This is a genomic window from Salmonella sp. 2020_1395, from assembly GCF_043848115.1.
Taxonomy (GTDB): Bacteria; Pseudomonadota; Gammaproteobacteria; order Enterobacterales; family Enterobacteriaceae; genus Salmonella; species Salmonella enterica.
Genome location: NZ_JBCMFH010000010.1, coordinates 57,672 through 139,175, shown reverse-complemented (window position 1 = coordinate 139,175; position 81,504 = coordinate 57,672). Strand labels below are relative to the sequence as shown.

Annotated in this window: 76 protein-coding genes, 1 tRNA gene and 1 pseudogene (1 of these 78 cut by a window edge); 37 read left to right on the top strand and 41 right to left on the bottom strand. The window is 51.3% G+C overall.

The window, feature by feature from the left end; translation table 11 throughout:
* Window positions 1-171 precede the first annotated feature (171 nt).
* The 3 genes from ACH0WD_RS17085 to putP all read right to left on the bottom strand — a co-directional run bounded on the left by ACH0WD_RS17085 (window position 172) and on the right by putP (window position 4,369).
* Entirely contained in the window at window positions 172-831 is a 660-nt protein-coding gene (locus tag ACH0WD_RS17085) for a DUF2726 domain-containing protein (protein WP_000009241.1), read from the bottom strand.
* A gap of 348 nt (window positions 832-1,179) precedes the next feature.
* Window positions 1,180-1,968 carry a phosphate starvation-inducible protein PhoH gene (gene phoH / locus ACH0WD_RS17080; RefSeq protein WP_000533526.1) on the bottom strand — a complete coding sequence of 263 codons (789 nt, stop codon included), beginning with the start codon at window positions 1,966-1,968 and terminating at the stop codon, window positions 1,180-1,182.
* A gap of 892 nt (window positions 1,969-2,860) precedes the next feature.
* Complete coding sequence (putP, locus tag ACH0WD_RS17075; RefSeq protein ID WP_001018462.1) at window positions 2,861-4,369, bottom strand: sodium/proline symporter PutP; 1,509 nt, start codon at window positions 4,367-4,369, stop codon at window positions 2,861-2,863.
* A 421-nt stretch (window positions 4,370-4,790) separates the two neighbouring features.
* On the opposite strand from putP, the gene putA reads away from it, so the two are divergent.
* The gene (putA, locus tag ACH0WD_RS17070) at window positions 4,791-8,753 is read left to right on the top strand and encodes a trifunctional transcriptional regulator/proline dehydrogenase/L-glutamate gamma-semialdehyde dehydrogenase (protein WP_000537494.1); all 3,963 of its coding nucleotides are present in this window, start codon (window positions 4,791-4,793) and stop codon (window positions 8,751-8,753) included.
* Window positions 8,754-8,811: 58 nt separating this feature from the next.
* On the top strand, window positions 8,812-9,207 hold the full coding sequence (locus ACH0WD_RS17065) for a lysozyme inhibitor LprI family protein (RefSeq protein ID WP_000821064.1): 396 nt from the start codon (window positions 8,812-8,814) through the stop codon (window positions 9,205-9,207).
* On the opposite strand, the gene rutR is transcribed toward ACH0WD_RS17065, so the two are convergent.
* The gene (rutR, locus tag ACH0WD_RS17060; RefSeq protein ID WP_000083128.1) at window positions 9,204-9,842 is read right to left on the bottom strand and encodes an HTH-type transcriptional regulator RutR; all 639 of its coding nucleotides are present in this window, start codon (window positions 9,840-9,842) and stop codon (window positions 9,204-9,206) included. The genes ACH0WD_RS17065 and rutR overlap by 4 nt on opposite strands.
* A 136-nt stretch (window positions 9,843-9,978) precedes the next feature.
* Window positions 9,979-10,146, bottom strand: a complete 168-nt coding sequence (locus ACH0WD_RS17055; RefSeq protein ID WP_001273663.1) for a general stress protein — start codon at window positions 10,144-10,146, stop codon at window positions 9,979-9,981.
* 384 nt (window positions 10,147-10,530) lie between these two features.
* Between ACH0WD_RS17055 and wrbA the strand changes: the two genes are divergently transcribed.
* Together wrbA and ACH0WD_RS17045 are read left to right on the top strand one after the other, a co-directional pair.
* Complete coding sequence (gene wrbA, locus ACH0WD_RS17050) at window positions 10,531-11,127, top strand: NAD(P)H:quinone oxidoreductase (protein WP_001062898.1); 597 nt, start codon at window positions 10,531-10,533, stop codon at window positions 11,125-11,127.
* A 20-nt stretch (window positions 11,128-11,147) separates the two neighbouring features.
* Entirely contained in the window at window positions 11,148-11,375 is a 228-nt protein-coding gene (locus ACH0WD_RS17045) for a YccJ family protein (RefSeq protein WP_001143125.1), read from the top strand.
* 33 nt (window positions 11,376-11,408) lie between these two features.
* Here ACH0WD_RS17045 and agp read toward each other — a convergent pair whose 3' ends face one another.
* The 5 genes from agp to ACH0WD_RS17020 form a co-directional block, all read right to left on the bottom strand.
* Complete coding sequence (agp, locus tag ACH0WD_RS17040; protein WP_000749201.1) at window positions 11,409-12,650, bottom strand: bifunctional glucose-1-phosphatase/inositol phosphatase; 1,242 nt, start codon at window positions 12,648-12,650, stop codon at window positions 11,409-11,411.
* 132 nt (window positions 12,651-12,782) lie between these two features.
* Complete coding sequence (locus tag ACH0WD_RS17035) at window positions 12,783-13,289, bottom strand: protein disulfide oxidoreductase (protein WP_000907529.1); 507 nt, start codon at window positions 13,287-13,289, stop codon at window positions 12,783-12,785.
* Entirely contained in the window at window positions 13,279-13,902 is a 624-nt protein-coding gene (locus ACH0WD_RS17030; protein ID WP_000876685.1) for a DsbA family protein, read from the bottom strand. Before ACH0WD_RS17030 ends, ACH0WD_RS17035 begins: the two co-directional genes overlap by 11 nt.
* On the bottom strand, window positions 13,899-15,785 hold the full coding sequence (locus tag ACH0WD_RS17025) for a protein-disulfide reductase DsbD (protein ID WP_000972961.1): 1,887 nt from the start codon (window positions 15,783-15,785) through the stop codon (window positions 13,899-13,901). Before ACH0WD_RS17025 ends, ACH0WD_RS17030 begins: the two co-directional genes overlap by 4 nt.
* A 48-nt stretch (window positions 15,786-15,833) precedes the next feature.
* A complete protein-coding gene (locus ACH0WD_RS17020) occupies window positions 15,834-16,196 on the bottom strand; it encodes a copper resistance protein (protein WP_001118901.1) in 363 nt (120 codons plus the stop codon).
* A gap of 235 nt (window positions 16,197-16,431) precedes the next feature.
* On the opposite strand from ACH0WD_RS17020, the gene cbpA reads away from it, so the two are divergent.
* From cbpA to ACH0WD_RS17005, 3 genes are all read left to right on the top strand, one after another.
* Window positions 16,432-17,352 (top strand): curved DNA-binding protein, encoded by a 921-nt coding sequence (gene cbpA, locus ACH0WD_RS17015; RefSeq protein WP_000420603.1) that lies wholly within the window; start codon window positions 16,432-16,434, stop codon window positions 17,350-17,352.
* On the top strand, window positions 17,352-17,657 hold the full coding sequence (gene cbpM, locus ACH0WD_RS17010) for a chaperone modulator CbpM (RefSeq protein WP_001284251.1): 306 nt from the start codon (window positions 17,352-17,354) through the stop codon (window positions 17,655-17,657). The genes cbpA and cbpM overlap by 1 nt, the downstream gene beginning before the upstream one ends.
* 653 nt (window positions 17,658-18,310) lie before the next feature.
* On the top strand, window positions 18,311-18,673 hold the full coding sequence (locus ACH0WD_RS17005) for an anti-adapter protein IraM (RefSeq protein ID WP_001537781.1): 363 nt from the start codon (window positions 18,311-18,313) through the stop codon (window positions 18,671-18,673).
* A gap of 407 nt (window positions 18,674-19,080) precedes the next feature.
* Here ACH0WD_RS17005 and ACH0WD_RS17000 read toward each other — a convergent pair whose 3' ends face one another.
* The 9 genes from ACH0WD_RS17000 to hpaG form a co-directional block, all read right to left on the bottom strand.
* Complete coding sequence (locus ACH0WD_RS17000) at window positions 19,081-20,019, bottom strand: MBL fold metallo-hydrolase (RefSeq protein ID WP_000976561.1); 939 nt, start codon at window positions 20,017-20,019, stop codon at window positions 19,081-19,083.
* A gap of 13 nt (window positions 20,020-20,032) precedes the next feature.
* The gene (gene hpaA / locus ACH0WD_RS16995) at window positions 20,033-20,929 is read right to left on the bottom strand and encodes a 4-hydroxyphenylacetate catabolism regulatory protein HpaA (RefSeq protein WP_000336602.1); all 897 of its coding nucleotides are present in this window, start codon (window positions 20,927-20,929) and stop codon (window positions 20,033-20,035) included.
* A 9-nt stretch (window positions 20,930-20,938) separates the two neighbouring features.
* Entirely contained in the window at window positions 20,939-22,315 is a 1,377-nt protein-coding gene (hpaX, locus tag ACH0WD_RS16990; RefSeq protein ID WP_001285803.1) for a 4-hydroxyphenylacetate permease, read from the bottom strand.
* A 72-nt stretch (window positions 22,316-22,387) separates the two neighbouring features.
* Window positions 22,388-23,179 carry a 4-hydroxy-2-oxoheptanedioate aldolase gene (hpaI, locus tag ACH0WD_RS16985; protein ID WP_000785068.1) on the bottom strand — a complete coding sequence of 264 codons (792 nt, stop codon included), beginning with the start codon at window positions 23,177-23,179 and terminating at the stop codon, window positions 22,388-22,390.
* 10 nt (window positions 23,180-23,189) lie between these two features.
* Window positions 23,190-23,993: a 2-oxo-hept-4-ene-1,7-dioate hydratase gene (hpaH, locus tag ACH0WD_RS16980; protein ID WP_000884794.1), complete on the bottom strand. Its 804-nt coding sequence runs from the start codon at window positions 23,991-23,993 to the stop codon at window positions 23,190-23,192.
* Between the two features lie 142 nt (window positions 23,994-24,135).
* A complete protein-coding gene (locus ACH0WD_RS16975) occupies window positions 24,136-24,516 on the bottom strand; it encodes a 5-carboxymethyl-2-hydroxymuconate Delta-isomerase (RefSeq protein ID WP_001119849.1) in 381 nt (126 codons plus the stop codon).
* 9 nt (window positions 24,517-24,525) lie between these two features.
* A complete protein-coding gene (gene hpaD, locus ACH0WD_RS16970) occupies window positions 24,526-25,377 on the bottom strand; it encodes a 3,4-dihydroxyphenylacetate 2,3-dioxygenase (RefSeq protein ID WP_000516978.1) in 852 nt (283 codons plus the stop codon).
* Window position 25,378: 1 nt separating this feature from the next.
* Window positions 25,379-26,845, bottom strand: a complete 1,467-nt coding sequence (hpaE, locus tag ACH0WD_RS16965) for a 5-carboxymethyl-2-hydroxymuconate semialdehyde dehydrogenase (protein WP_000723524.1) — start codon at window positions 26,843-26,845, stop codon at window positions 25,379-25,381.
* Window positions 26,842-28,131 carry a 4-hydroxyphenylacetate degradation bifunctional isomerase/decarboxylase gene (gene hpaG, locus ACH0WD_RS16960; RefSeq protein ID WP_000679210.1) on the bottom strand — a complete coding sequence of 430 codons (1,290 nt, stop codon included), beginning with the start codon at window positions 28,129-28,131 and terminating at the stop codon, window positions 26,842-26,844. The genes hpaE and hpaG overlap by 4 nt, the downstream gene beginning before the upstream one ends.
* A 274-nt stretch (window positions 28,132-28,405) precedes the next feature.
* Between hpaG and hpaR the strand changes: the two genes are divergently transcribed.
* From hpaR to ACH0WD_RS16945, 3 genes are all read left to right on the top strand, one after another.
* Window positions 28,406-28,846 carry a homoprotocatechuate degradation operon regulator HpaR gene (gene hpaR / locus ACH0WD_RS16955; RefSeq protein ID WP_000543922.1) on the top strand — a complete coding sequence of 147 codons (441 nt, stop codon included), beginning with the start codon at window positions 28,406-28,408 and terminating at the stop codon, window positions 28,844-28,846.
* 217 nt (window positions 28,847-29,063) lie between these two features.
* Window positions 29,064-30,626 (top strand): 4-hydroxyphenylacetate 3-monooxygenase, oxygenase component, encoded by a 1,563-nt coding sequence (gene hpaB / locus ACH0WD_RS16950; protein WP_000801496.1) that lies wholly within the window; start codon window positions 29,064-29,066, stop codon window positions 30,624-30,626.
* A gap of 17 nt (window positions 30,627-30,643) precedes the next feature.
* Window positions 30,644-31,156: a 4-hydroxyphenylacetate 3-monooxygenase reductase subunit gene (locus ACH0WD_RS16945; RefSeq protein ID WP_001195556.1), complete on the top strand. Its 513-nt coding sequence runs from the start codon at window positions 30,644-30,646 to the stop codon at window positions 31,154-31,156.
* Between the two features lie 332 nt (window positions 31,157-31,488).
* Here the strand turns inward: ACH0WD_RS16945 and hiuH are convergent, their stop codons facing one another.
* Window positions 31,489-31,899 (bottom strand): hydroxyisourate hydrolase, encoded by a 411-nt coding sequence (gene hiuH, locus ACH0WD_RS16940; protein WP_000833182.1) that lies wholly within the window; start codon window positions 31,897-31,899, stop codon window positions 31,489-31,491.
* A 135-nt stretch (window positions 31,900-32,034) separates the two neighbouring features.
* On the opposite strand from hiuH, the gene hprR reads away from it, so the two are divergent.
* The 4 genes from hprR to ACH0WD_RS16920 all read left to right on the top strand — a co-directional run bounded on the left by hprR (window position 32,035) and on the right by ACH0WD_RS16920 (window position 35,932).
* Entirely contained in the window at window positions 32,035-32,715 is a 681-nt protein-coding gene (gene hprR / locus ACH0WD_RS16935) for a response regulator transcription factor HprR (RefSeq protein ID WP_000698207.1), read from the top strand.
* A complete protein-coding gene (locus ACH0WD_RS16930; protein WP_000240026.1) occupies window positions 32,708-34,072 on the top strand; it encodes a heavy metal sensor histidine kinase in 1,365 nt (454 codons plus the stop codon). The genes hprR and ACH0WD_RS16930 overlap by 8 nt, the downstream gene beginning before the upstream one ends.
* A gap of 171 nt (window positions 34,073-34,243) precedes the next feature.
* Entirely contained in the window at window positions 34,244-35,713 is a 1,470-nt protein-coding gene (locus ACH0WD_RS16925) for a C69 family dipeptidase (protein ID WP_000760239.1), read from the top strand.
* A gap of 108 nt (window positions 35,714-35,821) precedes the next feature.
* The gene (locus tag ACH0WD_RS16920; protein WP_000174815.1) at window positions 35,822-35,932 is read left to right on the top strand and encodes a hypothetical protein; all 111 of its coding nucleotides are present in this window, start codon (window positions 35,822-35,824) and stop codon (window positions 35,930-35,932) included.
* Here the strand turns inward: ACH0WD_RS16920 and ACH0WD_RS16915 are convergent, their stop codons facing one another.
* On the bottom strand, window positions 35,933-36,103 hold the full coding sequence (locus tag ACH0WD_RS16915) for a YlcI/YnfO family protein (protein ID WP_001111006.1): 171 nt from the start codon (window positions 36,101-36,103) through the stop codon (window positions 35,933-35,935).
* Window positions 36,104-36,435: 332 nt separating this feature from the next.
* On the opposite strand from ACH0WD_RS16915, the gene sopB reads away from it, so the two are divergent.
* Window positions 36,436-38,121, top strand: coding sequence for an SPI-1 type III secretion system effector inositol phosphate phosphatase SopB (gene sopB / locus ACH0WD_RS16910; protein ID WP_001166961.1), 1,686 nt, complete (start codon window positions 36,436-36,438; stop codon window positions 38,119-38,121).
* A 16-nt stretch (window positions 38,122-38,137) separates the two neighbouring features.
* Window positions 38,138-38,479: a type III secretion system chaperone SigE gene (gene sigE / locus ACH0WD_RS16905; RefSeq protein ID WP_000444723.1), complete on the top strand. Its 342-nt coding sequence runs from the start codon at window positions 38,138-38,140 to the stop codon at window positions 38,477-38,479.
* 9 nt (window positions 38,480-38,488) lie between these two features.
* Here the strand turns inward: sigE and ACH0WD_RS16900 are convergent.
* Window positions 38,489-38,811, bottom strand: a pseudogene (locus tag ACH0WD_RS16900) (hypothetical protein).
* 35 nt (window positions 38,812-38,846) lie between these two features.
* On the opposite strand from ACH0WD_RS16900, the gene ACH0WD_RS16895 reads away from it, so the two are divergent.
* The 3 genes from ACH0WD_RS16895 (at window position 38,847) to pipA (ending at window position 41,240) form a co-directional block, all read left to right on the top strand.
* Window positions 38,847-39,071, top strand: a complete 225-nt coding sequence (locus tag ACH0WD_RS16895; protein WP_071591098.1) for a PagK family vesicle-borne virulence factor — start codon at window positions 38,847-38,849, stop codon at window positions 39,069-39,071.
* A gap of 390 nt (window positions 39,072-39,461) precedes the next feature.
* On the top strand, window positions 39,462-40,337 hold the full coding sequence (pipB, locus tag ACH0WD_RS16890) for an SPI-2 type III secretion system effector PipB (RefSeq protein ID WP_000156599.1): 876 nt from the start codon (window positions 39,462-39,464) through the stop codon (window positions 40,335-40,337).
* 222 nt (window positions 40,338-40,559) lie between these two features.
* Window positions 40,560-41,240 carry a type III secretion system effector protease PipA gene (pipA, locus tag ACH0WD_RS16885; protein ID WP_000938181.1) on the top strand — a complete coding sequence of 227 codons (681 nt, stop codon included), beginning with the start codon at window positions 40,560-40,562 and terminating at the stop codon, window positions 41,238-41,240.
* Window positions 41,241-41,376: 136 nt separating this feature from the next.
* On the opposite strand, the gene ACH0WD_RS16880 is transcribed toward pipA, so the two are convergent.
* A tRNA-Ser gene (locus ACH0WD_RS16880) sits at window positions 41,377-41,464 on the bottom strand.
* 394 nt (window positions 41,465-41,858) lie between these two features.
* On the opposite strand from ACH0WD_RS16880, the gene yccA reads away from it, so the two are divergent.
* Both yccA and tusE read left to right on the top strand, forming a co-directional pair.
* Window positions 41,859-42,518, top strand: coding sequence for an FtsH protease modulator YccA (gene yccA, locus ACH0WD_RS16875; RefSeq protein ID WP_000374046.1), 660 nt, complete (start codon window positions 41,859-41,861; stop codon window positions 42,516-42,518).
* An 86-nt stretch (window positions 42,519-42,604) separates the two neighbouring features.
* Entirely contained in the window at window positions 42,605-42,934 is a 330-nt protein-coding gene (tusE, locus tag ACH0WD_RS16870) for a sulfurtransferase TusE (protein ID WP_000904449.1), read from the top strand.
* Here the strand turns inward: tusE and yccX are convergent.
* From yccX to ACH0WD_RS16855, 3 genes are read right to left on the bottom strand one after another with little or no spacing between them, the layout of a single operon-like run.
* On the bottom strand, window positions 42,931-43,212 hold the full coding sequence (gene yccX / locus ACH0WD_RS16865; protein ID WP_000072879.1) for an acylphosphatase: 282 nt from the start codon (window positions 43,210-43,212) through the stop codon (window positions 42,931-42,933). The two genes, tusE and yccX, sit on opposite strands and share 4 nt — an antisense overlap.
* Window positions 43,213-43,260: 48 nt before the next feature.
* Window positions 43,261-44,040: a helix-turn-helix transcriptional regulator gene (locus ACH0WD_RS16860; protein WP_000548082.1), complete on the bottom strand. Its 780-nt coding sequence runs from the start codon at window positions 44,038-44,040 to the stop codon at window positions 43,261-43,263.
* Window positions 44,041-44,065: 25 nt separating this feature from the next.
* Window positions 44,066-44,614: a YbhB/YbcL family Raf kinase inhibitor-like protein gene (locus tag ACH0WD_RS16855; RefSeq protein WP_000859417.1), complete on the bottom strand. Its 549-nt coding sequence runs from the start codon at window positions 44,612-44,614 to the stop codon at window positions 44,066-44,068.
* Between the two features lie 214 nt (window positions 44,615-44,828).
* Here ACH0WD_RS16855 and rlmI point away from each other — a divergent pair, with 214 nt between their 5' ends.
* Together rlmI and hspQ are read left to right on the top strand one after the other, a co-directional pair.
* The gene (rlmI, locus tag ACH0WD_RS16850; RefSeq protein ID WP_000140480.1) at window positions 44,829-46,040 is read left to right on the top strand and encodes a 23S rRNA (cytosine(1962)-C(5))-methyltransferase RlmI; all 1,212 of its coding nucleotides are present in this window, start codon (window positions 44,829-44,831) and stop codon (window positions 46,038-46,040) included.
* 57 nt (window positions 46,041-46,097) lie between these two features.
* Window positions 46,098-46,415: a heat shock protein HspQ gene (hspQ, locus tag ACH0WD_RS16845; protein ID WP_000561983.1), complete on the top strand. Its 318-nt coding sequence runs from the start codon at window positions 46,098-46,100 to the stop codon at window positions 46,413-46,415.
* Window positions 46,416-46,459: 44 nt separating this feature from the next.
* On the opposite strand, the gene ACH0WD_RS16840 is transcribed toward hspQ, so the two are convergent.
* The gene (locus ACH0WD_RS16840) at window positions 46,460-46,873 is read right to left on the bottom strand and encodes a CoA-binding protein (protein WP_001537782.1); all 414 of its coding nucleotides are present in this window, start codon (window positions 46,871-46,873) and stop codon (window positions 46,460-46,462) included.
* Window positions 46,874-47,046: 173 nt separating this feature from the next.
* On the opposite strand from ACH0WD_RS16840, the gene ACH0WD_RS16835 reads away from it, so the two are divergent.
* Window positions 47,047-47,709 carry a DUF2057 family protein gene (locus tag ACH0WD_RS16835; protein ID WP_000847722.1) on the top strand — a complete coding sequence of 221 codons (663 nt, stop codon included), beginning with the start codon at window positions 47,047-47,049 and terminating at the stop codon, window positions 47,707-47,709.
* 94 nt (window positions 47,710-47,803) lie between these two features.
* Window positions 47,804-48,262, top strand: a complete 459-nt coding sequence (gene mgsA, locus ACH0WD_RS16830) for a methylglyoxal synthase (protein ID WP_000424187.1) — start codon at window positions 47,804-47,806, stop codon at window positions 48,260-48,262.
* A 35-nt stretch (window positions 48,263-48,297) separates the two neighbouring features.
* Here the strand turns inward: mgsA and helD are convergent, their stop codons facing one another.
* On the bottom strand, window positions 48,298-50,352 hold the full coding sequence (gene helD, locus ACH0WD_RS16825) for a DNA helicase IV (RefSeq protein ID WP_000420499.1): 2,055 nt from the start codon (window positions 50,350-50,352) through the stop codon (window positions 48,298-48,300).
* 123 nt (window positions 50,353-50,475) lie between these two features.
* Between helD and ACH0WD_RS16820 the strand changes: the two genes are divergently transcribed.
* Entirely contained in the window at window positions 50,476-50,922 is a 447-nt protein-coding gene (locus tag ACH0WD_RS16820) for a YccF domain-containing protein (protein WP_001261222.1), read from the top strand.
* Between the two features lie 18 nt (window positions 50,923-50,940).
* On the top strand, window positions 50,941-53,094 hold the full coding sequence (gene yccS, locus ACH0WD_RS16815; RefSeq protein ID WP_000950862.1) for a YccS family putative transporter: 2,154 nt from the start codon (window positions 50,941-50,943) through the stop codon (window positions 53,092-53,094).
* Here yccS and ACH0WD_RS16810 read toward each other — a convergent pair.
* Window positions 53,081-53,686 carry a TfoX/Sxy family DNA transformation protein gene (locus ACH0WD_RS16810; protein ID WP_001202375.1) on the bottom strand — a complete coding sequence of 202 codons (606 nt, stop codon included), beginning with the start codon at window positions 53,684-53,686 and terminating at the stop codon, window positions 53,081-53,083. The two genes, yccS and ACH0WD_RS16810, sit on opposite strands and share 14 nt — an antisense overlap.
* A 216-nt stretch (window positions 53,687-53,902) precedes the next feature.
* Between ACH0WD_RS16810 and sulA the strand changes: the two genes are divergently transcribed.
* Window positions 53,903-54,412: an SOS-induced cell division inhibitor SulA gene (gene sulA, locus ACH0WD_RS16805; RefSeq protein ID WP_000288732.1), complete on the top strand. Its 510-nt coding sequence runs from the start codon at window positions 53,903-53,905 to the stop codon at window positions 54,410-54,412.
* Window positions 54,413-54,768: 356 nt separating this feature from the next.
* Window positions 54,769-55,827, top strand: a complete 1,059-nt coding sequence (gene ompA / locus ACH0WD_RS16800; RefSeq protein WP_001747676.1) for a porin OmpA — start codon at window positions 54,769-54,771, stop codon at window positions 55,825-55,827.
* A gap of 71 nt (window positions 55,828-55,898) precedes the next feature.
* Here ompA and matP read toward each other — a convergent pair whose 3' ends face one another.
* A complete protein-coding gene (matP, locus tag ACH0WD_RS16795; RefSeq protein ID WP_000877172.1) occupies window positions 55,899-56,351 on the bottom strand; it encodes a macrodomain Ter protein MatP in 453 nt (150 codons plus the stop codon).
* 185 nt (window positions 56,352-56,536) lie between these two features.
* Here matP and ACH0WD_RS16790 point away from each other — a divergent pair, with 185 nt between their 5' ends.
* Together ACH0WD_RS16790 and fabA are read left to right on the top strand one after the other, a co-directional pair.
* Window positions 56,537-58,297: a Lon protease family protein gene (locus tag ACH0WD_RS16790; protein ID WP_000156447.1), complete on the top strand. Its 1,761-nt coding sequence runs from the start codon at window positions 56,537-56,539 to the stop codon at window positions 58,295-58,297.
* A gap of 68 nt (window positions 58,298-58,365) precedes the next feature.
* Window positions 58,366-58,884 (top strand): bifunctional 3-hydroxydecanoyl-ACP dehydratase/trans-2-decenoyl-ACP isomerase, encoded by a 519-nt coding sequence (gene fabA, locus ACH0WD_RS16785; protein WP_000227928.1) that lies wholly within the window; start codon window positions 58,366-58,368, stop codon window positions 58,882-58,884.
* Window positions 58,885-58,983: 99 nt separating this feature from the next.
* Here the strand turns inward: fabA and rmf are convergent, their stop codons facing one another.
* The 6 genes from rmf to rlmKL form a co-directional block, all read right to left on the bottom strand.
* Window positions 58,984-59,151: a ribosome modulation factor gene (gene rmf / locus ACH0WD_RS16780; RefSeq protein WP_001537784.1), complete on the bottom strand. Its 168-nt coding sequence runs from the start codon at window positions 59,149-59,151 to the stop codon at window positions 58,984-58,986.
* Window positions 59,152-59,406: 255 nt separating this feature from the next.
* Entirely contained in the window at window positions 59,407-59,970 is a 564-nt protein-coding gene (pqiC, locus tag ACH0WD_RS16775; RefSeq protein ID WP_000759136.1) for a membrane integrity-associated transporter subunit PqiC, read from the bottom strand.
* Entirely contained in the window at window positions 59,967-61,607 is a 1,641-nt protein-coding gene (pqiB, locus tag ACH0WD_RS16770; protein WP_000433414.1) for an intermembrane transport protein PqiB, read from the bottom strand. Before pqiB ends, pqiC begins: the two co-directional genes overlap by 4 nt.
* 4 nt (window positions 61,608-61,611) lie before the next feature.
* Window positions 61,612-62,865, bottom strand: coding sequence for a membrane integrity-associated transporter subunit PqiA (gene pqiA, locus ACH0WD_RS16765; RefSeq protein ID WP_000333152.1), 1,254 nt, complete (start codon window positions 62,863-62,865; stop codon window positions 61,612-61,614).
* 14 nt (window positions 62,866-62,879) lie between these two features.
* Window positions 62,880-64,787 carry an ABC transporter ATP-binding protein gene (locus ACH0WD_RS16760; RefSeq protein WP_000053051.1) on the bottom strand — a complete coding sequence of 636 codons (1,908 nt, stop codon included), beginning with the start codon at window positions 64,785-64,787 and terminating at the stop codon, window positions 62,880-62,882.
* Window positions 64,788-64,799: 12 nt separating this feature from the next.
* Window positions 64,800-66,908, bottom strand: coding sequence for a bifunctional 23S rRNA (guanine(2069)-N(7))-methyltransferase RlmK/23S rRNA (guanine(2445)-N(2))-methyltransferase RlmL (gene rlmKL / locus ACH0WD_RS16755; protein WP_001086485.1), 2,109 nt, complete (start codon window positions 66,906-66,908; stop codon window positions 64,800-64,802).
* Between the two features lie 98 nt (window positions 66,909-67,006).
* Here rlmKL and ACH0WD_RS16750 point away from each other — a divergent pair, with 98 nt between their 5' ends.
* Window positions 67,007-68,116: a YcbX family protein gene (locus ACH0WD_RS16750; RefSeq protein ID WP_000224081.1), complete on the top strand. Its 1,110-nt coding sequence runs from the start codon at window positions 67,007-67,009 to the stop codon at window positions 68,114-68,116.
* Here ACH0WD_RS16750 and zapC read toward each other — a convergent pair.
* The 3 genes from zapC to pepN form a co-directional block, all read right to left on the bottom strand.
* A complete protein-coding gene (zapC, locus tag ACH0WD_RS16745; protein WP_001220671.1) occupies window positions 68,113-68,655 on the bottom strand; it encodes a cell division protein ZapC in 543 nt (180 codons plus the stop codon). The two genes, ACH0WD_RS16750 and zapC, sit on opposite strands and share 4 nt — an antisense overlap.
* 165 nt (window positions 68,656-68,820) lie before the next feature.
* The gene (gene pyrD / locus ACH0WD_RS16740; protein ID WP_000291723.1) at window positions 68,821-69,831 is read right to left on the bottom strand and encodes a quinone-dependent dihydroorotate dehydrogenase; all 1,011 of its coding nucleotides are present in this window, start codon (window positions 69,829-69,831) and stop codon (window positions 68,821-68,823) included.
* Between the two features lie 207 nt (window positions 69,832-70,038).
* Window positions 70,039-72,651 carry an aminopeptidase N gene (gene pepN / locus ACH0WD_RS16735; RefSeq protein WP_000193776.1) on the bottom strand — a complete coding sequence of 871 codons (2,613 nt, stop codon included), beginning with the start codon at window positions 72,649-72,651 and terminating at the stop codon, window positions 70,039-70,041.
* A gap of 266 nt (window positions 72,652-72,917) precedes the next feature.
* Between pepN and pncB the strand changes: the two genes are divergently transcribed.
* Window positions 72,918-74,120: a nicotinate phosphoribosyltransferase gene (gene pncB / locus ACH0WD_RS16730; RefSeq protein WP_000191407.1), complete on the top strand. Its 1,203-nt coding sequence runs from the start codon at window positions 72,918-72,920 to the stop codon at window positions 74,118-74,120.
* 80 nt (window positions 74,121-74,200) lie between these two features.
* Here the strand turns inward: pncB and ACH0WD_RS16725 are convergent, their stop codons facing one another.
* Together ACH0WD_RS16725 and dpaL are read right to left on the bottom strand one after the other, a co-directional pair.
* Window positions 74,201-75,634, bottom strand: coding sequence for a sodium:alanine symporter family protein (locus ACH0WD_RS16725; RefSeq protein WP_000893191.1), 1,434 nt, complete (start codon window positions 75,632-75,634; stop codon window positions 74,201-74,203).
* A 245-nt stretch (window positions 75,635-75,879) separates the two neighbouring features.
* Window positions 75,880-77,094 (bottom strand): diaminopropionate ammonia-lyase, encoded by a 1,215-nt coding sequence (gene dpaL, locus ACH0WD_RS16720; protein ID WP_000544857.1) that lies wholly within the window; start codon window positions 77,092-77,094, stop codon window positions 75,880-75,882.
* A gap of 317 nt (window positions 77,095-77,411) precedes the next feature.
* On the opposite strand from dpaL, the gene ACH0WD_RS16715 reads away from it, so the two are divergent.
* The 4 genes from ACH0WD_RS16715 to aspC form a co-directional block, all read left to right on the top strand.
* Entirely contained in the window at window positions 77,412-77,873 is a 462-nt protein-coding gene (locus ACH0WD_RS16715; protein ID WP_000762342.1) for an Lrp/AsnC family transcriptional regulator, read from the top strand.
* A gap of 200 nt (window positions 77,874-78,073) precedes the next feature.
* A complete protein-coding gene (gene asnS / locus ACH0WD_RS16710; RefSeq protein ID WP_000117870.1) occupies window positions 78,074-79,474 on the top strand; it encodes an asparagine--tRNA ligase in 1,401 nt (466 codons plus the stop codon).
* Window positions 79,475-80,079: 605 nt separating this feature from the next.
* Window positions 80,080-81,171, top strand: a complete 1,092-nt coding sequence (gene ompF, locus ACH0WD_RS16705) for a porin OmpF (RefSeq protein WP_000977709.1) — start codon at window positions 80,080-80,082, stop codon at window positions 81,169-81,171.
* 184 nt (window positions 81,172-81,355) lie between these two features.
* Window positions 81,356-81,504: the beginning of an aspartate transaminase gene (gene aspC, locus ACH0WD_RS16700; RefSeq protein ID WP_000462653.1), read on the top strand. The gene runs 1,042 nt beyond the window's last position; the window shows 149 of its 1,191 coding nt (coding positions 1-149); the start codon lies at window positions 81,356-81,358; its stop codon lies beyond the right edge, outside the window.

The following is an 81,504-nucleotide window of genomic DNA, read 5'->3' as shown; positions in this document are numbered from 1 at the left end:
TAAAAGAGTCCGTGGCAATTTATAACCATGAACGGCCACACCTGGCCCTGAAATACAAAACGCCCGATGATGTTCATCAGGCGTTTTACAGACAAAAAACTGTCAACCTATATCAGGACTAGTCAATTGCATACCTGCAGGGAACCCCCAGCAGGGATTATCAACATAATCTCAGTGTACTTTTTCGCTTTTTGTCGCCGATACAAATGGACGAACAGCATCACGGGTCTGCCAGACCGGCGGTTCTTCATCTATCTTCGTTACAGAGGCCCGGACAAAAGGTATTTGCGCAATCGACATAATAATGTTTAACCAACGATCGCGCGTTATACGGTCTGCTCGCTCATGACTCGGATCATCCAACTCAATGACGCAGACAATTTTATTGTTCTTTTTTGATACCAGAACATAATCCATCGCCATATTATTATAAATCATAAAAAAACGTTTTCGTTCTTCTTCACTAAACCCAGGTTGTTCAGGAAAGTTAACCAAACGACCTAAAGAAACCTGGCAATGAATATGACAATATTGCCCAAACCATTTTTCAAGATTATCAAAATAGATTTTTTCACTACGGGTGATGAGCCACTCCTTTCCTTCTAACCAGACGCCTTCATCAACCATTCCCTGAAATAATTCGTCACGCTCTTGCCAACGGGAATCGCGATATTTTTTTACTGGAACATAAGGTTTCGGCGTATACGTCGCTGGTTGCGCTGGCGCAGTCGGTGGCAACTTATAGCCAGTACGAGGCATTAATTTCCGTGCAACAACGATTCCCAGGGCAAAAGCGATGGCAAGGCAACTGACAAAAAACATAAAGCTCATAATTAATTACTATCCATTCAATCAATTTCAATTATATTTCACAAGCAACATTGATAGTGCGTTATCATAAAATATCTTTACCAATGCAGTTAATTTACAGACAGTATAATATTTTTATGAATGTAGCCACTCATCTTTTCTGGCAACAGTAATATTTTGAAGATAAATAGTATGTGTGTAATTCAGATGATTACATTATTAAAATTATTTTAAGACAGGACTGATATAATTAAGCTTTATCTTAAATTCATTGAGCAATAAATAAACAGACATGGCCGGTGTTATCCTGTTTGCGGGTACAAACAATGACTTCCCTTGGCCATGTCTGCTGGCATTATAAGAGCTCATTCAACCATAGGCTTGCAACGCGCGCTGACAAAGCGCCGAGCGCACGCAGTCGTCTTTGTTGAAATGCACAATCCCTACCATTTCATCTTCTTCAAAGCGTTCCAACGCATCGCTCAACCCGGAACGCACGCCGCGCGGCAGGTCGCATTGCGTAATATCGCCATTGACAATGACCGTGACATTTTCGCCTAATCGCGTCAAAAACATTTTCATTTGCGCCGCAGTCACATTTTGCGCCTCGTCGAGGATCACGACCGCATTTTCAAAAGTACGCCCACGCATATAGGCGAACGGGGCAATTTCTACCTTACCGATTTCCGGGCGCAAACAATATTGCATAAAGGACGCGCCCAACCGTTTAAGCAGGACATCGTAGACGGGACGAAAATAAGGCGCGAATTTTTCAGCGATATCACCGGGCAAAAAACCAAGATCTTCATCAGCCTGCAATACCGGACGCGTCACAATGATCCTCTCGACGTCCTTATGAATCAATGCTTCTGCCGCCTTTGCCGCACTGATCCATGTTTTTCCGCAGCCGGCTTCGCCGGTCGCAAAAATAAGCTGTTTACTGTCGATAGCGTTCAGATAATGCGCCTGTGCTTCATTTCGCGCCTTAACAGGAGAGGTATCGCGACTATCGCGCGCCATGCCAATGGCTTCTACTCCGCCCATCTGTACCAGTGACGTGACCGATTCTTCTTCACGTTGCTTATGACTACGCGAATCTCGTCTCAACACACGCTTTGCTTCACGACGAGCTTTGATCACTGCTTTTTGTCTTCCCATGGATAGCACCTTGAGTTGTAGGTATACATCACCCGCGTTCTCTTGAACGCGATTATGCGCACACACATCTGAGGGTTGGCTTCCTTGTAAGCCTTAGCTTGCTTTTTGAAACGACGCCACACACGGCTACGCGCACCACATATGACGTCATGGGTATGGACAGTAAGAGAAATGATGAGAGCTTTTAAGGTGACAAGACCACCACCGGAGAGAGAATGTCCGTACAGGGTGTTGTAACTACTGTAAACAATGTGTCCTGGTGCGGACATTACCATTCGCGATCTCCATAGTGAGTGACCATCACTGCCGGGGAACTACCGCTATTACTACTAAGTACAACACAAAACATCAATAATGCAACAATATATTCACCAAACATTAACCAAACATTATTGCGTCATTGTCAGTCTCTTACAGAAAGATTACACGATTATTTCATCGGCAGGAGACTAAAAAAGATAATCATTAGCTACTGCGGGTATTAATGGTGAAACTACCCATAAGCCATTGAATATTCAACATATAAAAGGTTAAAATGGAGTAATTAACGTGTCCTCTCTCCCATCACTAAAACGGCATTATTTATGCAAAATTTTGTGCGGCATACTTACGCGAGTAACGCTGACTCGTTTTAATTTTTGTCATTACCCTATTGCGTCAAGGCTATTGGTACCATTAACAGGCGATTTCATATATGGCCAGTTAGTGATTACTCGAGACGTATTACGGCCGCGTTAACGGCGCTCAAGGGCTAAAAATAGTTTGAGAGAGCGTCCTCATTTACCTGAACATCTTCAGTCAATCGGTCCGGGACTTATCAGAGGACCAGGCAGGCGTATAACGCCGCCTGGTAAAATATGTCCGATGGCAATAATGCTATCGGACATGTCGGTTATTCCGCCTGTAGCTTCGACGGCGGCGCGGAATGATAATGCGCGTCCGCTTTTGCAAAGCGTTCCTGCATCGCTGCTGTCGGCGCTTTGCCAAGCAGGCTAAAGATTACGATCCCCAGGCTGCCGAAAATAAAGCCAGGGATGATCTCATACAGATCCAGCCAACCATATTGTTTCCAGACGATAACCGTCACCGCGCCAATAATCATTCCCGCCAGCGCGCCGTTACGTGTCATACGCGACCACATCACAGAAAACAGGACAACAGGTCCAAATGCCGCGCCGAATCCAGCCCAGGCGTAGCTCACCAGCCCCAGCACACGGTTATCGGGGTTCGCCGCCAGCGCAATGGCGATCAGCGCTACCACCAGCACCATCACTCGCCCTACCCATACCAGCTCTTGCTGGCTGGCGCTTTTACGCAGAAAAGCCTTATATAAATCTTCTGTAATCGCGCTGGAGCATACCAGCAACTGACAGCTCAACGTCGACATCACCGCCGCCAGGATAGCAGACAGCAGAACACCGGCAATCCACGGGTTAAACAGGATCTGCGCCAGTTCAATAAATACGCGTTCTGAGTTTTGGTTCACCGCCCCGGCCAGCGCGGGGTTATTGTTAAAGTACGCAATGCCAAAGAAGCCCACCGCCACCGCGCCCGCCAGACACAGAATCATCCAGGTCATACTGATACGACGCGCATGAACAATGCTGTGATGGGAATCCGCCGCCATAAAGCGCGCCAGGATATGCGGCTGACCGAAGTAACCCAGTCCCCAGCCCATCAGAGAAATAATAGCGACAAAATTCAGCCCCTTGAGCATGTCGACATTCTCGATGCTCTTTTGCTTGATCACCTCCAGCGACTCGCTAAAATCGCCTACGCCGACAATAACCATCACCGGCGTCAGGATTAACGCAAAAATCATCAGGCTGGCCTGAACGGTATCCGTCCAGCTAACGGCAAGAAACCCGCCGATAAAGGTATAAATAATGGTTGCCGCGGCCCCCGCCCACAGTGCGGTTTCATAGCTCATACCGAAGGTGCTTTCGAACAGTCGTGCCCCAGCGACAATACCTGATGCGCAATAGATAGTGAAAAACAGCAGAATGACCAGCGCGGAAATAATACGCAGGACTCGGCTCTTATCTTCAAACCGACCGGTAAAATAGTCCGGCAGCGTGAGCGCGTTATTGTTAAATTCGGTATGCACGCGCAGGCGCCCGGCCACCAGCTTCCAGTTAATCCATGCGCCTAACGTCAGGCCAATGGCGATCCAGCTTTCAGAGATCCCCGACAGAAAGATAGCGCCAGGCAGCCCCATTAACAGCCAGCCGCTCATATCCGACGCGCCGGCTGATAAAGCCGTAACAAACGGCCCCAGACTGCGACCGCCAAGAATATAGTCATCAAAGTTTTTGGTTGAGCGCCAGGCGATAAACCCAATCAATATCATGCCAAAGATATAGACACAGAATGTCACCAACATCGGTGTGCTAATAGCCATCAAGGTTCTCCAAATTTATTTATTGGCACTACCGTAGCGTGCCGTTTTGTACCCTGCCGGAACGTGGCAAGGGTGTTATGTTTACCAGGGCGACCGTATCCTGCCGGAAGCGGTGGTTATTCACAATCGATTTAACACACCATTTACATCAAATTTGATTGCAGAGGGATACTATTTTTCTCCAGGTTGCACTCTCTCACATTTTTTGCGGTTGCACCTTTTAAAAGTGTTAACTACCGCAGAGAAAATAAATCCAGATGGTTTTCCCCGTCAGACTCCCCCTTTCTTTTTTTAACAATTTATTCATTTTTAAGCTTGCAACGCAGGTCACATTTAACGCGGTTGCACAAAGTTGCAACATAGTGGATATTTTCCGCTAACTATTGGTTAGCAGATAGAGCGAATAACAGGAGTAGAGGGTATGGGAACCACCACGATGGGGGTTAAGCTGGACGACGCCACGCGCGAACGGATCAAAATGGCCGCGTCGCGTATCGATCGCACGCCGCACTGGTTAATAAAACAGGCAATCTTTAGCTATCTGGACAAGCTGGAAAATAGCGATACGCTACCGGAGCTACCTGCGCTGTTTGCCGGCGCGGCAAATGAAAGCGAGGAGCCGGTCGCGCCGCAGGATGAGCCGCATCAGCCCTTTCTGGAGTTTGCCGAACAGATTCTTCCCCAATCCGTCTCTCGCGCCGCCATCACCGCCGCCTGGCGCCGCCCGGAAACCGATGCGGTGTCAATGCTAATGGAACAGGCGCGCCTGTCGCCGCCTGTCGCTGAGCAGGCGCATAAACTGGCGTATCAACTGGCGGAGAAATTGCGCAATCAAAAATCCGCCAGCGGTCGCGCGGGTATGGTGCAAGGCCTGTTGCAGGAGTTTTCCCTCTCTTCGCAAGAAGGCGTAGCGCTGATGTGTCTGGCGGAAGCGCTGCTGCGTATTCCCGACAAAGCTACGCGCGATGCGTTAATTCGCGACAAAATCAGTAATGGCAACTGGCAGTCGCATATTGGCCGTAGCCCGTCGCTGTTTGTAAACGCCGCCACCTGGGGGCTGCTCTTTACCGGCCGACTGGTCTCAACGCATAACGAAGCCAATCTTTCGCGCTCGCTGAACCGCATTATCGGCAAGAGCGGCGAACCGTTAATCCGCAAAGGCGTCGACATGGCGATGCGTTTAATGGGAGAGCAGTTCGTGACTGGCGAAACCATTGCTCAGGCGCTGGCGAATGCCCGAAAACTGGAAGAGAAAGGGTTCCGCTATTCTTACGATATGCTGGGCGAAGCCGCGTTAACCGCCGCCGATGCGCAGGCCTATATGGTTTCTTACCAGCAAGCGATTCATGCCATCGGCAAAGCGTCTAACGGTCGCGGTATTTACGAAGGGCCAGGCATCTCGATTAAGCTGTCCGCCCTGCATCCACGCTATAGTCGCGCGCAATACGATCGGGTAATGGAGGAGCTTTATCCGCGCCTGAAATCCCTGACGCTGCTGGCGCGCCAGTATGATATCGGTCTCAATATCGACGCCGAAGAGGCGGATCGTCTGGAGATCTCGCTCGATCTGCTGGAAAAACTCTGCTTCGAACCCGAACTGGCGGGCTGGAACGGCATTGGCTTTGTGATTCAGGCTTACCAGAAACGCTGCCCGCTGGTCATTGATTATTTAGTCGATCTGGCCTCCCGTAGCCGCCGTCGGCTGATGATTCGCCTGGTGAAAGGCGCCTACTGGGATAGCGAAATCAAACGCGCGCAAATGGAAGGGCTGGAGGGCTATCCGGTTTATACCCGCAAAGTGTATACCGATGTCTCTTATCTGGCCTGCGCGAAAAAATTGCTTGCCGTACCTAATCTGATCTACCCGCAGTTCGCGACCCATAACGCACACACACTGGCAGCGATTTATCATCTGGCCGGGCAAAATTACTATCCGGGTCAGTACGAATTCCAGTGCCTGCACGGCATGGGCGAACCGCTGTATGAACAGGTCACCGGTAAAGTGGCGGACGGAAAACTTAACCGTCCCTGCCGTATTTACGCGCCGGTGGGAACACACGAAACCCTGCTGGCCTATCTGGTACGACGCCTGCTGGAAAACGGCGCCAACACCTCTTTTGTCAACCGCATCGCCGATGCCACCCTACCGCTCGATGAACTGGTGGCGGACCCGGTCGAGGCCGTGGAAAAACTGGCGCAGCAGGAAGGTCAGGCTGGCATACCGCATCCGAAAATTCCGCTGCCGCGCGATCTGTACGGCGAAGGTCGGATAAACTCCGCCGGACTTGATTTAGCGAATGAACATCGCCTCGCCTCGCTTTCTTCTGCCCTGTTAAGCAACGCCATGCAGAAATGGCAGGCCAAACCTGTGCTGGAACAACCGGTGGCCGACGGTGAGATGACGCCGGTTATCAACCCGGCGGAACCGAAAGATATTGTCGGCTGGGGACGCGAAGCGACAGAAAGCGAGGTTGAACAGGCATTGCAAAACGCGGTCAATCAGGCGCCGGTTTGGTTTGCGACGCCGCCGCAAGAACGCGCCGCTATTTTGCAGCGGGCGGCGGTATTGATGGAAGACCAAATGCAGCAGTTGATTGGCCTGTTGGTGCGTGAAGCGGGGAAAACGTTCAGCAACGCCATTGCCGAAGTGCGCGAAGCGGTAGACTTCCTCCATTATTATGCCGGTCAAGTACGTGACGATTTCGATAACGAAACGCATCGCCCGTTAGGGCCGGTGGTCTGTATCAGTCCGTGGAACTTCCCGCTGGCCATTTTCACCGGCCAAATCGCCGCCGCGCTGGCGGCAGGTAACAGCGTTCTGGCGAAACCGGCAGAGCAGACATCGCTGATTGCCGCCCAGGGCATTGCCATTTTGCTGGAAGCGGGCGTACCGCCGGGCGTCGTGCAACTGTTGCCGGGACGGGGAGAAACCGTCGGCGCCCAGCTTACCGCCGATGCGCGTGTACGCGGCGTGATGTTTACCGGTTCCACGGAGGTCGCGACGTTGTTGCAGCGCAACATCGCCACGCGTCTTGACGCCCAGGGCCGCCCTATTCCGTTGATTGCGGAAACCGGCGGTATGAACGCTATGATTGTCGACTCTTCCGCGCTCACCGAGCAGGTGGTCGTGGATGTGCTGGCTTCCGCTTTCGACAGCGCCGGACAACGCTGTTCCGCGCTCCGCGTGCTGTGTTTGCAGGACGATATCGCCGAACATACGCTGAAAATGTTACGCGGCGCGATGGCGGAGTGTCGGATGGGGAATCCAGGCCGTCTGACGACCGATATCGGGCCGGTGATCGATAGCGAGGCCAAAGCCAACATTGAACGTCATATCCAGACGATGCGCGCCAAAGGCCGCCCGGTTTTCCAGGCCGCGCGTGAAAACAGCGATGACGCGCAGGAATGGCAGACCGGTACGTTTGTTATGCCCACGCTTATTGAGCTGGAAAACTTCGCAGAACTGGAAAAAGAGGTCTTCGGGCCCGTGCTGCACGTCGTGCGTTATAACCGTAACCAACTGGCGGAGCTTATCGAACAGATTAACGCTTCCGGCTACGGGCTAACGCTGGGCGTACATACCCGTATTGATGAAACCATTGCGCAAGCCACCGGTTCCGCCCATGTCGGCAACCTGTACGTTAACCGTAATATGGTGGGCGCGGTCGTCGGCGTCCAGCCGTTTGGCGGCGAAGGACTGTCCGGCACCGGGCCAAAAGCGGGAGGACCGCTCTATCTCTACCGCCTGCTGGCACACCGCCCGCCCAATGCGCTCAATACGACGCTGACTCGTCAGGATGCGCGTTACCCGGTGGATGCGCAGCTTAAAACCACGCTACTCGCGCCGTTGACCGCCCTGACGCAATGGGCGGCGGATCGCCCGGCGCTACAGACGCTCTGCCGACAATTCGCCGATCTGGCCCAGGCCGGCACGCAGCGCCTGCTACCGGGGCCGACCGGCGAGCGCAATACCTGGACGCTGTTGCCGCGTGAACGGGTATTATGCCTGGCTGATGACGAACATGACGCGTTGACGCAGCTTGCCGCCGTTCTCGCCGTCGGCAGTCAGGCGCTATGGTCAGACGACGCCTTCCACCGCGATCTGGCGAAGCGTCTCCCCGCCGCCGTTGCGGCGCGTGTCCAGTTTGCGAAAGCGGAAACGCTGATGGCGCAGCCGTTTGACGCGGTGATTTTCCACGGCGACTCCGACAAGCTGCGAACCGTGTGCGAAGCCGTCGCCGCCCGCGAAGGCGCGATAGTGTCGGTACAGGGGTTCGCCCGCGGCGAAAGCAATATACTGCTGGAACGGCTCTATATTGAACGTTCGCTGAGCGTAAACACTGCCGCCGCTGGCGGTAATGCCAGCCTGATGACAATTGGCTAATACTGTGGTTAATTAAGGCTCCGTCAATGGAGCCTTTTTACTCGCGTCAGAGGACCGTATGAAACGAATTTTCCTTACCTGCGCGGCGTTGTTGTTCAGCAGTCAGGCGTTGGCCGATGAGTGTGCCAGCGCCAGTACGCAGCTGGAAATGAATCGCTGCGCCGCCGCGCAATACCAGGCGGCAGATAAAAAGCTGAACGAAACCTATCAAAGCGCGCTTAAGCGTGCGCAACCGCCGCAGCGTGAGCTGTTGCAAAAAGCGCAGGTGGCATGGATTGCACTGCGGGACGCCGATTGCGCTCTGATTCGCTCAGGTACGGAGGGCGGCAGCGTGCAACCCATGATCGCCAGCCAGTGCCTGACCGATAAAACGAACGAACGCGAAGCGTTTTTAGCCTCGCTGCTGCAATGTGAAGAGGGTGATTTGAGCTGCCCACTGCCGCCAGCCGGTTAACGCACGCGAATCCCTTCAATAATAATGCGCTGAACGCTTTCGACCGTTTGGTTAAAAAAGGCTTCATCGCGAAGCGTCGCGCCGGTTACCGCTTCAACCTGAGGGGCAAAATCGGCGTAATGTTGCGTGGCGGCCCAAATCATGAAGATCAAATGGTGCGGGGAGACGGGCGCCAGTTTCCCGCTGTGCACCCATCCGGCAATCAGCGCGGATTTTTCATCTATCAACGCTTTTAGATCGCCGGTCAGTTCCTCCATTAAGAGCGGCGCGCCCGCCAGCATCTCCATGCAGAAGAGCCGCGACGCCTGCGGATAATCACGCGAAACCTCCAGCTTGAGACGGATATACTCTTTGATGGCCTCCAGAGGGGAAAATTCTGCGCGAAACGCCTTGAGCGGCGCCAGCCAGACATCCAGGATCTGTCGCATTACCGCGACATACAGCGCCTCTTTCGAGGGATAATAATAAAGCAGATTGGTTTTGGAGACGCCTGCCCGCTCGGCGACCTGCTCAAGACGCGCGCCATGAATGCCATACTGGGAAAAAACGGCAAGCGCGGCGGTTAAGATAAGCTGCCGTTTTGCACCGGTGGCCTGCGAGCGTTTCCCGATTTTTTTCTCTGTGCGTTGCGACATGCGCCCTCTCCTTTTTGTCAGGACGCAAGCATACCAAATCCGGCTTATAAACAAAAAAACCGCCGGAAATCCGGCGGCGGTGGCGCATGACGCTTTTTAGCGCGAAACGCTCAGCGTCTTGCTGTTGTGACGCAGGCTAGCTATTACGGTTACTGCTTTTGCCCCCTTTTTTGCCTGCTTCGGATGCGCGCTGCGGGTCATTCTTAAAATTGCCCCCGCTGTGCTGACCACCTTTACGACCTGCTTCTGATGCTCTTTCGCGGTCTTCCGCAAAATTACCGGAACCGCCACGATGGTTTGCCATTACTGACCTCCGTCATAGATTAGACATCATATTGCATAGGTAATGAGGAGTATCTCCTCGCGCAGCGTATGAACGATATCATCAGTAACGCCGCGTAACATTAAGCATAGTGAAAAACGCCGTGGTAGGCCGCTTACCGAAATATTCTGCAACATCAGAAGCCGAATACACAGAATAATAACCATAAGAAATAAATAAGTTATTCTTATATTTGGAAAAATCAAAGCGCTTAAAAATGTATCATTTTGCAACAAAGGTCGCCAAATTAATTATTGTTATAAATCAAAGAAATGGCGCTGAAATTTGCACTCTTCACAGGAGAGCATATCTTTAAATAGACGTAGCGAATCGCTACACACCTGATTAATCTGAGGAGTAGTACAAATGGCAAAGATTCTGGTGCTCTATTATTCCATGTACGGACACATTGAAACCATGGCGCATGCGGTGGCGGAAGGGGCAAAGAAAGTCGACGGCGCAGAGGTCATTATAAAGCGTGTGCCAGAAACAATGCCGCCTGAAATCTTCGCAAAAGCTGGCGGTAAAACACAAAACGCACCGGTTGCCACCCCACAGGAGCTGGCGGATTACGATGCCATTATTTTTGGTACGCCAACCCGGTTTGGCAATATGTCAGGCCAGATGCGTACCTTCCTGGACCAAACCGGCGGACTGTGGGCATCCGGCGCGCTATACGGCAAGCTCGGCAGCGTGTTCAGTTCTACCGGAACGGGCGGCGGCCAGGAGCAGACCATCACCTCGACCTGGACTACGCTTGCCCATCATGGGATGGTGATTGTCCCGATAGGCTATGCCGCACAGGAACTCTTTGACGTCTCCCAGGTTCGCGGCGGCACGCCTTACGGCGCAACGACTATCGCCGGAGGCGACGGTTCACGTCAACCAAGCCAGGAGGAACTATCTATCGCTCGCTATCAGGGGGAATACGTCGCCGGTCTGGCAGTCAAACTCAACGGCTAATCTTCAACAGGAGGATTCGAATGCCAACTCAAGAAGCAAAAGCGCACCGCGTCGGCGAATGGGCAAGCCTGCGTAATACGTCGCCGGAAATTGCCGAAGCCATTTTTGAAGTCGCTCACTATGACGAGAAACTGGCAGAAAAAATATGGGAAGAAGGTAGCGATGAGGTGCTGATCAAAGCCTTTGAGAAAACGGACAAAGACTCGCTCTTCTGGGGCGAACAAATCATCGAACGTAAAAACGTATAACACAAACGCCCCCGCCTGCGCGGGGGCATATGGCTATTTTGCAGCAGTGTTCATGACGTTATCGAACTTATCCAGCGGACAGAAGCCGTTCGCATCCACCGGACATCCTTTCAGTTCCAGGGTTACCCTTTGCGCGGGCGATTTGAGCGTTAACGCTTCCGCGTTACGTAACTGCCGGGCGCTCTGGTAGACATACTCGATTTTCATCAAATCCCGGTTAGCGTTGCCGTCATGCCAGCGTTGGAAGACAAGCTGACCGCCAATCGGCGTTCTCTCATACTGGTCATGGAGCTGATAGGGTTTAAAATCCAGGGCCGTCAGCAGCGACGCGATATTGGAATCATGCCCCACCAGCACGGTAACCTTCGGCGCGCTAACGCGATCGGCAACCAGCACCTTATCGATATATTTCACCAGCGGCGCAGCGACATTGCGCGCCACCGTGGGTGAGGTAAACAGGCTGTCCTGATAGCCGTTTTTCAGTTTTGACAGCACCTTCCACTGCCGATCGGTGTGGATGCCGCCCCAGGCGACCTGATCCATCGGAAACCCTTCGTAATATTGCAGGGTAAACGCATCCACCAGCGAGTTCCCTACTTTCAGCGGCCCCTGCACGCCAGGCTCTTGCTGATAGTTCGCGCTGAAGGTATCTTTCGCGTCGATTAGCGAACACTGATGCTTCTCTTTGCAGGACGGCGAGTCCTGATAATGCGTTATCTGCTCAAGCAGTTTATAACTCTCATCAAGATGTAGCTGACTACGCGCCTTTTCCATCGCCTGTACGGCCTGTTGCCGGAACGCGGCGGAATCATCGGTAATTACCGGATTGAAGGTAGGGTCCATAGTGCCCATTTTTTCCTGATGATGAACAGGAATATCACAGCCGGGGAAAGCGCCGGTAATGAAAAATTGCGCGGTGGCGACGGTGCGCTGCAAACTATTCGCATAGGCATATACCGTGTCGGGCGCCGGACATTCTCCCGACGGTATCAGCCCCTGCGCGACCAGCCATTCACGTGTGTAGTGTCCCATATAGACTTCCAGCACGCCGCCTTTCGTCGTCAGTTGCCCGCCGGGAACGTCCCACGCCGGCCAGGCGTTCGGCGTCGACTGCGCCAGTACGCTGCCATTATTCGCCAGCGGCGCCCGCAGATTATGGCGGCTCATCATCAGCACCTGTTGTAATTGATAACCCTCCGGCGTTGTCTGCGCCTGTACGGCAGATGACAACAAAACAGCCCCTGCCACAGCAACAGCGAGTAATGATTTTTTCATCCCTATGACCTCTTGTTGTTATCAAATCGTTCTGAGTGTGACAGAAATGGATCATTTTTCCGGGAACGATTTCGCAAAACGGGGGTTTTTCTTACAGTAAACGCGTTAGCGCCGGGAAACCCCGGCGCATATTCAGAACGTTTTTGCCCACCACAGCCGAAGCTTCATGCCCCAATAGCTGGTCCAGCCGCTGGTGGTGAACACAACCCGACCTTGTGAAACCACCACCAGCGTTGGCGTCACGCTGATTTCCCATCCAGCGGATAAGGCGCCGTTAGCATCATTGATGACCGGGAAATCAACGCCCTTGCGCGCCAGCCAGCGGGCAACCTCAGCGTCATCGCCGGAGCGGAGCGCAACGGTCATGACGTTTTCCCCTTCCGCCGCCAGGCGAGCGACCGCAGGCGTAGTAAAGCGGCATACCCCGCACCAGCTGGCCCAAAAATAGAGCAGTACGGGGCGTTCTTCGCTCAATGTCGCCAGAGTTGTCGACTCTCCCGTCAGCGTACGTAATGGTGTCGTGGCAAACGCCGGAGGCGCCTGCGGCGCGCGCCAGACATCCATGACCACCATTATCGCGATGAGGAGCGCCAGAAAAACCGCGGCTTCACGCAGCCAACGCCGCAGTTTACCCGCCATTGGCAGCCGCCAGTTTTTCTTTCACCACCGCTTCCAGCGTATCCCAGGGCACTGCGCCCGGAATCAGCTCGTCGCCAATGATCGTCGCTGGCGTTCCTTGCACGCCGACCAGCCTTGCCAACTGCAAATTAGTGCGTATCGTTTCCATGCTTTTTTCATCCAGAGTCACTGGCGTAGCCCCTGCTTTCTGCTGGGCCTGTTTAATACTGTCATCCGTATGGTAACCGCGCTTTTGCATGAGTTTTTCATGTAGCGCGAGGAACTGTTGCGGATGCTCGCGCCAGGTGGTCAGCGCAATACGCGCCGCCAGTATGGAACTCTCTCCTTTGAATGGCAGCGGTTTAATAATGACCGCAACGTCAGGATATTTCTGCACAATCTTTTCCAGCATCGGATCGAGCTGTTTGCAGTACGGACAGTTGTAATCCGTAAAGTTCACCAGCGTCAGCTTAGGGTGTTTAGCGCCTATCCGCGGGCTGGCAGGATCGTTAAACAACGCCGCATGGATCAGATTTTCAATCTGCTTTTCCTGATCCGGCGTAAAAGGGGCGGTTTCTTGCGCGATGCTCAGCGTCGAAAACAGCGCCAGCAGTAAAACAATCATGTATTTCATTGGGTTATTCCTTTCGCTTTTTTCAACGTTTGTAATACCGCATCGCGGGTCAGCAAAGTGGGCAGTGCCTCCCCTTCCGGCAAGCCGGGGCCATATACCTGATTAAACGGCACGGCGACCTGGCCGCGCGTTTTCAGAAAATCTGTAATGGCATCGGACGGCAGCGTCCAGTCTCCCCGCAGCGCCACAACATCCGGCTGTTGCAAGGCGGCCTGCACATCCTCTTTTTGCAGGACGTTGTATTTATTCACTTTACAGGTAATACACCAGTCCGCAGTGACATCGACAAATACCCGCTTATGCTGCGCCAGCGCCGACTGGATTGCCTGTTCACTCAAGGGTTGCCACTGAACCGTGTCTTGCGCGCTCTTTGACGCAGTGAAGCCGAAATGCGGCAGGAGTAACGTCGCCAGCCAGATAGCCGATCCCAGCATCATCAGACCGAGGATCCTGCGCAGGACATTCATCCAACGCCCGGGGCGCGGTAAACGTAGCGCAAGCCCTGGTCGTATCGCGACCAGTAGCCACGGCGCGCTCATTCCCAGGCCAAGCGCAAGGAACAGCCCCCACAGCGTCGGCAGCGACGCCGTGAGCGCCACGGCGACCGCCGTGCCCAGAAACGGCGCGCTACAAGGCGTCGCCAGCAGCGTGGCGAATGCCCCCTGCCAGAAATGTCCCGACATACCGTTACCGCCGTAAGTGGCCAGTTTCGTGGTCATAGATGAGGGAAGCCTGAACTCAAAAAGCCCGAACAGGCTGGCGCTAAACAACAACATCACCAGCGCCATAAAACCAATAAACCATGCATTCTGGAACTGGACTCCCCAGGCCAGCGCATGGTTTGACAGGCGAAGGAGGGTCATAAACGCCGCCAGCGCCATAAATGACGCAATGATACCGGCGACCGAAGCCAAAAATTGTCGCCTGATGTGAGAGCGGCTTTTTTCCTCTACCAATAAAATAGAGCCAAGTTTCATGCCCAGAACCGGCAGTACGCAGGGCATTAAATTAAGAATCAGTCCGCCGATCAGCGCCATCATTACAACTTGCCAGAAAGGTAGCGCCGCATTGTCCGGCGTTTGCGCTGGCGCAGCGCCAATGGTTTGCGTGCTCTCCTGGGCGATAGCGCCATCGGCTAACACGAGGGTCAGCGATTTGTTGCGCAAATCGGGCGCCTTTTCGCCCCAACTGTCCGTCACCGGCACCGTCGCCTGTAACCTGTCGCCCTCTACGCGCAGGCGAGGCTTCGCAAAATCGACGTCATCTATGGTGTCAAGATAGAGCCCGGGCGATGACCAGCCCGCCGCTCGCGTAGCAGTGACCACCAGTTCTCCCGGGCGATAGCCGACGTCAAGCGAGTCCGTTAGCCCACTGCGGAGCGGAACTTTACCCATCGCCCGCGCATAGTCATGGGCAAAATCGGCATTCTGCACAGTGGGCGTCACGGAAAAGGGGTAATCGGTCAACAGACAAACATTGCTGCAGGTTGATAACGTCAACACGCCGCGCAAGGTTGCCGGCGGCGTACCGCGCACGATCATCGGAAAGGTCACCTCGTCGTGATATCCCTGGGTGGTGATATTCGCCACATCAAAGCGCGAGGGGGTTGGCCAGAACCAGCTTACCTCAGGCATGTCGCCTTTCCAGGCGATAGAGGGCGCCACGCCCCCTTCCCCCGGCGCGCGCCAGTAGGTTTTCCAGCCGTTTTCCAGTTTGACGTCAAGCAACAGCCGGGTCTCACCGTTAGCGGACGTATCGGCACGTAGCCGTATGCTGGCATGGTCGTTATCGGGCGAACGCAGCCAGCCGCTTTCCGCCGCCCAGGAGACGGGCAGCCAAAGCCATAACAGGCAGAACAGTATCCGCCTGAACAAAATCATCATATTTTTTCTCCGTGAATGAGTAATTAACCGTTAGCAATAACCGGTCTGTCATTCACGGAAGACACAAAATCGTAGATGTACCCGTAATGTGGGCGGCGAAATAGCCCGTGGAGGCGAAAACGGCAGGCGCATGATCCGGACAGGCGCCAGTAAGGAAAGCAGTAGACAAAGCGCAAGGATAGCGCCTTCAAAGAGTACCGGAGGCGCCGCCAGCAGCGACTTGGCGCTTAATTCGCAGGGAGTGACCGGCGAGCCGTCATCTGTCGAGGAGGGAGCGCTGACCACCGCAGCAGAGGCCGTCGCCTGCATCTGCAAGGCGTGCAGGCCCGCCATGCGTTGCGCGGTACAAACCATTACCACGACACATGCAAGGCAAAGAAACCACCACCCCATCCGTTGTTGTTTCGCCATTGCGCCCTCACTGTTTAACGCGAGTTATCTTAGCCACTGGCGCGGTTTTGGCAACCTTTCCCCTGTAAAGTTATGTCGGCGCGCTGCGCAACCTTCTGATAGTCGAACAACGTAATTTATTCTTACTAATGATATAACTGGTGTTTTCATACGCACTTTTCAGGTTTACCCTACACTTAGTGGAGAAACCTTTTTGGGGTCCCTTCTGTATGTATTGATTTAGCGAGATGATGCTATGGAACTTAAGGATTATTACGCCATTATGGGCGTGAAACCGACGGACGATCTCAAGACGATTAAGACCGCCTATCGCCGACTGGCCCGCAAGTACCATCCAGATGTCAGCAAAGAACCCGATGCCGAAGCCCGTTTCAAAGAGGTTGCTGAAGCATGGGAAGTGCTGAGTGATGAGCAACGGCGCGCCGAGTATGACCAGTTATGGCAACACCGTAACGATCCACAATTTAATCGCCAGTTCCAGCAACACGAAGGCCAGCCGTATAACGCCGAAGATTTTGATGATATTTTCTCGTCTATTTTTGGTCAGCACGGTCGCCATTCGCACCACCGCCACGCCGCACGCGGTCATGATATCGAAATTGAAGTGGCGGTATTCCTGGAAGAAACGCTGGAAGAGCACCAGCGTACGATTAGCTATTCCGTCCCCGTTTATAACGCGTTCGGCCTGGTGGAGCGGGAAATTCCCAAAACATTGAATGTGAAAATCCCGGCTGGCGTCAGCAACGGGCAACGAATCAGACTGAAAGGCCAGGGCACGCCGGGGGAAAACGGCGGACCTAATGGTGATTTATGGCTCGTTATCCATATTGCCCCGCATCCGCTCTTTGATATTGTCAATCAGGATCTGGAAGTCGTCCTTCCGCTTGCCCCATGGGAGGCGGCGCTCGGCGCTAAGGTGTCTGTGCCAACGCTTAAAGAGCGTATTTTGCTGACCATTCCCCCCGGCAGCCAGGCTGGTCAGCGGCTGCGTATCAAAGGAAAAGGATTAGCCAGTAAAAAGCACACTGGCGATCTCTATGCCATCATCAAAATCGTTATGCCGCCGAAACCTGACGAGAAAACAGCTGCCCTGTGGCAACAACTGGCGGACGCGCAGTCGTCCTTTGACCCACGCCAGCAATGGGGGAAAGCATAATGGCTAACATCACTGTCACCTTTACCATCACCGAATTTTGTTTGCACACCGGCGTGACGGAAGAGGAGCTAAACGAAATCGTCGGACTTGGCGTAATTGAGCCTTACGAAGACGATAACGCCGACTGGCAATTCGACGATCGCGCAGCGAGCGTGGTACAACGCGCGCTACGCTTACGCGAGGAGCTGGCGCTCGACTGGCCTGGGATCGCGGTCGCGTTAACGCTGCTGGAAGAGAATTCACGGCTGCGCGAAGAAAACCGGTTACTGCTGCAACGCCTTTCTCGCTTTATCTCGCATCCCTAATCCACGATAAAGGCAATAAACCGAGGGTGGGCTTTCTGCCCACCCCGGATTTACATGCACCCGGTATAATACCAGAATGCCTCTGACATACTTCCCCCAACGGAAGAAATATAGCCTTTCACCGCGCACAACCCGATCAACGAACCGCCAATGTCAGCCATTAATGCGCCATTGCGAAGATCATCGTTTAAATAAAGACCAGCCACACGTTCACATTTTTTAGATACGTCGGTTATTTTTACACGTTAGCGATCATTTATTGCCTGAAGAATATATTCTTTCACTGTTTTGTACTCTCTGGTTGATACGTACCTTCTCCCTGTCAATGCCGGGTAAAATGTACCGCTGCGCTTACAGGTTGCGGTATTTATAAATAAGAAATACAACAGTCACTTACAGTTTAATAATTGAGCGTTATAACATCCACTACCGCCCAATATTTACACCACGCCTAAAATACAAAAATGTAATAGAATGTAAACAAAATAAGAGCATAAAATAAATAACTTATTAAAAAATCAATATAAATAGAGTGGTCAATAAAAAACGATCGTTTTCAACGAGTTATGTTTCTCAGATTTTCATCTATCCTGAATAGGCTTGCGGAAAATGTAATTTACACCATTGACTATTTCACTTAAAAGGTTTCTGTAATGGAATGGAAGGTCGTTGATACAGTTATAAGTCCCTCTACCGGAGTATCGTTCTCATGCATACATAGCCTAAAAAATCTTAGATTGACCTTATGGTATCAGGCAGATGTTTACATGCCTCCAGGTAGCATTATCATCCCCTTTAATAAGGGGGTCTTAATAAACGATAAACTTTATCCCGTTACTGTTTACAACGTTACCAGGTTTAATCCTGTTCTATGGAAATCGCTTAAAGAAAATAGCCACTGTCCTGGTAACTGCAATCCTAAACCAGAAGCCTGCAGTTATCCTTTCGAGTGTCTGGTATCCGTTTGTCCATTTGGTTTAACCAGAAATATTCAAATAGATAATAAGAAAGTTTAGGAAATAAAGTATGCATTAGCCATACTACTGATTAAGTGTATTCGCGCACGTTTGCAGTATTTTGCAGTTAAATATGTTTGATATAAAAATTGTACAGTTCGGATATTTTTTGATTCGTTTAATCTAACCTTCACTTTGGCAACGAGGAGCCGGTACAGAGGATATTACTGATGGCCGGCAGACAAAGAAACGCATTGCTTTTAACACTGTATAAATTCCATCCGTGACATTCTTATTTAGTAATATTTCACCAGAGCAATCATCTTACCTTTATTGTGCATAAAAATCAGCAAGTAGTGTTTAGAAAAAATAATGTTTTAGACAAAAGCTCTGCGCGTCATGCTGATCGCCAAAAGCATAACGGGCTGACATCATGTCAGCCCGTGGGTTTACCCCTGCCCTGATACTTACGGTACGCTTATCGTCATATTGTCATGACCGACAATGACAGGGCCCGGGTAATTTTTCATGGCTTCCTGTTGCCAGACGTCATCCGCAACCGTCGCAGGCACCAGATGACTTAACACCAGTTTTTTCACGTGGGCCTCGCGAGCAATCTTACCGACATCTTCAATCGTGGTGTGATGCGACGCAATCGCTTCAGCCAGCGTTTTTCCGTTGCCAATACTATTAGCCAGTTTTGCTACCGAAGGGACATGTACCGCCTCATGTACCAGGATATCCGCCCCCTGGGCAAACGTTGCAAGCGGCGGAAACCAGGACGTATCGCCAGAGAAGACGATTCGCTTACCCTGGGTATCAAAACGGTAAGCAAACGCTTCACCGTCCGGAAAAGGGGAATGAGGCACTTTCAGCGCGCTTATTGTGACCAGTTCATCTTTATAGATGACGCCCTGGCCAATATCGGTCGCCTTAACCAGGTTGCGCGGATCGGGTTTCCCCTCTTCTTCCATGCGTAACGTGATATCCCTGTCAAAGACCTTCCAGCTAGCCTTCGTCATCGCCTGGGTTCCCGGCGGGCCATAAACCTGTATGGTATGGTCTTTCAGACCACTTGCCCAGGCATTCATCAGCAAGGAAGGATAATCCAGTATGTGGTCGCTGTGCAGATGGGTGAGCAAAATAGTATTGATGTTGCGCAGTGGAATGCCGTTTTTCACCAGTTGCAGACTGGCGCCGTAGCCGGCATCTATCAGCCATATTTTATCGCCGATAGTGAGCGCCGTCGCTTGCGGTAGTCTGGCTGTATTGAGCAAAGAAGGCCCGCCTTTGGTGCCCAGTAAAACAATGTTGATCTCTTGAGGCGCAGGAGTACCGGCAGCAATGGCAAGGTGGCTTTGCGCCAGCATACAAACCGCCAGCATAGCGACGCTTTTTTTCATCATGTTTTTACTCTTCTTAGTTGAGAAAAGAGGGAACTTCACGTTGGCGAAACTGCGAAGGAGAACAGCCAGCAAGGCGATTAAAGAAACGGGCGAAATAAGCCGGATCTTTAAAACCTAATTGCCAGGCGATCTCGTTGACAGCATTGTCGGAAAAAAGCAGCAGTCGTTTCGCCTCGCGTAATTGCCGATCAAAAATCAGGCGTTTAGGCGGGCGATTAGCAAAACGTCGGCAAATATCGGTCAAACGAGATTCGGTAATATGCAGCTCGCAGGCATAATCGGGCACCGTCCAGTGCTGATGGAAGTGGTTGTCAATTAACAGGGTAAAGCGCTGAAAAAGTTTCAGTTCACCGCGCATCCCGGTTGCGGCGTGATCGTCCAGCTTCGCATTACGCAACAGCAAGGTAAATACCGCCTGCGCCAGTAGCACCAGGGTATGTTCGCAGCCAGCCAGTTGTTCCGTGGACTCCCGCTCAATTAGCTGCCAGTAATGTTTGAGCGCCGCCAGCTCGTTGGGTTTATCCGCCAGCGACAGACAGATTCCCGGCAGGCCGAAGGCCTCTCTGGTGCCGGGATAAAGCACTTCCAGCAGCGGCCAAACCAGCTCTTCGCGTACCGTCAGAACATGGCCATCGCTATCCGATTCGGTAATAAAAGCATGCGGCACCGAGGGCGGCGTAAGCACAAATAGCGGCGCCTGCACCGAATAGCGATGATCGTCGAGCTGTAGCTCAATCTGCCCGGTATCAAGAAAGTGCATTTGAAAAAACTGGTCGTGGCGATGCGCCTGCATATCACGACCAAAGAAATCCGCCATACGAGCAAACGACTGATAATGCACATCGTTACTGCCCATGCTTTCGTCATACTCTTTGCTGATATCAATATTGGCGATCGCACGTTGGCACATAGTATCTCCTCAAGGGGTGGCGCGCGGACGCGATGCTTTCATGGGAATGAGCCAGATAATGGCGGCGCCGACGACTAACAGAGAAGCGACAAACCAGAGTCCGCTATTGAAGCTACCGGTGATATCTTTTAGCCAGCCAATCATAAACGGGCTAAGTGCGGAGCCAATATTGCCGGTGGCATTGATGACCGCAATGCCTATCGCCCTGGCGCGTAAACTGATCGACTGATCCGGCGTGGTCCAGAAGATCGCCATCGCGCTAAAGGAACCCGTGGATGCCATCACGATCCCCAGGAGCTGGATCAAGTTATGGTCGGTCGCCGACGCCAGCAGCCAGCCCGCGGCGGCAAACAGGAACGGCAACGCCGTGTGATGTTTACGCTCCTGATGTTTGTCCGAATGGCGGCTCCAGTAAATCATGCCCAGAATAGTACAAATCTGCGGGATCGCCGCCAGCAGGCCGATGGTGATATTGCTGCTGCCTTCATTAAAACTTTTCAGGATTTGCGGCGTCCAGATACTAATGGCGCTAAGCGTATTGGTAAGGCAAAAATAGGCCAGCGTATACATCAGTACAATTGGCGTGAATACTTCGCGCCACAGACTACGCTGCTGCATGGCGTTATGGCTGATGGCCCCCTCCGGCTGAACCAGCGTCAGGCGGTCATTATCCATCATCTCCTGCAAACATTTTTTATCCTCTGCCGTCAGCCATTTGGCTTTTGCCGGGGTATCATCCAGGTAAAACCAGACCATAATGCCTAACAAAACTGACGGAAATCCTTCCAGCAGGAATAACCACTGCCATCCATGCAGATTGAATATGCCGTCCAGCGATAAAATATAGCCGGAGACAATCGACCCCAACGCGGTAGTGGCCGGCATGGCAATCATAAATAATGCGTTGGCGCGGGCGCGGAAAAATGCCGGAAACCAGTAAGTTAAATAGAGCAATATTCCTGGCAAAAAGCCCGCTTCGGTAATGCCCACCAGCATTCGCAGCACATACAGGCTTTTCGGTCCCACCGCGAACATCGTGGCGGTAGATGCAATGCCCCATAGCACCATAATGGTCGCAATCCAGCGGCGGGCGCCGACGATGCTCAACATCACGTTGCTGGGAATGCCGAAAATGACGTAGGTGGCGTAAAACAGCGTCGTGGCAAGGCCAAACATGGTGGCGCTTAATCCCAGATCCTGCCCCATCGTCAACCCGGCAAAACCGATGTTGATACGGTCTAAAAACGAGAAGATAAACAACACGAATAAAAATACGATCAGTCGGCGGAACAGTTTATTTATGACGGTTTGTTGACCCGTGCTGAGCGCGTTGTGCGAACTGACAGACTCGGGGCTTTCCGGAAGTGCAGATGATGTGTCGCTCATTTTTTTTCCTCTGATGGGAATTTTTGTAGGGTACTACGGTTGCCCGGTAGCGCTGCGCTTACCGGGCCAGTCTTAATAGACGCCGGACGCACCGGACAGTTTTTTTTCTGCGCCAAAGCGCGCCGCCAGCACCTCCGCGCCGCGCGCCAGCAGCGTGGTGTCAACGCCGACGGCGACAAATAGCGCCCCCAGTTCCAGATAACGTTTCGCCAGTGCTTCATTGGCCATCAGAATCCCCGGCGCTTTCCCCGCCGCGCGTATCTGCACGATGGCGTTCTCAATCGCCGCCTGCACTTCCGGGTGCTGCGGATTGCCGGCAAAGCCCATATCGGCGCTGAGGTCCGCCGGACCAATAAACACGCCGTCAATGCCATCCACGTCGAGAATTGACGCCAGATTGCTCATCGCCTCACGCGTTTCAATCTGCACCAGTACGCACATGGCGTCGTTGGCCTGGTGGAGATAGTCCGGAATGCGATTCCAGCGCGATGCCCGCGCCAGCGCGCTGCCCACGCCGCGAATACCGGCAGGCGGATAACGCGTAGCCGCTACGGCGTTTCGCGCTTCATCGGCATTCTGCACCATCGGTATCAGCAGCGTTTGCGCGCCGACGTCGAGCAGTTGCTTAATCTGTACCGGATCGTTCCATGACGGACGCACCACCGGCTGGCTGGGATAAGGCGCAATCGCCTGCAACTGGGTCAACACCGTCTGCACGTTGTTTGGCGCGTGTTCACCGTCGATCAGTAGCCAGTCGAAGCCGGCGCCCGCTAACAGTTCAGCGCTGTAACTGTTGGCAAGCCCCAGCCACAAACCGATTTGCGGGCGCCCCGCTTTTAACGCGTCTTTGAAAGCATTTTTCATCGTTTCTTCCTTACACAAACCGGCAACTGATCGCGCCCATGTTGCCGTAGTCGACATGGAAAATGTCGCCCTTGCGCGCCGGCACCGGGCGGGTGAACGAGCCGCCGAGGATGATCTGCCCGGCTTCAAGCTGGACATCGTAGGGGGCAAGCTTGTTCGCCAGCCACGCCACGCCGTTGGCCGGATGATTCAGCACGCCTGCGGCGACGCCGGTTTCTTCGATCACGCCGTTGCGATAGAGCAGCGCGGAAATCCAGCGCAGATCCAGCTCGTCTGGTTTGATGGGACGACCACCGAGGATCACCCCGGCGTTGGCGGCGTTGTCGGAAATGGTGTCGAACACTTTGCGCGGGCGCTGGGTTTCCGGGTCGATGTTGTGGCTGCGGGCGTCAATCAGTTCCAGCGCCGGAATCACATAATCCGTGGCGTTGTAGACGTCGAACAGCGTGCAGTGAGGGCCGCGCAGCGGTTTCGCCAGCACAAACGCCAGCTCCACTTCAATACGCGGGACGATAAAACGGTCGGTGGGGATATCGCCGCCGTCATGGAAGAACATATCGTCAAGCAGCGCGCCGTAATCCGGTTCGCTGATTTGCGAGCTGGCCTGCATCGCTTTTGAGGTCAGGCCGATTTTGTGGCCTTTGAGCGTGCGCCCTTCGGCAATTTTGATATTGACCCATTCACGCTGTACGGCATAGGCATCTTCAATAGTGATGTTGGGATAATCCAGCGACACTGCGCGAATCTGTTCACGCTGTTTTTCAGCCTGATTAAGTCGCTGGGCGATCAGGGTATGGGTCTGTTTATCGAGCATAGTGTTTCCTGTTACGTCATTCGGTGCTGCTGTGCCGGGTGGCGACGCGGGTGCGTCTTACCCGGCCTACGGTTCGGTATTGCTTCGTGCATCGTTTTTTTGTAGGCCCGGTCAGCGCAGCGCCACCGGGCGAAAGAGTGTGCTATTTAAATAACGCGTGTACGTTGTTTTGTTTGTAATTGAGCGTTGGATGTAACTCGGCAATCTCAAACGACAGCGCCAGATAGCGGTTCTCCATCAGGTCGGCGAAGTGGGCTTTAATCAGCCCAAACAGCATTTCGCCGACTTCCTGACGGCTCTCCAGGCTGCGCCCGGCGCCGATTTTCAGCGTCATATGCACAAACGCGTAATCATGCTTACCGTCAGCCATCTGCCAGGTATCCAGCCAGTGGGCGCGACTGCGGATACCGCCAATGGGGAAAATCCCGCTGGCGGCCAGCGCCTCGTTTACCTTGCTGAACAAGCCGGGTAAATCAGCCTGCTCGCGAATATTTTCAGTACATTCAGCAATAAAGTGCGGCATAAACACCCCTTACGCAGGCAGCGGGAAAACAGCGTTTACCTGGCCGGTACCGGAGCTGGCGAACAGGTCGGTGATGAACTCCACCTTGCCGTCGTATTTGTCCCAACCCAGCATTCCCAGCAGCATGACCGTGTCGTGCATGTTGCCTTCGCCGTAGCAGTAGTCGGCGTACTCCGGCAACATGGTGCAAAACTCCTTGAATTTGCCTTCGCGCCACAGCTTGACCACGCGCTCGTCCATTTGATGATCGAACTCGCGGGTGTAGCTGTTCATCCCCTCTTCCGCCCGTTGGTCGTCAATAAAACGGTGCGACAGAGAACCACTGGCGAATACCGCTACGGTACCGTCATATTTCTCAATCGCCTTGAGAATGGCTTCGCCCAGTCTGCGACTGTCGGCAAAATCATGCACAGTGCAGAACGCCGAAATGGAGACCACTTTGAAGTGCTTGTCGCTGTTCATGTAGCGCATCGGTACCAGCGTGCCATACTCCAGCTTCAGGCTCGGGATGTTATGCGCTTTAGCGCGCACGCCCAGTTTGACTGCCTCGTCGGCGATCAGGTGGCCGAGCTCCGGATTACCGTCATAGTCATAGGTCATGTCGCGAATAAAGTGCGGCAATTCGTTGCTGGTATAGACGCCCTGGAAATGGTCGGCACAATTAATGTGGTAAGCGCTATTCACCAGCCAGTGGGTGTCGAATACGATAATGGTGTCAACGCCCATTTCGCGGCAACGCTTGCCAATTTCAATATGCCCATCAATGGCTGCCTGACGACAACCGTGATTTTTTCCTGGTAGTTCAGAAAGATACATCGACGGCACGTGGGTAATTTTTGCTGCTAACGCTAACTTGCCCATATCAAACTCCCCATTTTGGGATAGGATGGTCGCCCATTGAGATGCAGACGTTTTTCATTTCCGCAAACACTTCGAAGCTATATTCGCCGCCTTCGCGCCCGGTACCGGAGGCTTTCACGCCGCCGAACGGCTGGCGCAGGTCGCGGACGTTCTGGGTGTTGACGAAGACCATGCCGGCTTCAATCCCACGCGCCAGGCGCAACACTTTGCTCACGTCCTGGGTCCAGATATAAGAGGCCAGACCGTATTCCACGTCGTTCGCCAAACGTAACCCTTCCGCTTCGTCTTTGAATGGCAGCAGACAGGCGACTGGCCCAAAGATCTCTTCCTGCGCGACGCGCATACGGTTGTCGACATCGGCCAGCACGGTTGGGCGCAGGAAGTTACCGCCTTTCAGATGCGCAGGCAGGTCAGTGGGTTTTTCTGCACCGCCCGCCAGCAGCGTTGCGCCCTCTTCAATGCCGAGGCGGATATAACCGGAGACTTTTTCCCAGTGCTGTTGGCTAATCAGCGCGCCGACCTGGGTGTTCGGGTCGGTCGGATCGCCGACACGCAGGCGATTCGCGCGTTCGGCAAAGCGCTTCACGAACTCAGGGTAAATGCTCTGCTGGATAAAGATGCGCGACCCGGCGGTGCAGCGTTCGCCGTTGATCGAGAAGATGGTGAACAGCGCGGCGTCCAGCGCGCGCTCAATGTCGGCGTCTTCAAAAATCAGCACCGGCGATTTGCCGCCCAGCTCCATCGAGTATTTTTTCAGCCCGGCATTTTTCATGATATTGCGACCGGTGGCGGTACCGCCGGTAAACGACACCGCACGCACGTCATGGTGGCGTACCAGCGCATCGCCCGCCGTCGCGCCGTAGCCCTGCACCACGTTCAGCACGCCTGCCGGAATTCCTGCCTCCAGCGCCAGCTCGCCCAGCCTGTCGGCAGTCAGCGGCGACAGCTCGGACATTTTGAGCACCGCGGTGTTACCCAGCGCCAGGCACGGCGCAACTTTCCAGGTCGCGGTCATAAACGGCACGTTCCACGGCGACACCAGCGCGCAGACGCCGACGGGCTGCACCAGCGTATAATTGAGCATTTTATCGTCAACCGGGTAGGTCTTGCCGTTCATCTGCTGGCACACTTCGGCGAAGAATTCGAAGTTATGCGAGGCGCGCGGGATCAGCACGTTTTTAGTCTGGTGAATAGGCAGGCCGGTGTCGGCGGTTTCCATCGCCGCGATTTCCGGCACATGCTGGTCAATCAGGTCCCCAAGGCGGCGCATCAGGCGCGCGCGCTCTTTCATCGGCAGGTTGGCCCATTTCGGGAACGCCTCTTTTGCCGCCGCGACAGCCTGGTTCACTTCTGCTTCACCGCCGGAGGCTACTTCCGCCAGCACGTCACCGGTCGCCGGGTTAGTGGTCTGGAAGTAGTCGTTACCTGCAACGTTTTTGCCGTTAATCCAATGATTTATTTTCTTCATTTTGCGCTCTCCTCACTGACGATTCGGTTAACCAGGCGACCCACGCCTTCTACTTCAACGACAACTTCATCCCCCGGCACCACATCGGACAGCCCTTTCGGCGTACCGGTGGCAATCATGTCGCCCGGTTGCAACGTCATAAATTCGCTCAGATAAGAAATCAGGAACGGGATGCTGAAGATCAGATCGGCGGTCGTCCCTTCCTGCCGCAGCTCACCGTTGACAAAGGTGCGTAACGTCAGGTTATGCGGATCAGAAACCGCCTCTTTATCCACAATCCACGGGCCTATCGGCGTCAGGCCGTCGCGGCTTTTTACCCGCAGATTCGGACGGTAGTAGTTTTCCAGATAGTCGCGGATCGCGTAGTCGTTACAGACGGTGTAACCGGCCACATACTCCATGGCTTCGGCTTCGCTCACCTTACGCGCCGTTTTGCCAATCACCACGACCAGTTCGGCTTCATAGTGCATATATTCGACGTTGTTCGGGCGCACCGACGTTTGGTGATGTTCGGTAAAGGTGTTTGGCGCTTTGATAAATACCAGCGGCTCTTTCGGCGGCGTAAATGCCAGCTCGCTGGCGTGATCGGCGTAGTTCAACCCCAACGCAAATAACGTACCCGTCGCTGACAGCGGCCACGTAAACGTCTGGTGGCGGGCGAATTCATCTTCTGCGACAACCGGATTTTCCAGAGCGGGTAAACCTTTCGCCAGAATACGCACCCGATCGCCGGGACGCAGCGCAACGCGATTCTGCGGCGTACCGAGTAAGATCGCATCGCCAGGGTTAAGCGTAGCGAACTCACTTAACGCGCTAAGCAGTTGTGCGGCGCTACGCTGTAAATCGGCAGTATTCCAGTGGTCCGCTTCTCGTCCGTTGATTTCCGTGATAATGGTGAGGTTATCCACATCACTCAGCGGCGCCATTTCACCCAGCGGGCAAAAGCCATCACGACATTTCGCTTTAATCGCCGGGCGATAAAAGCTCTCTTCCGGCAGGCTGACCTCGTTAGCCAGCGCATACCCGGCGATATAGTCCGCCGCCGCTTCAGGGCGTATCCGGCTGGCGGTTTTCCCCACGATGAGCGCCACTGTCGCGCCGCTCAGTACCTTTTCTCCCTGCGGATAAGGAATGGGTTCGCCGTGACGAATCACCGTATTACGCGGCTTGATGAACCACACTGCGGTTTTAGGCGGCGCATTATAGGGAGGCTGAGAGAAAGCCTCTTGCCAGGCATCAAGCTGACTGCGATGGTTTAACGCAACGGCGAAAACAGTACCCTTCATACATAAACTCCTCAGGCCGATTTAACGGGCTGTGATTTCATTAATATATTAATGATTAGATTTATGCTTTCGCTGTACATTTAGCAAGCTGAAGTAAAGTATTTGTGATGTGATTAACAATATTTTCACAAAATAACAATTAAATGCATATATATCAAATAGTTAAATAAAATCCTTTATTTCTGTTAAACTTTGGACATAAAACAGATGTCATAGCTCACATCGGTAAACACGATTATTCAGGTATTAATAATTCTGCAAAAGAGAAACGCTTATGCATGATTCATTAACCATCGCCTTGCTTCAGGCGCGCGAAGCGGCAATGACCTATTTCCGCCCCATCGTTAAAAGCCACAATCTGACCGACCAGCAATGGCGCATTGTGCGAATCCTGGCCGATAGCCCCTCTATGGATTTTCACGAGCTGGCCTTTCGTACCTGTATTTTGCGTCCAAGTCTGACCGGAATATTGACGCGCATGGAGCGAGACGGACTGGTGTTGCGACTCAAGCCGGTTAACGATCAGCGTAAGTTATATGTCATGTTGACGGAGCAGGGACAAACGTTGTACGCCCGTGCCCGAAGCCAGGTAGAAGAGGCTTATCGAAAAATTGAGGCCGATTTCACGCCCGAAAAAACACAGCAATTGATGCTGCTGCTGGACGATCTTATTGCTCTGGGACGCCAGCATCCTGATAGCGAAGCGGAAGCATAGTATTCTTACCTTCCCACGCCGCCGACACGGAAATCCCCTCCCGCTTACAACGTTGACGGCGATCGCATTTTACTCTTCTTCTTCGACGTTCATCTGAAAAGTACCCGCCGTTGTCCTGAAAGTCTCTTCACAGTTTACGCTTCTGCCTATTCAATTAAACAACAAATAAGAAACATATTATTAACAAAACATTCCGATTAACGAGGAAGAGGCCGCAATGAAACCTGAAGATTTTCGTACTGATAACAAGCGTCCGTTAACGGGCGAAGAGTATTTAAAAAGCCTGCAGGACGGGCGGGAAATTTATATTTACGGCGAACGCGTTAAAGATGTTACGACACATCCGGCATTCCGCAATGCCGCAGCCTCTGTCGCACAACTGTATGACGCATTACATAAACCGTCGATGCAAGATACCCTGTGCTGGAATACTGATACCGGCAGCGGCGGTTATACGCATAAATTTTTCCGCGTGGCGAAAAGCGCAGACGATCTGCGCCAACAGCGTGATGCTATCGCCGAGTGGTCACGCCTGAGTTACGGCTGGATGGGACGCACACCGGATTACAAAGCCGCCTTTGGTTGCGCTCTGGGCGCTAACCCAGCCTTCTACGGCCAGTTTGAGCAGAACGCCCGCAACTGGTACACCCGTATTCAGGAGACCGGCCTGTACTTTAACCATGCAATCGTCAACCCGCCCATTGACCGCCACAAACCTGCCGACGAAGTGAAAGACGTCTATATCAAGCTGGAGAAAGAGACGGACGCCGGGATTATTGTCAGCGGGGCGAAAGTCGTCGCCACTAACTCCGCCCTGACTCACTACAACATGATTGGTTTCGGCTCAGCCCAGGTGATGGGCGAAAACCCGGATTTTGCTCTGATGTTTGTCGCGCCAATGGATGCCGAAGGCGTAAAACTTATTTCGCGCGCCTCGTATGAAATGGTCGCGGGCGCGACGGGCTCGCCGTTTGATTATCCACTCTCCAGCCGCTTTGATGAAAACGATGCCATTCTGGTGATGGACAAGGTGTTGATCCCGTGGGAAAACGTGTTGATTTACCGTGATTTCGATCGTTGCCGTCGCTGGACGATGGAAGGCGGCTTTGCCCGTATGTATCCACTGCAAGCCTGTGTTCGTCTGGCGGTTAAACTTGATTTCATTACCGCGCTGCTGAAAAAATCGCTCGAATGTACGGGTACCGTAGAGTTCCGGGGCGTGCAGGCCGATCTCGGCGAAGTCGTGGCGTGGCGCAATATGTTCTGGGCATTGAGCGATTCTATGTGTTCTGAAGCAACCCCATGGGTAAACGGCGCCTGGCTGCCGGACCACGCCGCGCTGCAAACCTATCGTGTGATGGCCCCAATGGCCTACGCGAAAATTAAAAATATTATTGAACGTAACGTTACCAGCGGCCTGATTTACCTGCCTTCCAGCGCCCGCGATCTGAATAATCCGCAAATCGACCAGTACCTGGCGAAATACGTACGCGGCTCTAACGGAATGGACCATGTTGAACGTATCAAAATTCTTAAATTGATGTGGGATGCCATCGGCAGCGAGTTTGGCGGTCGCCATGAGCTGTACGAGATTAACTACTCGGGCAGCCAGGATGAAATTCGTCTGCAGTGCCTGCGTCAGGCCCAGAGCTCCGGCAATATGGATAAGATGATGGCAATGGTTGATCGCTGCCTCTCCGAATACGATCAGAATGGCTGGACGGTTTCGCATTTGCACAATAACGACGACATCAATCAACTGGATAAGCTGCTGAAATAACGCGGCAGGAGGTTCTCATGCAAGTAGATGAACAACGTCTGCGTTTTCGCGATGCGATGGCAAGTCTGGCGGCAGCGGTCAACATCGTAACCACGGCGGGTCACGCCGGACGCTGCGGTATCACCGCAACAGCGGTCTGTTCCGTCACCGATACGCCGCCCTCCGTGATGGTATGTATTAATGCCAATAGCGCCATGAACCCCGTTTTTCAGGGCAACGGCAGGCTGTGCATTAATGTACTTAACCATGAGCAGGAGCTGATGGCGCGCCACTTTGCCGGTATGACGGGGATGGCGATGGAAGAGCGTTTTCACCAGCCATGTTGGCAAAACGGGCCGCTGGGCCAGCCGGTACTTAACGGCGCGCTGGCCGGTCTTGAAGGTGAGATCAGCGAGGTACAAACCATTGGCACGCATCTGGTGTATCTGGTGGCGATCAAAAATATTATTCTTAGCCAGGATGGGCATGGCCTGATTTATTTCAAACGCCGTTTTCATCCGGTCAGACTTGAGATGGAAGCGCCTGTTTAGCCGTCACTCATGCCCACAAGCGGGATAACCACCGCTTGTGGGAGAAGAGTCGATACGCTGAAGATTTTTATTCCCGCCGCGATGTTTGCTCGCCATAAATCGCGGCGATTAATACAATCTAAGAGCCTATCCCACCAGGCGTTATTAGCACAGCCAGTTTGGACACGGACAGCGCGCAAAAACCGGAGCGTACACGTAGTACGTGAGGTTTGACTCGCTACGTTCGCCCTTCGGGCCGCCGCAAGCGGCGTTCAAAACGCTAACGCGTTTTGGCGAGCACTGCCCAGGTCCAAAATGGCAAGTAAAATAGCCCTAATGGGATAGGCTCTAAATTAGCTCCCGCGATAGGTTGAATAACCATACTGACTTAATAACAGCGGCACATGATAGTGCTCATTCGTTTTGCTGATATGAAACTCGACGGGAATCTCCGGGAAAAACGTATCCAGTTTTTTACTTTCAAAATACTGGCCGGTTTTAAAAATAACGCGATAATCCCCCGGCGCGGCAGCTTTTTCGGGCCACAGTGCTTTAATACGTCCGTCCTGGTCGGTATGCCCGGTGTTTAATTGCGTCCATCCGTTATCCTTTTTCTGCTCCAGTACCACCTCCACGCCGGGCGCCGGTTTGCCTGTTTGCTGATCGAGAATATGTACGCTGAGAATATTGTTGCCAGCGGCCAGCGCCATTGCCGGGGCTGCAACAAGAGACGCTATCGCGGTAGCCAGTATATATCGTTTCATGCTTCACTCCTTTACGGTATTGATGCAGGAAAATATATCTGGCGCGTCCAGGATTAACCTTACACGGACATGACAATTATGTCATCTTGTTGGAGATTTACGGATTCGCTAACAAGCCTATGGCATACTGCGTTGATGAAGATTTTATTGATTGAAGATAACCAGAAAACCATTGAGTGGGTACGTCAGGGACTCACGGAAGCAGGCTATGTGGTTGATTATGCCTGTGATGGACGAGACGGATTACACCTGGCCCTTCAGGAACATTATTCATTGATTATTCTTGATATTATGCTGCCGGGGCTTGATGGATGGCAGGTTTTACGCGCGTTACGCACTGCGCATCAGTCCCCTGTTATTTGCCTGACGGCGCGCGACTCGGTTGAGGATCGCGTCAAAGGTCTTGAGGCGGGCGCTAATGATTACCTTGTTAAGCCTTTTTCCTTCGCCGAACTGCTGGCCCGGGTGAGAGCTCAACTCAGACAGCACGTCCCGGTCTTTACCCGACTGACGATCAATGGTCTGGACATGGATGCCACAAAGCAATCGGTGTCACGAAATGGCAAACCGATTTCCCTGACCCGCAAAGAATTCCTGCTCCTCTGGTTACTGGCGTCCCGGGCAGGAGAAATCGTGCCCCGAACCGCGATCGCCAGCGAGGTTTGGGGAATTAACTTTGATAGTGAAACCAACACCGTTGATGTCGCGATTCGTCGGCTGCGCGCCAAAGTAGACGATCCATTTGAAAAGAAGCTCATTATGACCGTCCGGGGGATGGGTTATCGATTACAGGCGGAAACGTCGCAGAATGGTTAAGTTATCAATGACGCTGCGCCTGACAATTTCTTTTATCGCCATACTTATCCTCGCCTGTACCGGCATTAGCTGGACGCTCTATAACGCGCTGAGCAAAGAATTAACGTATCGGGATGATATGACGCTAATAAATCGGGCGGCGCAAATGCAGCAACTGTTACTGGATGGCGCCAGGCCGGAAAATCTGCCGCTCTATTTCAATCGGATGGTGGATACGAAGCAGGACATCTTATTGATCCATTCAGCAACAGGCCACAATGTTGCGATTAATCATAGCGGCATCCCCGACCAACGCTTTAACGAGATTCCGCTGGCTAAAAACATCACCCGCGAAACCTTATTTCGCCAGGCGGTACAAGGCACAGAACTTACCGCGGTACGAGTAAACGCCAGAAGCGGCGATGACCCGCTGACCCTTACTATTGCCAGGCTGGCGACGGAAAGGCGGCAAATGCTGGCGCAATATCGCCGTAACAGTTTGCTGATTAGCCTTATCGCGATCCTCGTCTGTTCGGCGCTCAGTCCATTAGTCATCAGAAACGGGCTGCGGGCCATTACGTCGCTCAGCCGACTCACCGCGGCGACAGATAGCGGCACACTTCGCCAGCCGTTGGCGGAACAGGCGTTACCCGTCGAGCTCAGACCGCTTGGACAAGCGCTAAATACCATGCGCCAGAAGCTTTCCGACGATTTTGAACGCCTGAACCAATTTGCCGACGATCTGGCGCATGAGCTGCGCACGCCGGTTAATATTTTACTGGGGAAAAACCAGGTGATGCTGAGTCAGGAACGCAGCGCCGAAGAGTATCAACAAGCCCTTGTCGATAATATTGAAGAGCTGGAGGGACTGTCGCGACTGACAGAAAATATTCTCTTTCTGGCACGCGCGGAGCACCAGAATATAGCGGTAAAAAAACAGCCTGTTTCGCTCAATGCGCTGGTCGAAAATATGCTGGATTATCTTAGCCCCCTTGCCGAGGAGAAGCGCATCTGTTTTATAAATCAATGTCAGGGAACGGTATGGGCTGACGAAATATTATTACAAAGAGTGCTCTCAAACCTGCTGACGAATGCCATCCGTTATTCTGATGAAAACGCCGTGATACGTATTGAAAGCGCTTATGATGATAACGTTGCAGAAATTCGGGTCGCTAATCCGGGCAGCCACCCCGCCGATGCGGATAAGCTTTTCCGGCGTTTTTGGCGAGGAGATAATGCCCGCCACACTGCTGGTTTCGGCCTGGGGCTATCGTTGGTTAACGCGATTGCTCTATTACACGGTGGTTCGGCATCTTACCGCTATGCCGATGAACATAATATCTTTTCGGTTCGTCTGCCTGATAGCGGTGATAGCTAAGGTCAGTACAGGTTCTGTTCCCCTTCCCTGCCACAGGGCTGTGGTTATCAATACAACCTCAATAAAGAGAAAATAAAGGTGCCGGCAAAGAATATTGCTGGCTCGATCACTTTCTCGGTTTCCAATCCAGGGTCAATTCATCCCATAACGCGTTATTCAGTGGGAACCTTTATGAAAAAGTATCTTGCATTCGCCGTTACGCTGCTGGGTATGGGTAAAGTCATCGCCTGTACTACCCTTTTGGTAGGCAATCAGGCTTCGGCTGACGGCTCCTTCATTATCGCGCGCAACGAGGATGGCTCGGCAAATAACGCCAAGCATAAGGTTATTCATCCCGTCGCGTTTCATCAACAAGGCGAGTATAAAGCACATCGGAACAATTTTAGCTGGCCGCTTCCGGAGACAGCGATGCGCTATACGGCAATTCATGACTTTGATACTAACGATAACGCCATGGGTGAAGCCGGTTTCAATTCGGCGGGCGTCGGAATGAGCGCAACGGAAACCATTTACAACGGCAGAGCGGCGCTGGCTGCCGATCCTTACGTGACAAAAACGGGAATCACGGAAGACGCCATTGAGTCCGTGATCCTGCCAGTGGCGCAATCGGCGCGTCAGGGCGCCAAATTACTGGGCGACATTATTGAACAAAAAGGCGCGGGCGAAGGTTTCGGCGTCGCGTTTATTGATAGCAAAGAGATATGGTATCTGGAGACGGGAAGCGGTCATCAATGGCTGGCAGTACGACTTCCGGCAGATAGCTATTTCGTTTCCGCCAATCAGGGACGTTTACGCCATTACGATCCGAATGATAACGCGAATTATATGGCGTCATCAACGTTAGTAAGCTTTGCGAAAAAGCAGGGATTATATGATCCGGCCCGCGGCGAATTCGACTTTCATCAAGCCTATTCGCAGGATAACAAAAACGATACCACCTATAATTATCCGCGCGTCTGGACGCTACAACATCAGTTTAATCCGCATCTGGATACGGTCGTTAGCGAAGGGGAAACATTTCCTGTTTTTTTAACGCCAATAACGAAAATTAGCGTGGCTGCAGTAAAAAACGCGTTACGCAATCACTATCAGGGAACGTCGCACGACCCTTATGCCAGTCATAATCCACAAGAACCATGGCGACCTATATCCGTTTTTCGTACCCAGGAGTCGCATATTTTACAGGTCAGACCGAAATTACCGCAGGCTATCGGTAACGTAGAATACATCGCCTATGGAATGCCATCTCTTAGCGTCTATCTCCCCTATTATCAGGGAATGCGTCATTATCAACCCGGAGATGATAAAGGAACCGATCGGGCGAGCAACGACTCTACCTACTGGACATTCCGCACGCTGCAAACGCTGGTTATGCAGGACTACAATGCGTTTGCGCCAGATGTGCAACACGCCTGGAAAACATTTGAACAGCAAACAGCTAAGCAGCAGTATAAGATGGAGCAGAGCTATCTGAGATTATATGCGTCGCATCCGAAAGAAGCGCAACGCTTACTGCAAAATTTTGAAGATAAAACGATGCAAAATGCGCAAACGCTCGCCCGTCGCCTGACCAATAATATTATTACGACAATGACTTACCGCACAGATATGAAATATCACTTTTCAAGTACGCAACCATAAATTTAATGACAATCTATTAGCCACTCATACACAATAAGATAAAGCGGCACCAGAATTAGCCAGATATAAAAGACAATAATTATTATGGATTCATAGAGAGGATAGTTTATGACACTCCAGGCAAATATCAGCAGAGAGACAAAAGCGGCAAAAACCCAGGAGGTATATAAGCACGTTGTTCTTTTCAAAATGGCCGCCTCCTCTCGCATAAAACGATAACTACAGCTTATGTCCCGTGTTACATAACTTTTCCCGACAGGCCTCTTTTACCCATGCTGAAAAATTCCGCGTCTTTTCAGATTTCAACGCGAATTCTATCTGTTCAAGCATGGAATAGGAAAAACGAATATTTTTCGTCACGGTCTTACTTGTCCGGGGCTTTGCTGGCATACACACACCTGTATAACATTTGATGTAACGCCGTTACTTTACGCAGGAGTAAATCGGTGAATTTGATCTGAGTCAAGAAGGTGGGTTTTCAATAAAAGTTGTGCCATAAATTGTGAAGTTTGTAGATTTTATGAACATTTGATGTACCGATCTCCCCCCATGATCGCCACTACGTATGGACATCAGGATGCCTCCCCGCCTGATCAGAAGTGTTTCCTCATTAAAAAGGACATTTTTTTAAAGTTCCTGGTGCATAAAAGTCACATCCTTTTAAAGGGTTGTTAACCCTGTTGAATGTTCCCACTCCCCTATTCAGGAATATTAAAAACGCTATGCAAATACAGAGCTTCTATCACTCAGCTTCACTAAAAACCCAGGAGGCTTTTAAAAGCCTACAAAAAACCTTATACAACGGAATGCAGATTCTCTCAGGCCAGGGCAAAGCGCCGGCTAAAGCGTCCGACGCTCGCCCGGAAATTATTGTCCTGCGAGAACCTGGCGCTACATGGGGGAATTATCTACAGCATCAGAAGACGTCTAACCACTCGCTGCATAACCTCTATAACTTACAGCGCGATCTTCTTACCGTCGCGGCAACCGTTCTGGGTAAACAAGACCCGGTCCTGGCGTCAATGGCAAACCAAATGGAGTTAGCCAAAGTTAAAGCGGACCGGCCAGCAACAAAACAAGAAGAAGCCGCGGCAAAAGCATTGAAGAAAAATCTTATCGAACTTATTGCAGCACGCACTCAGCAGCAGGATGGATTACCTGCAAAAGAAGCTCATCGCTTTGCGGCAGTAGCGTTTAGAGACGCTCAGGTCAAGCAGCTTAATAACCAGCCCTGGCAAACCATAAAAAATACACTCACGCATAACGGGCATCACTATACCAACACGCAGCTCCCTGCCGCAGAGATGAAAATCGGCGCAAAAGATATCTTTCCCAGTGCTTATCAGGGAAAGGGCGTATGCAGTTGGGATACCAAAAATATTCATCACGCCAATAATTTGTGGATGTCCACGGTGAGTGTGCATGAGGACGGTAAAGATAAAACGCTTTTTTGCGGGATACGTCATGGCGTGCTTTCCCCCTATCATGAAAAAGATCCGCTTCTGCGTCAGGCCGGCGCTGAAAACAAAGCCAAAGAAGTATTAGCTGCGGCACTTTTTAGTAAACCTGAGTTGCTTAACAGAGCCTTAGCGGGCGAAGCGGTAAGCCTGAAACTGGTATCCGTCGGGTTGCTCACCGCGACGAATATTTTCGGCAAAGAGGGGACGATGGTCGAGGATCAAATGCGCGCATGGCAATCGTTGACCCAGCCGGGAAAAATGATTCATTTAAAAATCCGCAATAAAGATGGCGATCTACAGACGGTAAAAATAAAACCGGACGTTGCCGCATTTAATATGGGGGTTAATGAGCTGGCGCTCAAGCTCGGCTTTGGCCTTAAGGCATCTGATAGATATAATGCCGAAGCGCTACATCAGTTATTAGGCAATGATTTACGCCCTGAAGCCAGACCAGGTGGCTGGGTTGGCGAATGGCTGGCGCAATACCCGGATAATTATGAGGTCGTAAATACATTAGCGCGCCAGATTAAGGATATCTGGAAAAATAACCAACATCATAAAGATGGCGGCGAACCCTATAAACTCGCACAACGCCTTGCCATGTTAGCCCATGAAATTGACGCGGTGCCCGCCTGGAATTGTAAAAGCGGCAAAGATCGTACAGGAATGATGGATTCAGAAATCAAGCGAGAGATCATTTCCTTACATCAGACCCATATGTTAAATGCGCCTGGCAGTCTTCCGGATAGCGGTGGACAGAAAATTTTCCAAAAAGTATTACTGAATAGCGGTAACCTGGAGATTCAGAAACAAAATACGGGCGGGGCGGGGAACAAAGTACTGAAAAATTTATCGCCAGAAGTGCTCAATCTTTCCTATCAAAAACGAATTGGGGATGAAAATATTTGGCAGTCAGTAAAAGGCATTTCTTCATTAATCACATCTTGAGTCTTGAGGTAACTATATGGAAAGTCTATTAAATCGTTTATATGCCGCGTTAGGCCTGGATGCGCCAGAAGATGAGCCACTTCTCATCATTGATGATGGGATACAGGTTTATTTTAATGAATCCGATCATACACTGGAAATGTGCTGTCCCTTTATGCCATTGCCTGACGACACTCTGACTTTGCAGCATTTTTTACGTCTTAACTACGCCAGCGCCGTCACTATCGGCGCTGACGCAGACAATACTGCTTTAGTGGCGCTTTATCGCTTGCCGCAAACCAGTACCGAAGAAGAGGCGCTCACTGGTTTTGAATTATTCATTTCTAACGTGAAGCAATTGAAAGAGCGTTATGCATAATTTAATACATCAACATGCTTTCTTAATGAGATAAAGCGCGATACGTATGCCCTTTACAAGAGACAAGACCAGAATCTTTGGTGGAAATGTAAGGGGCAAACGTTCCTCTCTCTCATTTCGCTCTGTTTGCGGGAGCATTTTTAGTGTGTAAGTATTCCTGATCATCAGGTTTTTACGCCATCTACGCGCATTTATTCTGCTATAAGTTGAAATACTGCAAAAAAAATATTAGTGCTTATTATTTTTTCTTTAAGTAAATTTTCGCTCAACAAACTTAATTGTTTATTCAATGATGATGAAGCGTGAGTTATGCTGGAAATGAAGGAAGCCAATAGCAAGGATAATCTGATTATTCACGGGTGATATTATGAGACATCGTATATTTTTACCATTGCTTCTGGTGTTGTCGGCTACAGCCTTTTCGGCATCGGCGATGGCTGCCAGTGATTCCCCCCCACCACCAGATAATACAAAACACGCCTCCCGTGGCTGGCCACCAGACCCTGAAGCATTGATTCGCCCAGGCTGGTGTGACAACTGGCCACAAGATATAGAGATACCAGATTTTTGGTGTCAAGTATGTGGTTGTTAATTTTTTACAGAAAACTATAACAACCATATCAGAACTGAGAGTATATCTGGTTATTATGTTTCATCAATTCCTGATGAACTGAATATGACTTCAGGCTGGCGTGTTTTATTAACGTCAGCCTGATTTTTTACAACATCATATGACTGACTTCCAGGCGCAGCCAGCGCGTTCTATATCTAAGCTGGTGATTGTAACGACCCCGACAGTACTTCTGCTTCACCGTTATGGCAGATATCATCGCCTCTTGTCAGATGCCAGACACCTACTCATACTCAACCAAAGCTCTAAATACAAAAATCACCTTATATCTTTTTTTTATTATTCCTTGTATAAATGTGACTTGACTCACACCTATAAGGAATCGACTCACTTCCATAAGAAGGAATCAAAATGACAATAACTAACGCGTCCCCAGAAAATATATTAAGATATTTGCATGCGGCCGGTACCGGTACGAAAGAAGCAATGAAAAGTGCAACTTCACCACGCGGTGTACTGGAGTGGCTTGTCAATTTTTTTACCTGTGGTGGAGTAAGAAGAAGCAATGAAAGATGCTTTCGGGAGGTAATTGGAAAACTGACCACATCATTATTATATGTAAATAAAGATGCTTTCTTCGATGGTAATAAAATATTTCTGGAGGATGTCAACGGGTGTACTATATGTCTGTCATGTGGAGCAGCATCCGAAAATACGGATCCCATGGTCATTATTGAAGTGAACAAAAATGGAAAAACTGTAACGGATAACGTTGATAGTGAGAGATTTTGGAATGTATGTCGAATGTTAAAACTGATGAGTAAACATAACATACAACAGCCTGATTCACTTATAACCGAGGATGGTTTTCTGAACCTGCGCGGAGTAAACCTGGCTCATAAAGATTTCCAGGGGGAAGATTTGTCAGAAATAGATGCTTCTGATGCAGATTTCCGTGAAACAACTCTTTCTAATGTAAATTTAGTCGGTGCAAATTTGTGTTGTGCAAATCTACACGCTGTAAATCTAATGGGTTCAAACATGACTAAAGCAAACCTGACTCACGCAAACCTGACTTGCGCTAACATGTCCGTTGTAAACTTAACCGCTGCAATTCTATTCGGCTCAGACTTAACTGACACCAAACTAAATGGTGCGAAATTAGATAAGATAGCTCTAACTTTAGCGAAAGCATTAACAGGAGCCGATCTGACAGGTAGTCAACATACCCCTACTCCACTCCCGGATTACAATGATAGAACTCTTTTCCCCCATCCGATATTTTAGTCGAGATAAAGGGATTTTATAAACAAGGAGTATTCAAACAGAAGCCCCCCTTGTTTTATTACATAAACCCCGCCCCTAAGTTTCATTATAAATAACATTTTCAGCGTATTACTTGTTGGCTTTGTCTGAATCATAGCGTTATCTGTATGTGGCACATTAACTAAAAAAACTATTATTGTTTAATTTAAATAATTCATAATTGTAGTCAGAGAATAAGAAATTATGCTTCCGGTCACCTACAGATTAATACCTCAAAGCGGAGTATCCACATATGGATTAAATACCGCAGATACACCTGTTTTCCCCGATATTCCCGAACATGCACCAAACCCCTCACGGCTACGCCTTGCTCATGACAGCCTTGCCATAAACAGTGAATTCCGTCTGGAGCCAGAGTGTGTGGTGGAGTACCTTATCTCAGGCGCGGGTGGAATAGACCCTGATACAGAAATTGATGACGACACTTATGACGAATGCTACGATGAACTATCCTCCGTACTTCAAAATGCGTATACCCAAAGCGAAACATTCCGCAGACTGATGAATTACGCATATGAAAAAGAACTACATGATGTGGAGCAGCGCTGGCTACTGGGGGCAGGCGAAGCCTTTGAAACTACCGTGGCTCAGGAACACTTCAAACTTTCAGAAGGCAGGAAAGTTATTTGTCTCAATCTGGACGATTCTGATGATTCATATACCGAACATTATGAAAGTAACGAAGGAAGACAACTTTTTGACACAAAACGTTCATTTATTCATGAAGTTGTACATGCACTGACCCATCTTCAGGATAAAGAAGAAAATCATCCAAGAGGCCCTGTTGTCGAATATGCCAACATTATTCTGAAAGAGATGGGGCATCCTTCACCTCCCAGAATGGTCTACATCTTCAATAAATAGACACATCAGGAAACGAAAAGAAACTAAAAACCCACGTAGTCCGTTTTTTCGGGAAATGTTCTGGCAGTATTTTCTAACTATATTCTAAGCGCCCAAAAAACAAAGGGGCTACCTTTCGGTAACCCCTTGTTTAATCTGGCGGAAGCGCAGAGATTCGAACTCTGGAACCCTTTCGGGTCGCCGGTTTTCAAGACCGGTGCCTTCAACCGCTCGGCCACACTTCCGGAATGAGGCGCACTATAAACATCCCGGTGCGTCATGTAAAGACCGAATGTGTTCGTTTGCGTGAAAAACAGGCAAAATTTCGTTAATTGCCTGAAATAGCGGCACATTGACCATTTCTTCAACACAAAAACGGGCTTAATACGTGTTGTTCGTCCCCACTGTTTTACCGCTGTGATTATCAATTTTTTATCGGTAACGCGTGGTTGGCGCTGCCGCCTGTTTTATGGCGTAGCGCCAGGCATGAGAAGACCGTTTTAACGACGGTAATCACCTGAAATCTCTTAAGGAAACTAAACGTAAACGAATGCGTAAAGATGGGTAAAACCACTGGGTGACAGTGACTGTTTTTATTATTCTCCTTTATTAATTACATCTGTCATAAGAGAGTGACTAATGGATCGTATCATTACATCATCGCGTGATCGTAGCTCGCTACTGAGTACGCACAAAGTACTGCGCAACACCTATTTTCTGTTGAGCCTGACGCTGGCTTTCTCCGCAATTACCGCGACAGCCAGTACGGTACTGATGCTGCCCTCCCCCGGCCTGATTCTGACGCTGGTCGGTATGTATGGGCTGATGTTCCTGACCTATAAAACCGCCAATAAGCCGGTCGGTATCCTGTCTGCTTTTGCGTTTACCGGCTTCCTCGGGTATATCCTGGGCCCGATTCTTAACGCCTATCTGTCAGCAGGCATGGGCGATGTCATTGGCCTGGCGCTGGGTGGGACCGCGTTAGTATTTTTCTGCTGCTCCGCTTACGTTCTGACCACCCGTAAGGATATGTCTTTCCTGGGCGGTATGTTAATGGCCGGGATCGTCGTCGTGCTGATTGGTATGGTGGCGAATATTTTCCTGCAACTGCCTGCATTGCACCTGGCGATTAGCGCGGTGTTTATCCTGATTTCCTCGGGCGCTATCCTGTATGAAACCAGTAACATCATTCACGGCGGTGAAACCAACTATATTCGTGCGACCGTCAGCCTGTACGTTTCGCTGTACAACATCTTTGTCAGCCTGCTCAGCATTCTGGGCTTCGCCAGCCGCGACTAATCGACATTCCCCTCTTCCAGCCCTGCTTATGCAGGGCTTTATTTTTTGCTACACTGCCGTCCGTGTTGATTACGCAGTGAAACGTTATGTTGATCTTTGAAGGTAAAGAAATCAGTACTGATAGCGAAGGCTATCTGAAAGAGACGACGCAGTGGAGTGAAACGCTGGCAGTCGCTATCGCCGCCAATGAAGGCATTGAGCTCTCTGCGGAACACTGGGAAGTCGTGCGCTTCGTGCGCGAATTTTACCTGGAGTTTAATACCTCTCCCGCCATCCGAATGCTGGTAAAAGCGATGGCGAATAAGTTCGGCGAAGAAAAAGGCAACAGCCGTTATCTGTATCGTCTGTTCCCGAAAGGCCCGGCAAAGCAAGCGACCAAAATCGCCGGTCTGCCCAAACCGGTAAAGTGTATTTAATACCGAATACTGAAGCCTGTTAGCGTCTCGCGAGGGCTGTGCGGTTCAGTGAGGATTTTGTCCACACGAGCAGAGCGCGGCCCGCCCTCTTTCAGCCACTTGATGAGTTTTTCCACCTGCGCCGCGTCGCCACAGGCCACTACTTCTACGCTTCCGTCATCCATATTCTTCGCATAGCCGGTTAACCCCAGCCGCTGCGCCTCATGCTGCGTGCTATAGCGAAACCCGACTCCCTGAACGCGACCATAAACCCAGGCGATAATGCAGACGTTCGACATGATGGTTCTCCTTTCATAATCAGTGGTGGAGGCTCATACAGGACATACTTAACGTACCTGACTGGGCAGACACCCATAATGTTGGCGGAATCTGGCCGTAAATCTCGACCCCGACAGGTAACCGCACCGTAGCGCTATTTCGCCGATCGGCAGCGTCGTCGATTGCAGTTGAGAAAGCGCGCAGGACATGCGCACCTCTTCAACAATTTGTCGATAACTCTGCGATTCGCGCTGCAAACGCCGACGCAGCGTCGATGTTCCCATAGCAAGACGGCGGGCTATCTCCTGGGCTGTCCATAGCTTAGCAGGCGAGAGCATAATCAGTTGCCGCACCTGCTCCGTGAGGGTGTAACGCCGTTCAATAAGCAGCGGTCCTGCCGCGCCATCATGCAAAAGCGCTAACAGTAACCCCATCGCCTGATGTTCCTGTAGCCCAACGGGTAAACCCTGGCGCACAGCATCCAACACGTTCTCCCACATAAATGTCAGGCTACGGCTCATCGGCGTACACAGCGATGTCAGGTTTGCCGGTGGATAATCCTGAACGTACATCGTTTTAAAGCGAGCAATAATCTCCGGTGAAAGTAACAACAGGTCGGAGCGAAAACCGTTCTGCGCAGGCTGATTAATAATCTCCAGCGGCGTGTTCGCTGGAATAATAATCAACTCGCCCGGCCCGGCGACAAGGCGGCTATCATCCTGAATGATGACTTTACTGCCCTGCGTAATATGGCAGATAGCGGCGGAAAAAAGCGTAACACGATGCAAACGGTGCAGATGACTGGAACGCACCTCTGCCGTCGTAAGATCCTGATGTCGAATATGCATCTCCTGCACCGTGCCGTCCTCTGTTTTATCTTCCGTATGTGGCCGTGAATTGTGCTTTCGCAATCACATGCGCGTTAAGCATAAACCCTACCAACGCGCCACTCGACTCACTGTCGAGCGGCAGTGTTGCCGTATTCAGCGCCCACACAGTAAACTGATAGCGATGAGGCTTATCGCCCGGCGGCGGACAGGCGCCGCCAAAGCCAGCATAACCGAAATCATTCCGTCCCTGCACCACTCCAGCGGGTAACGTTTTTTTATCAGCCCCCGTCGGCAGGTCGTGAATCTGCGCAGGAATATTCACCATCGTCCAGTGCCACCAGCCGCTTCCGGTGGGCGCATCAGGATCGAAGACGGTAATAGCGTAGCTTTTGGTTCCGGCAGGCGGATTGCGCCAGCTCAGCTGCGGCGAAATATTTTCTCCGCTACAACCAAATCCTTTAAAGACGTGCTGTTGCGTTAAACGAAAATCCGCCGGAATATCCGCGCTACTGAGGCTAAACGCCGATGCGGCAGATACGCCGCCACTCAATGCCATCATTGCGGCTGCGGTCAAAGAGAAGACTGTTTTCATTGTATTTCCTTCTTCATATAAAGAAATAACACTATAAAAAGCGCCCGCTGAAGAAACTGTGCCTTTACGATTCTATTTTGTGCAGAAACGCTCACCACCATACGCTGGTGATTGCCCCTCTTATCTGTGCTACCCTACGCGCCATTTCGTTTTCACGGTCCCTGGCTGGAGCTATCATCCGGCTCGCGTCACTGTTTGTGAGAGGTTACTCCGCATGACTGAATCTACATTTCCGCAATATCCCCGTTTAGTCCTCAGCAAAGGGCGAGAAAAATCTTTACTCCGCCGCCACCCATGGGTCTTTTCCGGCGCTGTCTCCCGCCTGGAAGGCAAAGCCAACCTCGGTGAAACTATCGATATCGTCGACCATCAGGGAAAGTGGTTAGCACGCGGCGCCTGGTCGCCAGCATCCCAGATCCGCGCGCGCGTCTGGACATTTGATAAAGCAGAATCCATTGATATTGCGTTTTTCACCCGCCGCCTGCGCCAGGCGCAGCAGTGGCGCGACTGGCTGGCGAAAAAAGACGGCCTGGATAGCTATCGTCTGATCGCCGGTGAGTCCGATGGCCTGCCTGGCGTCACTATCGATCGTTTTGGCCATTTTTTGGTGCTGCAACTGCTCAGCGCCGGGGCCGAATATCAACGCGCCGCATTAATTAGCGCTCTGCAAACATGCTATCCGGATTGCGCTATTTACGATCGCAGCGACGTCGCCGTGCGGAAAAAAGAAGGGATGGCGCTGACGCAAGGCCCGGTCACTGGCGAACTGCCGCCTGCGCTTCTGCCAATTGAAGAACACGGTATGAAATTACTGGTCGATATCCAGGGCGGCCACAAAACCGGTTATTATCTTGATCAGCGCGACAGTCGTCTGGCGACGCGCCGCTACGTGGAAAATCAGCGGGTACTGAACTGCTTCTCTTATACCGGCGGTTTTGCCGTGTCGGCGTTAATGGGCGGTTGTCGCCAGGTTGTCAGCGTGGATACCTCACAGGATGCGCTGGATATCGCCAGGCAAAACGTTGAACTGAACCAACTGGACTTGAGCAAAGCCGAATTCGTACGCGATGACGTGTTTAAGTTGCTGCGCGCTTACCGTGAACACGGCGAAAAATTCGACGTCATCATCATGGACCCGCCCAAATTCGTCGAAAATAAAAGCCAGTTAATGGGTGCCTGCCGGGGCTATAAAGACATTAACATGTTAGCGATTCAACTGCTCAATCCGGGCGGCATACTGCTGACATTCTCTTGCTCCGGACTGATGACCAGCGATTTATTTCAGAAAATCATTGCCGATGCCGCAATAGATGCCGGTCGTGATGTACAATTTATAGAGCAGTTCCGTCAGGCCGCCGATCACCCGGTGATCGCCACCTACCCGGAAGGGCTGTATCTGAAAGGGTTTGCCTGTCGCGTCATGTAACTTGAAAAGTGGAATAGTATCCTCATATAAAGGGTATCTATTTCCCGGGAGGTGACTATGATAGCCAGCAAATTCGGTATCGGCCAACAGGTCCGCCATTCCCTGTTAGGTTACCTCGGAGTGGTCGTCGATATCGACCCGGAATATTCGCTTGATGAACCGTCGCCTGATGAACTGGCGGTTAACGACGAACTTCGCGCCGCTCCGTGGTACCACGTGGTAATGGAAGATGATGATGGTCAGCCAGTGCATACTTATCTGGCCGAGGCCCAGTTGCGAAGCGAAATGCGGGACGAGCATCCAGAACAGCCATCGATGGATGAACTGGCGCGTACCATTCGCAAGCAGCTTCAGGCGCCGCGACTACGTAACTGATTGTATGTAAAAGGCCGGAGAGCGATATCCGGCCATTTAAACTTTTATTTCGCCAGCCCCAGGCGAGGGATCTCAATCGCCGGGCAGCGATCCATCACCACGGTCATGCCTGCATCCCGCGCCAGTACCGCCGCCTGTTCGTTGATCACGCCAAGCTGTAGCCACAGCGTTTTTGCGCCGATGGCGATAGCTTCCTGCGCGACGCCCCATGCAGCTTCAGAGTTGCGAAAAACATCCACCATATCGACTTTTTCGGGAATATCCGCCAGCGTGGCATACCCCTGTTGCCCCAGCAATGTCTTACCCGCGACTTTTGGCGCAACCGGAATCACATGGTAGCCCTGTTCAAGCAGGTATTTCATTACCCGATAACTTGGACGATCGGGTTTATCGCTCGCACCTACCAACGCGATAGTGCGAGTGGACGTCAAAACATCAGCAATATCGGTCTCTTTCATCATCTTTCTCCTGGCTGTTTTGCAAAGTGTACGACAAACCTGACATAGCAACCATTCATCCCATACCGATGTATGAGAGCAAAACGCCAAAATATGTCTATATGTTAGTAAACATGATCTAAGAAAAATTTCGATACATTATTAGCCAGACGGCCTTTGGACAGGAGAACCTTATGAAAACCGGCGCGCTAGCCACCTTCCTTGCTCTCTGTTTGCCGGTGACTGTTTTTGCCACAACGCTCCGTTTGTCTAATGAGGTTGATCTGCTGGTGCTGGACGGCAAAAAGGTGTCCAGCTCTTTATTACGCGGCGCAGAGAGCATTGAACTGGAAAACGGGCCGCATCAACTCGTTTTCCGGGTGGAAAAAACCATCCGCCTGCCCGGTAATGAAGAGCGGCTTTATATTTCTCCGCCGCTGGTGATAAGTTTCGATACCCAACTGATAAGTCAGGTCAATTTTCAGCTCCCGCGGCTGGAAAACGAGCGCGAAGCCTCGTATTTTAACGCGGCGCCGCGTCTGGCGCTTTTGGACGGCGACGCCATGCCCATTCCGGTAAAACTCGATATTCTGGCCATTACTTCTACGGCTAAAGTGGTCGATTATGAAATAGAGACCGAGCGTTATAATAAATCGGCGAAACGCGCCTCGCTTCCTCAGTTCGCCACGATGATGGCAGACGACAGCACATTACTTTCCGACGTCTCAGAGCTTGATACCGTACCGCCGCAATCACAAACTCTGACAGAACAGCGGCTGAAATATTGGTTCCGACTGGCCGACCCGCAGACACGCCATCATTTTCTGCAATGGGCGGAAAAACAGCCGCCCTCTTGATATGAGTTGTCCCAGCACGCAATTTTTTTGTCTTTCTCTTGCAGCATCAAGCGCTTCCAGTAATCTGTAGACAGGTTAACTACGGAATCGAATTATGGAACTGACGACTCGCACCTTGCCGACGCGCAAACATATCGCGTTGGTTGCTCACGACCACTGCAAACAGATGTTAATGAACTGGGTGGAACGCCATCAGCCGTTGCTGGAAAAACACGTTCTTTATGCAACCGGCACCACGGGGAATCTGATCCAGCGCGCAACCGGTATGGACGTTAATGCGATGCTGAGCGGCCCGATGGGCGGCGACCAGCAGGTTGGCGCGCTCATTTCAGAAGGGAAAATCGACGTGTTGATTTTCTTCTGGGACCCGCTGAACGCGGTACCGCACGACCCCGATGTCAAAGCGCTACTGCGTCTGGCCACCGTATGGAATATCCCTGTCGCCACTAACGTCTCAACGGCGGACTTTATCATCCAGTCCCCGCATTTTAATGACGCTGTAGATATTCTTATTCCGGATTATGCGCGTTATCTGGCCGAGCGCCTGAAATAACCGCTACGCGGGCGGGATGCTGTACCGCCCGCGCTTTAGGGCTTCCTCGCCACCGGCACATCCAGCTGTTTAAGCGCCTCCACAAAGCGCGAGGGATTATCTTTATTGAAAAGCAGCCAGACCCGCGCGCGCGCGCGCGTCAACGCCACATATAACAAACGCCGCTCTTCAGCGTCCGGAAAATCCTCAACCTGAGGAAGAAGCGCACTTTCCATAATGGATTCTCGCGCCGGGGCGGGGAAACCGTCGTTACCCTCCTGCAATCCGACAAGAATCACGTAAGCGGCCTGTTGGCCTTTGCTGGCATGGATAGTCATGAAGTCTATCTGTAACTTCGGCCAGCGAGTCGCCGCTTTTTGTAGACTCGCGGGTTTCAGATGATGATAGCGCGCCAGCACCAGGATACGTTCATCTTCCTTAGCATAGCCGGATAATTTATCCAGTAACGCGTCCAACTGGCTTTCATCCAATAACGTCACCGCTTTTTTATCGCCTGGGGTCAGACTATTTAACGGTTTTTTAAGCTGGTGCGGATTCTGCTGTACAAAGCGATTGGCAATATCGCCAATCCGACTGTTAAAGCGGTACGTGGTGTCCAGGTGGCAATGCTCGCCCTCGCCGAACGTCTGATGAAACGCCGTCGTTAAGGAGAGCTGCGCCCCGCTAAAACGGTAAATCGCCTGCCAGTCATCGCCAACGGCAAACAGCGTAGTCTGGCTATTCTGCTTGCGCAGCGCCTCTAACAGCGCCGCCCGTTGCGGGGAAATATCCTGAAATTCATCGACCAGAATATGCTTCCACGGGCTGATAAAACGCCCTTTTTCGAGGATTACCATTGCCTGATGGATAAGCCCGGAGAAATCAACGGCATTTTCCGCTTTCAACGCACTTTTCCAGGCCTTTAGCAGCGGCGCCATCAGCTTAATGCGTTTGCCAAACAGCTCGCGGCACTCCTCTGGCGCGCCAGCGATCATTTCTGCCTGCGCGCCGCCGTGCATACGCATCAAACTGACCCAACGATCCAGGCGAGGGGCCAGACGCCGCTGCAATGTCTCATCGTCCCAGAAATTACCTTCCGGCACTACCCACTGCATCTCCTCTTCCAGCCACTGACGCCAGCCTTTGGCCTGCGCTTTTTTCTCGCTACACTGCTGACGCCAGGTGCGCAGAAATAGCTGATGCCGCGCGGTGGCGTCACTTTCCAGCTTACTGATAACCGGCGCTTTTTTACTGCCTTGCTGAATAATATACAGCGCCAGCGAATGGAACGTACGGGCAGTAATCTCTTCCGTATGTAAGCGCTCGCGGATACGCTCATCCATCTCCTCTGCCGCCTTGCGACCAAACGCCAGTAAAAGAATTTGCCCCGCATCTGCTTGTCCGCGCGCCAACAGCCAACCCGCGCGCGCCACCAGCACCGAGGTCTTACCGCTTCCCGCGCCCGCCAGTACCAGTAACGATGATTCGCCGTTAACCACCGCCCTGGCCTGGGAAGGATTAAGCGGAGAAGATTCTATCTGCGTAAAAAAGTCGGCATGCGCTTCCAGCATGGCATCAGCATACGCCTGATTATGCTGCTGCCGACTTCCCTCGCTATCCTGTAACCAGGCCAGACACTTACGCCATATCTCGCGACAGTGAGCAAACTCCTCCAGACGTGAGACCGGCAGCGGTAAGGCGGCAAACGTCTGGCGAATTTCGTGTTCCAGCCCCCGAACGCGTTCACGGGTAAGCCATTGGTTTTCGCCCGTTCGCTCACTAATACGCGCCCATTGCTCTTGTAATGCCTGCGCGGCGACATCACTCATCTCCTGGCTCCAGCGACGCCAGTGCGCGTCCAGATAGCGATGGAATTGCTGGGTTTCCGACCACTCGGTACCGTGCAAACGCACGACTTTATCCTCCGGCAGGACAAACTCCAGCTCGCCCCATACCAGCCCACGCTTACAGTGAATCGCCAATAACTGATTGAATGGAATAAGATATTCATGCCTGTCGCCAGACACTTTCACCCCAGCGTTGAGGATCTCGGCACGATCATACGGGTGTTGCGCCAGACGTTTTCCAAGAGAAGTTGCTTTCAGTTCCATGACTCAGCGAATCCAGACGTAAAGATGTGCTTATCAGTGTAACCGCCAGAGAAAACGTGCTCCAGTCTAAAAAAACGTTACAATTGCCCGCAGTGATAGAAAACCGGAATGAACTGAGGGTTTATGCGTACCGTTCTGAATATTTTAAACTTTGTACTGGGCGGCTTTGCCACTACGCTGGCCTGGCTGCTGGCCACGCTTGTCAGTATTGTGCTTATTTTTACCCTGCCGTTGACCCGCTCCTGCTGGGAGATAACCAAACTGTCCCTGTTCCCTTACGGTAATGAAGCCATTCACGTTGACGAACTTAATCCGGCGGCGAAAAGCGTATTAATGAATACTGGCGGTACCTTGCTGAATATTTTCTGGTTACTTTTTTTCGGCTGGTGGCTATGCCTGATGCACATTGCCTCCGGTATCGCGCAGTGTGTCACTATCATCGGGATACCTGTCGGTATTGCGAACTTTAAAATTGCCGCGATTGCGCTTTGGCCTGTCGGTCGCCGCGTCGTCTCTGTAGAAACCGCTCGCGCCGCGCGAGAAGCTAACGCGCGCCGCCGTTTTGAATGATCGGGACAAATAGCCTTTATGTTAAGTCCGTTGATTCGCCGTTATACCTGGAACAGTACCTGGCTGTATTACATCCGCATTTTTATCGCTCTGTGCGGCACCACCGCCCTGCCCTGGTGGCTGGGCGACGTCAAACTGACCATCCCGCTCACGCTCGGTATGGTTGCCGCGGCGCTAACCGATCTCGACGATCGCCTTGCCGGACGCTTGCGTAATTTAATCATTACCTTAATTTGCTTTTTTATCGCGTCGGCTTCTGTGGAGCTGCTCTTTCCCTGGCCGTGGCTATTTGCGTTGGGCTTAACGTTATCCACCAGCGGGTTTATTCTGTTGGGAGGACTGGGGCAACGCTATGCCACCATCGCGTTCGGCGCGTTACTCATTGCCATCTATACGATGCTGGGCGCTTCTTTATACGATCACTGGTATCAGCAACCACTGCTCCTGCTGGCAGGCGCAGTATGGTATAACCTACTGACGCTAACCGGGCATCTGCTATTTCCGATCCGCCCGTTGCAGGATAATCTGGCACGCAGTTACGAACAGTTAGCGCACTATCTGGAACTGAAATCACGTCTGTTTGATCCTGATATTGAAGATGAAAGCCAGGCGCCGCTCTATGATTTAGCGTTAGCGAACGGGCAGTTAATGGCGACGCTGAACCAAACGAAAGTGTCGTTATTGAGTCGCCTGCGCGGCGATCGCGGTCAACGCGGTACGCGCCGCACCCTCCATTACTATTTTGTGGCGCAGGATATTCATGAACGCGCCAGTTCTTCGCATATTCAATACCAGACGCTGCGCGATTATTTTCGCCATAGCGACGTCATGTTCCGCTTTCAGCGTCTGATGTCGATGCAGGCGCAGGCCTGTACGCAGCTGGCGCGCTGTATCTTACTGCGTACGCCGTACCAGCATGATCCGCGTTTTGAACGCGTCTTTACCCACATTGACGCCGCGCTTGAACGTATGCGCGCCAGCGGCGCTTCTTTAGAGCTGTTAAATACGCTTGGGTTCTTATTAACCAACCTACGCGCTATTGATGCGCAACTGGCGACGATCGAGTCGGAGCAGGCCCAGGCAATGCCGCGCAATGAGTCAGAAAACCAGTTGGCTGATGATAGCCTGCACGGGTTTAGCGACATCTGGCTGCGTCTGAGCCGTAATTTTACCCCGGAGTCCGCTCTCTTTCGCCATGCGGTACGCATGTCACTGGTATTGTGCATCGGTTATGCTCTCATCCAAATTACCGGGATGCGCCACGGGTACTGGATATTGCTCACCAGCCTGTTCGTTTGTCAGCCTAACTATAACGCGACCCGCCATCGCCTTGCGCTCAGGATTATCGGTACATTGGTAGGCGTTGCGATCGGCCTGCCGATTTTATGGTTTGTCCCTTCGCTTGAAGGACAGTTAGTTCTGCTGGTGATTACCGGCGTGCTTTTCTTCGCATTCCGTAATGTGCAGTATGCCCATGCGACGATGTTCATCACCCTGCTGGTATTACTCTGCTTTAACCTCCTGGGCGAAGGCTTCGAGGTAGCGTTACCGCGCGTCGTCGACACGTTAATTGGCTGCGCTATCGCTTGGGCTGCGGTCAGCTTTATTTGGCCGGACTGGCGCTTTCGCAACCTTCCCCGGGTACTCCAGCGCGCCACCGATGCTAATTGCCGCTACCTTGATGCGATCCTTGAGCAATATCACCAGGGACGGGATAACCGCCTGGCCTATCGCATTGCCAGACGCGACGCGCACAACCGCGATGCAGAACTGGCATCCGTGGTTTCTAATATGTCGAGCGAACCCGACGTCACGGCTGAAACCCGGGAGGCGGCGTTCAGGCTGCTTTGCCTCAATCACACTTTTACCAGCTATATCTCCGCCCTCGGCGCGCACCGCGAAAAGCTCAGTAATCCGGACGTGTTGGGGCTTCTGGATGACGCGGTCTGCTACGTTGATGATGCGCTTCATCATCAACCTGAAGACGAACAGCGCGTACACCAGGCGCTGGAGGGTTTAAAGCAGCGAGTTCAGTCGCTGGAAACACGTCCGGACAGCAAAGAACCTCTGGTTGTTCAACAAATTGGTTTGCTCATTGCCTTACTGCCCGAGATTGGACGCTTGCAACGGCAAATTTCACCGTCGACTTCTACATTAATTACCCAGCCGTAAGCGAATGAGCCCAGTCGGCAAGCTCCTGGCGACGACTCGCCGGGAGCGCCGCTTCATGTACGCCGACAATTGCGCCTTCCAGGGCATACAAAACTTTCACCGTCAGCAAGGGATTGCTTTGTCGCAACCTTAGCCAGCACATTTTCGCGCCCAGTATGCGTAACATATTTTCGTCCTTTATCCCTGACTCATTGAGCAATGTTTCCAGATGGAAGGTCATATTGGGGAGATCTTTGAGTCTGTGCTGTAAAATACGGCTGTGTTTTTCCTTCATTGCCGCGTCAAGAGAATACTTCGATAAACGCACCAGCTGCTGCTGATCGCGCCACAGGCTTTCATCCACCCGGTAATAGTTGAGCATAACGGGACGTCCACATTTCATAAACATGAGCCAGGCGGGAGGATGCTTCACACAGTAGGGTACGCTTTCTTCACAGGCGCGGAGATAAAGCTCGCCATTAGCCACCATCGCAAAGACGGTATCCTCCACGGTCAGACTATAGCTACCGAATAAAGATCGATACTGGATCGTCCCCAAAGAGGCCAAATATTCTTGCGATTTATAGATCCTGTCATAAGAGAGTGCTCTCATAAAATTCCTTTTAAATCATAAAGTAAAAGAATGATTTGCAGTAACGGATCCGTTAATGACGAAAATAGGCAACTTATACTCCGCGAGCAAGATGATTTTTATTTTTGACGCCACTAAGAATAAAAATTGCGAGACAGTTTCCGAAAATAGAGTTGATCTTTCATCGCCACAGGGGTACTGTATGAATATACAGTAACTCACAGGGCTGGATTGATTATGTACACTTCAGGTTATGCAAATCGTTCTTCGTCATTTCCTACCACTACCCACAACGCTGCGCGCACCGCTACGGAAAATGCCGCGGCAGGACTGGTCAGTGAAGTTGTCTACCACGAAGACCAGCCCATGATGGCGCAACTCCTGCTTTTGCCTTTACTCCGTCAGTTAGGCCAACAATCACGCTGGCAGCTCTGGCTCACGCCGCAGCAAAAGCTCAGCCGTGAATGGGTACAGTCTTCAGGTTTGCCATTAACGAAAGTGATGCAAATTAGCCAGCTTGCACCTCGTCATACGCTGGAGTCGATGATCCGCGCTTTGCGTACAGGAAATTACAGCGTGGTAATTGGTTGGATGACTGAAGAACTGACAGAAGAAGAACATGCCAGCCTGGTTGAAGCAGCGAAGGTAGGTAATGCGGTAGGGTTTATCATGCGCCCTGTACGTGCGCACGCTTTACCCAGGAGACAGCATTCCGGGCTAAAAATTCACTCTAATTTGTATCATTAGGTAAAATTAGGATTTATCCTGGACTTTTTTTTACGCGAACGTATCTCCTTTGAGTGCTAACGTTTTTTTTGCGAGAACGCTTGTCAGAAGCGGTTTCCGCAATTTTTGCTGTACGATTTATCATCTGAAACTGTTAAATGATGTGTATATCCGTCATGTTTTTTTCACATGTCTGACGGAGTTCACACTTGTAAGTTTCCAACTACGTTGTAGACTTTACATCGCCAGGGGTGCTCAGCATAAGCCGTAGATATCGGTAGAGTAACTATTGAGCAGATCCCCCGGTGAAGGATTTAACCGTGTTATCTCGTTGGAGATATTCATGGCGTATTTTGGATGATAACGAGGCGCAAAAAATGAAAAAGACAGCTATCGCGATTGCAGTGGCACTGGCTGGTTTCGCTACCGTAGCGCAGGCCGCTCCGAAAGATAACACCTGGTACGCTGGTGCTAAACTGGGCTGGTCTCAGTACCATGACACCGGCTTCATTAACAATGATGGCCCGACTCATGAAAACCAACTGGGCGCAGGTGCTTTTGGTGGTTACCAGGTTAACCCGTACGTTGGCTTTGAAATGGGCTACGACTGGTTAGGCCGTATGCCGTACAAAGGCGACAACATCAATGGCGCTTATAAAGCTCAGGGCGTTCAGTTGACCGCTAAACTGGGTTATCCAATCACTGACGATCTGGACGTTTATACCCGTCTGGGTGGTATGGTATGGCGTGCAGACACCAAGTCTAACGTCCCTGGCCCTGGCGGCGCGTCTAATAAAGACCACGACACCGGCGTTTCCCCGGTATTCGCGGGCGGTATCGAGTATGCTATCACCCCTGAAATCGCAACCCGTCTGGAATACCAGTGGACTAACAACATCGGTGATGCCAACACCATCGGCACCCGTCCGGACAACGGCCTGCTGAGCGTAGGTGTTTCCTACCGTTTCGGCCAGCAAGAAGCTGCTCCGGTAGTAGCACCGGCACCGGCACCGGCTCCGGAAGTACAGACCAAGCACTTCACTCTGAAGTCTGACGTACTGTTCAACTTCAACAAATCTACCCTGAAGCCGGAAGGCCAGCAGGCTCTGGATCAGCTGTACAGCCAGCTGAGCAACCTGGATCCGAAAGACGGTTCCGTTGTCGTTCTGGGCTTCACTGACCGTATCGGTTCTGACGCTTACAACCAGGGTCTGTCCGAGAAACGTGCTCAATCTGTTGTTGATTACCTGATCTCCAAAGGTATTCCGTCTGACAAAATCTCCGCACGTGGTATGGGCGAATCTAACCCGGTTACCGGCAACACCTGTGACAACGTGAAACCTCGCGCTGCCCTGATCGATTGCCTGGCTCCGGATCGTCGCGTAGAGATCGAAGTTAAAGGCGTTAAAGACGTGGTAACTCAGCCGCAGGCTTAAGTTTCCGTCTGATAAAAAACCCCGCGTCGCGGGGTTTTTTGCTCTGGTCTGGGTGACAACGCCTTTCAGCGTTACTTCTTGCCTAATAACGCCTGTAAATCCTGCTTTAACGTGGTCATTTGCGTGGCATATTTCTCTTTATGCTCCGCGTCTTCTATCAGTTGCACTATCGTTTCGGATAATGTTTTACCGCGTCGCTGCGCAAGGCCCGCCAGACGCTGCCAGACCATAAACTCTAAATCGATAGATTTTTTGCGCGTATGCTGATGTTCCGCATTGAAGTGTCGTTTGCGTCTTGCCCGAATGGTTTGTTTCATCCGATTAAGCAAGGCAGGATTCATATGCCTGTCTATCCAGACGTTTACCCGCACCGGTTCATTTTCGAGGGCCAACAACAAATTGACGGCTTCCTGGGCAGCACTGGCTTCCACGTAGCGGGTGATCAACTCCCCTTCGCGGTGCTTTTTCACCAGATATTTCCATTTCCAACCGCTTTCAAGATTTTCAAGTTGTTGATATTTCATTGCGATCCCAACGTTACCGTGTAACTGTTATCAGAATATCAGTTTTTTAGCCATCTGAAGAAAAGAATCTCGAACCTGTGAATGGTTACACGTCTTCATATTACTTTGCATTCGCTTTCCGCGTGTGCAGCGTGACGGGTTAGGCTATAATCCCCCCTTTTACAACAGACTAAAAAACCTCAACTTTGACCATTACGAAACTTGCATGGCGTGATCTGGTTCCGGATAGCGAAAGCTATCAGGAGATATTTGCACAGCCACACGCGACTGACGAAAACGACACCTTACTCAGTGATACTCAGCCACGACTGCAATTTGCGCTTGAGCAACTTATACAGCCGTGGGCATCATCCTCTTTTATGCTGACTAAAGCGCCTGAAGAGCAAGAGTATCTCACTTTACTTTCAGATGCCGTCCGCGCTCTGCAAACCGATGCCGGACAATTAACCGGCGGACATTATGACGTTTCCGGGCATACTGTTCATTACCGCGCCGCGCAGAATGCGCAAGACAACTTTGCCACCGTCACACAAGTCGTCAGCGCGGACTGGGTCGAAGCCGAACAGCTCTTTGGTTGCCTGCGGCAGTATAACGGCGACATTATCCTGCAGCCGGGACTGGTTCATCAGGCGAACGGCGGCGTGCTGATTATTTCCTTACGAACCCTTCTGGCGCAGCCGTTACTGTGGATGCGTCTGAAAGCCATCGTTAGCCGCGAGCGTTTTGACTGGGTGGCCTTTGACGAGTCGCGTCCATTACCGGTCTCCGTGCCATCCATGCCGCTCAAACTGAAGGTGATTCTGGTTGGCGAACGTGAATCACTGGCTGATTTTCAGGAGATGGAACCGGAGCTCGCGGAACAGGCTATCTACAGTGAATTTGAAGACAATTTACAGATAGCGGACGCAGAAGCTATGACCCTGTGGTGTCAATGGGTGACGCGTATCGCTTTACGCGATAATTTGCCGCCCCCGGCACCGGACGCCTGGCCCGTCCTGATACGCGAGGCTGTGCGCTATACCGGCGAACAGGATACGCTGCCTCTTTGCCCACTGTGGATAGCCCGCCAGTTTAAGGAAGCGGCGCCTTTATGCGAAGGCGATACCTGCGGCGCAGAAGCGCTCAGTCTGATGCTTGCCCGACGCGAATGGCGAGAAGGCTTTCTGGCGGAGCGGATGCAGGATGAGATTCTGCAAGAGCAGATCCTGATTGAAACCGAAGGCGAACGCGTTGGACAAATCAATGCGCTTTCCGTCATTGAGTTTCCCGGACATCCGCGCGCCTTTGGCGAACCGTCGCGAATTAGCTGTGTTGTGCATATCGGCGATGGCGAATTTAACGATATTGAGCGCAAGGCCGAACTTGGCGGGAATATCCACGCTAAGGGAATGATGATTATGCAGGCCTTCCTGATGTCTGAGTTGCAGCTGGAGCAACAAATTCCCTTCTCTGCCTCGTTAACCTTTGAGCAGTCCTACAGCGAAGTGGATGGCGATAGCGCCTCAATGGCGGAATTATGTGCGCTCATCAGCGCGCTGGCCAATGTGCCAGTGAATCAAAACATTGCGATTACCGGCTCGGTCGATCAGTTTGGTCGCGCGCAACCGGTGGGCGGGCTAAACGAAAAAATTGAAGGTTTCTTCGCCATCTGCGAGCAGCGGGAATTAAACGGTAAACAGGGCGTAATTATCCCTGCCGCCAACGTCCGCCATCTCAGTCTTAAATCTGAACTGCTGCAAGCGGTTAAAGAAGAGAAGTTCACTATCTGGGCGGTAGACGACGTGACCGACGCCTTACCGTTACTGTTAAATCTGGTGTGGGATGGCGAAGGTCAAACGACGTTGATGCAGACTATCCAGGAGCGTATCGCGCAGGCGACGCAACAGGAAGGCCGTCATCGTTTCCCGTGGCCATTACGTTGGCTGAACGCTTTTATTCCGAACTGATCGGACTTGTCCAGCGTACACGTGTTAGCTATCCTGCGTGCTTCAATAAAATAAGGTTTACATAAAACATGGTAGATAAACGCGAATCCTATACAAAAGAAGACCTTCTTGCCTCTGGTCGTGGTGAACTGTTTGGCGCTAAAGGGCCGCAACTCCCTGCGCCGAACATGCTGATGATGGACCGCGTCGTTAAGATGACCGAAACGGGCGGCAATTTCGACAAAGGCTATGTCGAAGCCGAGCTGGATATCAATCCGGATCTATGGTTCTTCGGATGCCACTTTATCGGCGATCCGGTGATGCCCGGTTGTCTGGGTCTGGATGCTATGTGGCAATTGGTGGGATTCTACCTGGGCTGGTTGGGCGGCGAAGGCAAAGGCCGCGCTCTGGGCGTGGGCGAAGTGAAATTTACCGGCCAGGTTCTGCCGACAGCCAGGAAAGTCACCTATCGCATTCATTTCAAACGTATCGTAAACCGTCGCCTGATCATGGGCCTGGCGGACGGTGAGGTTCTGGTGGATGGTCGTCTGATCTATACCGCTCACGATTTGAAAGTCGGTTTGTTCCAGGATACTTCCGCGTTCTAAGTGTTGAATTGATATTCCGCGCTATCGGTATCATGCTTGCAAAGCCAATAAAGGCGAAACCTCCGCAGTGCGGAGGTTTCTTTTTCTAAAGAGACAGAATCAGGCCATTACCGCCCTGTCCTCCATGGCTTGTCGCCAACCTCCCAACCAGTATGACCGTTGATTCAGCGTCTGATAGGGACACATTTCTTTTGATCGTCCGGCGATGCCGGCCTGATATCCACGTTGATGTGCCCGTTCCAGGCGATCTCGTTTTTGTCTCTTCATGCCTCGTTTCCCTCATATTTGTATCTGGTGGAAAAGAAAACAGTGATTACAAAATGTGCAATCACACTACACGAATACCTCTAAATGGATCGCCCGTCAATGCGCAAAATTCACACCAATGTCATATTTGTGAGCTATACGGTAAATCATTTGTACAAAAAATGTGAGCCATAACAACTATTTTTCCGGCGTCAAAAATAAAAAAACCGCCTCAGGCGCACGACCTGAAGCGGTTAAATTTACATTACTTTTATCTCAGGGAAGGCGCTTTATCTCATCTGCGATAGCGGCTGCTTCCTGACTCCATGCGCTTGCCAGTACTTTGACCATCTCATCATAGCCATCTTTCTGCTGGCTGGCTTCGATATGGAAAGGCCGCTTAATCAGTTGTCCGTTGTGGTTTAATAACCACTCCCCGCTGACGATAACCTTACCATCGTAACGTCCATGGAATCCGGTTACGGTAACGTTCAACGTATCCTGGGTGGTTCCCAACGGCTGGGAAGCGACGACCCAGCCAGGAAGCCGGGCGCTAAGATTCGCCACCAGCGTGTTACGCAATTGCTGATCCAGCGGGCTGGCCCACAGATTGTTATTGGCAATCACATACTGGACATCACTGGTTTGATACACCACGCCGTTACCTGCCAGATAGTCAGGTACGGAAACCTGCTCTACCCATAAGAGACGGTTGCCCTGGCTTGCGGTGCTTTGCACACCGCTTTGCGCTATCGGGAGCTGATAATAGCTTTTATTCTCTCCGCCGGAGCTACATGACGCCAGCCAGAACGCCATTATCACGACTAGCCATTTTTTCATTGTTTCGCCCTCTTAGGCTCAGGATCTTTTTTATCCTTCGCTTCAAATACCAGCGCGTTGCTCTTCTCGTTCAGAGTTTTCAACACCGGTTGTAACTCACGAAGCACCTGATCGAGACGCTGCATATCCGCCACCATTTTGTTATACGCCGCCGATCCAGGCTGGAAGCCTTGCATACTGCGGTTAAGTTCGCGTAACGTCGTTTGCATATCCGCCGGAAGCTGCTGCATCGACTGACTGGAGGTAATCTTGTTCATATTATCCAGCGTGGTTTGCAGCCGACGCATAGTACGCTGGCTTTCAGACAGCGTATTGGTCGCTTGTTCAATCATCGGATTCAGCGGCAGGTTGTTGATCTTATCCAACGTTTCCACCAGTCGCTGTTGAATTTGCGCCAGGCCGCTGCTGACGGTGGGAATAATTTCATAACCATCAAATTCGCGTAGCCCGGTGATCGGCGGCTCCTTAGGATAAAAGTCCAGATCGACATACAGCGCCCCGGTCACCAGGTTACCGGTTTTAAGCGAAGCGCGTAAACCGCGCTTAAGCAGTTCCGTCAAATGCGCGCCAACATCCGCATTTTCTCCCAATTGCGCTTTCAGACGCTCCGGTTCAATGCGCACCAGCACAGGAATACGGTAATCGTCGTTAAATACCTGGCGCATTTTAGACGCAAAGAAAGGTACTTTGCTTACCGTCCCCAGACGAATACCGCGGAACTCCAGCGGCGCGCCGGGTTGTAATCCGCGCACCGAATCTTTAAAGAACATCAGGTAATCGATATGATCGGTATACAGCGAATCCTGAATACTTTTTTGATCGTCGTAGAGGTTAAACGCCGTTTTTTCGGCGACGGGTTGCCCCTGCTCAAGTCCTTCCGGCACATCAAAACTCACGCCGCCGCCAAACAACGTCGTCAACGATCCCATTTCCACGCGCATTCCCGCCGATGTCAGATCCACAGCGATACCGCTATCTTTCCAGAATCGGACATTACTGGTGACCAATCGATCGTTTGGCGCCTTAATGAACAACTGATAACTCATTGTCCGTTTTTGCGGATCGAAAGAGCTGGTTTCAACGGATCCTACCCGATAGCCCCGGAAAAGAACGGGATCGCCAGGACTGAGCTGACCGGCCTTTTTGCTGTCCAGAATCACACGAATACCTTTGGCATCGGGCGGCGCCAACGGCGGTGAGTCAAGAAGCTGATAGCTTTCCGGCTGACTACCCTTACTTCCTGGTTGTAGTTCAATATACGCGCCTGATAGCAGCGTCCCAAGCCCGCTGATGCCTTCACGCCCCACCTGCGGTTTTACCACCCAAAATACCGAGTCTTTATGCAGCAACTTTTCCATACCGGAATGAAGCCGCGCTTTGATTTGTACATGCGTCAGATCGTCAGTCAGCGTCGCGCTTTCAACCACGCCGACATCCACGCTGCGACTTTTGATCGTCGTTTTTCCGCCTTCAATGCCTTCCGCATTGGTGGTAATTAAGGTAACTTCCGGTCCCTGGTGGCTGTAGTGATAAAACAGAATCCAGGCTCCGATAAGCGCAGTAACAATCGGGAATATCCAGACAGGCGACCAATTTTTCACCTTTTGTACTTTGGCTTCCCCTTTTTTAGGTTCCATGCTATCAGGACTCCTCATGGCCTGGTTCGTATTCACGATCCCACGACAGACGCGGATCAAAGGTCATCGCAGAAAACATTGTCATTATGACGACTAAAGCAAACATCAACGCACCCATCGCAGGATAAATATTCATTAACCCTCCCATACGCACCAGCGCAGAGAGTACGGCAATGACAAAGACATCAATCATTGACCAGCGCCCCACAAACTCCACTACTTCATAAATAAAATGCATCCGTTCACTGTCGCGCTTACCGTGGCCTTTCGCATCCCAACAAAGCCAGGCAATAGCGATCATTTTTAGCGTCGGCACCATAATACTGGCGAGAAAGATAACCGCCGCCACCGGATAAGACCCCTCGCTCCACAGCAAAATCACGCCAGCCAGAATGGTCGACGGCATTTTCGAGCCCAGTAAGTCGGTAATCATAATCGGCAAAATATTGGCGGGCAGATAAAGCATGATCGAGGTAAATAATAACGCCAGCGTCCACTGCAAACTGTTTTTACGCCGGACATAGCCTTTCGTATGGCAACGCGGACAGACGAGACTCTCCGCAGGCAGGATCGCCGTACAGCAGGCGCAAGAACGCAAAGACTGCCGGATACCGGTAATCCCCGGCGTTAACGGCTGCGCCAGTGCAGGCTGCGGGGCGATATCATCCCACAGCCAGCGGCGATCGACACACTGGAACGCCCGCAGTTGAACGAGACAAAATAAGCACCAGGGAATAAAGCTGCTACCGATGCCGATATCGCCGTAGGCCATCAGCTTAACAAAACTGACCAACACCCCGGCGAGAAATATTTCCGCCATTCCCCACGATTTGAGGAGGAAAAAGATCCTTGCCAGCGTTTTTTTTACCGACAACGGCAGACTGGCGCGGTTGACAAGTAATAGAATAGTCACCAGGCAAAATGCCGGCACCAGTTGGACAAATAATAAAAAGAACGTGCCGAGGCTGGCGTAATCTTCAGAAAACATGACGCCGGGGATTTCCAGAAGCGTGACTTCGCTGGTGACGCCCGCGACATTCATATTCACGAAGGGAAAAAGGTTAGAAAGCAGCAACATAAATAGTGCCGCTAACGCATAGGCGGTAGGACGCTGCCGGGGCGCGTCCCACTCAGTCGTTAACGTTGCGCCGCATCGTGGACATGCTGCTTTTTGCCCATGCGAGAGGCGGGGTAAAGCCACCAGCATGTCGCATTGCGGGCACAATATGTGCTTCGCAGCATGGTGATGTTCACACATAGGCGCTCCTTTCGTTATGCCCCGTTTTTCAGGCCTTCAAGATACTCCCAACGTTCGAAGGCTTGCTCAAGTTCTTGCTCCGCCTGACTTAAATCGGCCAGAACTTTCTGCGTTTGCTCATGGGGTTGGCTAAAAAAGGCCGCATCCGCAACCTGCGCCTGTAGCGCTTCCAGCTTCGCTTCCAGGTCTTCAAGCTGACCGGGTAACTGCTCCAGCTCGCGCTGCAGTTTATAGCTTAGTTTGCTACTGCCACGTTTTACAATTTCTGCTTTAGGGGCAATAACTTCCTCATTTTTTTTCGCCATCGGCTGTTTCGTCGCCAGATGCTGCTCTTGCTGCGCACGCGCATCATGGTAGCCGCCGATATAACGTCCGATTTTGCCGCCGCCCTCGAAAATCCAGCATTCCGTCACGGTATTATCGACAAATTGCCGATCGTGGCTGACCAGTAGTACCGTGCCCTGATAGCCATCAATTAATTCTTCTAATAGTTCCAGCGTTTCGACGTCAAGATCGTTCGTTGGTTCATCGAGAATTAAAAGATTGCTCGGCTTGAGGAACAGCCGTGCCAGCAGCAGACGGTTACGTTCGCCGCCGGAAAGCGCGCGGACGGGTGTCATCGCCCGTTTGGGGTGAAACAGGAAGTCCTGCAAATAGCCCAGTACATGGCGCGGCTTACCGTTTACCATCACCTCTTGCTTGCCTTCCGCAAGGTTATCCATCACGGTTTTTTCCGGATCCAGTTCGGCGCGATGCTGATCGAAGTAGGCGACTTCCAGCTTCGTTCCCACGTGAATGCGCCCGCTATCAGCCTGAAGCTGTCCCAGCATCAGTTTCAGTAGCGTGGTTTTACCGCAGCCGTTCGGGCCAATTAACGCAATTTTGTCGCCGCGCTGTACCTGAGCGGAGAAATCTTTTACCAGTTGTTTTCCTTCTACCTGGTAATCGACGTTTTCCATCTCAAAAACGATTTTACCGGAGCGCGTCGCCTCTTCGACCTGCATCTTCGCCGTGCCCATCACTTCCCGGCGCTCGCTGCGTTCACGACGCATCGCTTTTAACGCCCGCACGCGCCCTTCATTACGGGTGCGGCGCGCCTTGATACCCTGGCGAATCCAGACTTCTTCCTGCGCCAGTTTGCGATCAAATTCCGCGTTTTGTAATTCTTCTACGCGCAGCGCTTCTTCTTTCTCCAGCAGGTATTGATCGTAATTTCCCGGATAGGTGACCAGTTTGCCACGATCGAGATCGACAATGCGGGTTGCCATATTGCGAATAAACGAACGATCGTGAGAGATAAAAATAATCGTTCCGTTAAAGGTTTTCAGAAACCCTTCCAGCCAGTCGATAGTTTCGATATCCAGATGGTTAGTCGGTTCATCCAGTAACAATACGCGCGGATTGCTGACCAGCGCCCGACCCAGCGCGGCTTTACGCAGCCAGCCGCCGGAGAGCGACGACAGCGCGGCGTTAGGATCGAGTCCAAGCTGCTCCAGCACTTCATTAATACGGTTTTCCAGCTGCCACAGATTATGATGATCGAGCTGTTCCTGTACGCGCGCCATTTCATTGAGGTTTTTCTCGCTGGGATCGGTCATCACCAGACGGGAAATCTCATGATAGCGCTTGAGGTATTCCGCTTGTTCTTCGATACCTTCGGCGACAAAGTCATAGACGCTGCCCGCAATATTACGGGGCGGGTCCTGTTGCAGACGCGCGACGATCAGATCCTGCTCATAAATAATACGCCCATCGTCCAGACCCTGTTCGCGGTTGAGGATCTTCATCAAGGTGGATTTCCCGGCGCCGTTACGCCCCACCAGACAGACGCGTTCGTTATCTTCGATATGCAACTCTGCGTTATCGAGAAGCGGCGCGTCGCTGAACGACAGCCATGCGCCATGCATACTGATTAATGACATTTACTTTTCCTTTCAGGCGGCGCGGATCAGCCAGCAGTTATGAATCTGACGGTTACGGGCAAAATCCGGGGAAAGCGTTTTTTGCGTAATTTCTTGTGCGGTAAGCCCCAGCTCAGCCAGCCCTTCCAGATCCATACGGAATCCGCGCTTATTATTTGAGAACATGATGGTGCCGCCTTTACGCAGCAGGCGTTTTAAATCTTTCATTAACGCGACATGATCGCGCTGAACATCAAACGACTCTTCCATACGTTTTGAGTTAGAGAACGTCGGCGGATCGATAAAGATCAAATCGAACTGTTCATTCGCCTCGCGCAGCCAGCCCAGGCAGTCGGCCTGAATCAGGCGATGCGCGCGGCCGCTCAGTCCGTTCAGACGCAAATTACGTTCGGCCCACTCCAAATAGGTGCGGGACATATCCACCGTTGTGGTGCTGCGCGCGCCGCCCAGACCCGCATGTACACTGGCGCTGCCGGTATAAGAAAAGAGATTCAGGAAATCTTTGCCTTTGCTCATTTCTCCCAGCATTCTGCGGGCAATACGGTGATCGAGGAACAGACCGGTGTCGAGATAATCCGTCAGATTTACCCATAAGCGCGCATTATATTCGCTGACCTCAAGGAACTCGCCCTTCTCGCTCATTTTCTGATACTGGTTTTTTCCTTTTTGCCGTTCGCGGGTTTTTAACACCAGTTTATTCGGCGGAATACCGAGCACTGACAAGGTTGCCGCAATAATATCGAACAGACGTTGCCGCGCTTTTTGCGCATCCACCGTTTTCGGCGGCGCATATTCCTGAATCACCGCCCAGTCGCCGTAACGGTCTACCGCCACGTTATATTCCGGCAGGTCGGCATCATACAAGCGATAGCATTCAATCCCTTCCTGGCGCGCCCATTTCTCCAGCTTTTTAAGATTTTTACGCAGGCGATTAGCGTAATCTTCCGCCACCGTCGCCGGCTTACTGTCTGCCGTGGTTTCCGCAATATGATAGTTTTTCTGCACGCAGTCCAGCGGGCCATTCTTGGCTTTAAACTGTTTGTCGGCACGTAATTGCAGGCTGCCCAGCAAATCGGGCGAAGCGCTGAACAGCGACAGGTTCCAGCCGCCAAACTGATTTTTCATGGTACGGCCCAGCAGGCTGTGCAACGCAATCAGCGCCGGTTCGCTGTCCAGACGTTCGCCGTAAGGCGGGTTACTGATCACCGTACCATACGGGCCTTTCGGCAATGGATTACTCAGTTGCGCCACATCTTTCACTTCAAAGGTGATAAGCTCGCCGATACCGGCGCGACGGGCGTTGCTGCGCGCCCGCTCAATGACGCGCGCATCGCTGTCGGAACCGTAGAAATGAGAGGAATACTCCGCCAGCCCCTTACGCGCCCGGGTCTGCGCTTCGGCTTTCACTTCCTGCCAGATAGTTTCGTCATGCTGCGCCCAGCCGCTAAATCCCCAGTGACCACGGTGCAGTCCCGGCGCGCGATCGGTCGCCCACATCGCGGCCTCAATCAACAGTGTCCCCGAACCACACATAGGGTCGAGCAGCGGCGTACCTGGTTGCCAGCCGGAACGCATAACAATCGCTGCCGCCAGCGTCTCTTTAATTGGCGCCAGCCCGGTGCGATCGCGATAACCGCGCAGGTGCAGGCCATCACCACTGAGATCCAGCGCAATGCTGGCAGTTTCTTTATTCAGCCAGACGTTAATACGGAGGTCCGGCGATTCGCGGTCCACATTTGGACGCGGAAGATTTTTCCGCGTAAACGCATCGACAATCGCGTCTTTAACTTTCATCGCGCCATACTGACTATTACGGATGGTGTCGTTCAGGCCGCTGAAATGCACCGCAAACGTCGCGCCAGGATTAAAAATCTCTGTCCAGTTTATCGCCTGAACGCCGAGGTAAAGATCGAGATCGCTGTAGACCTTGCACTCACCCATCGGCAGGATAATACGCGAGGCCAGGCGGCTCCACATCAGGCTCTGGTAAATAAGCCGCGTGTCGCCCTGAAAATGGACCCCACCCTGAACAACCTGACACCCTACGGCGCCCAGTTTTTCCAGTTCAGTTTTTAACAGCTCTTCCAGCCCGCGGGCCGTACTGGCAAACAGAGAATTCATATTGTCACTTTTACGCTAAGAAAATTGTTGCGCATTATAGCTAATCTCACGCCCATGTCATAAAGTTGAAGGCTTATTTTCATTTGAGGGACTGTACGGTGGCGACGTTATCACGGCTCTTTATTCATCCGGTCAAATCCATGCGCGGCATTGGCCTGACTCATGCGCTGGCAGATATCAGCGGCCTGGCTTTTGATCGCATCTTCATGGTGACCGAGCCTGACGGCACATTTATTACCGCCCGCCAGTTTCCACAAATGGTACGTTTTACCCCTTCTCCCTTACACGACGGCCTCCATTTGACCGCGCCAGACGGCAGTAGCGCGCTGGTTCGCTTTACGGATTTCACCCCGCAGGATGCGCCGACCGAGGTCTGGGGAAACCATTTTACCGCTCGCGTCGCCCCGACGGCGATTAATCAATGGTTGAGCGGCTTTTTCTCCCGCGATGTCCAGTTGCGCTGGGTTGGGCCGCAGTTGACGCGCCGGGTTAAACGGCATAACGCGGTGCCGCTGGGATTTGCCGATGGCTACCCGTATTTATTGACCAACGAAGCCTCGCTGCGCGATCTGCAACAGCGCTGTCCGGCAGGCGTACAAATGGAACAATTTCGCCCAAACTTAGTGGTTTCCGGCGTAACGGCCTGGGAGGAAGATAGCTGGAAAGTGCTTCGCATTGGCGATGTGATTTTTGACGTCGTGAAGCCCTGTAGCCGCTGTATTTTTACGACCGTCAGCCCTGAAAAGGGGCAAAAACATCCTTCCGGCGAACCGCTGGCGACACTGCAAGCTTTTCGTACCGCCCAGGACAATGGCGATGTGGATTTCGGTCAGAATTTGATTGCCCGCAATAGCGGCGTCATTCGCGTCGGCGATGAGGTGGAGATACTGGCGACAGCGCCGGCAAAAGCTTATGGCGCCACAACGCTCGACGACAGCGTTACGCCAGAGAAACATCCGGACGCGAGTGTAACCATCGACTGGCAGGGGCAAACCTTCTGCGGGAATAATCAACAGGTACTACTGGAACAGTTGGAGAATCAGGGGATTCGTATTCCGTATTCTTGCCGGGCTGGTATCTGTGGTTGCTGCCGGATACGTTTGCTGGAAGGCGAAGTAAGTCCGCTGAAAAAATCGGCTATGGGTGACGATGGTACGATTCTGAGCTGTAGCTGCGTGCCTAAGACCGCGTTACGACTGGAAAATTAAACCGCTTGTTCAAGGCTGAAACTGTGACAGTGAACCTGCGGTTTCAGCCTGTCGTTCATAATTTTAATCGCATCGCCAAGCTGCATGGTTCGGCCTGCTATCACCACGCCCGGCTGGGCCAGCAGACACAACGCGGCATTTTCTCCCGGCTCAACGACCAGCAAATTAACCTGTTCCGCCGTATCGCTTAACCAGACGCTTGCGGCATCGCCCGTTCCCGGGGTCCACATTTCGCCATGCGCTACAAAATGCCAGCTTTTTGGCATCTGCGGTTTGAGATAGCGAATCGCCACCAGCGCATTCAACACCAACTCCGCGCGTTGCTCTTTGGTTAATTCGAAATCCCGGCATTTTTCTTCAAAGGAAAAATAGAGCGCGGCATCATCCACACAAAAACCGGTCGGGCAAAACGCGTCCGGCGTAAGCATTTTACGAGAGAAGCGCGAGCGAAAAAGCATGCCATTGGCGAGATCGAGCATCATACGATCGTGCTCTTCATCATAATACCAGCGCCAGTTATCGTCAGGTTTAATTCGCATTACCTCTCTCCCGCTTTTAAGCAACTCGTAACAGCATTGTCCTTTTGCCGCTTCGTTTATTACCCCAATAATAAAAGCCTAAAATGTCTAAATAAGCAACAGTGGAGAAATATAAAACAACCAGCGCCGGAAATAAAGCCCTGGTTGTCTGATAAAGGCTAAAGTTTAGATGTGCGTTACGATTTCTTTAATCAATGGCGGGCCTTTAAAAATAAAACCGGAATAAATTTGTACCAGCGTAGCTCCTGCCGCTATCTTCTCGCGCGCGGCGATAACTGAGTCAATGCCGCCGACGCCGATAATAGGCAATTGTCCTTTTAACTCCTGGGATAAACGGCGAATAATTTCTGTGCTTTTTAATTGTAATGGCCGGCCACTTAATCCCCCCGTTTGCTGGCAATTTTTCATTCCTTGTACCAGAGAACGATCGAGGGTGGTATTTGTCGCAATCACCCCATCAATATTATGACGAAGCAGGCTATCGGCAACCTGGATCAATTCCTCTTCACAAAGATCCGGCGCGATCTTTACTGCTACCGGCACATATTTATGATGGATCGCCTGAAGATCGTTTTGCTTATTTTTAATGGCAGTTAACAGATCGTCCAGCGCATCGCCATACTGGAGCGTACGTAGCCCTGGCGTATTCGGCGAAGAAATATTAATGGCGATATAACCCGCATAAGCATAGACTTTTTCCATACAAATCAGGTAGTCATCTTTGCCATTTTCGACAGGTGTATCTTTATTTTTACCGATGTTAATTCCCAGAATACCATCAAAATGGGCTTTTTTAACATTCTCGACCAGGTTATCGACGCCCAGATTATTAAAGCCCATCCGATTGATGAGACCTTCAGCATCCACCAGACGAAAAAGACGCGGCTTATCGTTACCCGGCTGTGGGCGCGGCGTCACGGTGCCGATTTCCAGGGAGCCAAACCCCATCGCGCCTAACGCGTCGATGCACTCCCCGTCTTTATCCAGACCGGCAGCCAGCCCCAGTGGATTTTTAAAGGTAAGTCCCATGCAGGTAACCGGCTTTGTCGGTACTTTCTGGCGCACCAGCGCTTCCAGCGGCGTACCTGTAATGCGGCGTAATTGTTGAAATGTAAATTCATGAGCGCGCTCTGGATCGAGCTGGAAAAGGGCTTTACGAACGAAGGGATAGTACATGAACTCTCCTGGATTCCCGGTGTGCAAACCGGGGGCGTATTATGGGCGATAACAAAGCAAAAGGGAATTGACCTACGGCAATAAATAGCAATCGTTTTCCTTCATTCTCACTTCACGTTTCGCCAGCGAGCGTCATCGTCCGGCAAAAAAATACCCGGCAGCGCTAACGCTTACCGGGCATGTCTTACCTCTTTATAACGGATACTGTCAGGCTAACGCTTTAGTTATCTTCTCGTACAGATCGCCGGAAAGATTCTCCAGTCCTTTTAACTGCTCCAACGCCGCGCGCATTTTCTCCTGACGCTTATCATCATAACGTTTCAGACGAATCAGCGGTTCAATGAGGCGAGATGCTACCTGCGGGTTACGGCTATTCAGATCGGTCAGCATTTCGACCAGGAACTGGTATCCGCTACCGTCTTGCGCATGGAACGCCGCCGGGTTGCTGCCAGCAAACGCGCCAATTAATGAACGGATGCGGTTCGGGTTGCTCATACTGAAAGAACGGTGTTTGAGCAGGCTGCGTACGGTTTCCAGTACATTTTCCGCCGGGCTTGTGGATTGCAGGATAAACCATTTATCCATCACCAGGCCGTCCTGATGCCACTTATCGTCATACTCTTGCATCAGCGTATCGCGGCACGGCAACTGCGCCGCCACCGCAGCAGACAGGGCCGCCAGCGCATCGGTCATATTATTGGCGTCGCGATACTGTTTGCTGACCAGCGTATTAGCCAGCTCCGTCTCGCCGAACGCCAGGAAGCGCAGGCAAGCATTGCGCAGCGTGCGCTTACCGATATCGCCGTGATCAACACGATACTCATCCAGATGATTGGCGTTATAGATAGCCAGGAACTCATCCGCCAGTTCTGCCGCCAGCGTACGCGTTAGCGCTTCACGAACTTGCGCAATGGCGATCGGGTCAATGACCTCAAACAGCTCCGCAATTTCATTGGCCGAAGGCAGCGTTAAAATTTCTGCGGCCAACGCCGGATCGATTTTCTCATCCAACAGTACTGCGCGGAACGCATCAGCGACATGCACCGGAAGCGATAGCGGTTGCCCCTGCTGATGACGCGCCACATTCAGTTTAATGTATGTGGCCAGCAGACTTTGCGCCGCATCCCAACGGGAGAAATCATTGCGCGCATGGCGCATCAGGAACGTCAACTGCTGATCGCTCCATTTATATTCCAGTTTCACCGGCGCTGAAAACTCGCACAGCAAGGCCGGAACAGGTTGGAAGTAAACATTATCGAAGGTAAATGTCTGCTCCGCCTGCGTGACGTTCAGCACGGCATTGACCGGGTGACCGCCTTTTTGCAACGGAATGACGTTGCCTTCGTTATCGTACAGTTCGATGGCGAATGGAATATGCAGCGGCTGCTTCTCCGCCTGATCCGCCGTCGCCGGAGTACGCTGGCTGATGGTCAACGTGTACTGCTCGGTTTCCGGATTATAATCATCTTTTACCGTTACAATCGGCGTGCCGGACTGACTGTACCAGCGGCGGAAATGGGACAAATCGACATTAGAAGCATCTTCCATCGCCTGTACGAAGTCATCACACGTCGCGGCGCTGCCGTCATGGCGCTCAAAATAAAGCTGCATCCCCTTCTGGAAATTTTCCTCACCCAGCAACGTGTGGATCATGCGAATGACTTCCGCACCCTTTTCATAAACGGTGAGGGTGTAAAAGTTATTCATTTCGATTACTTTATCCGGGCGGATAGGATGCGCCATCGGGCTGGCGTCTTCCGCGAATTGTAAACCGCGCATGGTACGCACGTTACTGATGCGGTTCACCGCGCGTGACCCCAAATCAGAGCTAAACTCCTGATCGCGGAACACGGTTAGCCCCTCTTTCAGGCTCAACTGGAACCAGTCGCGGCAGGTGACGCGGTTGCCGGTCCAGTTGTGGAAATACTCATGACCTATCACGCGCTCAATATCGAGATAATCTTTATCCGTCGCGGTATCGGTTCGCGCCAGCACGTATTTGGAGTTAAAGATATTGAGACCTTTATTCTCCATCGCGCCCATATTAAAGAAATCCACCGCGACAATCATATAGATGTCGAGGTCATATTCGAGCCCAAAACGCGTTTCATCCCATTTCATGGAATTTTTCAGCGAAGTCATTGCCCACGGCGCGCGATCCAGATTGCCACGGTCAACGTACAGTTCTAATGCGACTTCACGCCCGGAGCGGGTGGTAAAGGTATCGCGCAGCACGTCAAAATCACCGGCCACCAGCGCAAACAGATAACACGGTTTCGGGAACGGATCTTGCCACTGAACCCAGTGACGGCCATTCTCCAGTTCACCCTGCGCAACACGGTTGCCATTGGAAAGCAGGAACGGATATTTGCTTTTATCGGCAATAATTTTGGTGGTAAATCGCGCCAGTACGTCCGGGCGGTCAAGATACCAGGTAATATGGCGGAAGCCCTCCGCTTCACACTGGGTACAGAGCGCATCGCCGGACTGGTACAATCCTTCCAGCGCCGTATTCGCCGCCGGACTTATCTCGTTGACAATGCGTAACGTAAAACGCTCTGGCAGGTCGCTGATGATAAGCGCGCCCTCTTCTTCCTTATATGCTGTCCACGGCGCATCGTTGACGTGGATAGATACCAGCGTTAAATCTTCCCCATCAAGGCGAAGAGGCGCATCAGGCGCGCCATGACGAACAGCCTGGCTTATTGCGGTGACCACGGTTTTTTCGGCATCGAGGTCAAAGGTCAAGTCAATATCAGTAATCTGGTAATCCGGCGCGCGATAGTCATGGCGGTATTTGGCTTGTGGCTGTTGTGTCATAAAAAACCTTTCGCATCTTTGTGTAGAGTGTCGACTCCAGTCTATTCCTGTTGCGCAAATCGCGCTACGCAGAATGTTCATCTTTTCAGGCACAAACGGCCTATTTGCTACATTTTTATAACATGGGGCACGAAATGCGCTCGACCCTAAAGACAGCTTATGGTGTGATCGGGGTTCAATAAATCGCTAAACAAGGTATACTCCAGCGGTTTTCTTAGTTGTTTATTGTACTAAACGCTCCCGTGAGAGGACGCAACAGCGCACCTATGACACAATTCGCTTCTCCTGTTCTGCACTCGTTGCTGGATACAGATGCTTATAAGTTGCATATGCAGCAAGCCGTTTTTCATCACTACTATGATGTGCAGGTAGCGGCTGAGTTTCGTTGCCGTGGCGACGACCTGCTGGGTATTTATGCCGATGCTATTCGCGAGCAGGTGGACGCGATGCAGCACCTGCGCCTCCAGGAGGACGAGTTCCAGTGGCTCTCCGGCCTGCCCTTTTTTAAACCGGATTATCTGAACTGGTTACGCGAGTTTCGCTATAACCCGGCTCAAGTCTGTGTCACCAACGATAACGGCAAGCTGAATATTCGCTTAACCGGCCCGTGGCGTGAAGTCATTATGTGGGAAGTGCCGCTGCTGGCCGTGATCAGTGAGCTGGTTCATCACTACCGCTCGCCAAACGCGGGTGTTGATCAGGCGCTCGACGCGCTGGAAAGTAAGCTGGTTGATTTCACTGCGTTAACCGCCAATCTCGATATGTCCCGCTTCTACCTGATGGACTTCGGCACCCGCCGCCGTTTCTCTCGTGAAGTGCAGCAGGCGATAGTTAAACGTCTCCAGCAGGAGTCATGGTTCGTCGGCACCAGCAACTATGATCTCGCGCGTCGCCTGGCGCTGACGCCGATGGGCACTCAGGCGCACGAATGGTTCCAGGCGCATCAACAAATCAGTCCGGACCTGGCGACCAGCCAGCGTGCCGCGTTGGCCGCCTGGCTTAACGAATATCCGGACCAGCTTGGTATCGCATTGACAGATTGCATTACAATGGATGCGTTTTTACGCGATTTCGGCATTGAATTCGCCAGCCGTTATCAGGGGTTACGCCACGACTCAGGAGACCCTGTCGCATGGGGCGAAAAGGCGATTGCCCATTATGAAAAGCTAGGGATTGATCCGCTGACAAAAACGCTGGTCTTTTCAGATAACCTTGATCTGCCAAAGGCGGTCGAGCTCTATCGCCATTTCGCCTCTCGCGTGCAGTTAAGCTTCGGTATCGGTACCCGCCTGACCTGCGATATCCCTCAGGTAAAACCGCTCAATATCGTGATTAAGCTCGTGGAATGTAACGGAAAGCCGGTGGCTAAACTTTCCGACAGCCCAGGTAAAACGATCTGTCATGATAAAGCGTTTGTGCGCGCGCTGCGTAAAGCGTTCGATCTCCCGCAGGTGCGTAAAGCAAGTTAACCATGCCTGTGCGAAGCGCCCGGAAAGTGGGCGCTTTGTTACTCTTCTGACCATCTTACCTGTTCTGGCCGCGATGGTGACTATTCTTCCCCTTCACTCTTCGACATATTTACGTGCGTAATTTGCGTTGTTTTTTCAGAATTAGTGTCCCGCTGTGTACGCGTTCTGAATATATTGAATTCGCTAATAAATTCTTTACGCAGCAAGAACAGAGCAATTACGTTGGGGATAACCAGAAAACCGACAGCAATATCAGCCATTAACCAGATTACCGGGATTTCCATATTAACGGCAATCAGTGGCGGCAAAAAATATAGCCATTTAATAATGCGTTCTAGCTTATCGCCAAAAATATAGTTTATCGAAGTGCGAAATTTAATATATGAACCAAGATAAGAAGTAAACAGAATCAACGCCACACCGAGACAGAGAACCTGAACAATAATCGGATGCCATGTTTCTTTTAAGGCGGCAAAGATAATCTGAATACCTTGATAACTGGCGTCTGTCCACATACCAGAAGCAAGTACAGCAAATGCGGTAAAGTTACAGGTAATCATTGAGACAAAAAATACTTCCACTGCCCCCCACATTCCCTGACGGAAAGCGTAATCCACGTTGGCAGTAGCATGTACTGTGGCCGAGGTACCCATGCCGGCTTCGTTAGTGAATATTCCGCGACTGGCTCCTTTACTGATGGCCATCATGATGGTTGACCCGACAAAGCCACCGGCTGCTGGCGCAGGGGCAAAGGCATAATAGAAAATACTTTTTATAACCTGTGGGATAGCCTCGATATTCAATACCACTACACCAGCGGCACCAATGAAATAGGCAATGGTGATCGGTGGAAGTGCAATCGTACAGAATTTACCAAGACTGGCGAGTCCTTTTAAAATCACCAACGCGCCTACGATGACAATAAATCCCCCAATGACGCTTGTTGGGATGTCAAACGTATAGTGAATGACCGCCGCCATCGTATTAGTTTGCACAAAACAGGCATCCGTAATAACCAGAATCATTAATGCAAACGCATATAATCCTGCCAGGGGATGCCATTTTTTATTGAGCCCTTTCTTAATATAATGCATTGGGCCGCCATAATATTCGCCATTCTCACCTTTACTTCGGTATTTCACCGCCAGCGTCACTTCAACCATTTTGGTCATCATACCCACGACCGCAATGATCCACATCCAGAAAATTGCCCCAGGCCCGCCAACCGCAATAGCCGCAGCAACACCTGCGATCGTTCCCGCGCCTAATGAGCCGGATAGCACAGTGGCAGCCACCTCTATTGATTTTAAGGATTTTTTAGACGCTGCCTCGCCAGTAGTGTTTTGTTTATTTTTTCCGGCAAGTGTACCAATTGTATTACGGTAAATTTCTTTTAAATTGATAATCTGGAAAAATTTGAGGCGTACTGTGAAATAAAAGCCAATGCCGATGACACACAAAAATAATGGGCCACCCCATAGAAATTCAAAGAGTTGTGAAAGTTGCTCTAACATAATGACCTCGGATTTAAATTAATTCGTTCAGTCTCAGAAATAATCTTTCCAGTTCAGCGTAATCCTGAATTTTGCCAACAACACTAAACTGGAAAGTCAGCGGGTAGGAGCATCCCTTACTCACTAAATGCCGTTTTAATGGTATATTGTTATGAAGTTTTGCTTCCTGCATTAGGTTTATTATGCGTATAAAAAACGCGTTTTTTACATGCTGCCTTTATTATCTAATTTTTTAGTCGTAATGTTTAAGCACTGCGTCCGTTCCAGACTATATCTTCATAAATATCTGGGGACGTATCGCCTTCGGTGCTAATAAGCAGAACATGAGCACTGGCATCAAGCTGTAAGCGATTAGCAAGATCCTGATAATGCATATTGTTCATCAACTCATAAAGTAACCCTACGCCAATAGCTCCGGACTCGCCGGAAATAAAAGGCGTATCAGTGCCTGGACGCGGCGCGGCAGAAATGCGCATACCTTTAGCCGCCAGACAATCATCAGCGGAAATAAAACAACTGGTGTTGTCCCGAATAATAGGCCAACTGATAATATTCGGCTCCCCACACGCAAGCCCGGCCATTATCGTCGCCATATCGCCAGTGACGCAGTGAGGTTGACCATCATCCATAACTGCGGATTGATAAAGACAGTTGGCCTGATGCGGCTCAACCACAATAATATTAGGGATATTTTCCTGCATTTTTTCAACAAAATAACCCATAACACTGCCAGCAAATGATCCCACCCCCGCTTGTAAAATAAGGTGGGTTGGCAACGGACTGTTTGTTTCTGCGAGCTGCTCATAAGCTTCAACCGCTAGTGTCATATAGCCTTGCATAATCCACGTTGGGATCTCTTCATACCCTGTCCAGGCTGTATCCTGCAAAAGCACCCAGCCTTTTGTTTGCGCCATTCTATGGGCCAGTCGCACTGCATCATCGTAGTTCAGATCGGTGATGGTGCATTCAGCTCCATGATGGCGAATATTCTCTGCCCGGATTAACGATGATCCCTTAGGCATATAAACGACGGCTTTTAGACCTAATTGCTCCGCCGCCCACGCCACACCACGGCCATGATTGCCATCCGTCGCGGTAACAAAAACACAATCTTTAATTTTTTCTTTAATCTCAGGAGTGTTAAGGGCAGCAAAACTTAACGAGTTAATATCACATTGCAATTTATCAGCGAGATATTTTCCTACAGCATAAGAGCCGCCCAGACCTTTAAAAGCATTCAGACCAAAACGCCAGGACTCATCTTTAATATGGATGGACCCTAGTCCAAGCCGCCGGCTTAGATGCGCCAGATTATGTAACGGCGTGACGGCATAATTGGGTAATTTTTTATGAAATGCTAACACCTCACGCCCAACATTTCCGTTAAGCAAACTTAAGGCCGCTCCTGTACCATATTTTTTCCGACGTGTATTAAACTGGTATTTAATAAGTTCATGCATAATGATACCTTTTGTTAAAGTTTATTTATTGAAATAATATGTTTTTGGCAATTATTGAGTAGAAACAAGTAAAGAACTCGCGTTTTGTGGCTGTAGTAGTGGTTATCCTCACTTTAATAAACCGTACTGATAAAAGAGTCGCACAATATCTATTACGTCCTTTTCTTTATTCCACTGATTATGATAGTACTATGCTTATTGCTGTTAAATGGCGCGAAAATGCCCATCGTCGTGCAATTTTCACCTTTTTTTAACGGCCTGGACGCGGCAAAATTGCGCGCAGTGATAGTCATCACATTAAAGAGGTTATTTGCGATATGAAGCTTGACGCCTGGGATAAAAACATTCTGACATTATTGCAGCGCGATAATCGTCTTTCTCAGCGGGAAATCGCCGAACAGGTCAATCTTTCACCTTCGGCAGTGAATCGTCGTATCGCGGCACTGGAGGAGGCGGGCATAATTAAAGGCAATGTCAGCCTTATTGATGCTGGCAAAGTGGGACGCCCGGTCACGATTGTGGTGCAGGTGGTGATCGAAAACGAGCGATTCAATTTACTGGAAGAGGCTCGTCAACGGTTTGTCAGTTGCCCGCAGGTGCAGCAGGTCTACTACGTAACGGGCGATTTCGACTTTTTACTGGTGCTCAATGTTCGTGACATGGCGGAATATGAAGCGCTTACCCGTGAGCTTTTCTTTTCCTCAGGCAATATTAAGTCTTTTAAAACGATTGTCGTGATGCAAAACGCCAAGCAAGAGATGCGCGTCCTGATCGAGTAACGTGCGCAAAGCTTGCAAAACCAGCCTAAATTCTCAATGGTTCGCGAGCAGGTGCGAACTTTTTACAGGTTTCTTTCTGAAAACCTGCTTCCAGATGCGATTTCTGCTTGTCTGATTGCAGATGCCAGGTAACATAGGAATACCCCCATTTCGGGTGGACAAGTGTTTATTTTTTCCGACTATTAACTAGAGAGAATATTATGAGCGTTGTGCCTGTAGCCGACGTACTCCAGGGCCGCGTAGCCGTTGACCAAGAAGTCACCGTGCGCGGATGGGTGCGTACCCGCCGAGATTCAAAAGCTGGCATCTCCTTCCTCGCCGTTTATGACGGCTCCTGCTTTGATCCTGTACAGGCTGTCATTAATAATTCTCTGCCCAATTATAATGAAGAAGTATTACACCTGACGACAGGCTGCTCCGTGGTAGTAACAGGTAAGGTTGTCGCGTCGCCGGGACAGGGGCAAAGTTTTGAAATCCAGGCTACGAAAGTAGAGGTCGCAGGCTGGGTGGAAGATCCGGATACCTACCCGATGGCGGCAAAACGCCATAGCATTGAGTATCTGCGTGAAGTCGCGCATCTGCGCCCGCGCACCAACCTGATTGGCGCGGTAGCGCGCGTCCGCCATACTCTGGCGCAGGCGCTGCATCGCTTCTTCGATGAGCAGGGTTTCTTTTGGGTCTCTACCCCGCTGATTACCGCTTCCGATACCGAAGGCGCTGGCGAAATGTTCCGCGTCTCAACGTTGGATCTGGAAAACCTGCCGCGTAACGACCAGGGCAGAGTAGATTTTGACAAAGACTTTTTTGGCAAAGAATCATTCCTGACCGTCTCCGGCCAGCTCAACGGTGAAACGTATGCCTGTGCGCTGTCCAAAATCTATACTTTTGGGCCGACCTTCCGCGCGGAAAATTCCAACACCAGCCGCCACCTGGCGGAGTTCTGGATGCTGGAGCCGGAAGTGGCGTTCGCCGATCTGGAAGACAACGCCCGTCTGGCGGAAGCCATGCTGAAATATGTCTTCAACGCGGTTCTGGAAGAGCGTGCGGATGACATGAAGTTCTTTGCCGAACGCGTGGATAAAGACGCTATCGCTCGTCTGGAGCGTTTTGTCTCCACCGACTTCGCTCAGGTGGATTACACCGATGCGGTCGCCATTCTGGAACGCTGTGGTAAGACATTTGAAAACCCGGTGTTCTGGGGCGTCGACCTCTCTTCCGAACACGAACGCTATCTGGCGGAAGAGCATTTCAAAGCGCCGGTAGTGGTGAAAAACTATCCGAAGGAAATTAAAGCGTTTTACATGCGCCTTAACGAAGATGGCAAAACCGTGGCGGCCATGGATGTGCTGGCGCCGGGAATCGGCGAAATCATCGGTGGTTCCCAGCGTGAAGAGCGTCTGGATGTGCTGGATGCCCGTATGGCCGAAATGGGGCTGAATAAAGAGGATTACTGGTGGTATCGCGACTTGCGTCGCTACGGTACTGTACCGCATTCCGGCTTTGGCCTGGGCTTTGAACGCCTTATCGCTTACGTCACGGGTGTGCAAAACGTGCGCGATGTTATTCCGTTCCCACGGACCCCACGCAACGCCAGCTTCTGATTTTTACGTCACACTCAAGGCCAGCTATGCTGGCCTTTTTTTCGCCTGAATGTCAGTTTTATTATCAATAAGTAAATAAATTTAATTACAACCCTCTGAATTACCACATCTTGTTACTGTATATTTCACGAAAATATTTACACACAAAAATTAATCCTTAATTTTATTGCGGATTAGATTTTTCTGCTCTAATAGTACAATTTTTCACCACAATTTCGGACATCAAGACTTCTAAATGGCTATTTTTATGAAATAGCTCGTCTGCTGCTTTTTCAGGCACAACGGTTCTACAAGCCAATAATTACAATAAAATCATAATGATAAAAGAAAAACGATCAAATCAAAGCGAGAACTCAGGGGAAGTTTGACGTTGTTCACAAAGTTCCGCGAAAATAACATTTGTTTACATATTTTTTCCTTTTGAAACTAAATCTTTATATTTGTAGCACTTTCACGGTAGCGAAACGTTAGTTTGAATGGAAAGATGCCTGTCAGACACATAAAGACACCAAACTCTCATCAATATTTCTGTAAAGTTTTATTGACGGAATTTATTGACGGCAGTGGCAGGTGTCATATAAAAAAACCAATGAGGGTAATAAATAATGATGAAGCGCAAAATCCTGGCAGCGGTGATCCCTGCCCTGCTGGCTGCTGCAACCGCAAACGCAGCAGAAATTTATAATAAAGATGGTAATAAGCTGGATCTGTACGGTAAAGCCGTGGGTCGTCACGTATGGACAACGACCGGCGATAGCAAAAATGCCGACCAGACTTATGCCCAGATTGGTTTTAAAGGGGAAACGCAGATTAACACCGATCTGACCGGTTTCGGTCAGTGGGAATACCGTACTAAAGCAGACCGCGCTGAAGGCGAACAGCAGAACTCGAATCTGGTCCGTCTGGCTTTCGCGGGTTTGAAATACGCGGAAGTGGGTTCAATCGATTATGGTCGTAACTACGGTATCGTTTACGATGTTGAATCCTATACCGATATGGCCCCCTACTTCTCCGGCGAAACCTGGGGCGGCGCCTATACCGATAACTACATGACCAGCCGTGCTGGCGGTTTGTTGACCTACCGTAACTCTGACTTCTTTGGTCTGGTGGACGGTCTCTCTTTCGGTATCCAGTATCAGGGTAAAAATCAGGACAACCACAGCATTAACTCTCAGAATGGCGATGGCGTAGGTTACACCATGGCATATGAGTTCGACGGCTTTGGCGTCACCGCAGCGTACAGCAACAGCAAGCGTACTAACGATCAGCAGGATCGCGATGGTAATGGCGATCGCGCAGAATCATGGGCCGTTGGCGCGAAATATGATGCAAACAACGTCTACCTGGCTGCCGTATATGCTGAAACCCGCAATATGAGCATTGTTGAAAATACGGTTACCGATACCGTGGAAATGGCAAACAAAACGCAGAACCTGGAAGTGGTCGCTCAGTACCAGTTTGACTTCGGCCTGCGTCCGGCAATCTCGTATGTGCAGAGTAAAGGTAAGCAGTTGAACGGCGCCGACGGCTCGGCCGATCTGGCGAAATATATTCAGGCGGGCGCGACTTACTACTTCAACAAAAACATGAACGTATGGGTTGACTACCGTTTCAACCTGCTGGACGAAAACGACTACAGCTCCAGCTACGTTGGCACCGACGATCAGGCGGCTGTCGGTATTACTTACCAGTTCTGATCAGCAGACCCCTTTGTTTTATGCCTCAAAAACAGGACTTCGGTCCTGTTTTTTTATCTCTCTTAGAGAAAATGTGCGTCTTTCAAAAACAGGCGGGCTTTTTAGCGCTAACGGTTGGCATTTTGTAAATCTGCCGTTAACCTGATAGCGGATTTCCCTTCTGTAACTATAATGGAACCTCGTCATGTTTGAGAACATAACCGCCGCTCCTGCCGACCCGATTTTGGGCCTGGCCGATCTGTTTCGCGCCGATGACCGTCCAGGGAAAATTAACCTTGGCATTGGCGTATATAAAGATGAAACCGGCAAAACACCGGTGCTCACCAGCGTTAA

What these genes read in the sequence shown, in the direction of transcription:
- ACH0WD_RS16820 (WP_001261222.1), top strand. Translation starts at nt 50,476, where the DNA reads ATGCGTACCGTTCTGAATATTTTAAACTTTGTACTGGGCGGCTTTGCC.
- ACH0WD_RS17055 (WP_001273663.1), bottom strand. Translation starts at nt 10,146, where the DNA reads ATGGCAAACCATCGTGGCGGTTCCGGTAATTTTGCGGAAGACCGCGAA.
- matP (WP_000877172.1), bottom strand. Translation starts at nt 56,351, where the DNA reads ATGAAATATCAACAACTTGAAAATCTTGAAAGCGGTTGGAAATGGAAA.
- wrbA (WP_001062898.1), top strand. Translation starts at nt 10,531, where the DNA reads ATGGCAAAGATTCTGGTGCTCTATTATTCCATGTACGGACACATTGAA.
- ACH0WD_RS16715 (WP_000762342.1), top strand. Translation starts at nt 77,412, where the DNA reads ATGAAGCTTGACGCCTGGGATAAAAACATTCTGACATTATTGCAGCGC.
- cbpM (WP_001284251.1), top strand. Translation starts at nt 17,352, where the DNA reads ATGGCTAACATCACTGTCACCTTTACCATCACCGAATTTTGTTTGCAC.
- ACH0WD_RS17025 (WP_000972961.1), bottom strand. Translation starts at nt 15,785, where the DNA reads ATGATGATTTTGTTCAGGCGGATACTGTTCTGCCTGTTATGGCTTTGG.
- ACH0WD_RS16840 (WP_001537782.1), bottom strand. Translation starts at nt 46,873, where the DNA reads ATGAAAGAGACCGATATTGCTGATGTTTTGACGTCCACTCGCACTATC.
- yccA (WP_000374046.1), top strand. Translation starts at nt 41,859, where the DNA reads ATGGATCGTATCATTACATCATCGCGTGATCGTAGCTCGCTACTGAGT.
- putA (WP_000537494.1), top strand. Translation starts at nt 4,791, where the DNA reads ATGGGAACCACCACGATGGGGGTTAAGCTGGACGACGCCACGCGCGAA.
- ompA (WP_001747676.1), top strand. Translation starts at nt 54,769, where the DNA reads ATGAAAAAGACAGCTATCGCGATTGCAGTGGCACTGGCTGGTTTCGCT.
- phoH (WP_000533526.1), bottom strand. Translation starts at nt 1,968, where the DNA reads ATGGGAAGACAAAAAGCAGTGATCAAAGCTCGTCGTGAAGCAAAGCGT.
- yccS (WP_000950862.1), top strand. Translation starts at nt 50,941, where the DNA reads ATGTTAAGTCCGTTGATTCGCCGTTATACCTGGAACAGTACCTGGCTG.
- hpaG (WP_000679210.1), bottom strand. Translation starts at nt 28,131, where the DNA reads ATGAAGGGTACTGTTTTCGCCGTTGCGTTAAACCATCGCAGTCAGCTT.
- hpaA (WP_000336602.1), bottom strand. Translation starts at nt 20,929, where the DNA reads ATGTGCCAACGTGCGATCGCCAATATTGATATCAGCAAAGAGTATGAC.
- yccX (WP_000072879.1), bottom strand. Translation starts at nt 43,212, where the DNA reads ATGTCGAACGTCTGCATTATCGCCTGGGTTTATGGTCGCGTTCAGGGA.
- fabA (WP_000227928.1), top strand. Translation starts at nt 58,366, where the DNA reads ATGGTAGATAAACGCGAATCCTATACAAAAGAAGACCTTCTTGCCTCT.
- pipB (WP_000156599.1), top strand. Translation starts at nt 39,462, where the DNA reads ATGACAATAACTAACGCGTCCCCAGAAAATATATTAAGATATTTGCAT.
- asnS (WP_000117870.1), top strand. Translation starts at nt 78,074, where the DNA reads ATGAGCGTTGTGCCTGTAGCCGACGTACTCCAGGGCCGCGTAGCCGTT.
- hspQ (WP_000561983.1), top strand. Translation starts at nt 46,098, where the DNA reads ATGATAGCCAGCAAATTCGGTATCGGCCAACAGGTCCGCCATTCCCTG.
- tusE (WP_000904449.1), top strand. Translation starts at nt 42,605, where the DNA reads ATGTTGATCTTTGAAGGTAAAGAAATCAGTACTGATAGCGAAGGCTAT.
- ACH0WD_RS16725 (WP_000893191.1), bottom strand. Translation starts at nt 75,634, where the DNA reads ATGTTAGAGCAACTTTCACAACTCTTTGAATTTCTATGGGGTGGCCCA.
- ACH0WD_RS16835 (WP_000847722.1), top strand. Translation starts at nt 47,047, where the DNA reads ATGAAAACCGGCGCGCTAGCCACCTTCCTTGCTCTCTGTTTGCCGGTG.
- pqiC (WP_000759136.1), bottom strand. Translation starts at nt 59,970, where the DNA reads ATGAAAAAATGGCTAGTCGTGATAATGGCGTTCTGGCTGGCGTCATGT.
- sopB (WP_001166961.1), top strand. Translation starts at nt 36,436, where the DNA reads ATGCAAATACAGAGCTTCTATCACTCAGCTTCACTAAAAACCCAGGAG.
- sulA (WP_000288732.1), top strand. Translation starts at nt 53,903, where the DNA reads ATGTACACTTCAGGTTATGCAAATCGTTCTTCGTCATTTCCTACCACT.
- ACH0WD_RS16930 (WP_000240026.1), top strand. Translation starts at nt 32,708, where the DNA reads ATGGTTAAGTTATCAATGACGCTGCGCCTGACAATTTCTTTTATCGCC.
- ACH0WD_RS17035 (WP_000907529.1), bottom strand. Translation starts at nt 13,289, where the DNA reads ATGGCGGGTAAACTGCGGCGTTGGCTGCGTGAAGCCGCGGTTTTTCTG.
- hpaX (WP_001285803.1), bottom strand. Translation starts at nt 22,315, where the DNA reads ATGAGCGACACATCATCTGCACTTCCGGAAAGCCCCGAGTCTGTCAGT.
- zapC (WP_001220671.1), bottom strand. Translation starts at nt 68,655, where the DNA reads ATGCGAATTAAACCTGACGATAACTGGCGCTGGTATTATGATGAAGAG.
- ACH0WD_RS16925 (WP_000760239.1), top strand. Translation starts at nt 34,244, where the DNA reads ATGAAAAAGTATCTTGCATTCGCCGTTACGCTGCTGGGTATGGGTAAA.
- hpaI (WP_000785068.1), bottom strand. Translation starts at nt 23,179, where the DNA reads ATGAAAAATGCTTTCAAAGACGCGTTAAAAGCGGGGCGCCCGCAAATC.
- ACH0WD_RS16945 (WP_001195556.1), top strand. Translation starts at nt 30,644, where the DNA reads ATGCAAGTAGATGAACAACGTCTGCGTTTTCGCGATGCGATGGCAAGT.
- hprR (WP_000698207.1), top strand. Translation starts at nt 32,035, where the DNA reads ATGAAGATTTTATTGATTGAAGATAACCAGAAAACCATTGAGTGGGTA.
- pncB (WP_000191407.1), top strand. Translation starts at nt 72,918, where the DNA reads ATGACACAATTCGCTTCTCCTGTTCTGCACTCGTTGCTGGATACAGAT.
- hiuH (WP_000833182.1), bottom strand. Translation starts at nt 31,899, where the DNA reads ATGAAACGATATATACTGGCTACCGCGATAGCGTCTCTTGTTGCAGCC.
- ACH0WD_RS16895 (WP_071591098.1), top strand. Translation starts at nt 38,847, where the DNA reads ATGAGACATCGTATATTTTTACCATTGCTTCTGGTGTTGTCGGCTACA.
- ACH0WD_RS16975 (WP_001119849.1), bottom strand. Translation starts at nt 24,516, where the DNA reads ATGCCGCACTTTATTGCTGAATGTACTGAAAATATTCGCGAGCAGGCT.
- ACH0WD_RS17020 (WP_001118901.1), bottom strand. Translation starts at nt 16,196, where the DNA reads ATGGCGAAACAACAACGGATGGGGTGGTGGTTTCTTTGCCTTGCATGT.
- hpaB (WP_000801496.1), top strand. Translation starts at nt 29,064, where the DNA reads ATGAAACCTGAAGATTTTCGTACTGATAACAAGCGTCCGTTAACGGGC.
- ACH0WD_RS16760 (WP_000053051.1), bottom strand. Translation starts at nt 64,787, where the DNA reads ATGTCATTAATCAGTATGCATGGCGCATGGCTGTCGTTCAGCGACGCG.
- agp (WP_000749201.1), bottom strand. Translation starts at nt 12,650, where the DNA reads ATGAAAAAATCATTACTCGCTGTTGCTGTGGCAGGGGCTGTTTTGTTG.
- rutR (WP_000083128.1), bottom strand. Translation starts at nt 9,842, where the DNA reads ATGTCGCAACGCACAGAGAAAAAAATCGGGAAACGCTCGCAGGCCACC.
- rmf (WP_001537784.1), bottom strand. Translation starts at nt 59,151, where the DNA reads ATGAAGAGACAAAAACGAGATCGCCTGGAACGGGCACATCAACGTGGA.
- mgsA (WP_000424187.1), top strand. Translation starts at nt 47,804, where the DNA reads ATGGAACTGACGACTCGCACCTTGCCGACGCGCAAACATATCGCGTTG.
- cbpA (WP_000420603.1), top strand. Translation starts at nt 16,432, where the DNA reads ATGGAACTTAAGGATTATTACGCCATTATGGGCGTGAAACCGACGGAC.
- ACH0WD_RS17045 (WP_001143125.1), top strand. Translation starts at nt 11,148, where the DNA reads ATGCCAACTCAAGAAGCAAAAGCGCACCGCGTCGGCGAATGGGCAAGC.
- ACH0WD_RS17085 (WP_000009241.1), bottom strand. Translation starts at nt 831, where the DNA reads ATGAGCTTTATGTTTTTTGTCAGTTGCCTTGCCATCGCTTTTGCCCTG.
- helD (WP_000420499.1), bottom strand. Translation starts at nt 50,352, where the DNA reads ATGGAACTGAAAGCAACTTCTCTTGGAAAACGTCTGGCGCAACACCCG.
- pepN (WP_000193776.1), bottom strand. Translation starts at nt 72,651, where the DNA reads ATGACACAACAGCCACAAGCCAAATACCGCCATGACTATCGCGCGCCG.
- ACH0WD_RS16860 (WP_000548082.1), bottom strand. Translation starts at nt 44,040, where the DNA reads ATGCATATTCGACATCAGGATCTTACGACGGCAGAGGTGCGTTCCAGT.
- pqiA (WP_000333152.1), bottom strand. Translation starts at nt 62,865, where the DNA reads ATGTGTGAACATCACCATGCTGCGAAGCACATATTGTGCCCGCAATGC.
- ACH0WD_RS16810 (WP_001202375.1), bottom strand. Translation starts at nt 53,686, where the DNA reads ATGAGAGCACTCTCTTATGACAGGATCTATAAATCGCAAGAATATTTG.
- hpaE (WP_000723524.1), bottom strand. Translation starts at nt 26,845, where the DNA reads ATGAAGAAAATAAATCATTGGATTAACGGCAAAAACGTTGCAGGTAAC.
- ACH0WD_RS16920 (WP_000174815.1), top strand. Translation starts at nt 35,822, where the DNA reads ATGACACTCCAGGCAAATATCAGCAGAGAGACAAAAGCGGCAAAAACC.
- pyrD (WP_000291723.1), bottom strand. Translation starts at nt 69,831, where the DNA reads ATGTACTATCCCTTCGTTCGTAAAGCCCTTTTCCAGCTCGATCCAGAG.
- ACH0WD_RS16915 (WP_001111006.1), bottom strand. Translation starts at nt 36,103, where the DNA reads ATGCCAGCAAAGCCCCGGACAAGTAAGACCGTGACGAAAAATATTCGT.
- ACH0WD_RS17065 (WP_000821064.1), top strand. Translation starts at nt 8,812, where the DNA reads ATGAAACGAATTTTCCTTACCTGCGCGGCGTTGTTGTTCAGCAGTCAG.
- dpaL (WP_000544857.1), bottom strand. Translation starts at nt 77,094, where the DNA reads ATGCATGAACTTATTAAATACCAGTTTAATACACGTCGGAAAAAATAT.
- rlmI (WP_000140480.1), top strand. Translation starts at nt 44,829, where the DNA reads ATGACTGAATCTACATTTCCGCAATATCCCCGTTTAGTCCTCAGCAAA.
- pqiB (WP_000433414.1), bottom strand. Translation starts at nt 61,607, where the DNA reads ATGGAACCTAAAAAAGGGGAAGCCAAAGTACAAAAGGTGAAAAATTGG.
- ACH0WD_RS17030 (WP_000876685.1), bottom strand. Translation starts at nt 13,902, where the DNA reads ATGAAATACATGATTGTTTTACTGCTGGCGCTGTTTTCGACGCTGAGC.
- sigE (WP_000444723.1), top strand. Translation starts at nt 38,138, where the DNA reads ATGGAAAGTCTATTAAATCGTTTATATGCCGCGTTAGGCCTGGATGCG.
- hpaR (WP_000543922.1), top strand. Translation starts at nt 28,406, where the DNA reads ATGCATGATTCATTAACCATCGCCTTGCTTCAGGCGCGCGAAGCGGCA.
- hpaD (WP_000516978.1), bottom strand. Translation starts at nt 25,377, where the DNA reads ATGGGCAAGTTAGCGTTAGCAGCAAAAATTACCCACGTGCCGTCGATG.
- pipA (WP_000938181.1), top strand. Translation starts at nt 40,560, where the DNA reads ATGCTTCCGGTCACCTACAGATTAATACCTCAAAGCGGAGTATCCACA.
- putP (WP_001018462.1), bottom strand. Translation starts at nt 4,369, where the DNA reads ATGGCTATTAGCACACCGATGTTGGTGACATTCTGTGTCTATATCTTT.
- rlmKL (WP_001086485.1), bottom strand. Translation starts at nt 66,908, where the DNA reads ATGAATTCTCTGTTTGCCAGTACGGCCCGCGGGCTGGAAGAGCTGTTA.
- ACH0WD_RS16855 (WP_000859417.1), bottom strand. Translation starts at nt 44,614, where the DNA reads ATGAAAACAGTCTTCTCTTTGACCGCAGCCGCAATGATGGCATTGAGT.
- ompF (WP_000977709.1), top strand. Translation starts at nt 80,080, where the DNA reads ATGATGAAGCGCAAAATCCTGGCAGCGGTGATCCCTGCCCTGCTGGCT.
- ACH0WD_RS17005 (WP_001537781.1), top strand. Translation starts at nt 18,311, where the DNA reads ATGGAATGGAAGGTCGTTGATACAGTTATAAGTCCCTCTACCGGAGTA.
- ACH0WD_RS17000 (WP_000976561.1), bottom strand. Translation starts at nt 20,019, where the DNA reads ATGATGAAAAAAAGCGTCGCTATGCTGGCGGTTTGTATGCTGGCGCAA.
- hpaH (WP_000884794.1), bottom strand. Translation starts at nt 23,993, where the DNA reads ATGCTCGATAAACAGACCCATACCCTGATCGCCCAGCGACTTAATCAG.